106 protein-coding genes (2 of these 106 only partly in view) are annotated in these 114,025 nt (G+C 64.1%); 64 read left to right on the top strand and 42 right to left on the bottom strand.

The features are described from left to right. On the bottom strand, positions 1 to 308 hold the 5' end (the start) of the coding sequence (locus IEX24_RS14215; protein ID WP_188679293.1) for a ParA family protein. Its footprint begins 514 nt before the window's first position; only the first 308 of its 822 coding nucleotides appear in the window; its start codon is at positions 306 to 308; its stop codon lies off the left edge, out of view. Between the two features lie 88 nt (positions 309 to 396). On the opposite strand from IEX24_RS14215, the gene IEX24_RS14210 reads away from it, so the two are divergent. Both IEX24_RS14210 and def read left to right on the top strand, forming a co-directional pair. Continuing rightward, positions 397 to 3,801, top strand: a complete 3,405-nt coding sequence (locus IEX24_RS14210) for a pyruvate carboxylase (RefSeq protein ID WP_188679291.1) — start codon at positions 397 to 399, stop codon at positions 3,799 to 3,801. A 181-nt stretch (positions 3,802 to 3,982) separates the two neighbouring features. Beyond that, entirely contained in the window at positions 3,983 to 4,474 is a 492-nt protein-coding gene (gene def, locus IEX24_RS14205; protein ID WP_188679289.1) for a peptide deformylase, read from the top strand. A 260-nt stretch (positions 4,475 to 4,734) separates the two neighbouring features. Here def and IEX24_RS14200 read toward each other — a convergent pair whose 3' ends face one another. Then, a complete protein-coding gene (locus tag IEX24_RS14200) occupies positions 4,735 to 6,558 on the bottom strand; it encodes an AMP-dependent synthetase/ligase (protein ID WP_188679287.1) in 1,824 nt (607 codons plus the stop codon). 119 nt (positions 6,559 to 6,677) lie between these two features. Between IEX24_RS14200 and IEX24_RS14195 the strand changes: the two genes are divergently transcribed. The 3 genes from IEX24_RS14195 (at position 6,678) to IEX24_RS14185 (ending at position 9,890) form a co-directional block, all read left to right on the top strand. Beyond that, the gene (locus IEX24_RS14195) at positions 6,678 to 7,625 is read left to right on the top strand and encodes an ROK family glucokinase (protein WP_188679285.1); all 948 of its coding nucleotides are present in this window, start codon (positions 6,678 to 6,680) and stop codon (positions 7,623 to 7,625) included. 101 nt (positions 7,626 to 7,726) lie between these two features. Continuing rightward, on the top strand, positions 7,727 to 8,413 hold the full coding sequence (locus IEX24_RS14190; protein WP_188679278.1) for a lysophospholipid acyltransferase family protein: 687 nt from the start codon (positions 7,727 to 7,729) through the stop codon (positions 8,411 to 8,413). A 142-nt stretch (positions 8,414 to 8,555) separates the two neighbouring features. After that, positions 8,556 to 9,890: a class II 3-deoxy-7-phosphoheptulonate synthase gene (locus IEX24_RS14185; protein ID WP_188679276.1), complete on the top strand. Its 1,335-nt coding sequence runs from the start codon at positions 8,556 to 8,558 to the stop codon at positions 9,888 to 9,890. Between the two features lie 174 nt (positions 9,891 to 10,064). Here IEX24_RS14185 and pknB read toward each other — a convergent pair whose 3' ends face one another. Next, complete coding sequence (gene pknB / locus IEX24_RS14180) at positions 10,065 to 12,131, bottom strand: Stk1 family PASTA domain-containing Ser/Thr kinase (RefSeq protein WP_372435728.1); 2,067 nt, start codon at positions 12,129 to 12,131, stop codon at positions 10,065 to 10,067. Positions 12,132 to 12,254: 123 nt separating this feature from the next. Between pknB and IEX24_RS14175 the strand changes: the two genes are divergently transcribed. After that, positions 12,255 to 12,590 (top strand): Rv2175c family DNA-binding protein, encoded by a 336-nt coding sequence (locus IEX24_RS14175; RefSeq protein ID WP_188679274.1) that lies wholly within the window; start codon positions 12,255 to 12,257, stop codon positions 12,588 to 12,590. Between the two features lie 70 nt (positions 12,591 to 12,660). Here the strand turns inward: IEX24_RS14175 and IEX24_RS14170 are convergent, their stop codons facing one another. Then, a complete protein-coding gene (locus tag IEX24_RS14170; RefSeq protein WP_188679272.1) occupies positions 12,661 to 13,815 on the bottom strand; it encodes a polyprenyl synthetase family protein in 1,155 nt (384 codons plus the stop codon). A gap of 157 nt (positions 13,816 to 13,972) precedes the next feature. Here IEX24_RS14170 and IEX24_RS14165 point away from each other — a divergent pair, with 157 nt between their 5' ends. From IEX24_RS14165 to IEX24_RS14045, 25 genes are all read left to right on the top strand, one after another. Beyond that, positions 13,973 to 14,353, top strand: a complete 381-nt coding sequence (locus tag IEX24_RS14165; protein ID WP_188679270.1) for an SCO2097 family morphological protein — start codon at positions 13,973 to 13,975, stop codon at positions 14,351 to 14,353. 238 nt (positions 14,354 to 14,591) lie between these two features. Continuing rightward, positions 14,592 to 15,023 (top strand): division/cell wall cluster transcriptional repressor MraZ, encoded by a 432-nt coding sequence (gene mraZ / locus IEX24_RS14160; RefSeq protein ID WP_188679268.1) that lies wholly within the window; start codon positions 14,592 to 14,594, stop codon positions 15,021 to 15,023. Between the two features lie 103 nt (positions 15,024 to 15,126). Further along, positions 15,127 to 16,077 (top strand): 16S rRNA (cytosine(1402)-N(4))-methyltransferase RsmH, encoded by a 951-nt coding sequence (gene rsmH / locus IEX24_RS14155; protein ID WP_188679266.1) that lies wholly within the window; start codon positions 15,127 to 15,129, stop codon positions 16,075 to 16,077. Continuing rightward, positions 16,074 to 16,736, top strand: a complete 663-nt coding sequence (ftsL, locus tag IEX24_RS14150) for a cell division protein FtsL (RefSeq protein WP_188679264.1) — start codon at positions 16,074 to 16,076, stop codon at positions 16,734 to 16,736. The genes rsmH and ftsL overlap by 4 nt, the downstream gene beginning before the upstream one ends. A 33-nt stretch (positions 16,737 to 16,769) precedes the next feature. Then, entirely contained in the window at positions 16,770 to 18,551 is a 1,782-nt protein-coding gene (locus IEX24_RS14145; RefSeq protein WP_229715342.1) for a peptidoglycan D,D-transpeptidase FtsI family protein, read from the top strand. Between the two features lie 40 nt (positions 18,552 to 18,591). Next, on the top strand, positions 18,592 to 20,145 hold the full coding sequence (locus tag IEX24_RS14140) for a Mur ligase family protein (RefSeq protein WP_229715340.1): 1,554 nt from the start codon (positions 18,592 to 18,594) through the stop codon (positions 20,143 to 20,145). Between the two features lie 4 nt (positions 20,146 to 20,149). Continuing rightward, complete coding sequence (locus IEX24_RS14135) at positions 20,150 to 21,577, top strand: UDP-N-acetylmuramoyl-tripeptide--D-alanyl-D-alanine ligase (RefSeq protein ID WP_188679262.1); 1,428 nt, start codon at positions 20,150 to 20,152, stop codon at positions 21,575 to 21,577. Continuing rightward, positions 21,574 to 22,680 carry a phospho-N-acetylmuramoyl-pentapeptide-transferase gene (mraY, locus tag IEX24_RS14130; RefSeq protein WP_188679260.1) on the top strand — a complete coding sequence of 369 codons (1,107 nt, stop codon included), beginning with the start codon at positions 21,574 to 21,576 and terminating at the stop codon, positions 22,678 to 22,680. The genes IEX24_RS14135 and mraY overlap by 4 nt, the downstream gene beginning before the upstream one ends. Further along, on the top strand, positions 22,662 to 24,185 hold the full coding sequence (gene murD, locus IEX24_RS14125) for a UDP-N-acetylmuramoyl-L-alanine--D-glutamate ligase (RefSeq protein WP_188679258.1): 1,524 nt from the start codon (positions 22,662 to 22,664) through the stop codon (positions 24,183 to 24,185). The genes mraY and murD overlap by 19 nt, the downstream gene beginning before the upstream one ends. After that, positions 24,163 to 25,503: a putative lipid II flippase FtsW gene (gene ftsW, locus IEX24_RS14120; RefSeq protein WP_188679672.1), complete on the top strand. Its 1,341-nt coding sequence runs from the start codon at positions 24,163 to 24,165 to the stop codon at positions 25,501 to 25,503. Before murD ends, ftsW begins: the two co-directional genes overlap by 23 nt. Further along, positions 25,500 to 26,570, top strand: coding sequence for a UDP-N-acetylglucosamine--N-acetylmuramyl-(pentapeptide) pyrophosphoryl-undecaprenol N-acetylglucosamine transferase (locus IEX24_RS14115; protein WP_188679256.1), 1,071 nt, complete (start codon positions 25,500 to 25,502; stop codon positions 26,568 to 26,570). The genes ftsW and IEX24_RS14115 overlap by 4 nt, the downstream gene beginning before the upstream one ends. Positions 26,571 to 26,832: 262 nt before the next feature. Continuing rightward, complete coding sequence (gene murC / locus IEX24_RS14110) at positions 26,833 to 28,263, top strand: UDP-N-acetylmuramate--L-alanine ligase (RefSeq protein ID WP_188679254.1); 1,431 nt, start codon at positions 26,833 to 26,835, stop codon at positions 28,261 to 28,263. 12 nt (positions 28,264 to 28,275) lie between these two features. Beyond that, positions 28,276 to 29,313 carry an FtsQ-type POTRA domain-containing protein gene (locus tag IEX24_RS14105; protein WP_229715334.1) on the top strand — a complete coding sequence of 346 codons (1,038 nt, stop codon included), beginning with the start codon at positions 28,276 to 28,278 and terminating at the stop codon, positions 29,311 to 29,313. 322 nt (positions 29,314 to 29,635) lie between these two features. Next, positions 29,636 to 30,835 (top strand): cell division protein FtsZ, encoded by a 1,200-nt coding sequence (gene ftsZ, locus IEX24_RS14100; protein ID WP_188679252.1) that lies wholly within the window; start codon positions 29,636 to 29,638, stop codon positions 30,833 to 30,835. A gap of 10 nt (positions 30,836 to 30,845) precedes the next feature. Continuing rightward, on the top strand, positions 30,846 to 31,559 hold the full coding sequence (locus IEX24_RS14095) for a YggS family pyridoxal phosphate-dependent enzyme (RefSeq protein WP_229715332.1): 714 nt from the start codon (positions 30,846 to 30,848) through the stop codon (positions 31,557 to 31,559). A 40-nt stretch (positions 31,560 to 31,599) separates the two neighbouring features. Next, positions 31,600 to 32,109, top strand: a complete 510-nt coding sequence (locus IEX24_RS14090) for a cell division protein SepF (RefSeq protein ID WP_188679251.1) — start codon at positions 31,600 to 31,602, stop codon at positions 32,107 to 32,109. Between the two features lie 7 nt (positions 32,110 to 32,116). Continuing rightward, positions 32,117 to 32,425 carry a YggT family protein gene (locus IEX24_RS14085; protein WP_268236261.1) on the top strand — a complete coding sequence of 103 codons (309 nt, stop codon included), beginning with the start codon at positions 32,117 to 32,119 and terminating at the stop codon, positions 32,423 to 32,425. A 105-nt stretch (positions 32,426 to 32,530) separates the two neighbouring features. Then, the gene (locus tag IEX24_RS19945) at positions 32,531 to 33,199 is read left to right on the top strand and encodes a DivIVA domain-containing protein (RefSeq protein WP_188679250.1); all 669 of its coding nucleotides are present in this window, start codon (positions 32,531 to 32,533) and stop codon (positions 33,197 to 33,199) included. Beyond that, complete coding sequence (lspA, locus tag IEX24_RS14075) at positions 33,196 to 33,837, top strand: signal peptidase II (protein WP_229715330.1); 642 nt, start codon at positions 33,196 to 33,198, stop codon at positions 33,835 to 33,837. The genes IEX24_RS19945 and lspA overlap by 4 nt, the downstream gene beginning before the upstream one ends. Before the next feature lie 3 nt (positions 33,838 to 33,840). Next, a complete protein-coding gene (locus IEX24_RS14070; protein ID WP_188679249.1) occupies positions 33,841 to 34,761 on the top strand; it encodes an RluA family pseudouridine synthase in 921 nt (306 codons plus the stop codon). Between the two features lie 176 nt (positions 34,762 to 34,937). Further along, positions 34,938 to 38,408: a DNA polymerase III subunit alpha gene (gene dnaE / locus IEX24_RS14065; protein WP_188679662.1), complete on the top strand. Its 3,471-nt coding sequence runs from the start codon at positions 34,938 to 34,940 to the stop codon at positions 38,406 to 38,408. Positions 38,409 to 38,549: 141 nt separating this feature from the next. Then, positions 38,550 to 39,854, top strand: coding sequence for a histidinol dehydrogenase (gene hisD / locus IEX24_RS14060; RefSeq protein ID WP_203586033.1), 1,305 nt, complete (start codon positions 38,550 to 38,552; stop codon positions 39,852 to 39,854). A 142-nt stretch (positions 39,855 to 39,996) separates the two neighbouring features. After that, positions 39,997 to 40,500 (top strand): transcriptional regulator NrdR, encoded by a 504-nt coding sequence (nrdR, locus tag IEX24_RS14055; RefSeq protein ID WP_188679248.1) that lies wholly within the window; start codon positions 39,997 to 39,999, stop codon positions 40,498 to 40,500. Positions 40,501 to 40,588: 88 nt separating this feature from the next. Further along, positions 40,589 to 41,629 (top strand): quinone-dependent dihydroorotate dehydrogenase, encoded by a 1,041-nt coding sequence (locus tag IEX24_RS14050; protein WP_188679247.1) that lies wholly within the window; start codon positions 40,589 to 40,591, stop codon positions 41,627 to 41,629. 88 nt (positions 41,630 to 41,717) lie between these two features. Then, the gene (locus tag IEX24_RS14045; protein ID WP_188679246.1) at positions 41,718 to 43,634 is read left to right on the top strand and encodes a hypothetical protein; all 1,917 of its coding nucleotides are present in this window, start codon (positions 41,718 to 41,720) and stop codon (positions 43,632 to 43,634) included. Positions 43,635 to 43,726: 92 nt separating this feature from the next. On the opposite strand, the gene IEX24_RS14040 is transcribed toward IEX24_RS14045, so the two are convergent. Beyond that, positions 43,727 to 44,311 carry a DUF3043 domain-containing protein gene (locus IEX24_RS14040; RefSeq protein WP_229715328.1) on the bottom strand — a complete coding sequence of 195 codons (585 nt, stop codon included), beginning with the start codon at positions 44,309 to 44,311 and terminating at the stop codon, positions 43,727 to 43,729. A gap of 57 nt (positions 44,312 to 44,368) precedes the next feature. Here IEX24_RS14040 and IEX24_RS14035 point away from each other — a divergent pair, with 57 nt between their 5' ends. The 5 genes from IEX24_RS14035 (at position 44,369) to IEX24_RS14015 (ending at position 49,684) form a co-directional block, all read left to right on the top strand. Continuing rightward, positions 44,369 to 45,871, top strand: coding sequence for a dipeptidase (locus IEX24_RS14035; RefSeq protein WP_188679244.1), 1,503 nt, complete (start codon positions 44,369 to 44,371; stop codon positions 45,869 to 45,871). 106 nt (positions 45,872 to 45,977) lie between these two features. Next, a complete protein-coding gene (gene erpA, locus IEX24_RS14030; protein ID WP_188679242.1) occupies positions 45,978 to 46,361 on the top strand; it encodes an iron-sulfur cluster insertion protein ErpA in 384 nt (127 codons plus the stop codon). Between the two features lie 212 nt (positions 46,362 to 46,573). Then, a complete protein-coding gene (gene ctaC / locus IEX24_RS14025; RefSeq protein ID WP_188679240.1) occupies positions 46,574 to 47,548 on the top strand; it encodes an aa3-type cytochrome oxidase subunit II in 975 nt (324 codons plus the stop codon). 11 nt (positions 47,549 to 47,559) lie between these two features. Next, the gene (gene ctaD / locus IEX24_RS14020) at positions 47,560 to 49,266 is read left to right on the top strand and encodes an aa3-type cytochrome oxidase subunit I (protein WP_188679238.1); all 1,707 of its coding nucleotides are present in this window, start codon (positions 47,560 to 47,562) and stop codon (positions 49,264 to 49,266) included. Between the two features lies 1 nt (position 49,267). Next, positions 49,268 to 49,684, top strand: a complete 417-nt coding sequence (locus IEX24_RS14015) for a cytochrome c oxidase subunit 4 (protein ID WP_188679236.1) — start codon at positions 49,268 to 49,270, stop codon at positions 49,682 to 49,684. Positions 49,685 to 50,209: 525 nt separating this feature from the next. On the opposite strand, the gene qcrB is transcribed toward IEX24_RS14015, so the two are convergent. The 4 genes from qcrB to ctaE form a co-directional block, all read right to left on the bottom strand. Beyond that, a complete protein-coding gene (gene qcrB / locus IEX24_RS14010) occupies positions 50,210 to 51,868 on the bottom strand; it encodes a cytochrome bc1 complex cytochrome b subunit (protein ID WP_188679234.1) in 1,659 nt (552 codons plus the stop codon). Further along, positions 51,865 to 52,971 (bottom strand): cytochrome bc1 complex Rieske iron-sulfur subunit, encoded by a 1,107-nt coding sequence (gene qcrA / locus IEX24_RS14005; RefSeq protein WP_188679232.1) that lies wholly within the window; start codon positions 52,969 to 52,971, stop codon positions 51,865 to 51,867. Before qcrA ends, qcrB begins: the two co-directional genes overlap by 4 nt. A 49-nt stretch (positions 52,972 to 53,020) precedes the next feature. After that, entirely contained in the window at positions 53,021 to 53,818 is a 798-nt protein-coding gene (gene qcrC / locus IEX24_RS14000) for a cytochrome bc1 complex diheme cytochrome c subunit (RefSeq protein ID WP_188679227.1), read from the bottom strand. 80 nt (positions 53,819 to 53,898) lie between these two features. Then, positions 53,899 to 54,528, bottom strand: coding sequence for an aa3-type cytochrome oxidase subunit III (gene ctaE / locus IEX24_RS13995; protein ID WP_229715326.1), 630 nt, complete (start codon positions 54,526 to 54,528; stop codon positions 53,899 to 53,901). Between the two features lie 104 nt (positions 54,529 to 54,632). Here ctaE and trpD point away from each other — a divergent pair, with 104 nt between their 5' ends. From trpD to dhaM, 4 genes are all read left to right on the top strand, one after another. Further along, positions 54,633 to 55,685 carry an anthranilate phosphoribosyltransferase gene (gene trpD, locus IEX24_RS13990; protein ID WP_188679226.1) on the top strand — a complete coding sequence of 351 codons (1,053 nt, stop codon included), beginning with the start codon at positions 54,633 to 54,635 and terminating at the stop codon, positions 55,683 to 55,685. 128 nt (positions 55,686 to 55,813) lie between these two features. Further along, positions 55,814 to 56,815 (top strand): dihydroxyacetone kinase subunit DhaK, encoded by a 1,002-nt coding sequence (gene dhaK, locus IEX24_RS13985; protein WP_188679225.1) that lies wholly within the window; start codon positions 55,814 to 55,816, stop codon positions 56,813 to 56,815. A gap of 7 nt (positions 56,816 to 56,822) precedes the next feature. Continuing rightward, a complete protein-coding gene (gene dhaL / locus IEX24_RS13980) occupies positions 56,823 to 57,509 on the top strand; it encodes a dihydroxyacetone kinase subunit DhaL (protein WP_188679224.1) in 687 nt (228 codons plus the stop codon). Position 57,510: 1 nt separating this feature from the next. Continuing rightward, on the top strand, positions 57,511 to 58,272 hold the full coding sequence (dhaM, locus tag IEX24_RS13975; protein WP_188679223.1) for a dihydroxyacetone kinase phosphoryl donor subunit DhaM: 762 nt from the start codon (positions 57,511 to 57,513) through the stop codon (positions 58,270 to 58,272). Positions 58,273 to 58,380: 108 nt separating this feature from the next. Here the strand turns inward: dhaM and IEX24_RS13970 are convergent, their stop codons facing one another. From IEX24_RS13970 to IEX24_RS13945, 6 genes are all read right to left on the bottom strand, one after another. Next, entirely contained in the window at positions 58,381 to 58,932 is a 552-nt protein-coding gene (locus IEX24_RS13970; protein WP_188679222.1) for a Dps family protein, read from the bottom strand. A gap of 45 nt (positions 58,933 to 58,977) precedes the next feature. After that, entirely contained in the window at positions 58,978 to 59,778 is an 801-nt protein-coding gene (locus IEX24_RS13965) for an SDR family NAD(P)-dependent oxidoreductase (RefSeq protein WP_188679221.1), read from the bottom strand. An 87-nt stretch (positions 59,779 to 59,865) separates the two neighbouring features. Beyond that, a complete protein-coding gene (locus IEX24_RS13960; RefSeq protein ID WP_229715324.1) occupies positions 59,866 to 61,701 on the bottom strand; it encodes a glycoside hydrolase family 15 protein in 1,836 nt (611 codons plus the stop codon). A gap of 60 nt (positions 61,702 to 61,761) precedes the next feature. Then, positions 61,762 to 62,541 carry a glycosyltransferase gene (locus IEX24_RS13955; protein ID WP_229715322.1) on the bottom strand — a complete coding sequence of 260 codons (780 nt, stop codon included), beginning with the start codon at positions 62,539 to 62,541 and terminating at the stop codon, positions 61,762 to 61,764. Then, positions 62,538 to 63,926, bottom strand: coding sequence for a bifunctional PIG-L family deacetylase/class I SAM-dependent methyltransferase (locus IEX24_RS13950; protein ID WP_188679220.1), 1,389 nt, complete (start codon positions 63,924 to 63,926; stop codon positions 62,538 to 62,540). Before IEX24_RS13950 ends, IEX24_RS13955 begins: the two co-directional genes overlap by 4 nt. Next, a complete protein-coding gene (locus IEX24_RS13945; protein ID WP_188679219.1) occupies positions 63,920 to 65,137 on the bottom strand; it encodes an acyl-CoA dehydrogenase middle domain-containing protein in 1,218 nt (405 codons plus the stop codon). Before IEX24_RS13945 ends, IEX24_RS13950 begins: the two co-directional genes overlap by 7 nt. Positions 65,138 to 65,368: 231 nt before the next feature. On the opposite strand from IEX24_RS13945, the gene glgX reads away from it, so the two are divergent. Together glgX and IEX24_RS13935 are read left to right on the top strand one after the other, a co-directional pair. Further along, positions 65,369 to 67,420, top strand: coding sequence for a glycogen debranching protein GlgX (gene glgX / locus IEX24_RS13940; protein ID WP_188679218.1), 2,052 nt, complete (start codon positions 65,369 to 65,371; stop codon positions 67,418 to 67,420). A 65-nt stretch (positions 67,421 to 67,485) separates the two neighbouring features. After that, positions 67,486 to 68,310 carry an alpha/beta fold hydrolase gene (locus tag IEX24_RS13935; protein WP_188679217.1) on the top strand — a complete coding sequence of 275 codons (825 nt, stop codon included), beginning with the start codon at positions 67,486 to 67,488 and terminating at the stop codon, positions 68,308 to 68,310. Positions 68,311 to 68,472: 162 nt separating this feature from the next. Here the strand turns inward: IEX24_RS13935 and cls are convergent, their stop codons facing one another. Beyond that, positions 68,473 to 69,945 (bottom strand): cardiolipin synthase, encoded by a 1,473-nt coding sequence (gene cls / locus IEX24_RS13930; protein WP_188679216.1) that lies wholly within the window; start codon positions 69,943 to 69,945, stop codon positions 68,473 to 68,475. A gap of 231 nt (positions 69,946 to 70,176) precedes the next feature. On the opposite strand from cls, the gene IEX24_RS13925 reads away from it, so the two are divergent. Continuing rightward, positions 70,177 to 70,473: a putative quinol monooxygenase gene (locus IEX24_RS13925; protein ID WP_188679215.1), complete on the top strand. Its 297-nt coding sequence runs from the start codon at positions 70,177 to 70,179 to the stop codon at positions 70,471 to 70,473. 22 nt (positions 70,474 to 70,495) lie between these two features. Here IEX24_RS13925 and IEX24_RS13920 read toward each other — a convergent pair whose 3' ends face one another. Further along, positions 70,496 to 71,164, bottom strand: coding sequence for a GAP family protein (locus tag IEX24_RS13920; protein ID WP_188679214.1), 669 nt, complete (start codon positions 71,162 to 71,164; stop codon positions 70,496 to 70,498). 113 nt (positions 71,165 to 71,277) lie between these two features. Between IEX24_RS13920 and IEX24_RS13915 the strand changes: the two genes are divergently transcribed. Beyond that, positions 71,278 to 72,537, top strand: coding sequence for an AI-2E family transporter (locus tag IEX24_RS13915; RefSeq protein ID WP_188679213.1), 1,260 nt, complete (start codon positions 71,278 to 71,280; stop codon positions 72,535 to 72,537). On the opposite strand, the gene IEX24_RS13910 is transcribed toward IEX24_RS13915, so the two are convergent. Further along, complete coding sequence (locus IEX24_RS13910) at positions 72,444 to 73,907, bottom strand: O-acetylhomoserine aminocarboxypropyltransferase/cysteine synthase family protein (RefSeq protein ID WP_188679212.1); 1,464 nt, start codon at positions 73,905 to 73,907, stop codon at positions 72,444 to 72,446. The two genes, IEX24_RS13915 and IEX24_RS13910, sit on opposite strands and share 94 nt — an antisense overlap. Before the next feature lie 131 nt (positions 73,908 to 74,038). Between IEX24_RS13910 and IEX24_RS13905 the strand changes: the two genes are divergently transcribed. Next, positions 74,039 to 75,358, top strand: coding sequence for an LLM class flavin-dependent oxidoreductase (locus IEX24_RS13905; protein WP_188679211.1), 1,320 nt, complete (start codon positions 74,039 to 74,041; stop codon positions 75,356 to 75,358). A gap of 78 nt (positions 75,359 to 75,436) precedes the next feature. After that, positions 75,437 to 76,234, top strand: a complete 798-nt coding sequence (mtnN, locus tag IEX24_RS13900; protein WP_188679210.1) for a 5'-methylthioadenosine/S-adenosylhomocysteine nucleosidase — start codon at positions 75,437 to 75,439, stop codon at positions 76,232 to 76,234. A 56-nt stretch (positions 76,235 to 76,290) separates the two neighbouring features. On the opposite strand, the gene IEX24_RS19630 is transcribed toward mtnN, so the two are convergent. Continuing rightward, positions 76,291 to 77,679: a nitroreductase/quinone reductase family protein gene (locus IEX24_RS19630; RefSeq protein ID WP_203586017.1), complete on the bottom strand. Its 1,389-nt coding sequence runs from the start codon at positions 77,677 to 77,679 to the stop codon at positions 76,291 to 76,293. Between the two features lie 250 nt (positions 77,680 to 77,929). On the opposite strand from IEX24_RS19630, the gene IEX24_RS13890 reads away from it, so the two are divergent. Both IEX24_RS13890 and IEX24_RS13885 read left to right on the top strand, forming a co-directional pair. Further along, entirely contained in the window at positions 77,930 to 79,669 is a 1,740-nt protein-coding gene (locus IEX24_RS13890) for a CocE/NonD family hydrolase (protein ID WP_188679209.1), read from the top strand. A gap of 45 nt (positions 79,670 to 79,714) precedes the next feature. Continuing rightward, on the top strand, positions 79,715 to 80,281 hold the full coding sequence (locus IEX24_RS13885) for an isochorismatase family protein (RefSeq protein ID WP_188679208.1): 567 nt from the start codon (positions 79,715 to 79,717) through the stop codon (positions 80,279 to 80,281). On the opposite strand, the gene IEX24_RS13880 is transcribed toward IEX24_RS13885, so the two are convergent. Together IEX24_RS13880 and IEX24_RS13875 are read right to left on the bottom strand one after the other, a co-directional pair. Next, on the bottom strand, positions 80,259 to 81,362 hold the full coding sequence (locus IEX24_RS13880; RefSeq protein WP_188679207.1) for a low temperature requirement protein A: 1,104 nt from the start codon (positions 81,360 to 81,362) through the stop codon (positions 80,259 to 80,261). The genes IEX24_RS13885 and IEX24_RS13880 overlap by 23 nt on opposite strands. An 80-nt stretch (positions 81,363 to 81,442) precedes the next feature. Further along, positions 81,443 to 82,405: a proline dehydrogenase family protein gene (locus tag IEX24_RS13875; RefSeq protein WP_229715320.1), complete on the bottom strand. Its 963-nt coding sequence runs from the start codon at positions 82,403 to 82,405 to the stop codon at positions 81,443 to 81,445. A gap of 95 nt (positions 82,406 to 82,500) precedes the next feature. Here IEX24_RS13875 and IEX24_RS13870 point away from each other — a divergent pair, with 95 nt between their 5' ends. Then, positions 82,501 to 82,857, top strand: coding sequence for a PRC-barrel domain-containing protein (locus IEX24_RS13870; protein WP_188679206.1), 357 nt, complete (start codon positions 82,501 to 82,503; stop codon positions 82,855 to 82,857). A 56-nt stretch (positions 82,858 to 82,913) separates the two neighbouring features. Here the strand turns inward: IEX24_RS13870 and IEX24_RS13865 are convergent, their stop codons facing one another. Beyond that, positions 82,914 to 83,348, bottom strand: coding sequence for a MarR family winged helix-turn-helix transcriptional regulator (locus tag IEX24_RS13865; RefSeq protein WP_188679205.1), 435 nt, complete (start codon positions 83,346 to 83,348; stop codon positions 82,914 to 82,916). Between the two features lie 113 nt (positions 83,349 to 83,461). On the opposite strand from IEX24_RS13865, the gene IEX24_RS13860 reads away from it, so the two are divergent. Next, the gene (locus tag IEX24_RS13860; RefSeq protein ID WP_188679204.1) at positions 83,462 to 83,929 is read left to right on the top strand and encodes a peroxiredoxin family protein; all 468 of its coding nucleotides are present in this window, start codon (positions 83,462 to 83,464) and stop codon (positions 83,927 to 83,929) included. Between the two features lie 44 nt (positions 83,930 to 83,973). Here the strand turns inward: IEX24_RS13860 and IEX24_RS13855 are convergent, their stop codons facing one another. Then, positions 83,974 to 84,342, bottom strand: coding sequence for a VOC family protein (locus tag IEX24_RS13855; RefSeq protein WP_188679203.1), 369 nt, complete (start codon positions 84,340 to 84,342; stop codon positions 83,974 to 83,976). Positions 84,343 to 84,404: 62 nt separating this feature from the next. Here IEX24_RS13855 and IEX24_RS13850 point away from each other — a divergent pair, with 62 nt between their 5' ends. The 3 genes from IEX24_RS13850 (at position 84,405) to IEX24_RS13840 (ending at position 88,474) form a co-directional block, all read left to right on the top strand. Next, the gene (locus IEX24_RS13850) at positions 84,405 to 84,857 is read left to right on the top strand and encodes a MarR family winged helix-turn-helix transcriptional regulator (RefSeq protein WP_188679202.1); all 453 of its coding nucleotides are present in this window, start codon (positions 84,405 to 84,407) and stop codon (positions 84,855 to 84,857) included. Positions 84,858 to 85,058: 201 nt separating this feature from the next. Then, entirely contained in the window at positions 85,059 to 88,013 is a 2,955-nt protein-coding gene (gene gcvP, locus IEX24_RS13845; RefSeq protein ID WP_188679201.1) for an aminomethyl-transferring glycine dehydrogenase, read from the top strand. A gap of 65 nt (positions 88,014 to 88,078) precedes the next feature. Continuing rightward, positions 88,079 to 88,474, top strand: coding sequence for a helix-turn-helix domain-containing protein (locus IEX24_RS13840; RefSeq protein ID WP_188679200.1), 396 nt, complete (start codon positions 88,079 to 88,081; stop codon positions 88,472 to 88,474). A 15-nt stretch (positions 88,475 to 88,489) separates the two neighbouring features. Here IEX24_RS13840 and IEX24_RS13835 read toward each other — a convergent pair whose 3' ends face one another. Together IEX24_RS13835 and IEX24_RS13830 are read right to left on the bottom strand one after the other, a co-directional pair. Continuing rightward, positions 88,490 to 89,083 (bottom strand): ClpP family protease, encoded by a 594-nt coding sequence (locus tag IEX24_RS13835; RefSeq protein WP_188679199.1) that lies wholly within the window; start codon positions 89,081 to 89,083, stop codon positions 88,490 to 88,492. Then, a complete protein-coding gene (locus IEX24_RS13830) occupies positions 89,080 to 89,694 on the bottom strand; it encodes a ClpP family protease (RefSeq protein ID WP_188679198.1) in 615 nt (204 codons plus the stop codon). The genes IEX24_RS13835 and IEX24_RS13830 overlap by 4 nt, the downstream gene beginning before the upstream one ends. A 202-nt stretch (positions 89,695 to 89,896) precedes the next feature. Between IEX24_RS13830 and IEX24_RS13825 the strand changes: the two genes are divergently transcribed. After that, positions 89,897 to 90,373 (top strand): DUF805 domain-containing protein, encoded by a 477-nt coding sequence (locus IEX24_RS13825; RefSeq protein WP_188679197.1) that lies wholly within the window; start codon positions 89,897 to 89,899, stop codon positions 90,371 to 90,373. Positions 90,374 to 90,551: 178 nt separating this feature from the next. Here the strand turns inward: IEX24_RS13825 and IEX24_RS13820 are convergent, their stop codons facing one another. Beyond that, complete coding sequence (locus IEX24_RS13820) at positions 90,552 to 91,139, bottom strand: dihydrofolate reductase family protein (RefSeq protein ID WP_188679196.1); 588 nt, start codon at positions 91,137 to 91,139, stop codon at positions 90,552 to 90,554. A 90-nt stretch (positions 91,140 to 91,229) separates the two neighbouring features. On the opposite strand from IEX24_RS13820, the gene IEX24_RS13815 reads away from it, so the two are divergent. Further along, positions 91,230 to 92,210 (top strand): NAD(P)/FAD-dependent oxidoreductase, encoded by a 981-nt coding sequence (locus IEX24_RS13815; RefSeq protein ID WP_188679195.1) that lies wholly within the window; start codon positions 91,230 to 91,232, stop codon positions 92,208 to 92,210. Between the two features lie 43 nt (positions 92,211 to 92,253). On the opposite strand, the gene IEX24_RS13810 is transcribed toward IEX24_RS13815, so the two are convergent. Beyond that, the gene (locus IEX24_RS13810) at positions 92,254 to 92,838 is read right to left on the bottom strand and encodes a TetR/AcrR family transcriptional regulator (RefSeq protein WP_188679194.1); all 585 of its coding nucleotides are present in this window, start codon (positions 92,836 to 92,838) and stop codon (positions 92,254 to 92,256) included. A gap of 88 nt (positions 92,839 to 92,926) precedes the next feature. On the opposite strand from IEX24_RS13810, the gene IEX24_RS13805 reads away from it, so the two are divergent. After that, complete coding sequence (locus IEX24_RS13805) at positions 92,927 to 93,382, top strand: anthrone oxygenase family protein (RefSeq protein WP_188679193.1); 456 nt, start codon at positions 92,927 to 92,929, stop codon at positions 93,380 to 93,382. Between the two features lie 104 nt (positions 93,383 to 93,486). Here IEX24_RS13805 and IEX24_RS13800 read toward each other — a convergent pair whose 3' ends face one another. From IEX24_RS13800 to IEX24_RS13785, 5 genes are all read right to left on the bottom strand, one after another. Then, on the bottom strand, positions 93,487 to 94,224 hold the full coding sequence (locus IEX24_RS13800; RefSeq protein ID WP_188679192.1) for an SDR family oxidoreductase: 738 nt from the start codon (positions 94,222 to 94,224) through the stop codon (positions 93,487 to 93,489). A gap of 39 nt (positions 94,225 to 94,263) precedes the next feature. Beyond that, the gene (locus IEX24_RS19865) at positions 94,264 to 94,392 is read right to left on the bottom strand and encodes a hypothetical protein (protein WP_268236258.1); all 129 of its coding nucleotides are present in this window, start codon (positions 94,390 to 94,392) and stop codon (positions 94,264 to 94,266) included. A 156-nt stretch (positions 94,393 to 94,548) separates the two neighbouring features. Beyond that, entirely contained in the window at positions 94,549 to 94,836 is a 288-nt protein-coding gene (locus IEX24_RS13795; protein ID WP_188679191.1) for a putative antibiotic biosynthesis monooxygenase, read from the bottom strand. Further along, positions 94,836 to 95,660: an alpha/beta fold hydrolase gene (locus IEX24_RS13790; RefSeq protein ID WP_203586016.1), complete on the bottom strand. Its 825-nt coding sequence runs from the start codon at positions 95,658 to 95,660 to the stop codon at positions 94,836 to 94,838. The genes IEX24_RS13795 and IEX24_RS13790 overlap by 1 nt, the downstream gene beginning before the upstream one ends. A gap of 122 nt (positions 95,661 to 95,782) precedes the next feature. Then, the gene (locus IEX24_RS13785) at positions 95,783 to 97,237 is read right to left on the bottom strand and encodes an aldehyde dehydrogenase (RefSeq protein WP_188679189.1); all 1,455 of its coding nucleotides are present in this window, start codon (positions 97,235 to 97,237) and stop codon (positions 95,783 to 95,785) included. 164 nt (positions 97,238 to 97,401) lie between these two features. Here IEX24_RS13785 and IEX24_RS13780 point away from each other — a divergent pair, with 164 nt between their 5' ends. Next, positions 97,402 to 98,070: a helix-turn-helix domain-containing protein gene (locus IEX24_RS13780; RefSeq protein WP_188679188.1), complete on the top strand. Its 669-nt coding sequence runs from the start codon at positions 97,402 to 97,404 to the stop codon at positions 98,068 to 98,070. Positions 98,071 to 98,141: 71 nt separating this feature from the next. Here the strand turns inward: IEX24_RS13780 and IEX24_RS13775 are convergent, their stop codons facing one another. After that, positions 98,142 to 99,152: an SLAC1 family transporter gene (locus IEX24_RS13775; RefSeq protein ID WP_188679187.1), complete on the bottom strand. Its 1,011-nt coding sequence runs from the start codon at positions 99,150 to 99,152 to the stop codon at positions 98,142 to 98,144. A gap of 206 nt (positions 99,153 to 99,358) precedes the next feature. On the opposite strand from IEX24_RS13775, the gene IEX24_RS13770 reads away from it, so the two are divergent. Continuing rightward, positions 99,359 to 99,802 (top strand): CGNR zinc finger domain-containing protein, encoded by a 444-nt coding sequence (locus tag IEX24_RS13770; protein WP_188679186.1) that lies wholly within the window; start codon positions 99,359 to 99,361, stop codon positions 99,800 to 99,802. Between the two features lie 28 nt (positions 99,803 to 99,830). On the opposite strand, the gene IEX24_RS13765 is transcribed toward IEX24_RS13770, so the two are convergent. The 3 genes from IEX24_RS13765 to IEX24_RS13755 all read right to left on the bottom strand — a co-directional run bounded on the left by IEX24_RS13765 (position 99,831) and on the right by IEX24_RS13755 (position 104,198). Beyond that, positions 99,831 to 100,754 (bottom strand): LysR family transcriptional regulator, encoded by a 924-nt coding sequence (locus IEX24_RS13765; protein WP_188679185.1) that lies wholly within the window; start codon positions 100,752 to 100,754, stop codon positions 99,831 to 99,833. 2 nt (positions 100,755 to 100,756) lie between these two features. Further along, the gene (locus tag IEX24_RS13760) at positions 100,757 to 101,350 is read right to left on the bottom strand and encodes a hypothetical protein (RefSeq protein WP_188679184.1); all 594 of its coding nucleotides are present in this window, start codon (positions 101,348 to 101,350) and stop codon (positions 100,757 to 100,759) included. Positions 101,351 to 101,462: 112 nt separating this feature from the next. Continuing rightward, positions 101,463 to 104,198, bottom strand: coding sequence for a helix-turn-helix transcriptional regulator (locus tag IEX24_RS13755; protein WP_188679183.1), 2,736 nt, complete (start codon positions 104,196 to 104,198; stop codon positions 101,463 to 101,465). 221 nt (positions 104,199 to 104,419) lie between these two features. On the opposite strand from IEX24_RS13755, the gene IEX24_RS13750 reads away from it, so the two are divergent. From IEX24_RS13750 to IEX24_RS13740, 3 genes are all read left to right on the top strand, one after another. After that, positions 104,420 to 104,722 carry a tautomerase family protein gene (locus IEX24_RS13750; protein ID WP_188679182.1) on the top strand — a complete coding sequence of 101 codons (303 nt, stop codon included), beginning with the start codon at positions 104,420 to 104,422 and terminating at the stop codon, positions 104,720 to 104,722. Between the two features lie 172 nt (positions 104,723 to 104,894). After that, the gene (locus IEX24_RS13745; protein WP_188679181.1) at positions 104,895 to 106,307 is read left to right on the top strand and encodes a condensation domain-containing protein; all 1,413 of its coding nucleotides are present in this window, start codon (positions 104,895 to 104,897) and stop codon (positions 106,305 to 106,307) included. Continuing rightward, the gene (locus IEX24_RS13740; protein ID WP_188679180.1) at positions 106,304 to 106,828 is read left to right on the top strand and encodes a cupin domain-containing protein; all 525 of its coding nucleotides are present in this window, start codon (positions 106,304 to 106,306) and stop codon (positions 106,826 to 106,828) included. Before IEX24_RS13745 ends, IEX24_RS13740 begins: the two co-directional genes overlap by 4 nt. A gap of 212 nt (positions 106,829 to 107,040) precedes the next feature. On the opposite strand, the gene IEX24_RS13735 is transcribed toward IEX24_RS13740, so the two are convergent. Both IEX24_RS13735 and IEX24_RS13730 read right to left on the bottom strand, forming a co-directional pair. Next, positions 107,041 to 107,916 (bottom strand): WD40 repeat domain-containing protein, encoded by an 876-nt coding sequence (locus IEX24_RS13735; protein WP_188679179.1) that lies wholly within the window; start codon positions 107,914 to 107,916, stop codon positions 107,041 to 107,043. Positions 107,917 to 108,251: 335 nt separating this feature from the next. Then, positions 108,252 to 108,779 (bottom strand): MarR family winged helix-turn-helix transcriptional regulator, encoded by a 528-nt coding sequence (locus tag IEX24_RS13730; protein ID WP_188679178.1) that lies wholly within the window; start codon positions 108,777 to 108,779, stop codon positions 108,252 to 108,254. A gap of 82 nt (positions 108,780 to 108,861) precedes the next feature. Between IEX24_RS13730 and IEX24_RS13725 the strand changes: the two genes are divergently transcribed. Then, positions 108,862 to 109,653 (top strand): SDR family NAD(P)-dependent oxidoreductase, encoded by a 792-nt coding sequence (locus IEX24_RS13725; protein WP_188679177.1) that lies wholly within the window; start codon positions 108,862 to 108,864, stop codon positions 109,651 to 109,653. A 538-nt stretch (positions 109,654 to 110,191) separates the two neighbouring features. Here IEX24_RS13725 and IEX24_RS13720 read toward each other — a convergent pair. Then, the gene (locus IEX24_RS13720; RefSeq protein ID WP_188679176.1) at positions 110,192 to 110,578 is read right to left on the bottom strand and encodes a type II toxin-antitoxin system VapC family toxin; all 387 of its coding nucleotides are present in this window, start codon (positions 110,576 to 110,578) and stop codon (positions 110,192 to 110,194) included. Next, a complete protein-coding gene (locus tag IEX24_RS13715) occupies positions 110,575 to 110,841 on the bottom strand; it encodes a type II toxin-antitoxin system Phd/YefM family antitoxin (protein ID WP_188679175.1) in 267 nt (88 codons plus the stop codon). The genes IEX24_RS13720 and IEX24_RS13715 overlap by 4 nt, the downstream gene beginning before the upstream one ends. Positions 110,842 to 111,063: 222 nt before the next feature. Between IEX24_RS13715 and IEX24_RS13710 the strand changes: the two genes are divergently transcribed. Then, positions 111,064 to 112,467 (top strand): ABC transporter substrate-binding protein, encoded by a 1,404-nt coding sequence (locus IEX24_RS13710; protein ID WP_188679174.1) that lies wholly within the window; start codon positions 111,064 to 111,066, stop codon positions 112,465 to 112,467. Here the strand turns inward: IEX24_RS13710 and IEX24_RS13705 are convergent. After that, positions 112,370 to 113,092 carry an HAD family hydrolase gene (locus tag IEX24_RS13705; RefSeq protein ID WP_188679173.1) on the bottom strand — a complete coding sequence of 241 codons (723 nt, stop codon included), beginning with the start codon at positions 113,090 to 113,092 and terminating at the stop codon, positions 112,370 to 112,372. The genes IEX24_RS13710 and IEX24_RS13705 overlap by 98 nt on opposite strands. A gap of 112 nt (positions 113,093 to 113,204) precedes the next feature. Here IEX24_RS13705 and IEX24_RS13700 point away from each other — a divergent pair, with 112 nt between their 5' ends. Further along, positions 113,205 to 113,687: a pyridoxamine 5'-phosphate oxidase family protein gene (locus IEX24_RS13700; RefSeq protein WP_188679172.1), complete on the top strand. Its 483-nt coding sequence runs from the start codon at positions 113,205 to 113,207 to the stop codon at positions 113,685 to 113,687. 9 nt (positions 113,688 to 113,696) lie between these two features. Here IEX24_RS13700 and IEX24_RS13695 read toward each other — a convergent pair whose 3' ends face one another. Continuing rightward, positions 113,697 to 114,025: the 3' portion of a type II toxin-antitoxin system VapC family toxin gene (locus IEX24_RS13695; RefSeq protein WP_188679171.1), read on the bottom strand. 88 nt of this gene lie beyond the right edge of the window; 329 of the gene's 417 nt are visible here — the last part of the coding sequence; the start codon falls outside the window, past its right edge; the stop codon is at positions 113,697 to 113,699.

Genomic DNA, 114,025 nt, shown 5'->3' with positions numbered 1-114,025 from the left:
TGCGGCCCGTCGAAGTTCAACGCCGACGGCGACCCGATGAGCACGTCGATTGTGCCGCCGCGGTCTTTGGTCCAGCCAGAGGGAGCGATCGCGGCACGCACGATCTTCTCCTTCGGCGACGCCAGAACATCGGCCACGTTGAGGTGGCCGGCGACGTTGATATCCATTCCGGTCGACACGTCAGACTGGGGGTCGAGGTCGACGACAAGCGTGCGTTGCCCCTTCGCGAAGGCTGCCGAAGCCAAACCGAGGGTCACGGTCGTCTTACCGACACCGCCCTTAAGTGAGCTAACGCTGAGTACATGCACAATCGTCTACGTTACCTTCACTAGGCTGAGAGAACCTAACTGTCGCCTGTATGCCGCATCGATGCCGCACGACCATCAGAAGGACTCCATGTTCAAGAAGATTCTGGTAGCAAACCGCGGAGAAATTGCCATCCGCGCCTTTCGGGCAGCCTTCGAGCTCGGCGCGAAGACGGTTGCCGTGTTTCCGTACGAAGACCGCAACTCGATGCACCGCCTCAAGGCAGACGAGGCCTACCAGATCGGTGAGATCGGGCATCCGGTGCGCGCCTACCTCGACGTGAGCGAGATCATTCGCGTCGCCAGAGAGAGCGGCGCCGACGCCATCTACCCGGGCTACGGCTTCTTGAGCGAGAACCCCGAGCTGGCGAAGGCCGCGGCCGACAACGGCATCACCTTCATCGGCCCCGGGCAGCACGTGCTCGAGATGGCCGGTAACAAGGTCACCGCGAAAGAGCACGCCATCGCCGCAGGAGTGCCCGTGTTGCGGTCGACTCCGGCGACCACCGACATCGAAGCGCTCATCGCGGGCGCCGACGAGATCGGCTTCCCCATCTTCGCCAAGGCCGTTGCAGGCGGCGGCGGCCGCGGTATGCGCCGCGTCGAGACGCCAGAAGAGCTGCGCGGCGCGCTCGAAGCCGCCATGCGCGAAGCAGACAGCGCGTTCGGCGACCCGACCATGTTCTTAGAGCAGGCCGTGCTTCGCCCCCGGCACATCGAGGTTCAGATTCTCGCTGACGCCCACGGCACCACGCTGCACCTGTTCGAGCGCGACTGCTCGGTGCAGCGCCGCAACCAGAAGGTCATCGAGATCGCACCGGCGCCGAACATCAGCGACGAGCTGCGGGATGCCCTGCATGCCGATGCCATCAAGTTCGCCAAATCGATCGGCTATGTCAACGCCGGCACCGTCGAGTTCTTGGTCGACACCGTGGGTGTGCACAAGAACGAGCACGTCTTCATCGAGATGAACCCGCGCATTCAGGTCGAGCACACGGTGACAGAAGAGGTCACCGACGTCGACCTCGTTCAGTCGCAGATGCTGATCGCCTCGGGGTCGTCGCTCGCAGAGCTCGGGCTGTCGCAAGACACCATCGTGCTGCGCGGTGCCGCCCTGCAGTGCCGCATCACGACCGAAGACCCGAACGCCGGGTTCCGCCCCGACACGGGAAAGATCACCACGTACCGTTCGCCGGGTGGCTCGGGTATTCGCCTCGACGGGGGAACCGTGGCATCCGGTGCCCAGATCAGCCCGCACTTCGACTCGATGCTCGTCAAACTCACCTGCCGCGGCCGCGATTTCGCCACTGCCGTGCGTCGGTCGAAGCGGGCGCTGGCCGAGTTTCGTATTCGCGGCGTCTCCACGAACATCCCGTTCTTGCAAGCCGTGCTTGACGACCCGGCGTTCGCGGCAGGCGACCTCAGCACCTCGTTCATCGAGGAGCGCCCGCAACTGTTCGCCACGCACGTGTCGAAAGACCGCGGAACTAAGATCATGAACTGGCTCGCCGACGTGACGGTGAACCAGCCGAACGGCAAACGCCCGGGTTCACTCAGCCCGAGCGCAAAGCTGCCCTCGATCGATCTGTCGACGCCCGCTCCGGCCGGCACCCGGCAGAAGCTGCTCGAACTCGGCCCGACCGCCTTCGCTGCAGACTTGCGCGCGCAGACCGCCCTCGCCGTGACCGAGACCACGATGCGGGATGCCCACCAGTCGCTTCTCGCCACCAGAGTTCGCACGCGAGACCTCGTGGCCGTCGCGCCCTACGTTGCTCGTATGACGCCGCAACTCTTCTCGGTCGAAGCATGGGGCGGAGCGACGTACGACGTGGCGCTGCGCTTCCTCGGCGAAGACCCCTGGGAGCGCCTGGCGGCCCTGCGCGAGGCGCTGCCGAACGTGGCGATTCAGATGTTGCTGCGCGGCCGTAACACTGTCGGCTACACGCCGTACCCCACCGAGGTCACCGATGCGTTCGTGCACGAAGCTGCCGCGACCGGTATCGATATCTTCCGCATCTTCGACGCGCTGAACGATGTCAACCAGATGCGCCCGGCCATCGAATCGGTGCTCGCCACTGGCACCACCATCGCCGAGGTGGCGGTCTGCTACACCGGTGACCTGCTCGACCCCGCAGAGGACCTCTACACGCTCGACTACTACCTGCGGCTCGCCGAAGACATCGTGTCGTCGGGTGCACACATCCTGGCGATCAAAGACATGGCCGGGCTGCTGCGCCCGTTTGCGGCCGAAAAGCTCGTCACGGCATTCCGACAGAACTTCGGAGTGCCGGTTCACGTGCACACCCACGACACCGCCGGTGGCCAACTCGCCACGCTGCTCGCCGCCAGTGCAGCTGGTGCAGATGCAGTGGATGTGGCGAGTGCCCCGATGGCCGGAACCACCAGCCAGCCGTCGGCATCCGCTCTCGTCGCTGCGCTCGCACACACCGAGCGCGACACGGGTCTCTCGCTGCAGGCAGTCTCAGACCTCGAGCCGTACTGGGAAGCCGTGCGCGAGGTCTACCACCCCTTCGAGTCGGGGCTGCCTGGCCCCACCGGTCGTGTCTACAAGCACGAGATTCCGGGCGGACAGCTCTCGAACCTGCGCCAGCAGGCCATCGCGCTCGGCCTCGCCGACCACTTCGAGAAGATCGAAGACCTCTACGCCGCCGCGAACCAGATTCTCGGCCGCATTCCCAAGGTCACGCCGTCGTCGAAGGTGGTGGGCGACCTCGCCCTGCACCTCGCCGCGGTGGGCGCTGACCCGGCCGACTTCGCCGAGAACCCGCAGAACTATGACATTCCCGATTCGGTGATCGGCTTCATGGCGGGGGAGTTGGGCGACCTGCCTGGCGGCTGGCCTGAGCCGTTCCGCACGAAGGTGCTCGAGGGCAAGACGGTCAACATCGGTGTCACCGAAGTGAGTGAAGCCGATCAGGCGCTGCTGCTCGGCTCGTCGACCGAGCGCCGCAACACGCTCAACCGTCTGCTCTTCCCTGGCCCGACCGCTCAGTTCGAGCAGGTGCGCGAGACGTACGGCGACCTCACCTCGGTCGACACCGTCGACTACCTCTACGGTCTCGAGCAGGGCGACGAGCACGTGGTCGAGCTTTCGCCGGGTGTGCAGCTGTTCGTAGGGCTCGAAGCCATCGGCGACGTCGACGAGAAGGGCATGCGTAACGTCATGACCATTCTGAACGGGCAGCTGCGGCCCGTTTCGGTGCGCGACACCAGTGTCAAGGTCACGATCACTCAGGCCGAGAAGGCCGACACCTCGCGCCCCGGGCAGGTGGCCGCGCCGTTCTCTGGTGTGGTGACCCTCAAGGTCGACGAGGGCACGGTCGTTGCGGCCGGAGACGCGGTGGCCACCATCGAGGCCATGAAGATGGAGGCCGCCATCACCTCACCGGTGGCCGGCACCGTTCGGCGCCTCGCCATCCCCAAGACGCAGCAGGTCGAGGCGGGCGACCTGCTCGTGGTGGTCGACCCCACCTGAACGCAATGCGGCGCAGGTGAGCCTGCTACGTCGAATCGAGCCCGTCATAGCGGCCTCAACTCGACATAACGGGCTCACCACAACGACACACCTCGGCGGAACGGCGGTACGGCGGCGGAGGGCGCAGCCGCTGGCGGCTGGTAACGTCGACTGACGCCCCACGCTTCAGGAGAACTCCACAATGACAGTGCGCGAGATTCGCATATTCGGCGACCCCGTGTTGAAAACCGTTTCAGACGAGATCGGCGTCATCGACGACCGTGTTCGCGGGCTGGTCGACGACCTGCTCGAGACGGTGCAGGTACCGGGCCGCGCGGGCGTGGCCGCATCCCAAATCGGAGTGAACCTGCGCGCCTTCAGCTACAACGTCGACGGCGAGCTCGGCTACCTGCTGAATCCGCGCATCGTCGAGCTCTCAGGCGAGCCCGAGTTCATCGACGAGGGCTGCCTCTCGGTTCCGCTGCTCTGGTTCAAGACGAAGCGGTACCCGTTCGCGCGTGCCGTCGGCCTCGATCTTGACGGCAACGAGGTAGAAGTTTCGGGCACCGGCGTACTCGCGCAGGCCTTGCAGCACGAAGTCGACCACCTCGACGGCCTGCTCTACCTCGACCGCCTCGAGAAAGACACCCGCCGTGAGGCGATGCGCCAAGTCAGAGAGTCGGAGTGGTTCTAGCGTTCCCGATCGAGCACAGCTCGCTCGGCGCTGGCGTCGCCGGATTGCTGCGCAATCCCTCTAGCTTCAGCGCGCAAGTCAGAGAGTCGGACTGGTTTTAGCCCGTTGTCGGCTCGTCGAACGAAACCATCGGTTTGACCCAAAAGCGCGCTAAGACCCGCCATAGGGCGCTTTTGCGTCAAACGCGCGCGGGCGCGACCGGAGCGCGAGGCCCGCGGACGCGCGGCCCGAGACGCGAGGCCCGCGGGCCGGCTGCCGCGCTAGTGCTGCAGCGAGATGGCCTCGGTCGCGGGCGCCGAGGTGTACATGCGCTCGATGGTGTCGGCGTAGTGGCGCACGATGACGCCGCGCTTGATGGTGAGCTTCGGCGTCAGATGGCCCGATTCCTCGGTCAGGTCGACCGGCAGCACCACGAACTTGCGAATCGACTCAGCGCGCGAGACGAGCTTGTTCGCGGCATCCACCGCCTTCTGAATCTCGGCCAGCACCGCCGGATTCTGCGACGCCTCTTCGAGGGTGAGATCAGCCTTCTCGCCGTTGTTCGCCAGCCATACCGGCAGCATCTCGGTGTCGAGCGTGACGAGCGCCGAAATGAACGGCTTCTGGTCGCCGACGACCACGATCTGCCCCACCAGCGGGTTCGCGCGAATCGGGTCTTCGAGTACGGCGGGCGCCACGTTCTTGCCGCCGGCCGTCACGATGATCTCTTTCTTGCGCCCGGTGATGGTCAAGAACCCGTCGGCGTCGAGTGAACCGAGGTCGCCGGTCTTGAACCACTCGCCGTCCATCGCCTCAGCGGTGGCCTTCTCGTTGTTCCAGTAGCCGGCGAAAACGTTAATGCCCGAGACCTGAATCTCGCCGTCTTCGGCGATACGGATGCCCACTCCCGGCAACGGCGGACCGACGGTGTCGATCTTGAATTGCCCGACCAGGTTCACGGTCGCGGGGGCGGTGGTCTCGGTGAGGCCGTACCCTTCGAGAATGGTGATGCCGAGGCTGCGGTAGAAGTGACCGAGGCGGTGGCCGAGCGGAGCTGATCCAGAAACGGCATACTTTGTGCGCCCACCGAGAGCGGCCCTCAGCTTCGAGTACACGAGCCTGTCGTACAGCGCGAATTTCAGCTTCAGGCCCAGAGGTACGTGCCCGGCATCCAGAGCCTCGGAGTGCGCGATCGCCACATCGGCGGCGGCCCGGAAGATCTTGCCGCGCCCATCGCCCTCGGCCTTTTGCTCCGACGAGTTGTAGACCTTTTCGAACACGCGCGGCACGGCGAGCAAGAACGTCGGCCGAAACGAGCCGAGCGCCGGCAGGAGTTGCTTCGTGTCGGCCTGGTGCCCCACCTTGACACCAGCGTGCACGCAGATGATCGCAATGAACCGAGCGAAAACGTGCGCGGTCGTAATGAACAGCAGAGTGGATGCGCCCGGGTGCACGACATCGGCGAGTTTCACAGCGGCATTGCGCGAGAGCTCCACGAAGTTCGAGTGCGTGAGAATGCAGCCCTTCGGCCGGCCCATGGTGCCCGACGTGTAGATCAGCGTCGCGAGGTCTGAACCCTTGGCGAGCGAACGACGACGCTCGACCTCTTCGTCGGAGACAGCGACACCGGCCGCGACCAGCTTGTTGAGGTCGCCGTTTTCGATCTGCCAGACCTTCGTAATGAGGGGCAGGTCGGGGTGCGCCTCGTCGAACCGGGCGAAGTGGTCGGGGGTCTCGAGAAGGACCGCGGTGGCCTGTGAATCGCTGAGCGCCCACTGCACCTGTGAAGGAGAGGAGGTCTCGTAGACCGGCACGAGCACGGCGCCCGCGAACCAGGTGGCGAAGTCGATCAGGGTCCACTCGTAGCGGGTGCGGCACATCAGACCGATCTTGTCGCCGGGCTCGATGCCTGCGGCAATGAATCCCTTGGCCAGCGCCCGCACCTCGGCGAGAAACTCGGCAGCGCTCACGTCGTTCCAGCCGCCGCCAGAGGGCAGGGCGAAGAGCGGCTCGTTGGGTGTCAAAGCGACCCGTTTGATGAGCAGATCGGTCGCGTTTGCCTCGGGATCAGCCTCTACAACGGCAGGGGTGACGAACTCATCCACGGCAACTCCTTCAATTCGAAAAGCAGCCCTCAGTCTACTCGGGGGGTCTGACGGGGTACGGCTGCACGGGCATCCTGAACCGAATTCGACGCGGCGGGCGCGGTGAGAGATGATGAATTGTGCATGCCATCGGAATAGACATTGGCGGAACCAAAATCGCGGGCGCGCTCGTTGATGAGCTGGGCAATATTCTTCGCGCAGATCGTCAGCCGACCACCGCCAGCAATCCGCAGCTCATCGAAGACGCCGTTGTGGCGATGGTCGAACGACTCTCTGAAGGCACCGACGTCACCGCGGTGGGCGTCGCCGCAGCAGGGTTCATCGACGCGTCGCAGTCGATCGTGTATTACGCGCCCAACATCAACTGGCGTAACGAACCCTTTCGCGAGAAGCTCGAGCGGCGCCTCGGCAAGCACATCATCATCGAGAACGACGCGAACGCCGCAGGCTGGGCCGAGTTCAGATTCGGCGCCGGTCGTCTCGTGAGCGACATGGTCATCTTGACCATCGGCACGGGCGTCGGCGGCGCCATCGTCTCGGGCGACAAGCTCTTTCGAGGCGGCTTCGGCGCCGCGGCCGAGCTCGGCCACATGCGAGTCGTACCCGACGGCCTGCCGTGCGGCTGCGGGGCGAGAGGATGCATCGAGCAGTACGGCTCCGGTCGCGCCCTGCTCCGAACAGCGAACGAGCTTGCCGATGCAGGCGGAATCGGTATCGGCCTCGCCGAGGTTCGGGCCCGCGTGGGCACGCTGAGTGGACTCGACGTCAGCGACCTCATCCAGGCCGGCGACCCTGGCGCCCTTCTGGCGCTGCGCACCCTCGGGCACTGGCTCGGTCAGGCCTCGGCGAGTCTCGGCGCCGTGCTCGACCCGCAACTCTTCGTCATCGGCGGGGGAGTCGCGCAGGCCGGCGACCTGCTGCTCGACCCGATTCGGGCGGCCTACCTCGACGTGCTGCCGGCCCGCGGCTTTCACCCCGAGCCTGAGTTTCGCATCGCCGAGCTCGTGAACGATGCTGGTGTGGTGGGTGCCGCTGATCTGGCGCGCATTTACGCCGAATCGATCTGACCCGCCCGGCGCAACAGCACCCGCCCGGCGCGACGGCACCCGCCTGGCGCAACGGCACCCTCCCGGCGCCACTACAATCGAAAGACTGTAGAAAGACGACGATGTTTTATTGGTTCATGAAGTACCTGGTCGCGGGGCCGATTGTAAAGACCCTGTTTCGGCCGTGGGTTCGTGGCGCCGAAAACATTCCGAAAACCGGTGGGGCCATTCTGGCCAGCAATCACCTCTCGTTCGCCGACTCGGTTTTTCTGCCTCTCATGATGAACCGCCGCATCGCATTCTTGGCGAAGAGCGAATACTTCACCGGCAAAGGCATCAAAGGCGCTCTCGTACGCCTCTTCTTCAACGCCACCGGTCAGTTGCCCATCGACCGCTCGGGCGGCAAGGCGTCAGAGGCGTCGCTGAATACCGGGCTCGAGGTTCTCGGTAAGGGCGACCTGCTTGGCATCTACCCCGAGGGAACCCGCAGCCCCGACGCCAAAATGTACCGAGGGCGCACGGGAATCGCGAGAATGGCGCTCGAGGCCGGCGTGCCGATCATCCCGGTCGCCATGATCGACACCGAAAAGGTGATGAGTGTGGGCCAGCCCATCAGAATTCGCCGGGTTGGCATCGTCTTCGGCGAGCCGCTAGATTTCTCTAGGTTCGAAGGCATGGAATCTGACCGATACGTGCTGCGTTCGATCACCGATGAGATCATGTACGAACTGCACCGCATCAGCGGGCAGGAATACTCCGACGTCTATGCGACTTCGGTAAAAGAGAAGCGCGCGAAGGTCGCACGCTGATTCGGTTCGCACCGGATGCACGCGTCAAGGCCCAGGCGTTGAACGCTGCTCGAACCACAAACCACCCATCAAACAATCGATCCTAAGAAAAAGTGTTGCTGTGATAGATCTAACCGAACGTGTCATTGAGGCGGAGCCTTCTGTGATTGACGGTCTGGACTATTGGCGCACTCTTGAGGCTAAGCAGCAGCCTCAGTGGCCCGACCGCGGCGCGGTCGAGGCGGCCTCAGCACAGCTTTCTGTCTTGCCGCCGCTGGTCTTCGCCGGCGAGGTCGACACGTTGCGTGATCGCCTAGCGCAGGCTGCTTCGGGTCAGGCCTTTCTGCTGCAGGGCGGTGACTGCGCCGAAACCTACGCCGGCGCCACCGCCGACCAGATTCGCAACCGCATCAAGACGGTGCTGCAGATGGCTGTGGTGCTGACCTACGGCGCGTCGATGCCCGTCATCAAGATGGGCCGCATGGCCGGGCAGTTTGCGAAGCCACGCTCGAGCGACACCGAAACGCGTAACGGCGTCACGCTGCCCGCCTACCGCGGTGACATCGTGAACGGTTACGACTTCACGCCCGAATCGCGTGCGGCAGACCCCGCGCGCCTGGTCGCCGGGTACCACACCTCGGCCTCGACGCTGAACCTGATCCGCGCGTTCACGCAGGGCGGCTTCGCCGACCTCCGCGAAGTTCACCAGTGGAACAAGGGTTTCACCTCGAACCCGGCCAACGCGCGCTACGAAGACCTCGCCCGCGAGATCGACCGCGCCATTCGTTTCATGATCGCCTGTGGCGCAGACTTCGAGGCGCTGAAGCGCACCGAGTTCTACACCGCGCACGAAGCGCTGCTGTTCGACTACGAGCGCCCCATGACCCGCATCGACTCGCGCACGGGCACGCCGTACAACACGTCGAGCCACTTCCAGTGGATCGGCGAGCGTACTCGTGACCTCGACGGCGCTCACGTCGACTTCTTGTCGCGCGTGCGCAACCCCATCGGCGTGAAGCTCGGCCCCTCGACGACGCCCGACGACATGTTGCGCCTCATCGACAAGCTCGACCCCAACCGCGAGCCCGGCCGTCTGACGTTCATCACGCGCATGGGTGCCGGCAAGGTTCGGGATGCCCTGCCGCCGCTGCTCGAAGCCATCCAAGACTCCGACGCAACGCCCCTGTGGGTCACCGACCCCATGCATGGCAACGGACTCACCACCCCGAACGGCTACAAGACCCGTCGTTTCGACGACGTGGTCGACGAGGTCAAGGGCTTCTTCGAGGCACACCGCGCGGTGGGCACCCACCCGGGCGGCATTCACGTTGAGCTCACCGGCGACGACGTCACTGAGTGCCTCGGCGGCTCGGAGCACATCGACGAGCACACCCTCGAGACCCGCTACGAGTCGCTCTGCGACCCGCGCCTGAACCACATGCAGTCGCTCGAGCTCGCCTTTCTGGTCGCCGAAGAACTCCGCAACGCGCGCCTCTAGCCGTCCATGTAGCACGCGCCGCGGCATCCCGATCTCGGCGTAACGCATACGTTGCGCGAAAGCACCTCACCGCACGGTTCGAGGTGCTTTTGCGCAACCCCGGCGGTCGCCGAGGCTGCGAGTGGATGCCCTGAGCGAGGTTATGTCGAGAACGTGGGTCGAGAAGGGTGAGGGCTAGAAGCCCGAGAAGCTGACGGTGACTTTGGTGCCGCCGGGCTGGCGTGTGCCAGCCACGGGGTCGGTCGCGCGAACGCTGAAGGCGTCGGGCGCGAGGTCGGCGAGCTGGTTGTAGGCGAGCGTGAAGCCTGCGGCCTGCAAGGCCGCCTTCGCTTTGCTCCACGATTGACCCGTCACGTCGGGAACGGTCGGCTCGGGCCCGTTCGACACGTGCAGGGTGATGGTCGCGCCGGTGTGCACCGGGTCGGCCGGCACCTCGTGCGAGATGACCGCTCCGGCGGCGACCGTGTCGTTGTAGTCGGTCGAGCCGACAGTGGAGACCAGCCCCACCGCGACCAGCGCCGCATTCGCCGCGTCGGCCGACATTCCATCGACGGCCGGAATGCCTCCGAGCGACACCACGAATGTCACCGGCTGCTGGTCGGCGTAGGTCGGCCCCAACGGGTTGCCGTCGGTGCCGAGCGCCGCGATCACGTTGCCCTTGTCGACCGATGACGAGAACTGGGTCTGCGACGGAGTCGCGACCGTGAAGTGGGCGTCAGTCGCGGCTTGTGTCGCCGCCGCTTCAGAAAGCCCGACGAGCGGCGGTACCGGCAACTGCGCCGGCCCGATCGACGTGATGATGGCAACAGACGACCCATTGAGCACCGAAGACCCGCCAGACGGATCGGTACCGATGACAGCGCCCACGGGCACGGTCGGCGAGTTCGCGGTGGCGTCGGTCGTCGTCAACCCGAGCGCAGTGACGGCGACGACAGCATCCGCCGGCGCCGACCCGACCGCAACCGTCGGCACAGTGACCTGCCCGCCCGGCCCGGCGCTGAAGTACCACCCCGCGCCACCGCCGGCCGCGACGAGCACCAGAACGAGCGCCAGAATCCACCAGCCGCGTTTGCGCCGCCGCTTGGTGCGATCGGCGAGAGCATTTACCGGGTCACGCGGCCGGGCAGACGGCTTGACGGGCGGGGGCATCACCGAGGCGTGGGCCGTCGTCTCGTCGAGAACACCAGGCGAAACGAGAGGCGCAGCAACCGCCGCGGAAGCTTTCGCCGGGGCGGCAGCGACTCGAGCGCCCCGAAGAACCTCCGTCTCGACCTCACCGTACGCGGTGTCATACGCCGCAGCCGCCGGGTCGCCCGCAAACCCGCCGGGCCGACCTGCCGCACCGAGCGGCGGCAGCACCGAGGTGCGCAGCATCGCAGCCGTTGCGGCAATGGATGCCGTGGCCGTCGTCTCGGCCTCCAACAGAACATCGAGCATGACTCGAGCGTCATGCGGCCGATCGTCAGGGTTGCGCGACGTAGCCCAGATGACGATCGCGTCGACCTCCGGCGGAACCGACGGATGAGCGAAGCTCGGCGCCGGCACCGTATCGTTCGCGTGCTGAAAAGCGATCTGCATCGGCTGCTCGCCCTTGTACGGCTGCTCGCCGACGAGCATCTCATACATCATGATTCCCGACGCGTATATGTCGCTCCGGGCATCCGCTACGCCGCGCGTCAGCAGTTCGGGGGAGAGGTACGCAATGGTGCCGAGCAGCGCCTGCCCCGTCGCCGTGTTCGCTGACGCCGCACGCGCCAGCCCGAAGTCGCCGATCTTGATGCGCCCGTCGTCGGCCAGCAGCACGTTCTCGGGTTTCACATCGCGGTGCACGATGCCGGCCTTGTGCGCAGCGGCGAGACCGCCGAGCACCGCCTCCATGATGTCGAGCGTCTGCTCGGTGGTGAGCCGGCCGTAGTCTTTGAGCAGGTCGCGCAGCGTCATGCCGGGCAGATACTCCATGACCATGAAGGCCATCTCGTCGTCTTGGCCCTGGTCGAACACGCTCACCACGTTGGGGTGCGCCAGCCGTGCCGCCGAGCGAGCCTCTTGCACGAACCGTTCGCGAAAGGCTTCGTCGTCGGCGAGGTGCCCGTGCATGATCTTGATGGCCACCCGGCGGTCGAGCCGCAGATCGTTCGCCACGTAGACCGTCGCCATTCCGCCGCGCGCAATGCGCGACACGACCTGATAGCGACCGTCGATCAGACGGTCGAGCATCGGGTCAGTGGGCGCGCTGGTCACGCCCGTAGTCTAAATTGCCGCACGCCCTGAACCCTGTATAGACACCACGTGTGTGAATACCGCTACCGAATCGAAACATCAAGGGAGTGTGACGTGCGCCGCGAGACATGGCAGTCTTGTGCTGTGAGTGACACAGCAAGAACCTGGTTGACCGTTCCCGCTCTGGCCGAACGGCTGGGCATCACCCCGAGCAAAGTACGAAAACTGATCGAAGACGGCGCTTTGCTCGCCGTGCGCCGTGAGGGCGTTCTCTCGGTACCCGAGGTCTTTATTGTCGACAATCTGCCGCTGGGCGAGCTGCGTGGCACCATCATCGTTCTCGGCGACAGCGGTTTCACCAACGACGAAATGATGCAGTGGATGCTCGAACGCGAAGACTCGCTCGACGCCGCGCCCATCGACGCCCTGCTCGCAGGCCGCAAAGCCGAAGTGCGCCGGGTAGCCCAAGCCCTCGGCTAGGCGCCGACGATCACAAGAAGTCGCTCACCTTCGCCTGGGAAGGCGACTTTTCGTGATCGCCCTGCTTGAGTCAGGTGTCGCGTTGGGTGATGCGGGTGGCGAGGGCGGCGAGTTGCAGTTTGGCGGGCTCGGCGAGAGGCGACGCTGCCAGGGCGTGCAGCGCGTCTTCGGCGTGCTGAGTAATGAGCTCTTCGACCCGGTCGGCCGCACCGCTGTCTGAGATGGTGGCCTGCAGCATCGAGATCTGTTCGGGCCCGAGATCTGGGTCGCCGAGCAGCTCGTCGAAGATGCGCTTCGAGCTCGACGAGAGCGTCTGCCGGGTGAGGGCGATCAGAACAGTGCGCTTGCCCTCACGAAGGTCGTCGCCCGAGGGCTTGCCTGTGCGTTCGGCGTCGCCGAAAACGCCGAGCAGATCATCCCGAAGCTGAAAGGCGATGCCGAGTGGCAGGCCGAACGCGCGCAACGCGCCGATCTGAGCAGATTTCGCCCCGTGAAGTCGTGCCCCCAAAACGAGGGGTGCCTCGACGCTATACTTTGCCGACTTGTACACGATCACTCGTTCGGCCCGGCTGAGCAGTTCGCCCTCGGCGAGCACCGGCCATGCGTTCTCCTCGAGAATGTCGAGGTACTGCCCCACGGTCACTTCGGTGCGCATGCGATTGAATTCCAGCCGGGTGGCTGTGGATGCCCGGGCCGCCGCAGCCTCGACAGCCCCCACTCCATCGCCGCCGCCGAGCTCGTGTAACGCCTGCCCCACCAGCTCTTCGCTCCAGGCCAAGAGCAGGTCGCCCATCAGAATGGCGCTGGACGTGCCGAAATCGCTTGCTTGCCCCGTGAATCCGCGCTCTCGGTGCAGTTCTTCGAACCGGCGGTGGGCCGCCGGGCGACCTCTGCGAGTGTCTGACTTGTCGATGATGTCGTCGTGCACGAGCGCCGCGGCGTGAAAGAACTCGAGCCCCGTGCAGAGTTCGACCAAAGCCGCGAACTCGTTTTCGGCACGCTCTGAAGCGCCCCGGTCAGCGGCGAAATCGGCGTCTGAAACGCTGCGCCAGCCCCAGTAACAGAACTGCGCGCGAAAGCGCTTGCCCCCGCTGAGAAGATCCCGCGAGAAATCAGCGAAAGTGGCCAATTCGGACGCAATTGAGACGAGAATGGGTTCACGTTCTGTGATGAAGTTCGCGATGTTCGAGTCGACGAGCTTCGTCAGGTGTGTACTTTCTGTCACGCGCCTAGCCTAGCTACTCACGTGAGCAGTACCATTTGACCAGCAGTACGTTTTGACCAGCACAACCATGTGAACAGCGCAGTAAGATTAGCGGTACGACCAACGTTCGTTCGGGTGTTGGCCGAGCGCACATGATCCCGAGCCTGAGGTGAAGAAGATGCCGCTTTCGGAGCAAGAGCAAAAGCTCCTCGACGAGATGGAGCGCAGTCTCTACCACAACGATGCCGATTTCGTCTCGGCGGTCGGTGGTGGCAGGGGCCGATTGAATTACGGTTCGCTGGTTCTGGGTGTGCTCGTCGCCATCGTCGGTCTCGCTGTGGTGATCGCCGGTGTTGTTCTGCACGCACCCATCATCGGAATACTCGGTTTCGCAGTGATGTTCACCGGCGTCTTGCTGGCACTGAAGCCATCGAGGCTGCGCGCGTCGAAGTTCGGGGCGCCCCGTGGCGGGTCGAAAAGCTCGTCGCCGGCAAACAAGGCCGGTCTGATGGATCGGCTCAATGATCGCTGGGACAACCGCGACGAGAAGAACGAGTAACCAGCAACTGAGTTTCAAGAAAGACCGGCCTAAAGGGCCGGTCTTTTCTTTTGGCTCGCCGTTCCGGCGACGCACGACCGGCCCTTAAGGCCGGTCTTTTTTTGTGCCCGAAACGCCCCGCCGAGCATCCATGGGGAGGGAGTGGGGCAGAAGTGGAGGGAAATGATTGTTAAGTGGGGTGAAGTGGAGTAAAGTGGAGGAACACCCGCAGTCTGGCCGGAAATGAGGGGAGTGCACCATGTTTCTTGGTACCTATGCCCCCAAGCTCGACGACAAGGGGCGCATCATTCTCCCCGCGAAGTTTCGCGATGAGCTCGCGAACGGTGTGGTCATGACCCGCGGCCAAGAACACTGCATCTACGTCTTCTCGGCCCGAGAATTCGAGTCTTTGCACGAAAAGATCCGCCAAGCTCCCGTGACCAGCAAGCAGGCGCGTGACTATCTCCGCGTTTTCTTGTCTGGCGCGAGTGCGGAGAACCCCGACAGCCAGCACCGGGTCACAGTGCCGGCACCACTTCGCAGCTACGCCGGCCTCGAGCGCGAGCTCGTGGTCATCGGCGCGGGCAGCCGAGCCGAGATCTGGGATGCCCAGGCCTGGGAGACCTACCTGGCCGAACAAGAGGCCGCGTTCGCCGACACCGAGGAGGAGGTGATTCCCGGGCTCTTCTAGTTCGTTGTCTGTGACTCCCAGCCGTTCTGCCCTGACACACTTCCCCGGTGCCAGGTCTGCAATGGATGGGGATCAGAGACCACGAGACGCGAGTCTTCACCTCATGGACATCACCAAAATCCACACCCCGGTCATGCTCGAGCGCACCGTCGAGTTGCTCTCGCCGGCCATCGGCGAACCCGGTGCGGTGCTCGTCGACGCCACCCTGGGCCTCGGCGGTCACACCGAGGCGTTTCTCTCCCGCTTTCCGAACCTCACCGTCGTGGGCCTCGACCGAGACCCCGAAGCGCTGAAGCTCGCCGGTGAGCGCCTTTCTCCGTTCGGTGAGCGCGCCAAGCTCGTGCACTGCGTCTACGACGAGATTCAGGATGCCCTGCAGAGCCTCGGCTACGAAGAAGCCCAGGGCATTCTCTTCGATCTCGGCGTCTCGTCGATGCAACTCGACCAGGCCTCTCGTGGTTTTGCCTACTCGAAAGACGCCCCCCTCGACATGCGCATGGACGGCACGGCAGAGCTGACCGCCGAAACCGTTCTGGCCGACTACAGCGAAGCCGAACTGCGCCGCATCTTCTGGGAGTACGGCGAAGAGCGTCTCGCCTCGCGGTACGCCAAGCGCATCGTTCAGGAGCGCGCCGAAACCCGGCTGACCAGCTCGGCGCAGTTCGTCGATCTCATTCAGAAGGCGACTCCGGCCGCCATTTCACGCCAGGGTCACCCCGCCAAGCGGGTCTTTCAGGCATTGCGCATCGAAGTCAACCAAGAACTCGTGGCACTCGAACGTGCCATTCCGGCGGCCATCGCAGCGTTGGCGCTCGGCGGCCGCATGGTGGTGCTCTCGTACCAGTCGCTTGAAGACCGCATCGTGAAGCGCGCGCTTGCCGCCGCGTCCACCTCTTCTTCTCCCGCCGGGCTGCCGGTGGAGCTACCCGAACACCAGGCGAAGCTTCGCCTCGTGGTTCGCGGCGCCGAACTCGCCAGCGATGACGAGAAGGCTTCCAATCCACGATCGACTCCCGTGCGCTTGCGTGCGGCCGAACGAGTGAGGGCAGCATGAGCGCCGCCGCTTCGTCAACGTACGCTCCGAGTCGCGGCGCCGCGCCTCGGAGCACCGAACCCCTGGGTGCCGACCCGTTCGAGACCGACCCGTTCGACGATTTTCCGGCCACCGGGTTCGGCCCGGGCATCCGGTCGCGCCTCACGCTGGCCTCGAACCTGGTGCTGCGTCGCCGCAAGCCCAAGCTGGCCTACGCGGCCGTGGTGATCGTGGGTGTGATGGCCATTGTGGTGACCCAGTTGCTGCTGAGCGTGGGGCTCTCGAATGGTGCTTACCAAATCGAATCTCTGCAGTCGCAGCAGAAAGACGTCGACCGCAGCAATGCCTCGCTGCAAGAGAAGCTCGACAACCTCTCGTCGCCGCAGAACCTCGCCGCCAGCGCGGAGTCGCTCGGCATGGTGAGCAACTCCAACCCGGTGTACCTGCGGCTCTCTGACGGCGCGGTGCTCGGCACTCCGAAGCCAGCCGCAGCCGGCGCCGGAACGTTCACCGGCGGCCAGTCGTCGTTGGTGCCCAACGCGCTCACTGCTGCGGCTGCCGCACCCGCCGCTGCAGCAGCGGCGCCGGCAGCAGCCACCACGCCGAGCGCGCCTCCGGCCGCTCCGGCCGACCCGACAGTAGCGTGGCAGGGCGACCTCCCGTCGCCGACCACGCACTGACACCGAACACCGCAACACAAGGGAACCGCATTCGTGACTTCAGCCCGATCCACACGAAACCGAATCGCGGTAGCCATTGTGGTGATCACAGCCATTGTCGCGGTGCTGGTGGTTCGGCTGGTCGACATTCAGGTGGTGCAGGCTGATTCGCTGAATCAGCAGGCCTATCAGACGCTTTCGGTGCCGCAATCGATCTACGGGTCGCGCGGCGACATCGTCGACGCCAACGGAACGGTGCTCGCCACCACGGTGATCAGGTACAACATCACGGCGTCGCCGAAAGATGTGGCAGATTTCACTCCACTCGACCCCACCACCGGCGCGAGTGAGGCCGATGTGACCCCCGTGCAGGCCGCAGCCGAGATCGCCGCGATCACCGGGCAGACGCCCGACGCGGTTTATGGGCTGCTCACCGCTGACAAGACCAGCTCGTACGCCATGATCATCAAAGACGTCAACCTCGACCAGTACAACGCCATCAAGGCGCTGCAGATACCGTGGCTCTACTACGAGACCGACCCGCAGCGGGTGTACCCGAACGGCAGCGTCGCGGGCAACCTGGTGGGCTACATGGGCACCGATGCCAACGGCAACGTCACGGGCACCGGCGGTCTCGAAGAAAAAGAGAACCAGTGCTTGGCCGGCTCTGACGGCGAACAGACCTACGAGAAGGGCGCCGACGGCGTCGCGATTCCGAACACCCTCGTCGTCGACAAGCAACCGGTCAACGGCGGCACCGTGCAGACCACCATCGACAGCGACCTGCAGTACTACTCGCAGCAGATTCTCGCGCAGCAGGTCACCTCAACCGGCGCCCAGTGGGGCAGCGTGGTGGTCGAAGAAGTGAAGACGGGCAAGCTGCTCGCGGTGGCGCAGTACCCCACAGCAGACCCGAACAACCTCGATGCCACCGATCCGCACTACTGGGGTGCTACGGCGTTCAGCGACCCGTTCGAGCCCGGCTCGACGTTCAAGTCTGAGTCCGCCGCCGCGCTCATCGATTCGGGCAAGGCGACCCCCGCCAGTCAAGTACTGACGCCGTACAAATACACCGCCCCCGGCGGAGCGGTCATCACCGACTCCGAGGGCCACGACCCCGAGCCATGGACGCTCACCGGCGTGATTCAGCAGTCGTCGAACGTGGGTATCTCCATTCTCTCGGCCATGCTCACCCCGCAGCAGCGCTACGACTACATGAAGAAGTTCCACCTCGGCGAGAAGACCGAGGTCGACTTTCCCGGTGAGTCTGAGGGCATTCTCGGCGACCCGAACGCGTGGGACGAGCAGACGCTCTACAACAGCTCGTTCGGCCAGGGTGTCACCACCACCGCGGCTCAGATCGCCAGCATCTACCAGACCCTCGGCAACGGGGGCGTACGGATGCCCGTTCAGCTCGTCTCCGGCTGCAAAGCGGCCGACGGTACCATGACCGAGGTGCCCTCGAGCCAGGGCGAGCAGGTCGTTTCATCGACCGCCGCGCAAGAAACCGTGAACATGATGGAGAGCGTGGTTCAGGGCGGATACGCGGCCAGCCTGCTCAAGATTCCGGGCTACAACATCGCTGCAAAGACGGGCACCGCAGAGGTCAGCGACGGCCAGGGAGCCTACGGCGGAGGCTACCTCACGTCGGTCGCCGGCGTCGCTCCGGCCGAAGCTCCGCAGTACGTCGTTTCGGTCAACCTCATGAAGCCCGTTACCATTGAAGACGGCTCAGCGGCGGCACCGGTCTTTCAGAAGATCATGTCGCAGGTGTTGCAGAAGTACCGGGTACTGCCGTCGACCACCCCGCCGGTGAACTACCCCACGAGTTATTGAACCGCTACGCATTCGCGAAAACGACGAGCCAAGGAGCCAGGTGACGAGCACAGGTCAACTGAACACTCTTCGGCCTTCGCACCCTCCCGCTCGTCTTGTCACCGACCTGGTATCTCGGTTCGATCTGGCCGTCACGGGTGAACTCGCCGAACTCGACGGGCTGCTACTCACCGGCATCACACTCTCGTCGAAGTCGGTGCAGCCGGGCGATCTCTACGTGGGGCTGGCCGGTGTGCACGCCCACGGCGCCCAGTTCGCTGCCGATGCCAAGGCCAAGGGTGCTGTCGCCATCGTGACGGATGCCCGGGGTGCTGCCCTTGCGGCCCCCACGGGGTTGCCCGTGCTCGTCACGGCTGACCCCCGGGCATCCCTCGGCGCCCTCTCTGCCTGGGTCTACGGCACCGCAGTGAACCCGCCCACCCTCTTCGGCGTCACCGGAACCAACGGCAAAACCAGCGTTTCGTACATTCTCGAGGCGATTCTGCGTCAGCTCGGTGTGCTCGCCGGCCTCAGCACCACGGCCGAGCGCCGCATCGGCGACCTGGCCATGGTCAGCGCGCTGACCACGCCCGAGGCCACCGAGGTGCACGGCATGCTCGCGCGCATGAACGAGGCCGAGGCAGAGGCCGTCATCATCGAGGTTTCGGCGCAGGCGCTCACCCGGCATCGGGTCGACGGCATCGTCTTCGACGTGGTGGGCTTCACCAACTTGACGCACGATCACCTCGACGACTATCACACGATGCAGGCCTACTTCGAGGCGAAGCAGCCGCTCTTCACGCCCGAGCGCGCCAAGCGTGGGGTGGTCATCACCGACGCCGAGTGGGGCAAGAAGCTGGCACGTGCGGCAACGATTCCGGTCGTGACGCTGTCGACCTACCCCGGCCAGGCCGCGGACTGGTATGCCGCGATCCTCCGCGAGACCATCGACGAGACCCGGTTCATTCTCAACGGGCCCGACAACCAATCGGTCACCACGTCGATTCCCGTTCTCGGGCGGCACATGGCCGAGAACGCCGCCCTCGCCGTAGTGATGCTGGTCGAATCGGGCATCCCGCTCGCCGAAATCAAGACCGTGCTCGACCGCGACGGCGGAATTCAGGTCTACATTCCTGGGCGTGCCGAGCGCATCGAGAACAGCGGGCCCGCCGTGCTCATCGACTACGGCCACAGCCCCGACGCCTTCACGAGCACCCTCGATTCGCTCAGACGCGTCGTGGATGGCCGCATCATCATGCTCTTCGGCGCTGATGGCGACCGCGACCCGAGCAAACGCGAAGAAATGGGTCAGATCGCCGCTCGCCTCGCCGACGTCGTGGTGATCACCGACTTTCACCCGCGCACCGAAGACCCGGCTGCCATTCGGGCCGTGCTGGTGGGCGCGGCACGGGCCGCGGTGCCCGGGCGAGAAATCTACGAGGTCGCCGACCCGCGCGAGGCGTTCCGCAAGGCGCTCAGCCTCGCGACGGCCGACGACGTGATTCTGTACGCGGGGCCGGGGCACGAGGACTACCACGAGGTCGGCGGGGAACACCTTCCCTATTCGGCCAGAGACGACGCGCGACTCGCGCTGCACGAATTCGGATGGCTCTAGAAATATGCTTGATCTCACTCTCGACGACATCGCCCGCATCATCGGCGGAACGCTGGTGCTCGGCGACCACGCCGTAGAACTCGGCGTTTCGGAGTCGACCATCGTCGGCGGAGCCGTCGACACCGATTCGCGCGAAATCGTGCCGGGCGGCATCTTCGTGGCGAAGCCGGGCGAGTTCAGCGATGGGCACCTCTACGTTCCGGCGGCTATCGAGAGCGGTGCCGAACTCGTGATCGTCGAGCGTGTTCTCGACGATCTCACTGTGCCGCAGATCGTGGTCGCCGACTCGGTGCAGGCGCTCGGCGACCTGGCCACCGAGGTCGTGCGCCGCATCCGTGAACTCGGCCTGCTGAAGGTCGTGGGCATCACCGGTTCGAACGGCAAAACCACCACGAAGAACCTCGTTCGCACGATTCTCGAGCGTCGCGGCCCCACCATCGCGCCGCGCGACTCGTTCAACAACGAAGTGGGCGCCCCGCTCACCATGCTGAAGCTCGAGGCCGACACGAAGTACCTCGTCGCCGAGATGGGCGCCTCGAAGCCCGGCGAAATTACGCGCCTCGTGCGCATGGCGCGGCCCGACGTGGGTGTGGTGCTGATGGTCGGGCTCGCGCACGCCGGTGAATTCGGCGGCATCGAGAAGACTCTGCAGACGAAGACCGAGATGGTCACCGATCTGCTGCCCACCGATGTGGCCGTGCTGAACATCGACGACTACCGGGTGGCCGGCATGGCCGAGAAGACCCGGGCGAGTGTGCTGTGGTTCGGGTTGGATGCCCGGGCAGATGTTCGAGCATCCGCTCTGCAGAGCACGCCAACCGGCACGACCTTCACTCTGAGCCTGCCGACGGGGCAATCACGTCAGGTGAACTTCGGCGTGCTCGGCGAGCACCACGTGATGAACGCCCTCGCGGCAGCCGCGGTTGCGCACACCCTCGAAGTACCTCTCGACGACATCGTCGAGGCGCTGGAGTCGGTGACTCGCGCCGAGCACTGGCGCATGGAGGTGCTGCCCGGCACGCAGGGCATCACCATCATCAATGACGCTTACAACGCGAGCCCCGATTCGATGCTCGCCGGGTTGAAGACTCTGGCGCAGATCTCGGGCGAGGGCATCCGGCGCGTCGCCGTGCTCGGCGAGATGAGCGAGCTGGGTGAATTCTCGCTCGAAGAGCATGACCGCATCGGGCGCACCATTGTGCGGCTCGGCATCGAGCGCATCTTCGTGGTCGGCGAGGGTGCGCGTGCGCTGCACCTGGCCGCGACCCACGAAGGCTCGTGGGATGGCGAGTCGGCTTTCTTCGACACCGCCGACGAGGCCTATGCTGTGCTCGAAGGCGAGTTGCGCTCGGGCGATGTCGTGTTGGTGAAGTCGTCGAACTCGGCGGGCTTGCGCTTTCTGGGCGACAGGCTGGGGGAGCGGTTCGCATGATCACACTGATAACCGCAGGCGGGCTGTCGATGATCTTCAGCCTGTTCATGACGCCGGTTTTCATTCGTTTGTTCAAACGACTGGCCTGGGGTCAGTACATCAACATCGATGGGCTGTCGACCCACCAAGTGAAACGCGGTACGCCCACTATGGGCGGAATCGTCATCATTCTGGCGGTGCTGTTCGGCTACTTCGTTGCGCTACTGATCACTCAGAATCCGCCCTCGGTCTCGGTGCTGCTGGTGCTGTTTCTGATGGTGGGGCTCGGGTTGGTGGGGTTCGTCGACGACTTCATCAAGACGCAGAAGAAACGCAACCTCGGGCTCGGGCCGAAAGCGAAACTCGCCGGGCAGATTCTGTTCGGCGGCGTGTTCGCGCTGCTCGCCTTGCAGTTTCCGAACAAGGCCGGGCTGACTCCCGTTTCGACTCACATTTCGGTCGTTCGCGACCTGAACTTCGACTTTCTCGGTGGTGTCGGCTGGGTGCTGATCGCCGGGTTCATCGCCTTTCTGATCTGGATCATTCTGATTGTGATGGCCACCTCGAACGCGGTGAACCTCACCGACGGCCTTGACGGCCTCGCTCCCGGCTCGGCGATTCTCGCCATCGGCTCGTACGTCATCATCGGGTTCTGGCAGTCGAACCAGTCGTGCCAGAACCCCACTCTCGACCCCGACGTGGCGTTCAAGTGTTATAACGTTTCTCAGCCGCTCGATCTGGCCATCATCGCTGCAGCAATCGCCGGCGCGCTGATCGGCTTCTTGTGGTGGAACACGAACCCCGCCAAGATCTTTCTCGGCGACACCGGCTCGCTAGCCATCGGCGGGGCTCTCGCCGCACTGGCCATCGAGAGCCGCACCGAGCTGCTGCTCATTCTGATCGGCGGCATCTTCGTGATCGTGGCGGGCCAGGTTGTAGTGCAGCTCACCTACTTCAGAATCACCGGCGGTAAACGTATTTGGCGGGCCAGCCCACTGCACCACCATTTCGAGGTGAAGGGCTGGGCCGAAGTCACCATCGTGGTGCGGTTCTGGATCATCGCGGGTCTCTGCGTGGCCGCGGGAGTCGGGGCGTTCTACCTCGAATGGATTCTGCAGACGTGACTGACGACAGGCTTTCGTCACTCACCAGCTGGCACTCCGACTGGTCGGGGCTGCGGGTGGGCGTGCTCGGGCTCGGCAAGACCGGCTTCTCGGTAGCCGACACGCTCGTCGAACTGGGTGCTTCGGTGCTCGTCGTGGCACAGAACGCCGACGACTCGCAAGTGCGCCTGGTCGAGGTGATCGGCGCCGGGCTGGTGCTCGATGCGGTTCTGGATGCTCCGCCGCCCGAGCTCGTGTCGCTCGACCCTGAGGTGCTCGTGGTCTCGCCGGGGTTTCACCCCGACCATCCGGTGCTCGTCTGGGCAGCCGAGCAGTCGATACCCATTTGGGGCGACGTCGAACTGGCGTGGCGCCTGCGCGACAAGGTGGGCGCACCCGCCGAATGGATCGCCGTCACCGGTACCAACGGCAAGACCACAACGGTGCAGCTCACCGCCACCATGCTCGTCGACGGAGGCTTTCGGGCGGCACCGTGTGGCAACATCGGTATTCCCATTCTCGACGCGATTCGAGACCCGCAGGGCTTCGATGTGCTGGTGGTCGAGCTCTCGAGCTACCAACTGCATTCCACGTCGAGCATGTCTCCGTATGCTTCGGTGTGCCTGAACATCGCCGAAGACCACCTCGACTGGCACGGCTCGCTCGACGCGTACGTCGAGGCGAAGGCTCGCGTGTACACCAACACAAAGATCGCCTGCGTTTACAACCGGTCAGACGAGCGCACGATGACCATGGTCGAGAACGCCGAGGTGATCGAGGGTGCTCGTGCCATCGGGTTCGGGTTGGGCGTGCCCGGGCCGAGCGACTTCGGTGTGGTCGACGGCATTCTGTGCGACCGAGCGTTCACCGAGGAGCGGCGCATTTCGGCGCTCGAGATCACGACGGTCGCCGATCTGGCGGCGCGTGGGCTCGCGGCACCGCACATCGTGGCGAACATACTCGCCGCCTCTGCACTCGCTCGGAGTTTCGGCGTGCCCATCGAGGCCGTCAGGCGCACGCTGGCGCGGTTCGAGCTCGATCATCACCGCATCGAGCTCGTCGCCGAGGCCGGCGGAGTGAGCTGGGTGAACGACTCGAAGGCGACGAATGCGCACGCGGCCGACGCGTCGCTGGGTGCCTACGAGTCTGTCGTCTGGGTCGCCGGGGGGCTGCTGAAAGGCGTCGACGTTGAGCCGTTGGTGAAGGCGCGGGCATCCCGAATGCGTGCCGTCGTGCTCATCGGCACCTCGCGCAGCGACTTGCGAAACGCATTCGAGCGACACGCGCCCGGGGTGCCCGTGTTCGAGGCCGTCGACACCGAGACTGAAGAGGTCATGTCAGCTGTCGTTCGGTTGGCGGCAGCCGTAGCCGAACCTGGCGACGTGGTGCTGCTGGCTCCGGCCGCAGCGTCGATGGATCAGTTCATCGACTATGCCGACCGTGGCACGAAATTCGCCGAAGCCGTTCGCGATTACCTTGGAGGTGGGGCAGCTGACCAACACGATGCGCCCCAGCCGCCCGAATAATACCTCTGCCGCACCGATCGCCTCAGGCGTGCGCACCGCCCGAATTTCGGTGGGCCGCGCCTTCGAGTCGGAGTCGAGCAACTACTACCTGCTGCTCGGCACCACCCTGTTCTTGGTGGTCTTCGGTCTCGTCATGGTGCTCTCGTCGTCGTCGGTCGACTCGTACACCGCGCGTCAGGGGTTCTTCGGCATCTTCTGGCGCCAGGGGCTCTTCGCGCTCATCGGTATTCCGTTGATGCTCGTCATCTCACGCCTGCCGATCAGCTTCTGGAAGCGGTGGGGCTGGCTCGCCCTCGCGGCCGGTGTCATTCTGCAGCTGCTGGTGCTCTACACACCGCTCGGCATCGAGGTCGGCGGCAACCTGAACTGGATCGGCGTGGGCGGCTTCAACATGCAGCCCTCTGAGCTCATCAAGGTCGGGCTCGTCATCTGGCTCGGCGTCATTCTGGCGAAGAAGCAGCGTTATCTGCACCTCTGGGGGCACCTCGCCATTCCCATCGTGCCGGTGGCCGGCGGTGCCGTGCTGCTCGTCATGCTCGGCGGCGACCTCGGAACGGTCATGATCATGGCCGGGCTCATCTTCGGTGCACTGTTCTTCGCCGGGGTACGGTTGCGCATGATTCTGCTGCCGCTGATCGTCGGCGCATCCGCCATCGTGGTCATCGCGTTCTCGAGCGCCAGCCGAACCGAGCGCATCGGCACCTTCTTGGGCTCACAGTGCACCGACACGTCGGGGGAGTGCTGGCAGACCCAGCACGGCATGTTCGCTCTCGCGGCCGGTGGCATCTTCGGCGTAGGGCTCGGCAACTCGAAAGCCAAATGGTCGTGGTTGCCGGCTGCTGACAACGACTTCATCTTCGCCATCATCGGCGAAGAGCTCGGTCTGATCGGCGCGCTCGTGGTGATCGGCTTGTTCGTCGCACTCGCCATCGCGTTCTTGCGCATCGTTCGCGCCAGCCACGACGTCTTCTCGAAGGTCGTCGCCGGTTCGGTGATGGTCTGGATTCTCAGCCAGGCTTTCGTCAACATCGCCGTGGTGCTGGGGGTGATTCCGGTGCTCGGCGTACCGTTGCCACTCATCTCGTCGGGAGGCTCGGCGCTCATCACCACGCTCATCGGCATCGGCGTGGTGCTATCGATCGCGCGCGCGCAGGCGAACACGCCTGCCCCCGAGGTTCAGGATGCCCGGCAACAGCCCGTGCGTCGGGCGCCGCGTCAGCCCGCCACGGCCGCCGCGCCGCGCCAGGTGGCCACCCCGCGCCAGGTGGCCACCCCGCGCCAGCCGGCACCCACTCGCGCGAGAAACACCGGCCGGTGACGACGTACCTGCTGGCCGGCGGCGGAACCGCGGGCCATGTCAATCCGCTGCTCGCGACCGCCGATGAACTGCGGCGCCGTGACCCGGAGGCCGAGATCATCGTCGTGGGCACCGCCGCCGGGCTCGAAGCGCGGCTCGTGCCTGCGCGCGGGTACGAGCTCGTCACCATTCCGAAGCTGCCGTTTCCGCGGCGGCCGAATCGTGCGGCGGTGAGTTTCGGGCCTCGGCTGTCGAAGGTGATCTCCGACCTCAAGAAACTCATCGTCGAGCGACACGTCGACGTGGTTGTCGGGTTCGGCGGGTACGCGGCAGCACCGGCGTATCTGGCGGCTCGGCGGGCGAAGGTGCCGCTGGTCATCCATGAGGCGAACGCCAAGCCGGGCCTGGCGAATCGCCTGGGAGCGCGCTTCACCCCGTTCGTTGCGGTGGCTTTTCGCGGCACATCTCTGCCGCATGCGTATTTCGCGGGCATGCCGTTGCGCCGCGAGATCGAGCAGCTCGACGTTGCGGCCGCTCGTGCTGAGGCCTACGAGTTCTTCGACCTCGAACCGGGTCGGCCGACGCTGCTGGTGACGGGCGGGTCGCTCGGCGCCGAGAAGGTCAACACGACCGTGTTCTCGTCGGTGGCGGGCATCCTCGCGGCCGGGTACCAGGTGCTGCACATCGTGGGCGATCGATCGACGTTGGTCGACCCCGAAATTGCGGGGTACCGCATGGTGCGCTACTGCGACCGTATGGAGCTCGCGCTGGCCGTGGCCGACTTCGCGGTTTCACGGGCGGGCGCGGCGACTGTTTCTGAGCTCGCGGCGCTCGGTGTACCCGCGGTTCTCGTGCCCTACGCCGTGGGCAACGGTGAGCAGCGGTTCAACGCGCGTGACATCGTCGCGGCGGGTGGCGCCGTGCTGGTCGCCGACGCCGAGTTCACTCCCGAGTGGGTTGCTTCGTCGCTCGTGCCGCTGCTTTCAGACCGGTCTCTGGTCGAGCGGATGGCCGCTGCCGCCGCCTCGGCGGGCGTACGCAACGGTTCGGCGCGAACCGTCGACCTCATCACAGAGGCGCTCAGTTGATGGCTACTGCGAGATGTGCCGGAGGCACCGCCTCGGTGGGGCATTCCGGCAAATTTTTGCTGGCGCGCCCTGAGAAGCGAGTCGCGTTGGCGTACGCCGCATCGATCGGCGACCTGAATGCCACCAGGCCGCGGCGCGATGCTGCCGCCGCATGGTCGCTGCTCGCCGCGCCGGGGGAGCGAGGTGCGCGCGGGCGCGTAACGTTAGAGGTGCTGGTGCGGCGTTTGGTTCGCCGAGCATCCGGAGCGAAAGAAAGCGCGTCATGATCAAACCCGACCTCACTCTCGAGATTCCGGCCGAACTGGGCGCGGTGCACTTCGTGGGCATCGGCGGGGCCGGCATGAGCGGCATTGCGCGCCTGTTTCTGAAGGCCGGGGTCACGGTCACGGGCTCCGACCGAACCGACTCGAAGACCGCGCAGAAGCTGCGTGACCTGGGCGCGACCGTCTACGTGGGTCACAACGCCGCGAACCTCGGCGACGCCGACACCCTCGTGGTGACGAGCGCGCTCTGGCCCGACAACCCCGAACTCGTGCTCGCCCAGCAGCGGGGCCTGCCCGTTCTGCACCGGTCGCAGGCGCTCGCCTGGCTCGTGAACCGCCGGCGCCTCGTCTCGGTGGCCGGAGCGCACGGCAAAACCACGTCGACCGGCATGATCGTGAACGCGCTGATCGAGCTCGGTGCAGACCCGAGCTTCGTGAACGGCGGCGTCATTTCGGCGCTCGGCACCAGCTCGGCGTGGGGCGACGGCGAGCTGTTCGTGCTCGAGGCCGACGAGTCTGACGGATCGTTCTTGCTCTACGACACCGCCGTGGCGCTGATCACGAACGTCGACCCCGACCATCTCGACCACTACGGCTCGAAAGAGGCCGTCGAAGACGCCTTCGTGACGTTCGCCGACGAGGCGTCGGAGCTCGTGGTCATCTCCTCAGACGATGCGGGTGCGGTGCGGGTGGGCTCACGGCTGGCTGCCTCGCGCGTGCTGACGTTCGGCGAGGCCGCCGATGCGGATGTGCGGGTGCACTCGATCGTGGCCGAAGGCCCGGTGTCGTTCGTGCTCGAGTACCTCGGGCAGAGTTATGCGGGGCAGTTGCGTATTCCGGGCATCCACAACGCCCTCAATGCGGCTGGCGCCTTCGCGGTGCTCGTGGGTACTGGGTTCGACCCCGCTGCAAGTGTTGCCGCACTCGGCGCCTTCGACGGCACAGGCCGCCGATTCGAGTTGCACGACACTGTTCGAGGCGTGAGTGTGTACGACGACTACGCCCACCACCCGACAGAGGTGGATGCCGCACTCACCGCCGCGCGCACCGTCGTCGGTACCGGGCGCATCATCGCGGTTCATCAGCCGCACCTGTACAGCCGCACGCAGTTGCTCGCCGGCGACTTCGCCGAAACTCTGGAGCGTACGGCTGACTTCACCGTGGTGCTCGACGTGTGCGGCGCCCGCGAAGACCCGGTGCCCGGAGTCACGGGAGCACTCGTGTCAGAGCGCTTCGCCGACCCGTCGAAGGTCGCGTACATCGACAACTGGCAGGCGGCTGCCGACTTCACTGCCTCCATTGCAGAGCCCGGCGACTTCGTCATCACCCTCGGCTGCGGCGACGTGAACCTCATCGTTCCGCAGCTGCTTGCGTCGCTGGCCGCCACGCCGGCTGTCGCCGCCGCCGCAGATTCGGTCAGCGGTGAATAAAGCGAGGCGCCGTTGAAGCGCCCCAACGGCTTTCCGCCGCCACCACCCGAACAGCAGGCGCCTCCTGCCCCACCCGCGCCCCCGAAGTCGGTTCGCCCGATTCGGCCTGCGGCCCCGTCTGCTCCGGCACCTGACTCGAGCTCGAAGTCGCGCGACACCAAGTCGGCCGCCGCCACCTCGAAGTCTCGCGACGCTGCCTCCCCGTCGGCGGAGAATCGGGCATCCACGCAGGCGGCGAGCCGGGCATCCACACCGTCACCGAGCCGGGGGCGCAGCGACGAAGCACTTGCCCGCAAGAACGTGCGGGTGGCCGAGCGCAAGCGGCGTCGTTATGAGCGGTCGGAGGCCCGGCGATTCACCGAGCGGAGCCGCCGGCGTCGGCTGACCTGGATCATCTCGGCGGCCGTACTCGTGGGGCTCGTTCTCGTGGTGGTGTTCACCGCATATTCGCCGCTGTTCGCGGTGCGAACCGTCGACGTCGAAGGCACCTCGCGCATCGACGCGACCCAGGTTCAATCGGCGCTGGCCGGGCAGCTCGGCAAACCGCTCGCACTGGTCGACTACGGTGCCATCAAGGGCGACCTCAGCACGTTCACCCTCATTCAGAGCTACTCGACCGAATCGCAATTGCCCAACACCCTGGTCATTCGTATTGTCGAGCGCCAACCCGTCGGAGCGGTCGCCAGCGGCACCGGGTTCGACCTGGTCGACCCGGCGGGCGTTGTGGTCTCGCACTCAGACCAGCGCCCCGCCGGATACCCCACCATCGACACCTCCGCGGCGCCCGTCGGGAGCCCGGGTTTTCTCGGCGCGACGGCGGTATTGCGCGCCCTACCAGCCGAGCTCTTGGCGAAGGTCGACTCCGTCAGCGCAGCCACCCCCGACTCCGTCACCCTCGTTCTCACCGGCGCCGGCCAGAAGGTCGTCTGGGGCAGCGTCGATAACTCCGCCCTCAAGGCCATCGTGCTCGACAAGCTCATCGGCACCCAAAGCCCCGACGACCACCTCACCTACGACGTCTCGAGCCCCGACAACCCCGTCGTCTCCTAACCGCCTCGCACGTCGAACGCGGCCCGGGCACCCGTCGCCACCCGCCACGCGGCACAAGCGCTCGTCGTTGCGCAAAGGCACCTGGGCTGCGCCCCGAAGGTGCTTTTGTGCAACCCGGGCGACAGAAGGGAAGCAGATGCGACGGCGAGCGAGGGGAATGGGCGCGAATGTCAGGCGCATAACGCGACACGCGGTGGGCGCAGCACAGGAGCGCGCACTATCGACCGTAGGTTCGTCGTAAGAAATACATACTCAGCATAACATTAACTCTCAACTTGAGGTTTAGACCTCGTGGGAGATTGAGGGCTACCGGAGGCCGGACGTGACATCAAACCAGAACTACCTCGCAGTGATCAAGGTGGTCGGCATCGGTGGCGGTGGCGTGAACGCCGTCAACCGGATGATCGAACTCGGCCTTCGCGGCGTCGAGTTCATTGCCATCAACACAGACGCCCAGGCGCTGCTGATGAGCGACGCCGACGTCAAGCTCGACGTCGGCCGTGAGCTCACCCGCGGCCTCGGCGCCGGAGCCGACCCTGAGGTGGGTCGCCGCGCCGCCGAAGACCACGCCGAAGAGATCGAAGAGGCCCTCGCGGGGGCCGACATGGTCTTCGTCACCGCAGGCGAGGGTGGCGGCACCGGAACCGGCGGCGCCCCCGTGGTCGCCCGCATCGCCAAGTCGATCGGTGCCCTGACCATCGGTGTCGTCACGAAGCCGTTCGGCTTCGAGGGTAAGCGCCGCATGTCACAGGCCGAAGACGGCGTCGCAATTCTCAAGAACGAGGTCGACACCCTCATCGTGGTGCCGAACGACCGCCTGCTCGAGATCAGCGACCGCGGCATCAGCATGCTCGAGGCGTTCTCCACCGCCGACCAGGTGCTGCTCGCCGGTGTTCAGGGCATCACCGACCTCATCACCACCCCCGGCCTGATCAACCTCGACTTCGCCGACGTGAAGAGCGTCATGCAGGGTGCCGGTTCTGCCCTCATGGGCATCGGATCGGCGAGGGGAGCCGACCGCGCCATCAAGGCCGCCGAGCTCGCTGTCGCGTCGCCACTGCTCGAGGCGAGCATCGAAGGCGCGCACGGGGTTCTGCTCAGCATTCAGGGCGGATCGAATCTCGGCATCTTCGAGATCAACGACGCGGCCAAGCTCGTGCAAGACGCCGTGCATCCTGAAGCCAACATCATCTTCGGTGCCGTCATCGACGACACCTTGGGCGACGAAGTTCGGGTCACCGTCATCGCGGCCGGCTTCGACAGCGGCGATGCGAGCTCGGCCGCTGAGGCCAAGCGCGCGTTCGGCAGCATTCCGAACGACGCGAGCGACCTCTTCGCCGGCACGGCAGGCTCGGCAAGCACGTCGGCAGCAGCCCCGCTGCGCCGCGACCGTGCCGAAGAGCCCGCACAGTCGCTCTGGTCGCAGCCCGCAGAGCACAACTCGCTCACCGGCACCGCTCAGCTCGACCCGGCGTCAGACGACGACGACTCCGACCTCGACGTGCCCGACTTTCTGAAGTAAAGCGGCACATGTGAGCCTCAGTCTGCCGCACGAGGGCGAGCGTGACCTAGCCGGTCGACTCGCCCTCGTTCGTGAACGCATCTCAGACGCCGCACACGCGGCCGGGCGCAGCGTAGACGAACTCACGCTCATCGTCGTCACCAAGTTTCACGACGCCGCCCTGCTGCGCGAGCTGGCCGCCCTCGGCATCCGCGATTTCGGCGAGAGCAGGCACCAAGAAGCCCGCGAGAAAGCGGATGCCCTGGCCGACCTCGACCCGACGTGGCACTTCATCGGCCAGCTGCAGAGCAAAAAGGCGCGCCAGGTCGCGGCGTATGCCTCGGTCATCCACTCGATCGACCGTGCTCAGCTCGCCGACCTCATCAACACGTCAGAGCGCGTCGAGGCCGGCACCGTGATCGACTGCTTCGTTCAGGTGAACCTCACCGAAGACCCTGCGCGCGGCGGAGTGGCACCAACAGACGCCCAAGCCCTCGCCGCCCACATCGAGTCGCTTCCGGGCCTGCGGCTGCTCGGCGTGATGGGAGTAGCCCCGAACGACGGCGAGCCGCAGAGAGCTTTCGAGCAGTTGCGCCAGGTGTCGATGGATGTTCGGCAGAGCGCCCCCCGGGCATCCGCCATCTCGGCCGGCATGTCGAACGACTTCGCCGAAGCGATAGCCGAAGGGGCGACACACCTACGAATCGGCTCAGCAATCACGGGAAACAGACCGTTGCAACGTTAATCTCTAACCAGGCAACCGCATGACAAACCGGAGGATTCCCATGGCCAATCCATTACGCAAGACGATGGTCTACCTCGGGCTCGCAGACGAAGAGCTCGAGTACGAAGACGCCCCCGCGCAGCAGCCGGTGGCTCACGTCGCGAACCAGCAGGCACAGAGCCCCGTTGCGCCCGTCGCCTCGGCGCCCAGTGCGCAGTCGCACGGCAACCGTGCCCCCGTGACCCCCCTTCGCCGAACCACCCCTCAAAAGAATGCGGCGCCGCTCGAAATGAATGAAATTCTCACCGTTCACCCCAAGCAGTACAAAGATGCTCAGATCATCGCTGAGAGCTTTCGCGAAGGCATTCCGGTGATCATCAACCTCTCGCAGATGACGGATGCCGATGCGCGCCGCCTCATTGACTTCGCCGGCGGCCTCTCGCAGGGCCTCTACGGCAAGATCGAACGCGTCACGAGCAAGGTCTTCTTGCTCTCACCTGCTCACGTTTCGGTCTCGGGTGAGGCTGCAACCGACACTCGTGCAGAGGCATCGTTCTTCGTCCAGTCATAATTGACGAGTGGGTTCCCTCGTCGCCGTCTTAGCAACAGTCGTCTATTTCGCGCTTCTGCTGTACTTTTTTGTCATGTGGGGCCGGTTTCTGCTTGACCTGGTGCGCAGTTTTCAGCGCGGCTGGCGCCCCCAGGGCGCGGTTCTCGTGCTCGCCGAGGTGACGTATACGGTCACCGACCCGCCCATCAAGTTCTTCAGGCGGGTGATTCCGCCGCTGCGCATCGGGCCGGTTGCCTTCGATTTCGGCTGGAGCATCGTGATGCTCGTAGTGATTATTCTGCTCTCGGTGACGAGCTACGTTCGTATCATTGCGTGATTATCGCTCCCACGAGCGTGCGACATTGCGTGACGCATGTATCGTAGTTCCAAGAAACGCCCAACACGTTCCCTCAACAGTCACTAGTTATAAAGGTGGAAGAACATGCCGTTAACTCCAGAAGAAGTGGTTAACAAGCGCTTCTCGCAGACTCAATTCCGCGCTGGTTACGACCAAGACGAGGTCGACGATTTTCTCGACGAGGTCGTTGTCGAGCTTCGCCGTCTGATTTCTGAGAACGAAGAGCTTCGCGCGGGTATTGTGCCTGCCGCAGCGGCTCCGGCTAGCGATGAAGCAGCCGAGGCGTCCGCTCCCGTTGCTGACGAAACCGCAGTCGTCGAGGTCGTCGAAGAGGCACCGGCCGCCGAGGCCGAGCCTGAGCCCGTCGCCGCTGCACCAGTCGCTGCTGCCGCTGTCGCGGGTGACGCGGCTTACGGCGAAGACGCCGCGAGCACCACGAGCCTGTTGCAGTTGGCACGCAAGTTGCACGACGAGCACGTCAAAGAGGGTGCCGACAAGCGCGCCGAACTTATCGAAGAGGGCCAGGCCACGGCCGCGCGTCTTGTTGCCGAGGCTGAGACCAAGCAGCGCACCGAGCTCGCCAAACTCAACCAGGAGAAGGCCGGCATCGAGCACCGCATCGACGAGCTGCGCTCGTTCGAGAAGGAGTACCGCCAGAAGCTGCGTGGCTACATCGAGGGCCAGCTGGCAGACCTCGACTCGAGCGGCGAAGCTGCTGAAGGGGCCGCTCAGTCGTCGAGCCTCTCAATTTGACAGACAACGAAGCTGTGGCTGCCGAGCCGCCTGAACAAGGTGACTCGGGAGCCCCGACTTCGGCAGCACCATCACGAACGGTCAGTGCTCGCGCACTGATCGTTCTTGCTGTTGTCGCGGTCGCTGTGTATGCCATCGACCAGATCGCGAAGTATCTCGTCGTCGCTCATCTGCCGCTGAATGAGTTCGTGCCGGTGCTCGGCACCGTGCTGCAGTTCTTCTACGTCACCAATTCGGGCGCGGCCTTCTCCATCGGTAGCGCGTACACCTGGATCTTCTCGGTGCTCGCGGTCGCTGTGCTCGTGTTCATCATCTGGTTCGCCCGGCGCATCCGGTCGCTCGCCTGGGCCGTGGTGTTCGGGCTGCTGCTCGGCGGGGTGCTCGGCAACCTGACCGACAGACTCTTTCGCGACCCGGGTTTCGGCGTGGGGCACGTGGTCGACTTCATCAAGATTCCGTTGTTGCCGGCCATCTTCAACCTCGCCGACACGGCCATCACGGCTGCCATGGTGTTGTTCTTGATCTTGACCATTCAGGGCATCGGTCTCGACGGGCGTCGCGCGACGCCCCCGGCCGACGAGACTTCAGTCACCCCGGGTGCGGCCGACGCGCCACCTTCACGTACTGACGAGGTCTGAGGCGTGGAGTACCGCCAACTTCCGGTACCCGACGGCCTCGACGGAGACCGGGTCGACGCCGGGCTCGCCAAACTGCTCGGCTTCTCGCGCACATTCGCGGCCGAGGTCGTCGACGCCGGGGGAGTGGTGGTCGATGGCCGTGTCGTCTCGAAGTCTGATCGCCTGCGCCGCGACACCTGGCTCGAGGTGAGCTGGGCTCCGCGCGAAGAATTACGCATCGTCGAGACCCCGGTCGAAGACCTCACCATCATCTACGACGACGACGACATCGTGGTGGTCGACAAGCCCGTGGGTGTGGCCGCGCATCCCTCGGTCGGCTGGACGGGCCCCACGGTACTCGGCGCCCTCGCCGCGGCCGGATTTCGCATCTCCACCTCCGGTGCCGCCGAACGCGCCGGCATCGTGCACCGCCTCGACGCGGGTACCAGTGGGCTCATGGTCGTGGCGAAGAGCGAAGAGGCCTACACCTGGCTCAAGCGGCTCTTTCATGACCGCGAGGTAGACAAGATCTACCACGCAGTCGTGCAGGGGCATCCCGACCCCCTCGCCGGCACCATCGACGCCCCCATCGGCCGCCACCCGCGCTCCGACTGGAAGTTTGCAGTGGTCGCCTCAGGCAAACCGTCGGTCACGCACTACGAGACCATCGAGGCGTTTCCGAGCGCCTCGCTACTCGAGATTCATCTCGAGACGGGCCGCACGCACCAGATCCGCGTGCATATGGCGGCTCAGCGTCATCCCTGTGTCGGTGATGCGATGTACGGCGCCGACCCGCAGATCTCGGCCAGGCTCGGGCTGTCGAGGCAGTGGTTGCACGCCCTGAGGCTCGGTTTCGTGCATCCGACCTCGCGCGAATATGTGTCGTTCGAATCGACCTACCCGGCCGATCTGCAGCACGCCCTCGACGTGCTGCGCGAAGACTGAATCGTGCCGCGCGACGTCTGAAGTCGGCCTCGCAGCCCTCGAAATCGGCGGCGTGCATCGGCGAGTCAGCCGAGCCGAACAGCTAAACTGAATCTCTCGACATCTAGCTAGCCGGAGAATCTGTGCCCACCCGAACCGACTCATTCGTTCACCTTCACGTGCACAGTGAGTACTCCATGCTCGACGGTGCCGCACGGGTAAAACCCCTGATCGAAGCTGCAGTCGAGCAAGGGATGCCCGCGGTCGCCGTCACCGACCACGGCAACGTCTTCGGCGCTTTCGACTTCTGGAAGACGGCCACCGACGCCGGCATCAAGCCCATCATCGGCACCGAGGCCTACATCACGCCCGGCACCCATCGGGGCGACAAAACCCGAATTCGCTGGGGCGGCCCGAACTCCGGTCGTGACGACGTCTCGGGCTCGGGCGCGTACACCCACATGACGCTGCTCAGCGAGAACACTGCCGGCATGCACAATCTCTTCCGCTTGTCGTCACGCGCCTCGCTCGAGGGTTACTACTTCAAGCCGCGCATGGATCGCGAACTGCTCGCCCAGTACTCCAACGGCTTGATTGCGACCACCGGATGCCCGTCGGGCGAGGTTCAGACGCGCCTGCGTCTCGGCCAATACGACGAGGCCGTGAAGGCCGCTTCTGACTACCGCGACATCTTCGGGGCCGAGAACTATTTCGCTGAGGTCATGGATCACGGTCTGGGCATCGAACGCCAGATCATGGCTGACCTGTTGCGTCTCGCCAAGCAGCTCGACCTGCCGCTCGTAGCCACCAACGACTTGCACTACACCCACGCCCACGACGCCACCAGTCACGCCGCACTGCTCTGCGTGCAGTCGGGGTCGACACTCAGCGACCCGAACCGCTTCAAGTTCGACGCCGACGAGTTCTACCTGAAGTCGGCCGCCGAGATGCGGCAGATCTTTCGCGATCACCCCGAGGCCTGCGACAACACGTTGCTCATCGCCGAGCGCTGCGAGGTCAAGTTCGACACCGCCGCGAACTACATGCCGCGCTACCCCGTGCCTGAAGGTGAAACCGAAGACACCTGGTTCATCAAAGAGGTCGAGAAGGGCCTCGTCGAGCGCTACCCGAACGGTATCTCGCCTGAGGTTCGCGCCCGAGCCGACTACGAGGTCGGCGTCATCGTGCAGATGGGGTTCCCCGGCTACTTTCTTGTGGTCGCCGACTTCATCAACTGGTCGAAGAACAACGGCATTCGCGTCGGGCCCGGCCGAGGTTCGGGCGCCGGCTCGATGGCCGCGTACGCCATGCGCATCACCGACCTCGACCCGCTTCGCCACGGCCTCATCTTCGAGCGGTTCTTGAACCCCGACCGCGTCTCGATGCCCGACTTCGACGTCGACTTCGACGACCGGCGCCGAGGCGAGGTGATCCGGTACGTCACAGAGAAGTACGGCGACGAGCGGGTCGCGCAGATCGTGACCTACGGCACCATCAAGGCGAAGCAAGCGCTCAAAGACTCCTCGCGCGTGCTCGGCTTTCCGTTCGGCATGGGCGAGAAACTCACCAAGGCGATGCCGCCACCCATCATGGGCAAAGACATTCCGCTGTCGGGAATCTTCGACCGCGATCATCCACGGTTCAAAGAGGCAGCGGATGTGCGGGCCGTCATCGAGGCCGACCCCGAAGCACGAACCGTCTTCGACACGGCCGTCGGCATCGAGAACCTGAAGCGCCAATGGGGAGTGCACGCGGCGGGTGTGATCATGTCGAGCGACCCGCTGATCGACATCATTCCGATCATGAAGCGCGAACAAGACGGTCAGATCGTCACCCAGTTCGACTACCCGGCCTGCGAATCGCTCGGGTTGATCAAGATGGACTTCTTGGGGCTTCGAAACCTCACGATCATCGACGACGCGCTTGACAACATCCAGTCGAACCGCGGTTTTCGGCCGGTGCTCGAAGAGCTCGAGCTCGACGACGTTCCGGCCTACGAGCTGCTCGCCCGCGGTGACACGCTCGGGGTGTTTCAGCTCGACGGGGGGCCCATGCGTTCGCTGTTGCGCCTGATGAAACCCGACAACTTCGAAGACATCTCGGCCATCCTGGCGCTTTATCGGCCGGGCCCGATGGGTGCCGACTCGCACACGAACTACGCGCTGCGCAAAAACGGGCTGCAGCTGGTCACGCCCATTCACCCTGAGCTCGAAGAGCCGCTGAAAGAGGTGCTCGGTGGTACCTACGGCCTCATCGTGTACCAAGAGCAGGTCATGTCGATCGCGCAGAAGCTCGGCGGGTTCACTCTCGCCCAAGCCGACCTGCTGCGGCGGGCCATGGGTAAGAAGAAGAAGAGCGAGCTCGACAAGCAGTATGAAGGCTTCTCTGGCGGCATGCATGCGAATGGGTACTCCGAAGCCGCGGTCAAGACGCTCTGGGACATTCTGCTGCCCTTCTCCGACTACGCCTTCAACAAGGCGCACTCCGCCGCGTACGGCGTAATCTCCTACTGGACGGCCTACCTGAAGGCGCACTTCCCGGCCGAATACATGGCCGCGCTTCTCACCAGCGTCGGCGACTCGAAAGACAAGTCGGCCATTTACCTCAACGAGTGCCGGCGCATGAACATCACGGTGCTCCCGCCCGATGTGAACGAGTCGATCGGGTTCTTCGCTGCTGTGGGCGAAGATATTCGGTTCGGGCTCGGCGCGGTGCGAAACGTCGGGTCGAACGTGGTCGAAGGCATCCGCTCGGCGCGCGAAGAAAAAGGCCGCTACACCTCGTTCCATGACTTTCTGCAGAAGATTCCGCTACAGGCCGCGAACAAGCGCACGGTCGAGTCGCTCATCAAGGCGGGTGCGTTCGACTCACTCGGCGACACCCGTCGTGCCCTCGTCGAGATTCACGAAGGCGCCGTCGAGGCCGCCGTCAGCGAGAAGCGGGCCGAGGCGAATGGTCAAGTCGGCTTCGACTTCGACTCGCTGTGGGATCTTCCGCAAGACCACCGCCAGGTGCCCGAGCGACCGGAGTGGTCAAAGCGTGACAAACTCGCCTTCGAGCGCGACATGCTCGGGCTCTACGTCTCCGATCATCCACTTGCCGGCCTGGAGATACCGCTCGCGAAACACGCTTCGGTGACCATCAGCGACCTGCTGACGAGCGAGCACATCGCCGACGGCGAAACGGTGACCGTTGCCGGGCTCATTACGAACGTGCAGCACCGCGTCGCCCGAAACTCAGGCAACCAGTACGGCTCGATCGTGATCGAAGACTTCGGCGGCGAGGTCACGGCTATGTTCATGGGCAAGGCGTACCAAGAGTTCTCGCCGGCGCTCACCAACGACTCCATCGTGGTGGTTCGCGGGCGCGTGTCGATGCGGGATGACGGGCTCAACCTGCACGCCTTCAGCCTGTTCAGCCCAGATCTCGGGCAGGCAGGCGGCGACAACGGGCCCATCGAGATTTCGATGGCGGATGCCCGTGCGACGACTGAAACCGTGCAGGCTCTGAACGACGTGCTGATCAGGCACTCGGGTGACAGCGAGGTGCGCCTGAAACTCATCAAGGGGCAAACTGCGCGCGTGTTCGAGATTCCCTTCCGTGTGCGTGTCACGGCAGACCTCTACGGCGAGCTGAAATCCCTCCTCGGCCCGGCCTGCCTCACCTGACCCGAACCACCCCCCACCCACCACCACAATCGAGAGGTCGAAATCTCTCCTAAAACGCGCCGGTTAGGAGAGATTTCGACCTCTCGATTGCGAAAAGGGGGCAGGGCCGGGGGCGGGAGGGGTCGGTAGGCTGAGGTGGTGATTCAGACCATTGATTTGCGGGGCATGACCCCGAGCCGCGCGCAGTACCTCGAACTCGTTCCGCGGGCGGTGACCGATGTTGCGGTGGCTCAGGATGCCGCACAGCAGCTCATCGACGACGTTCGTGAGCGCGGGGTCGACGCCCTGCGCGCTCAGGCTGAACGGTTCGACGGGGGCGAGGCAGCGAGCATCCGCGTGCCTGAAGCTGAGATCGCGGCTGCCGTCGACGCCCTCCCGCAGGGCGTTCGCGCGGCCCTCGATGAAGCCATCGACAGAGTTCGCAAGGCGACTGCCGCGCAGATTCCGCCCGCCGCACGCACCGAACTCGGCCCGGGCGCCGTGGTGGAGCAGCGCTGGCAGCCCGTCGAACGGGTGGGCCTCTACGTGCCCGGCGGTAAGGCGGTCTACCCGTCGAGCGTGGTGATGAACGTCGTGCCGGCGCAGGCCGCAGGCGTGCGCTCGATCGCGCTGGCCTCACCCCCGCAGGCGGAGTTCGGCGGGGGAGTGCACCCGACCATCCTCGGCGCCGCGGGCCTGCTCGGCATCACCGAGGTGTACGCCATGGGCGGCGCTGGAGCCATCGGCGCCCTCGCCTATGGGGTGCACGACATCGGGCTCGAGCCCGTGCAGATCATCACCGGCCCGGGCAATGTCTATGTGGCCGCGGCCAAACGCATCGTGCGCGGCCGCACCGGAATCGACTCCGAAGCCGGCCCCACCGAGATTCTCATCATCGCCGACGAGAGCGCCAACGCGGCTTACGTCGCCGCAGACCTGGTGAGCCAGGCCGAGCACGACGAACTGGCAGCCGCGGTGCTTGTCACGACCTCGCCCGCTTTCGCAGATGAAGTTCGAGTTGAACTTGAAGGTTGCGCGAACGGCACGCCGCACGCCGAGCGCGTTCTGGTAGCGCTGGGCGGCCAGCAGTCGGCCATTGTGCTGGTCGACGACCTTGCGGCAGCGGCCCGGTTCAGCGATGCGTACGGCCCCGAGCACCTCGAGCTTCAGGTTCAGGATGCCGATGCGGTGCTGGCGAGCATCCATTCTGCGGGAGCCATCTTCATCGGGTCGTACTCGCCGGTCAGCCTCGGCGATTACCTCGCGGGATCCAATCACGTGCTGCCTACGGGCGGTCAATCACGGTTCTCGTCAGGGCTCGGCGCCTACACGTTCTTGCGGCCGCAGCAGGTGATTCGGTACGACCACGATGCGCTCGAGGCGGTCAGTGCGAACATCCACGACCTCGCGAACTCAGAGAACCTGCCCGCACACGCTGAGGCGGTTGCCGCGCGCTTTCCCCGGTAGCGTGACGCTCGGCACTCGGCGCTCGGCGCTCTGCGCTCTGCGCTCTGCGCTCTGTGGTGGTCGATCGCGGTCTGAGAATCTACCGGGTCGCTCGCTGTCGGCGCGATCGTCGCCGCGCATTGCCCGGTAAACTGAACGCACCATGTATTGCCCGTACTGCCGGTACCCAGACTCTCGCGTCGTCGATTCGCGCACCAGTGATGACGGGGTCGCCATCAGGCGTCGCCGCCAATGCCCCGACTGCGGGCGCCGCTTCAGCACCACCGAAACGGCCAGCCTCAACGTCATCAAGCGCAGTGGTGTTGTGGTGCCGTTCAGCCGCGAGAAGATCATGAATGGTGTGCGTAAGGCGTGCCAAGGTCGACCGGTCACCGACTCCGACCTCGCGGTGCTCGCGCAGCGGGTCGAAGAGACCGTTCGCTCTACCGGTGCAGCGCAGGTCGAGGCGAACGACATCGGTCTGGCGATTCTGCAGCCGCTCCGTGAGCTCGATGAGGTCGCCTACCTTCGGTTCGCCAGTGTCTATCAAGCCTTCGACTCACTCGACGACTTCGAGGCGGCCATCACGCTGCTGCGCGTCGAGCACGATTCCTCGGCGACTGACTCGGCTTCGGCGAGGCCCGCTTCTTCGGGCGACGCCTCGTGACGTGTGTCGATGGCGCACTCGCGTCGATCGCGACGGTCACCGTCGAGGCCGCACCCGAGCATCCCCACCCTGCCGCGGGCGACGCCTCGTGACGGCGTATTCGCTGCTCTTTCGCCACTTTCTGACCCGTTTAGACCCCGAAGACGCCCACCACCTGGCATTCGACTTCATTCGAGCCCTGCCGCGCACCGCGCTCGGTGAACGAATGCGCCGCGTCACCGCACCCGACCCGTCGCTCGCCGTCGAAACGCTCGGCCTGCGATTCGAGTCGCCGTTCGGGGTCGCCGCCGGCTTCGACAAAGACGGCCGTGCCGTTCTCGGCCTCGGCCAGCTGGGTTTCGGCCACGTCGAAGTGGGCACTCTCACTGCCAAAGCGCAGCCCGGCAACCCCCGGCCACGCCTCTTCAGGCTCGTGGATGATCGTGCCGTCGTCAACCGCATGGGCTTCAACAACGGCGGAGCGGGCCCCGCGGCCCTCCGCATCGCGGAAACCACAGCAGCCCCGTGGCGCCCCATCGTGGGAGTCAACATCGGCAAAAGCCGCGTCGTCGACGTCGACGACGCTATCGATGACTACCGCACCAGCGCCCGCGCCCTCGCCCCCGTCGCCGATTACCTCGTCGTGAACGTCAGCTCGCCGAACACCCCAGGCCTCCGTGGCCTGCAAGAACTCGACAAACTCGCGCCGCTTCTCGTCGCCGTGCGCGAAGAGGCCGGCACCACTCCGCTGCTTGTCAAGATCGCCCCCGACCTGACCGACGACGAAGTGCGCCGCATCTCCGAACTCGCCGTGTCGCTCGGCCTCGACGGAATCATCGCCACGAACACCACCATCGCCCGCACGGGCCTGACGAGCGACCCCGCAAAAGTCGAGGCGGCCGGCGCCGGCGGCCTCTCCGGTGCGCCCCTGGCGACTCGCTCGCTCGAGGTGCTGAAGCTCGTGCGTTCGGTCGTTCCGGCAGAGCTCTGCGTCATCTCGGTCGGCGGCATCGAAACCGCCGAAGACGTCGCCGAGCGCCTCGCGGCCGGCGCCACCCTCGTGCAGGGTTACACCGCATTCCTCTACCGCGGCCCGCTCTGGGCGCGCGACATCAACCGCGGCCTGCTGCGCATCCGCTCCGCCCGCTGAATATAAGCCGGCTCGCGTAATAGAACCGTCGGTCGAGAGTCTCTTAGGGAGTGGGGCGAACCACGCCCTCAGACTCTCGGAGTGACGTATGAAACACAAACGCGCCTTAGCTATGCTCGTGTGCGGCCTGGCGGTGGTCGGTGCCTTCTCTGCGCTGCCTATTGCAGCAGCCAATGCATACACGTGTCTTGGTAACCCATCAGGCGACAACACCGGCAATAGTGACCCCGAGGCAGGGGAGTATGACGACAACGTCTGCCCGTATTCCGAGGCCTATCTCGAGGAACAGTGGCGAAACACGCATTCGGGGTTCGATCAGGACTCGGCCGATGCGACTCCGATAGACGCGCCGGACTATTCCGTCGCTCCCTACACTTCGACGGCAGTGCCACCGCTGGGCGACAACGCAACGCAGAATCCGCTAGACACTGAGGCGAGTTACCTTTCGAGTAGCCTTTTCGCGAACGCGATGGCTCCCAACGCTTCGGCGATCGCCGGAGCTGCGGCCGACTACGCCGCGGCCGCTGTCGCGGGCGGTGTCAAGCTGGACTGGGACACGATGAAGATCAACGAGGCGTCGCGGGTTTCAGATGAGATCTATGCCGGCGTGCCCGTTTTTCCGTTTCCGCAAGGCTCAACGGGCTCGACTGCAGATGAGGATGGTCGACGTCCTGACAAGTCGGGCGTCGACAAGAACGCGGTTCCCAAAGGCCTGAAGGTCATTACCAACAAGAACGCTGGAAAAGACCTGGGCCCAGGCAACAGTAAGTTCATTTTCTCGTGGACGCTTCCCAACGGTGTGAACATGACTCGCGGAGTCAACGGGCTCGATGGGCTCAAAGACGTGGCAGAAGTCACGCCGGTGATGAGTGCAGTGATTTCGGATCTCGTCGTCGCCTACGCGGTCAGATTCAACCAGTCGACCATCGGCATCGACATTCCCAACGACGACGCTCAGCTGGCGCGCGCGGTCTTTGCGACGACCAACAACAACATCAGCTCGTGCATCGGCAAGAACGGCATCTTCGTCTGCGATCTCGACACGGGCTATTCGATCGGAACGAACCGCGCGAAGCTCGGCGTGAACATCGATTCCGACCGAACTGTGCCGATCTGCTCAGGCGGGGTCATCGATGCCGGGCCGGGCCTGGCCTCATCGTTCAGCATCGATCAGGCCGGCTGCGAGTCATCACCCGCCGAGAAGCCGGTGCGACTCGTGATCGATCATACCTACGCGGACACGACGCTGGGCATTCCCCTGGTGAGCACAGACGGTGCCAGAATCGACTACACCGCGACGTCGGATGCAAGCAGCCAATTCGTTTCATCGCTTGTGTGGGCGGTCTCTGCCGACGGAACATATTCGTTTCCGTTCAACGTGATCTTCAGAGTTCGAAACGCGCCTGCCATCAGCGGCGCACCCGCCGTAAACGTGCTGCGAGGAATGGAGTCGGTCGTCGACGCGAACTCGTGGTTCACCGACGTCGACCGTGACAGCTTCGAAGCCCAGAGTGGCGACTATCTCACTCCCCAGATCGTGACCAATGCGACGAAGGGCACCGCGTGGTTCGAAGGTTCGCAGCTGCACTACTACCAAGCGGGTGCCATCTCGGGCGAATTCACCGATCAGATCACGGTCAAGGCGGTCGATCGGTTTGGCATTTCGTCGCCCGACGTCACGATTCCGATACACGTCAGTGACGTCGTTCCGGGCTGCATGACGGGTGGGGCCACTACAGATGCGGCCACCCCGGTCAGAATCAACCCGATCTGCTTCCTCTCCGGCCCCGCCGGCTGGAGTCAGCTTTCAGGCGAATCTCTGACCTACTCCATCGTGAAGCAGCCTCAGTTCGGCACGGTCACTGACTTCGACCCGCACAGCGGCGCAGCCACGTTCACGCCTGACCCCGAGCATCCGGGTGCAGATTCGATAACTGTCGAAGCGAGCTACAACTCGCACGTGCGTGACACCGTCTATGCGCTGAACGTAGTCGCTGCACCCTGATCTTGGTGATCGCAAACCGAAGGCCCATCGGCGCCGTAGTCAACGCTGATGGGCCTTCGGTTTGCCGCGAATGCGCGGCCACGTTCAGAGAATTACGCGGGAAACTGGCCGCGCTTCACCTGCGGCTTCGGCAGGCGCATGGGGCGCAGCTGCAGGGCGCGCATGGCGCCGTACCAGCGCAGGCCGCGGTCGAGCGAGCCGTACTTGGCACGCAGGAGCTTGTTGATGCGGTTACCCATCAGGTAGATGTCGATGGCCACGACGAGAACGAAGGCGTAGAGCACGAGCATCAGGTAGGTCTGGATGCTCGTGTTCGGCACGAGCGTCAGCAGAATTACCCCGAACATCACCGGAATGATGAACTCGCCCACACTGAAACGTGCGTCGATGTAGTCGCGAATGTACCTGCGCTGAACACCCTTGTCACGGGCCAGCAAATACTTCTCTTCGCCCGCGGCCATGCCGACTCGGGCACGTTCACGCGAAACCTGGTTCTGCGTCTTGGCCGAACGGGCGGCCTCTTTGCGATCACTTGGTACGAGCGGCTTCTTGTTGGCGGCCTCACGCTCTTTACGCGTGGGAGTGGCCCGGCCTTTGCCCGCGGGAGCCACGTCGGGCGCGGGCGCCGTCACGGTGTCTGAGTCGATCACGTCGACGCTTGAATCTCGCTTTGCCACAGTCTTGTCCTTGCCAGTCTCGCGGGCGGAAACAGCCAGCCCCTTAAGATTACCCGTATGACCGATGAACAGGGCAGTTCTGCCGAGAAAGTACACGCTGGCGGCGAACGGGAGCCGGGCATCCGGAGCTTCATTGAAGCCTCGCTGCCGACCTCGATCGCCGATCTGACCGATCTGGTGCGCATTCCGTCGGTGTCGTGGGATGCTTTCGACCCCGCTAACGTGGCCGCAAGTGCTGAGGCCGTGGCCGCGCTGTTCGAGGGCATCGGCGTGTTCGACACGGTGACGATCGCCCGCGCGGCCGTCGATTCGGGCGAACAGAGCGACCGAGCCGAGCGGGCCGATTCGCCAGACCAGAACAACAAAACGCCCGAGCAAGGCCAACCCGCCGTGCTCGCAACCCGAGCCGCCCGCAACGGCAAGCCCACCGTGCTGCTCTACGCCCACCACGACGTTCAGCCGCCCGGCGCCGACGCCGACTGGCAGTCGCCACCCTTTGAGCCCACTGTTCGCGGCGACCGGCTTTACGGCCGCGGCGCGGCAGACGACAAGGCCGGCGTCGTCTCGCACGTCGCCGCCGTGCGAGCCCTCGCCGACGCTTATGGAGACGACCTCGACCTGGGCCTGGTGGTCTTCATCGAAGGTGAAGAAGAGTTCGGCTCGCGCTCGTTCGCCGACTTTCTGCAGACTCATCGCGCAGAAATGGCGGCCGACGTCATCATCGTCGCCGACTCCGACAACTGGAACGTCGACACCCCCGCCCTGACCATCAGCCTGCGCGGCAACGTCACGTTCAAGCTCACGGTCTCGACGCTCGAGCACGCCTCCCACTCGGGCATGTTCGGGGGAGCCGCCCCCGATGCGATGCTCGCGACCATCCGCCTGCTCGACACGCTCTGGAATGTCGATGGCAGCGTCGCGGTAGCCGGCCTCACCTCGTCGGGCGAAGCGGTTCCCGAGAGCTCGGTAGAGAGCTTCGCGGCCGACGCCGGTCTGCTGCCCGGCGTCACACCCATCGGCACCGGACCGATTCTCTCCCGCCTCTGGGCCCAGCCCTCGGTCACGGTCACCGGTATCGACGCGCCCACCGTCGCCAACGCCTCGAACACGCTGTCACCGAGCATCGCCGTGAAGATCAGTTCGCGGGTCGCTCCGGGGCAGGATGCCCGGCAGGCCCTCGAGGCCCTGCAAGCCCACCTGCGCGCCCACGCGCCCTTCGGGGCACACCTCGAGTTCAGCGACATCGACACCGGGCAGCCCTTCCTCGTCGACACGAGTGGATGGGCCGTGGCCGCCGCCAAGCAGGCCATGGCCGACGCCTGGGGCGTCGCTCCGGTCGAGACCGGAGTGGGCGGCTCGATTCCCTTCATCGCCGATCTCGTGCGGGTGTTTCCTGCCGCGCAGATTCTGGTCACCGGCGTAGAAGACCCCGACACTCGTGCCCACAGCCCCAACGAGTCGCTGCACCTCGGCGTGTTCAAGCGAGCCATTCTGACCGAGGCGCTCTTGCTCTCGCGGCTCGCCGAATCGTCGCTCGACGAGCTCGGCAGCATGCAGTGACGCCCCCTTGCCCGAACATTTCTCGCGACTTTCGGAATGATTCGCCTCGCACGCAGGTTGCAGGCTTAGAATTTCGACACGACTGGTCACCCGATAGGAGACAGATATGAGCGACACGGTTCTCGACAGCGTTATCTCAAGCAACACCATCGTCGATGCGCCTGAGCACAAGGTCGGCCTCACCGATCAGGCCGCCGCGAAGGTGCGCAGCCTGCTCGAACAAGAGGGCCGCGACGACCTGCGTCTGCGCGTCGCTGTGCAGCCGGGCGGATGCTCGGGGCTCATCTATCAGCTCTACTTCGACGAGCGCCAGCTCGACGGCGACGGCGTGGTCGACTACAACGGCGTCGAGGTCATCGTCGACAAGATGAGCGTTCCCTACCTCGACGGCGCAACCATCGATTTTGAAGACACGATTCAGAAGCAGGGCTTCACCATCGACAATCCCAACGCTGCGGGCAGTTGCGCCTGTGGAGACTCGTTCCACTAAAAAAATTTCTACGCTGGGTAGAATTACTCAGCTTTGCCCCCGAGGCCTGCTATCTAGCGGAAGTCGGGGGCTTTTTCGTGCTCTCGGCACATGCAGACACACCTGCCAGCCGCACCCAGATAAACATTCAGCCTGAATTCGACACATTAGGCTAGGCAGCGTCAAATACACTTGACACAAGATCTGCCAGCAGTACATCCGAAGGGTTACAGGTGCGCTCGAACCGACGTCTTAGATGGGTCGCCATTCCCGTTGTGGTGACCGTGGGCCTGCTGCTCGCGGGCTGCTCCCAACAGCAGCTGCAGGGCTTCCTGCCGGCTGAACCAGGCACAACGAACAACACCGACAAGGTGACCGGTCTGTGGGTCACGTCATGGATCGTGCTGCTCGCCGTGGGCATCATCACCTGGGGCCTCACCATCTGGGCCGTGGTCGTCTTCCGCCGCCGTCGTGGCCAGACGGGCCTGCCGGTTCAGCTGCGGTACAACATGCCCATCGAGATCTTCTACACGATCGTTCCGCTCATTCTGGTGCTCGGCTTCTTCGCCTTCACGGCGCAAGACCAGGCCGAAATCGAGCAGCCCTACGCGCAGCCCGACCAGACCATCTCGGTCTACGGCAAGCAGTGGGCGTGGGACTTCAACTACGTCGACCAGAACACCTACACCGCGGGTGTTCAGGCGGCCTCGCCCGATTCGTCGTCTGCGGGCAGTGACGCGAACAGCGCTCTCGTCGAGAGCCAGATTCCCACGCTGTACCTGCCGGTTGGCAAGAAGATCACCATCGAGTTGCACTCGCGTGACGTCATCCACTCGTTCTGGGTCATCGACTTCTTGTACAAGAAAGACATGATTCCGGGCAAGACCAACTATATGTACGTGACGCCTGAGCGCATCGGAACGTTCGCCGGTAAGTGCGCCGAGCTCTGTGGCGAATACCACTCAGACATGCTGTTCAACGTGAAAGTCGTTTCGCAAGCAGACTTCGACGCTTATACGGCCTCTCTCAAGGCTGCGGGCAACGTAGGCCAGCTCGGTGACGACTACAACCGCAACACGAACCTTCCCGGCGGCGTCTCGCCGCTCGACGAGGGTGCCGACGCCTTCGGCGCACAGCCCCCGGCCGAGCCGAACCCAGCGGCGATCGCAGATACCGTCGGTTCAGCGATCACTACGAGCACGAACTAGAAGGCGCGAAGATGAGCACACTAACCGCCCCCAAATTGACGCCGGTCGAGCGTAAGGGCAACGTATTCGTCAAGTGGATCACCTCCACCGACCACAAGACCATCGGGTACATGTACCTGATCGAGTCGTTCATCTACTTCTGCCTCGGCGGGGTGATGGCGCTGGTCATCCGTGCTCAGCTCTTCGAGCCCGGTCAGCAGCTTCTGGCCACTGACGACCAGTACAACCAGCTGTTCACCATGCACGGCACGATCATGCTGCTGATGTTCGCGACACCGTTGTTCGCAGGCTTCGCCAACGTGCTCATGCCCCTGCAGATCGGTGCTCCGGATGTTGCGTTCCCCCGCCTGAACGGGCTCGCGTTCTGGCTCTACACCTTCGGTTCGGCCATCGCGGTCGGCGGTTTCCTCACCCCCCAGGGCGCGGCATCCTTCGGCTGGTTCGCCTACGCCCCGCTCTCGAGTACGACATTCACACCAGGAGACGGCGGTAATCTCTGGGTGTTCGGGCTCGTTCTGAGTGGTTTCGGAACGATTCTCGGTGCCGTCAACTTCATCACCACCATCATCACGATGCGGGCTCCCGGTATGACGATGTTCCGCATGCCCATCTTCACCTGGAACATTCTCGTCACGTCCATCCTCGTTCTGATGGCCTTCCCGGTTCTGGCTGCTGCGCTTTCGGCGCTCGGCGTCGACAGGGTGTTCGGCGGGCATATCTACGACGCCGCCAACGGCGGAGTGCTGCTCTGGCAGCATCTGTTCTGGTTCTTCGGTCACCCCGAGGTGTACATCATCGCGCTGCCGTTCTTCGGCATCATCTCTGAAGTGCTGCCGGTGTTCAGCCGCAAGCCCATCTTCGGGTACCGCACTCTTGTGTACGCAACCATCTCCATCGCGGCCCTGTCGGTTACGGTCTGGGCTCACCACATGTACGTCACCGGTTCGGTTCTGCTCCCGTTCTTCGCCCTGATGACCATGCTCATCGCGGTGCCGACGGGTGTGAAGATCTTCAACTGGGTCGGCACGATGTGGCGCGGTTCTGTCACCTTCGAGACACCCATGATGTGGGCGATCGGCTTCTTGATCACCTTCACGTTCGGTGGCCTGACCGGTGTCATCCTGGCGTCGCCGCCGCTCGACTTCCACGTCTCCGACTCGTACTTCGTCGTCGCGCACTTCCACTACGTGGTGTTCGGTACCGTGGTGTTCGCCATGTTCTCGGGCTTCTACTTCTGGTGGCCGAAGTGGACGGGCAAGATGCTCAACGAGAAGCTCGGCCAGTGGCACTTCTGGTTGCTGTTCATCGGGTTCCACACCACATTCCTCATCCAGCACTGGCTGGGAGTGGTGGGCATGCCTCGTCGGTACGCGAGTTACTCGGCCTCTGACGGGTTCACCTGGATGAACCAGATATCTACGGTCGGTGCCTTCTTGCTGGCGTCGTCGATGATCCCGTTCTTCTTGAACGTGTACATCACTGCGCGTAAGTCTCCTCGAGTCACGGTCAACGACCCCTGGGGTTATGGCCGATCGCTCGAATGGGCCACGTCGTGCCCGCCGCCGCGCCACAACTTCACGTCGATTCCCCGCATTCGCAGCGAGTCTCCGGCCTTCGACCTGAACCACCCCGAAGCCGGCGTGCCGGTCGGTGTGGGGCCGGCGAAAGACGCGCCAGACGCGCCGACGTACGATATTCAAAGCGAAAAGGTGAAATAGCGTGCGCGCCAATATCACTGTCTTCTGGTTGCTGTCGGGCTTCTTTCTGCTCGCCGACGCCATCTACGTCACGTGGTCGTTGATCTCTTACGGCTACGTGGAGTGGGTGGGCACCATCGGCATCGCGCTGGGCGCCATTCTCGGTGGTTTCATCGCGTTCTACCTGGGCCGCGTGCACGCTGCTCAGGGCGGTGAGCTGCCCGAAGACATCTTGACGTCGAACATCGACGACGGAGACCCCGAAATGGGCTTCTACAGCCCGTGGAGCTGGTGGCCGATCATCCTCGGCGGCTCACTCGCGATCTTCTTCATCGGACTTGCTGTGGGCACCTGGATCTGCTTCATCGGCGTGGGCCTCATTCTCGTGGCCATCGTCGGCTGGGTCTACGAGTACTACCGCGGCTTCTTCGCCCGCTAAACCCCGCCTCACGGCTCCCTGAAGGCCCTCCCACTGCGCTCCGGCGCACGTGTGAGGGCCTTCGTCGTTCGCCGGCGATTCCGTGCCCCGATGATTCCGTGCCACCGTGCCGCCGTGCGGCCGTGCCACCGTGCCGGTGTGCCGTCGTGCCGGTGTCCGCTGGCCACACGCGGATCCGCATCCATCGCGCCCCGTACGACCGGACTGAGGCTCCCACAGCGACCTCCACGTGTGCGCAACGGTCTCACTTCCGATGGGGGAGCCGCCAGTGAGCCCGGTAAAGCGAATTGAGCCCGCTAGAGCGGGCTCAATTGGGCGTATCAGGCTCACCTGGTCGGGGCGGGGGCGGGGCGGCGAGGCACTTGCGCTGCGTTGGAGGAGCGGTCGTGGCGCGGGGTGGGCGGCACGAAATACGGTGCGGCGCGTTGGAGTGGCGGTCGTGGCGAGGGGTGGGGCGGTACGAAAAAAGGATGCCCTCCCCGCGCGGTGGGGGAGGGCATCCTGTGTCTGGGGCGGAAGAGCGCCCTAGTGGTGGTCGTGCGACTGGCGCTCGAGCTCGGTCTTGGTGACCGGCGCGATGCGGTCTTCGAAGAACCAGCGCGACATGCGAGCGCGGAGGCGCTGCGTCTGCGTGATCTTGCCCTTGGCGTTCGGGCGGATCATCAGCGGCTTGTACTCGTTGAAGGTCACCAGGCGCCAGCGCTCGTAATCGTCGACCTGCTGGTGAACCTCGATGTACTCGCCGCCGGGCAGGCGAACGATACGACCTGACTCGAAGCCGTGCAGAGCGATCTCGCGATCTTTCTTCTGCAGCGCCAGGCAGACACGCTTGGCGATGAAGTAGGCGATGATCGGGCCGAGAATCGCGGTGGCCTGAATGGTGTGGATGACCGCCTCGATCGACAGCTGGAAATGAGTGGCGATGAGGTCAGAACTCGCCGCCGCCCAGAGCGCCGCGTAGAAGGTCACGCCTGCAGCGCCGATTGCGGTACGCGTGGGAGCATTGCGCGGCCGGTCGAGAATGTGATGCTCGCGCTTGTCGCCCGTCACCCAGCCCTCGACGAGGGGGTAGAGCGCCACGATAGAGATGAACAACCCTAATACCACGATGGGTATCAAGATGTTCCACGAGTACGTGTGGCCCCAGATGACAGACTCCAAGCCCGGGGGAATCAATCGCAGAGCACCGTCGGCGAAGCCGATGTACCAGTCGGGCTGGGTACCGGCCGAAACCGGCGATGGGTCGTATGGACCGTAGTTCCAGATCGGGTTGATCTGGAAGAACGACGCGATGAGCGCGATCACACCGAACACGATGAAGAAGAACCCGCCGGCCTTGGCCGCGTAGACCGGAAGCACCGGGTAGCCGATGACGTTCTCGTTCGACTTGCCGGGCCCGGCATATTGGGTGTGCTTATGCACCACAACGAACACAAGATGCAAGGCGATCATCGCCACGATTATGGCGGGCAGTAAGAGTATGTGCAGTGTGTACAGGCGGCCGACGATCTGCTGACCGGGAAACTCGCCGCCGAAGATCAGGTACGAGATCCAGGTGCCGACGAACGGAATGCCCTTGACCATGCCGTCGATGATGCGGAGGCCGTTACCCGAGAGCAGGTCGTCAGGCAGCGAGTAGCCGGTGAAGCCTTCGGCGAGAGCAAGGATGAACAGCAAGAACCCGATGGTCCAGTTCAGTTCGCGCGGCTTGCGGAACGCGCCCGTGAAGAAGATGCGCAGCATGTGCATGCCGATGGAGGCGATGAAGAGCAGCGCCGCCCAGTGGTGAATCTGGCGGATCAACAGACCGCCGCGGATCTCGAACGAGATCTTCAGCGCCGAATCCATGGCCGACGACATCTCGACGCCCTTGAGCGGCACGAACGGGCCGCTGTAGATGACGGGCGCCATCGACGCTTGGAAGAAGAACGTCAGAAAGGTGCCGGTGAGAATGATGACGACGAAGCTGTAGAGCGCGACTTCACCCAGCATGAACGACCAGTGGTCGGGGAAGATCTTGCGGCCGAACTCTTTGACCACTGCTGAGATGCTGGTGCGCTCGTCGATGTAGTTCGCGGCCGCAGCGGTGAAGCGTGACGACGGCGTGGCAGCGAGCTTGGGAGCCTCGGCGAAGGCAGGATCGACAACCTCGTGGGGTGTGTCTGATCTTTCGATGGTAGTCATGAACGCTCCCAGAAACTTGGGCCGACCGGCTCAGTGAAGTCGCTTTGCGCGATGAGGTAGCCCTCGCTGTCGACCGTGATGGGCAGCTGAGGCAGGGCCCGCTTGGCCGGGCCGAAGATGACCTCGCACTCGTTGTTGACGTCGAACGTCGACTGGTGGCACGGGCAGAGGAGGTGGTGGGTCTGCTGCTCGAAGAGTGCCACCGGGCATCCGACGTGCGTGCAGATCTTGGAGTACGCGACGATGCCGTCGTAGTTCCACGTTTCGCGCCCGGGGCTGATCTTCAGATCGGCGACGTTCACGCGCATGAGCAGAACGGCGGCCTTGGCCTTCTGCTCAAGCCTGTCGGGAGTGTCATTCAGACCCTCGGGAATGATGTGGAATGCCGACCCGATGGTGACGTCTGCAGCCTTGACCGGAAGGCCCGACGGGTCGAGCGTCAGACGGGTGCCTGTCTTCCACATGGTTGTTTCGAGCAACGCGGCCGGGTTGTTGTACTCGGGAGCGAGCCCACGGAACAAGATGACAGCCGGCAGCGGGAAGGCGACCAGAGCGCCGATGAGGCTGTTGCGAATGAGGGTGCGGCGGCCGAAGCCCGACTCTTTGTTCGCTTCGTCGAAGATCTGAACCGCAGCGGTGCGGGTTGCCTCGGTTCCGCGAACGGGGTGACGAATGTCTTCGCCCTCTTCGTCTGACATGAGCGACTTCGCCCAGTGCACGGCGCCGAGGCCGATGCCCATCAGGGCGAGCGTGATGCCGAGGCCCAGGAAGACCGAGTTGAGACGAACGGATGCTAGGTCGTCGGTAATCGGGAACGCCATGTACGCGGCCAAGGCGAAGATGCTGCCGGCGATCGAGATGTAGAAGAGGGTGTACACCGCACGCTGCGCAGTGCGGGCCTTCTTCGGGTCGAGATCTGTTGCGCGGTGCCTCGTCGCCGGAAGACCCGGGTTGGCGAACGTATCGGTGGCGATGACGGCCAGGCCGCCGTCGGCCTCTGCGTGACCGGCGTCAGTCGTAGCAACCGCAGTACCGGTTGATGCGCCGTCTAACCCAGACGAGGTAGCGGCAAGGTCCTTACCGCTGCTGTCGTCGTGTGCCATGGTGTTCCCTTTCGAGCCTCAAATGTAGGTGCAGGTCTGGCCGAAGTTGTTAGTTCGACTTCGCTGTGAGCCAGACCGTCAGTGCGACGACAGCGCCGATTCCGAAGATCCAGATGAACAGACCCTCGGCGACGGGGCCGAGGTTGCCGAGGTCGTAGCCGCCGGTCGAGTCGTTGTTCTGGATGTACTTCAGGTAGGTGATGATGTCGCGCTTGTCTTCAGGCGTGATGTTGTGGTCGTTGAACACGGGCATGTTCTGCGGGCCGGTCAACATGGCCTCGTAGATGTACTTGGAGTCGACCCCGGTGAGAGAGGGCGCGAACTTGCCCTCTGTCAAAGCTCCACCGGCGCCCGCGACGTTGTGGCACATGGCGCAGTTGATGCGAAAGAGCTCGCCACCGTTGGTCGCGTTACCGTTCGCGGTGAGCTGGTCATCGGTGGGAATCGCTGGGCCCGGTGAGAGCGATGCGACGTAGTCGGCCAGCGCCTGCGTCTGCTCTTCGGTGAACTGCGGCGGCTTCTCCATCGCCTGAGGGCCTTGCATTGCGAGCGGCATGCGGCCGGTGCCCACCTGGAAGTCGACGGATGCCGCACCGACGCCGAGCAGGGCCGGCCCCGCCGTGCTGCCTTCGAGCGACATGCCGTGGCAGGTGGCGCAGTTGGCGGCGAACAGCTTCTTGCCCTCATCGACGCTCGACTGCGAGGTCGATGAAGCCGTATCGGTCTGCGCGGTTGCAGTGCTGGTGAAGAGCGCGTACCCGCCGCCGGTGAAGGCGAGCCCGATCGCGATCAGAACGACAGTAGCCAGGGGGTGTCGTCTGTTCGCTTTCGCTGGTTTGCGGGCCATTCTCTCAACTTTCTTTTGTGACACTGTGTGGTGCGATGTGCTCGAAAAGTGATCGGCGGGCGATCTCTGTTCGCGACGTGCTATTTGAGGATGTAGATCACCAGAAACAGGCCGATCCACACCACGTCGACGAAGTGCCAGTAGTACGAGACGACGATGGCGCTCGTTGCTTCGCGGTGACCGAAGTTCTTCACGGCGAACGCTCGACCGATCATCAGCAGGAAGGTGAACAGACCCGCGGTGACGTGAAGTGCGTGGAAACCGGTCGTGAGGTAGAAGGCCGAACCGTAGGCCGATGAGCTGATGGTGATGCCCTCTTGAACCAGGTTGGAGTACTCCCAGACCTGGCCCGAGACGAAGCAGGCGCCCAGCAGGTAGGTGAGGAAGAACCACTCGACCATGCCCCATTGCGTGGGCTTCCACCCCGTGGCACGCTTCTGCAGGCGCTCAGCGGCGAACACACCGAATTGGCAGGTGAACGACGATGACACGAGGATCAGCGTATTCACGGTTGCGAACGGTACGTTCAGATGACCGGCCTCGGTATTCCACAGCTGCGGCGAAGTCGAGCGCAGTGTGAAGTAGATCGCGAACAGGCCGGCGAAGAACATGACTTCGCTGCCCAGCCAGACGATCGTGCCGACGGCCACAACATTGGGCCGCTGCACCAGGGGTGCGGTGGTGGTTTGGTTCAGCGATTGGCTCGTCACGGTTCCATTATGTCCGATTTCTTATCCGCTGTTTCGCATTTGCCACAGGTTGTAGAAGTCGATTCCAATCGGGCTGCCTCTCTGCACCATTTAGGATCGCTGTTATGGCGTCTGAACAGAGTTGGTCTCATCTAATTTCTTCTCTTCTCGAGCAGAAAGACCTGTCGATCTACGACGCCACCTGGGCCATGAACGAGGTCATGGAGGGGCGGGCGACACCCGCTCAACTGGCCGGTTTTCTGGTCGCCCTGCGCTCGAAAGGCGAAACCGTCGACGAGATCGTGGGCTTTCGCGACGCGATTCTCGACCACGCCATTCCGCTCGATGTCGACCCGTTCGCCCTGGACATCGTGGGCACCGGGGGCGACCGGTTCGGCACAGTCAACGTCTCGACCATGGCCTCGATCGTGGCCGCAGGGTCGGGCGTGCCGGTCGTCAAGCACGGCAACCGTGCAGCGAGTTCACTCGCCGGCTCGTCAGACGTGCTAGCCGCTCTCGGGCTGAATCTCGACCTCGAAGGCGAGCAGGTCGCTGAGGTGTTCGCCGAAGCGGGAATCACGTTCGCCTTCGCCGCGAAATTCCACCCCGGTTTTCGACACGCCGGGCTGGTGCGTTCTGAACTCGGCATTCCGACCGTTTTCAACTACCTCGGCCCACTCTGCAACCCCGCGCGACCCGAGGCATCTGCGGTCGGCGTGGCGCAGCTCGACCGCGTGCCGCTGTTCGTGGGCGTGTTTCAGACTCGCGGCGCAACAGCGCTGGTCTTGCGTGGCGATGACGGGCTCGACGAGCTGACGACTACCGGGCACAGCCACATCTGGGAGGTGTCGCGCGGTGCGGTGACCGAACACGACCTCGAACCCCGCGACCTCGGCCTCAAGCGTGCGCACATCGACGAGCTGCGCGGTGGGGATGCCCGTGCCAACGCCGAGACCGTGCGCCGCGTTTTGGCGGGCGAGCCCGGCCCCGTTCGCGACATCGTGCTCTTGAACGCAGCAGCCGGTCTTGTCGCCTTCGAGCTCGCCCGTGACCCGAGCCAGGTACAGCGCAGCATCGTCGAACGTTTCACCGAGCAGATGCAGACGGCTGCCGCGGCTATCGATTCCGGGGCCGCCGAGCGCAAACTCACGCAGTGGGTCGCGGCCACTCAGCGCTGAGCCCCCCGCGTGCCGCCGAGCGACTACGACGAGCCAGTTCGCCCTACTCGCGAGCATCCAAAAGGCGTAGGTTGGTGCTCGAGCGGCCGACTGACCCGCCGGCGCTCTAACCAGATGAAGGATTTTCAATGAAGAAGCTCATCAATGATCCGAAAGACGTCGTAGCCGAGGCGGTGGCCGGCATCGAGCTGGCTCACGGCGACCTCGTCACCGTCTCGCACGACCCCCTCTACATCGTGCGCAAGGGTGCGCCGTTCTCGGGCAAGGTGGGGCTGGTCAGCGGTGGCGGTGGCGGTCACGAACCCTTGCACGGCGGTTTTGTGGGCTTCGGGATGCTCGATGCCGCCGTTCCCGGGCCCATCTTCACCTCGCCCACCCCTGACCCCATTCTCGCCGCGACTCAGGCCGTCGACGGTGGTGCCGGCGTGCTGCACATCGTGAAGAACTACACCGGTGACGTGCTCAACTTCGAAACCGCGGCAGATCTGGCGGGCGCCGAAGGCATCGAAGTGCGAACGGTGATCGTCGACGACGACGTAGCCGTGAAAGACAGTCTCTACACCGCAGGTCGTCGCGGCGTTGCCGGCACGGTTCTGGTCGAGAAGATCGCCGGTGCTGCCGCCGAACGAGGCGACGATCTCGACGCCGTCGCCCACGTGGCCACGAAGGTGAACGCGCAGACCCGCACCCTCGGCATCGCGCTTACCGCACCAACCGTTCCGCACGCCGGCGAACCGAGCTTCACGCTGGCAGACGACGAGATCGAGATCGGCATCGGCATCCACGGCGAGCCCGGTCGCGAGCGCATCAAGCTCGAGCCGGCCGATGCCATCGTCGACCGGATGCTCGAGCCGATTCTCGAAGACCTGCCCTTCGCCTCAGGCGATGAGATACTGCTCTTCGTCAACGGCATGGGCGGCACCCCACTCGTCGAGTTGTATATCGTCTTCCGCCGCGCCGCAGAGGTGCTCGCCGAAAAGGGCATCACGGTGAAACGAACCCTGGTGGGCAATTACGTCACCTCGCTCGAGATGCAGGGCGCCTCGATCACTGTGTTGAAGCTCGATGATGAACTGACCGAACTGTGGGATGCTCCTGTGCAGACCGCAGCACTTCGGTGGGGAAGGTAGAACAGCTATGAGTTTGGGCATCACCTGGGTAACCGACTGGATCAGGCAAAGCGCGCGCGTCATCTCTGAGCACCGTGTCGAACTGATCACCCTCGACCGCGAAATCGGCGACGGTGACCACGGCGAGAATCTTGACAGAGGGTTCACGGCCGTTCTCGGCAAGCTCGATGACCTGCCGCCAGATTCGGTTCCAGGTGATGCTCTAAAACTTGTGGCGACGACACTCATCTCTACGGTCGGCGGCGCCTCAGGCCCGCTGCTCGGTACGGCGTACCTGAAGGCCGCCGGCGCTGTGGGTAAAGAACCCGAGTTGAACGGCGCGGCCATCGTCGCCCTGCTCACGGCAGCCCGTGACGGCGTGGTGCTGCGCGGCAAGGCCGAGGTGGGCGACAAGACCATGATCGACGCCTGGACTCCGGCAGTGGATGCCGCGGCGGCAGCCCTCGCCGACGGAAAGAACGAGGTCGAGATCTTACAAGCCGCGGCTGACGCCGCCGAGAAGGGCGCTGAATCCACCGAGCCCATTGTGGCGCGCAAGGGCCGGGCGAGTTACTTGGGGGAGCGGGCGATCGGTCATCGCGACCCGGGATCGCAGTCGTCGGCGCTGCTGATTCGGGCTGCGGCAGACACTGCAGCGGCCGACGACAGCTCGGCTGGCGAAGGCAGTTCGGCTGACGACGGCTCGGCCTCATAGCATGCCCGGTACCGAGGGCAAGGTGGGGCTGGTTTTTGTCTCGCACAGCACGAAGATCGCCGAGGGTCTTGTGGAGTTGGCTGCGCAGATGGCTCCGGCCACGTCTCTGGCTGCGGCCGGAGGTACCGACGAAGGCGGAATCGGCACCAGTTTCGACAAGGTCACGGCCGCGATCGGCGAGGTGGATTCAGGCGTGGGCGTGGTTGTTCTCGCTGACCTGGGCTCGGCCATCCTGACCGCCGAGACGGCCCTCGACTTTCTCGACGACGATGTGCGTGAGCGGGTCGTGATCGTCGATGCTCCGTTGGTGGAGGGTGCCGTCGCGGCCTCGGTGACCGCCGAGATCGGTGGCATGCTCGACGCGGTGGTCGCGGCCGCCGAGTCGGCGCGCGGCGACTCGGGTGAGGTGCCCGGCCCAGACCCCGTGGGTTCGGCATCACCAACACCAGCGACAGCACCAGGGGCATCAAGCGCGCCGGGGCAACCCCCCGCAGCGCCCGAAGGTGCCGGGCTCTCGCGTACGGTCACCATCGTGAACAAAGACGGCCTGCACGCGCGCCCGGCCGCCGAATTCGTGAAGCTGGCGAACACGTTCACGTCGAAGATCTCGATCAACGGCAAAGACTCGAAGAGCCTGCTCGGCATCATGTCGCTGGGGCTCGTTCGCGGCACCACCGCAACGCTCTCGACGGCAGACGCCGAGGGCAAGCCTGCCCTCGACGCCCTCGCCACCCTCATCGAGTCGGGCTTCGGCGAGGCCTAACGGCGGTTTGAGCGACTTTTTCGGACGAACGCGACCGCCCAGGCCGTCGCGTTCGTCCGAAAAGCTCGCGCTCCGGCGCAGAGGTCGCGCTCAGACGGCCGAACAGGGTTATTTGGCGGTAGCTTTACGGTTTTCGGCCGAGACCATCCAGGCGTACTGCTCGAGTTGCTCGATGATGGCGTGGAGGATGTCGGCGCTGGTCGGGTCGGCGTCGTCGACCGTGTCGTGAACGTCACGCATGGTCGCGGTGACCGACTCGAGGCGAACGGTGACGAGGTCGACGGTTTCGGCCGTGTCTACCTCGCCGTTCGGGTACTCGGGAAGAGTGGTGGTCGCGGCGACGGTGTCACTGCGGCCGTCGGGCACCGCGTGCAGGGCGCGCATGCGCTCGGCCACGGTATCGCTGAATTCGCGAGCAGAGTCGATGATCTCATCGAGCTGCAGGTGCAGGTCGCGAAAGTTCTTACCGACGACGTTCCAGTGCGCCTGCTTGCCCTGAATGTGCAATTCGATGAGGTCGACGAGAACCTGCTGCAGAGCATCCGTCAGCTCTTTCGGCGCCGTGAAACCGCGCTCTGCGCCCTGACGGCGGGTGCCTTTCGCGCCGCCGTCGGCGGCCACCTTCACGTTGCGTTCGATGGTCGAGGTTGAGGGTGACATGGGTGGTGCCTTTCTGTTGGTTGTGAAGCGAAAGAGGCGGCGGGGTCAGATGGTCGCGACCGAACCGGAGTCGACCCGGTAGTTCGAGCCGTTGACGAAGCTGGCGGCCTCTGAGCACAAGAACGCGATGACATTCGCCACTTCGTCGGGCTCGCCGCGGCGCTTGAGCTCCATGTGCGGCCGTTCCTCATCGAGAAAACTGACGATGGCCTTGTCGACGGTGGTGCCGAGTTCGCCGGCCCGCTTTTTCATCATGGCGTCGGTCATGGGGGTGTGGATGAACGCGGGAGACACACAGTTCACGAGAAGCCCTTCGAGCGCATAACTTCGAGACAGCCCCTTGGCGAGAGCGAGAATTCCGGCCTTCGCCGAGCAGTACGGAATCTCGTCGTCGTACGGCTGAACCGCGTCTTCAGACGCGACGAACACAAGACGGCCCCAGCCGCCCTTTCGAAGGGCCGGCAAGAACGCCTTGACCAGGCGAACCGGGCCCATCAGGTCGACGAGCAGGGTGTTGGTCCAGCCCTCATCGGTGATTTCGTGAAACAGACCCTGCGCGCCGGTGATGCCGGCCGATTGCACCAGAATGTCGATGTCGCCCACGGCGCCAGTCACGCTCTCGGCGAGAGCTGCGATGGAATCGACACTGGTCAGATCGGCGGCGAAGGCGAAGAGCGTGCCGTCGTCGGCCTTCAGCTTTTTGGCAGCGGCCTCGAGGCTCTTCTGGTCTTGGTCGGTGATGACCACGGTGACACCCTCGGCGAGCAACAGACGTGCGGTGTGCCAGCCGATGCCCGAGTCTGCGCCTGAGATGAGTGCCTTTTTGCCGCCGATGCCGAGATCCATGCCTCGAGGCTACGCTCGGCGTCAGGCCCGCGCGCGGGTGGCCTTGGGTGGTTGACAAGCGCCGTGAAGTGGTGGTTCGATGCCCGGTCAGCTGCGCGTGCGCTTGCCCGACGCCTTCGGCTGGTTGCGGGTGAGTTCTTCGATGGTGATGGCCGCGTTGATCAGGGCGAGGTGACTGAGCCCCTGAGGCAGGTTGCCGAGAAACGAAGAGTCAGCCGGGTCGATCATTTCGGAGTACAGCCCGACATCGTTCGAGAGCGCCACCAGTTCGTTCATCAGCTCGACCGATTCGTCGTGCCGCCCTACGCAGACCAGAGCGGATGCCAGCCAGAACGAGCACGCGACGAACGCCGCCTCTTCGGCCTCGACACCCGAATACCGGTAGACGAGCGGGCCATCGGTGAGCCCGTCGATGATGGCGTCGATCGTCGATGACATGCGCGCCCCGCGGTCGAAGCCGCTGGGGCCGTGCAAGAGCACCGAGGCATCGAGTTCGTCGGTGCCGGGATAGGCCACATAGCTCTGCTTCTTCTCTGACCAGCAGTGCACTCGCACCCACTCTTCGATGAGGCCGCGTTCGGCGCGCCAGCGCGACGGGTCACCGGGAATCTGACCCAGTTCGCAGAGTTCGATGGCGCAGGTGAGCGCCTGCCAGCAGCCCATCTTCGACGAGGTGTAGTGGCGCTGTTCGCCGAGCTCCCAGATGCCGGCGTCTGGCTGGCGCCAGGCGTCGCAGGTGCGGTCGGCGACTCCCGCGAGCATCCGCCCCGTGTCTGCATCGAGTACGTTGCCGGCCGAGACGTAGAGCCTGATCACGTCGAAGAGGTCGCCGAAAACGCCGAGTTGCAGCTGGGTGCTGGCCGGGTTGCCTGTGACGACGGGGCCTCGGCCCTTCCAGCCGGGAACCGCGTGCTCGTCGACCAAGCCCGGCAGTTCGCCGTCGAGCGTGTAGAAGACGTGAAGTTCGGGGCCGTGTCGTCGAATCGTCTTGAGGAGCCACGAGACGGCGGCGTGGGTTTCTTCGCGCAGGCCGAAACGGATGAGCGCGTGCAGCATGTATGCCGTGTCGCGAATCCAGGCGTAGCGGTAATCCCAGTTCTTGCCGCCGGAGAAGTTCTCGGGCAGTGACGTGGTCGCGGCTGCCGCGATGGCGCCCGTGGGGCTGTAGATGAGCAGTTTCAGGGCGAGCGCGCTACGCGAGACCGCGTCGGCCCACGGCCCGTCGTACGAGAACTCGCGCGACCAGTTCTGCCAGTTGGCGATGGTTCGGTCGACGCCGTCGATGACAACAGTGGGGTCGGGCAGGTGCAGTGGTTCGTTGGCGGTGCCGACGATGGTCAGCAGGTGCCGCGAGGTGCCGGTGGTGCTGAAGCGGCCGACCATGGCGCGGTCGCCGCCGCCTCGGGGGCCGTGGTCGACGCCGCGCACCGCGATCATGACCGAATCGACGCGAATGACCGCACCGTGAGTGGTTTTCTGCACCCAGGGCGAGGCGGTTGCCAGACAGGTACCGGGCGCGACCTTCCAGCGAAAGCGAACCGTGCCAGAGACGCCGTCGACCCGGCGAGCGAGTTCGGCCCAGGGCATGCGGCCCGCGATGCCCGTGACCAGGGCATCCGTCACCGTTGCAACGCCGGTCTCGGTGGTGAAGGTGGTCTCGAGAACGTTGGTGCCCTCGATGTAGCGGCGCTTGGCGGTGAACGGCTGCGTGGGGGTCAGCTCGATCGAGCCGCCCTCGGCCTCGTCGAGCAATCGCGCGAAGACCGGCGTCGCGTCGAGATTCGGAATCGGAAACCAGTCGACGCTGCCGTCGAGCGCAACGAGTGCGACCGTGCGGCCGTCGCCGAGTGCCCCATATGACCGGAGATCGACGTACCCGCGCCGTCTGATCGGCGTCGTCGCCGTGTCATTGTCGGTGGTCACAGGTGGATGTTCGGGGGCAGCCGCTTCGTTGGCATGCTTTCTCGTCGCAGAAGTCACCCTCTACCGTACGACACCTTCGGTCGGCATCAGCTGGGTGCGCAGGTAACCCGCAAAACCGCCGGGGGTGCGGCCGAACCGGCGCCCAGAGGTCACGACTTCGAGTGCGTTCGACGCGACGAGGTGCGCGCCGGTCTCGCGAAGCCGTGCGACGAGGTCGACGTCTTCGTGTTCGGCCAGTGGAGCGAATCCCCCCACTCGGAGGTAACTGTCGGCCCGCACGCCTAGGTTTGCGCCGTAGATCAGTGCACCTGTATGGGCGGCCGGATGGGCGAGATACCACGCGTCGATCTGCTCAGCCGAGAGGTCGTCGAACGCCGGGCGTACCGTGCCGATCACGGCGTCGGCTCCCGCGTCGGCCAGCCTCAGCTGCTCGGTGAGCCAGTGCTGAGGTACCGCGGAGTCGGCGTCGGTATTGGCGATCCACACCCGGGCCGGGTCACTGTGCAGCTCGGCCAGGGCGCGGTCGATGCCGATGGCGCGAGCCCGCCCGACGTTGCCTCCGGGAGCCGTGGCCACGACGACCTCGGCGAACCGGGCGGCGCAGGCAGCCGTGCCGTCTGCGCTGCCGTCATCGACCACGATCGTGATCACCCGGGGTGCCTGGGGTGCCCGGGGTGCCCCGAGCGCCCCGTGTTCACGGTGCTTCGCCGACGAAAGGCGCAGCTCGTCGGCGAGCTGATCACGTGCTCGTGCGAGGGCGGCGAGACATTCGCTGATCAAGGGTTCTTCGTCGCGGGCCGGAACCACTATGGCGATCGCCTCGACGGGCGGGGGTCTCACGCTAATCCCGCCTCAGTCGCGACCGATCGCGGGTCGGGCGAATACACCTCGAGCACGAAATCGGCCTCGACATGCGCGACGAGGCGAGTCCAGCCCACTCGATCGGCGTGCCGCCCGAGATGCGCGTGCACGGCGTCGCCGGTTTGCGGATAGTCGGCGACTTCATGCCGCCAGTGGCACGCAATGAGGTGGCCGGTCGGTGTCATTGCGCCGCTGACATGCTCGAGAAGCCGGTCGAGAGCAGCCGGGTCGAGGTAATACGCGACCTCTGAAAGCACGATGAGATCGAAGCTGCCCGGCGGAAACCGTTGTGTCACATCGGCCACTTCGATGGTGACTTGAGGTTGATCGCTGAGCCGTTCGCGGGCGAGTTCGACGGCCGCTGGTGCGATGTCTACCGAGAGCAAGGCGTCGCAGCGGGGTGCGAGGTCGGCCGTGAGCACCCCGATCGAGCATCCGATCTCGAAAGCCGATGAGTAGCGCTTATGGGGGAGCGAGGCGACGGTGACGGCGCGCTTACGCTCTTCGTACCAACGGCTTTCGAACCCCCACGGGTCAGCCGTGCGGGCGTAGGCCTGGTCGAAGTAGTCGCCACGCAGGGTTGAGCGAGAAGTCGAGGAGAGTCGAGCCACGAAGATTTCGTCGTCGCGGTCGAAATTCGCGAGAAAAGTGGGGTGCAGCACGGCCTCGTCGCCTGGGGCCGTGCTCAGCGCGCCGATTTGCGAGGAGTAGGCGGAGATGGCCTGATCTTTCGACAGCGCCGCCCATTCGCTCAGCGGGAGGCTGACGAAGTCGTTCCACGGTGTGTCTCGGTGGGTGGGGGAGCCCCAGTGCCACAACCAGATGGGATATTCGAGAAAATCGAGTTCGAATTCGGCCGCGAGATCGGCGGCGACGGCGCCGAGGGTGCTGTGGTCAGGGTGGCCATCGCCGCGCCAGGGAGCGACGAGAAGGGTACGCAAAGGGGGAGCTGCGCCCTTGCCGACGAGCAGCTCGGCCAGAGATGCTCGCAGGTCGTCGGCGTGCTGGGCGAGCATCCCGTCGCCGAAGCCCAGCTCGATGAGTCGCGAACCAGGTGCGAGCAGGTCGAGGGCGGCGCGCACTTCGGCCGAACGGCGGTTCGCCATCGTCGCTGCTTCGACGGTCTGCGAATGGGGGTGCGAGGCGTCACCGGCGGTGACGATCACAACGGTCAGGCGGATGCTGCGGGCGAAACACTCGGCGATCAACCCGCCTGCTCCCAGCGTCTCGTCGTCAGGGTGGGCGGCGAGCACGACAAGCTGTTTCACGCCTTCGAGGCTCAACTGAGGCAGCTGCGCCCAGCGGTTGTCGGCAGCCCATTCGGCACGCGTAGTGCCCGGCTGTCGCGCGTCGAAGGTCACCACGGCTGCTCCCTTCGCGCCGCGAGCTGTGCGCCGAGCTCAGCGTCGTCTTTCTCGGCGTGATGTTGGCGAAGGTAGAGTTCGAAGTCAGCGACGCGTTTCGCGTGAGCCTCGTTCTGGGCAAGAGGCGCCGGCCCGAGGGCGTGTGCGGCGTGTGCGAGTACGGCTTCGGATGCCCGTGCGACGGTAGCCCGCACCCGCAGGGCGAGCAGGCGACCGTCGTCACTGGTGGCGGCTCCCGCGTCGACGAGCGCCGCAGCCTCTCGCAACGCTCGTCGGCTGTCGCTGAGCAGTGCGTCGATGGCGCCGAGGTGCATGAGCAGAAACGGGTTCGGCGGGGCGCCGGGTACGGGCGCGGCCGCGGTGGGAGTGGTTGCCGGCGCCCCGTTGGGGTCGGCGGCGGGCGCGGGCGTGGCCGTGGGGGTTGGCGTTGTGGGGTGCGCTGCAGCCGCGAAAACGGCGCGGGCGACTCCCACGGCGCCGCCGTACCAGCACGCTGCTACTCCGATGCCGCCCCACGAGAATCCCGGCCGCTCGAAGTACCAGCGCGGCTCGCCCACAGGAGTGGCGGGTACGGCGTCGAAGTGCACGGGGCCGCTCGGTATCTCAGCCAGGCCGCGCGCGAACCATGCACCGGGTTCGACGCGAACGCCGCTGTATGTGAGATCTACCGCGAAGAGCTGCCGTTCGCCGCTCGGCAGGGTGGCCGTCACGAGCGCGGCGCTCAGTCGGTCGGCGAGCGAGCACCACGGTTTGGTTCCCGAAAGTACCGCACCGCTGCCGTGGCGGTCTGTTGTGACCAGTCGAGCGCCGAGCGGTGGCTCACCCCCTGGAGCCTCGGCGGCGAACACGCCCCAGGTGCGGTCGTCGGTTGGCGCAGCGACGGCCGTGCTATTGCCACCTGCGTCGTGCTCGGCGGCCTCGGCGAGAATCGACAGCGCATCGAGGTACGGCTCGACGGCACGCGCCGCTCCGAGGTCGTGTGCGGCGATGGTGGCGAGGGTCTGCCAGAGCTGCTGGGTCTGGCCGATTCCGGGGCGGATGCCCAGAGCACCCAGCCGCAGGGCCGCCGCGAGGGAGTCGGCTACCGTTGGGCGAGGGTTTTCGAGGAGCGGCCGCAGGGCATCCATCACCCCGTCGGCGAACGGCCTCGAAGCCGCTTGCGACAAAAGTGGTGCGGGTTCGAAAGAGACGTAGTGCGTCGTGTGCTGCACGTGGCCTCCTCTGCAATCTGCTCGGTTCACCCTAAAACGCGAACGCAGATAGAGGCCGCGCGACGGCGACCCCTTGCGCCCGTGAGCGAATTGCGGCATGGCGGCCGCATCGCGGGGCGAAACTTCGTCGCAGCACCCCTCTTCTCCTTCACAAGCGGGCTCTCGGCGGCAGTTCGTCAACCCCCACCCTGGCGGCGACACTGGTGCCGGCCATTCGGTCATGATGGAGCAATGCCTACTGACGCCCTCCGCTCGCTGCCCTACCCGCTCGGTGTAACCCTGCTCGACGGGTCGATTTCGTTCGCCCTCTACTCCGAGACCGCCGATTCGGTGTACTTCTCGAGCTTCGACGAGAACGGAACAGAAACCCAGACCCGCCTGACCGAGCGCACCGGGCACGTCTTTCACGGCATCGTCGAAGGCGCGGGCATCGGCACCCGATATGGTGTGCGAGTCGACGGCGAGTGGAACCCCGAGAACGGCCTGCGGCATAACAAGCACAAACTGCTGCTCGACCCGCACGCCACCGCGATCGAGGGCGACTACACCTGGGGTCAGGCCGTGTTCGGTCACGACATGAACGACCCCGAGACCCGCGACGACACCGATTCAGCAGACTCGACGCCGCGCTGCGTCATCACCGACCCCGCCTTCGACTGGAATGAAGGCACCCCAGACCAGGCGCCCCGTACCCCGCTCTCAGAGACCATCATCTACGAGACGCACGTCAAGGGCTTCACCCAGCAGCACCCCGATGTGCCAGAAGAGCTTCGGGGCACCTACGCAGGTCTCGGGCATCCGGCAGCTATCAAATACTTCACCGACCTCGGCGTGACCGCAGTCGAATTGATGCCCGTGCACCAGTTCGTGCAAGACAGCCACCTGCTCGAAAAGGGTCTGCGCAACTACTGGGGCTACAACAGCATCGGGTTCTTCGCCCCGCACGGCGACTACGCGGCCGGCGGCGACGGCGGCGCCCAGGTGAACGAGTTCAAGGCCATGGTCAAGGCTTTTCACGCGGCCGGACTCGAGGTGATTCTCGACGTGGTCTACAACCACACCGCCGAGGGCAACCACATGGGCCCCACGCTCTCGTTCAAGGGCATCGACAACGAGGCCTACTACCGCTTGGTTCAGGATGACCGGGCGAACTACTTCGATACAACAGGTACCGGCAACAGCCTCAACGTCAGCCACCCGACCGCCCTCGGCCTGATCATGGATTCGCTGCGCTACTGGGTCACCGAGATGCACGTCGACGGCTTTCGGTTCGACCTCGCCACCACGCTCACCAGGCAAGGCGGCGACGCCGAACTGCACAGCGCCTTTCTCACGCTCATTGCGCAAGACCCCGTGCTCGCGCCCGTGAAGATGATCGCCGAGCCGTGGGATACGGCCGGCTACCAGGTGGGCGGCTTTCCCGCCGACTGGTCGGAGTGGAACGGCAAGTTTCGCGACGACGTGCGCGACTTCTGGCAAGGCACCGACGGCATTCTCGGCACGCTCTCGCAGCGTGTACTCGGCAGCCCCGACGTGTATGAGGCCGACCGGCGCTCGCCGCTGTCGAGCATCAACTTTGTCACAGCACACGACGGTTTCACTCTCGCCGACCTCACCTCGTACAACCAGAAGCACAATGCGGCGAACGGCGAAGACAACAACGACGGCGAGAGCGACAACAAGTCGTCGAACGGTGGAGCAGAAGGCCCCACTGACGACCAGGCCGTCTGCGAACGCCGCGACCTGCTGCGCCGCAACTTTCTGGCGACCCTGCTGCTGAGCGCCGGCGTACCCATGATTCTGGGCGGCGACGAGATCGCCCGCACCCAGGGCGGCAACAACAACGCCTACTGCCAAGACAACGAGATCTCGTGGTTCGACTGGGCGAATGCCGACAACGACCTGCTCGAGTTCACCAAGACCCTCATCGCGCTGCGCCGCGAGAACCTCGCCCTGCACCCGGCCTGGTTTCGCCAGTCGCCCGAGGTCGGCGGCGACAACACGGTGCAGATCGAGCGTTCTGATGCCGAAGGGTTCAGCGACGACGACTGGCAGAATCCGGATGCCCGCTCCATCGCCTTCGTTCTCGAACACGAAAGCGCAGACGCCTTCGCCCTCCTCCTCAACGCTGCCGCGAACGGCGTGGAGTTTCAGGTGCCGCCCGCGCCGCACGCCGAATGGCAACTCGCGGCCTCGAGCGATCCCGCCCAGCAGGTAGAGGGCGATGTCACCACGCTCATCGTGGCCGGCACCTCGTTCACCCTGCTGCGCAGCCGCGCCTGACCCGCTGCGCAGCCGTGGCCTAGCCGGGTCTTGACCGCGCGGGAACGAGCGGCAAGGGTGGGGTTATGTCGATTCTCTCGGATGCGCTCGCAGCCTTGCACAGGCCCAAGGCGCCGCTGCTGCACGTCGCCATCGACGAGGGATCGGGCCCGCCGGTCATCCTGGTGCACGGCATCGCGTCGTCGTCGGCCGCGTTCCACTACGTGGTTCCGCAGATCGAGGCAAACCACCGGATCATTGCCATTGACGTTCTCGGGTTCGGCCAGTCGCCTCAACCGCCCGGTGCCGAATACACGATGCACGAGCACGTCGACGCCTTGGCGGCGACCATCCACTCGCTGCATCTGCACGAGCCCTTCGTGCTGGTCGGCCACTCATTGGGCTGCCTGATCACCTCCCGGTTTGCGTCGACACACCCCAAGCTGGTGACCCATCTCGTGCTGATCAGCCCGCCCATCTATCTCAATCCCATGGAGATCGGCGACCCGAAACTGCGCAAGCGAGTGTCGGGCTACCTGAAGATTTATAACTACCTGCTCGAGAACAAAGACTTCACCGTCGCACGTGCCGCTGTTGTCTCACGAATGCTGCCCGTGCAGCACGTACTTGAAATCACCGAAGAGAACTGGGTGCCGTTCGTCAAGTCGATGCAGCACTGCATTGTGGTGCAGACCATCATCAGCGATCTGGCTCACGTGGAGGCGCCGATCGATGTCGTTTACGGTCGGTTCGACGAGTTCATCGCGCCCGGCAGCATCGCCATTATCGAGAAGATGCGCGGTGTCACTGTGCACGTGGTGCAAGCGAGTGACCACATGATCCGCCCGCCGATGGCGCGGGTCGCCGCGGCCGCCATCAACGCCGACCCTTCGACGCTCGCCTCGGCCTGACGCACGAGCCGCGCCGCGCTTGGAGCGAGCGGCCCGTTCAGGGCCGCCCGCCGCGCGAGATGCGCCGCGCTTAGGGTGGGCGGTCCGTTCAGGGCCGCCCGCCGCGCGAGATGCGCCGCGCTTAGGGTGGGCGGTCCGTTCAGGGCCGCCCACCGCGCTCGCCTACTGCAGTGCCGAAGTGAGCCGCGCCAGGTTGTCGAGAATGGTCGAGCGCAGAGGTTGCAGCATCCACTCTTCGAGCGTCAGCTCTTGGCTGAGGGCGCGATAGCCGTCTTCGACAGCACGCATGTCTCGCACGAACGACGCGCCGCGAACCATCAGCGAAATCTCGAGGTCGAGGTTGAACGACCGAATGTCCATATTGCTCGAGCCGATGACTGCGAGATCGTCGTCGATGGTGAAGTGCTTGGCGTGCAGAATGTACGGCGAGCGGTACAGCCAGATGCGCACCCCGGCGCGCAGCAGCGCCTCGTAGTACGAGCGCTGGGCATGGTAAACCCCGGCTTGATCGCCGATCTCTGACACGAACAACTCCACCTCGATGCCGCGCTGGGCGGCCGTGGTGATGGCGTAGAGCATCGAATCGTCGGGCACGAAATACGGCGAGGTGATCGAAACCCGCTTCTGTGCGTAATACATCAGCGCCAAGAACAGGCGCAAGTTGTTCTCGCCCTCGAATCCCGGACCACTCGGCACAAGCTGGCAGTCGAGCGCGTTCGGCGACGTGTCGACCAGCTCGTCGCCGATCTCTACCGTCTCGCGGGCGAGTAATTCGTTCGTCTCGCTGTACCAATCGGTGATGAAGATGGCGTTGATACCGCTCACCACCGGCCCTTCGACCCGCGTCATCAGGTCTTGCCATTGCAGCCCGCGTTTGATGTTGCTCTTCTTGTTGTAACTGCGGTCGATGAGGTTCTGCGACCCCATGAACCCCACCGTGCCGTCGATCACGAGCAACTTGCGGTGGTTGCGCAGGTCGGGCCGCTGCCATTTGCCCTTCAGCGGTTGCACGGGCAGCATGAATTGCCAGCTGACACCGATTTCGGTGAGCTTCTTGAACGTCTGCCGGTGAGTGGATGTTCGTACCGAAGCAATATGGTCAAGCAGTACCCGCACGATGACCCCCCGCTTCACCGCAGCCTCGAGCGCAGCGAAGAAGTCAGTCGTCACCGGGTCGAGAGCGATGATGTAGAACTCGCAGTGCACGAACGTCTTCGCCCGCCCGATCTCTTCGGTCATGGCGGCGATCGCGGCCTCGTAGTCGCCGATCAGCGTGGCCCTGTTTCCACCGACGAGCGGCATCGCCCCCAGCTGCCGATTCAGTCGCACCACCGAACGGAGCCAGGTCGGCCACGGCTCTTCGTCGCTGACCAGCTCGATGCCCTTGGTGGTCTCGATGATGAAGCTGTTGATAGCGGCCTGTTTGTCGCGCCGCTTCTTCGGCAGCTTGTAGCTGCCGATCAGCAGAAAGACGGCGACGCCGATGTACGGAATCAAAAAGATCGCGAGCAGCCAGGCCATGGCAGCCGCGGGCCGACGATTGCGGGGCACGATGATGATGGCGGCGATACGCACCCCGAGGTCGACCAAAAAGCCCGCAATGATGATGATGAGCGTGATCTGGTCGCCGGTCATGAAATTCCCCCTGTAGAAGCCGCGGGTGCAAAAGCCGCGGGCGCCAAGGCCCGATCCGCCGCGAGCATGAATGGTGCCGTCGAGATAGAGCCAGCGCAGGGGCATCGGGAGACATTGGTCACGACCGGCCAAGACGGAGTGCTCGCGATGGTCATGCACTCATTATCTCGGCTACCGCTCGCCCAGAGTGCTTTCGCCACGAGCGCCGAGGTGTGTGTCAGACTCGAAAACATGACACTCACCGCTTTTCTCGACATCACTCTCAAGCCCGAAGTTCTCGACACGGCTCCGGCGATCATCCACGACACGCTCTCGCATACGCGTGCATTCGAGGGCAACCTCGGCGTCGAGGTCATCACCGATGTGACCGACCCGCACCACCTCGTTGTGGTGGAGCACTGGCAGAGCATCGAAGCCGATCAGGCCTACCGCGCCTGGCGTGCAACGCCCGAGGGAGCATCGCCGCTCGGCTCGTTGGTGACGGGGCCGCCGAAGCTCACGAAGTTCACCGATCTACCGGGCATCTGACCAACGCAAGCCCGGAGACGAATCAGAGGTCGCTGACCCCGGTGCCGATGATGAAGACGCCGATCATCACCATGATGAGCACGGTGACGATTTTGCTGTTCCTCGAAATCCAGGCGCGCGCGCTGACCAGGCGCGGCTGCATCTTCACCGGTGAGGCCAACGTTACGATGATGGGCAGGGCGACCGTCGACGCGCCGATCACCGTGTAGATGACGACCAGAATGACGATGTCTGCCGGAGTCACATCTGCGCTGTGCAGCGCGAGCCCCGCCGCGATCGCGAGCAGAATGCCCTTCGGCCTAAAATTGAGCGCTAGGGCGATGCCGAACGCCGGCAAGGCGCCGAACGAGGCAATAGCCCTGAGGTACGCCGGTTCGGTTTTCGACGGTGGTTTGCCCCTGTTGCGTCGCCAGGTGATGTAGGCGAAGACGAGCATGGCCACGCCCACGATAATCTCGCCGACACCCGCAATCACATCGGGCTCCCGCAGTTTCGGAGACGGCAACGCCTGCGCGAACACAGTGAACAACGTGACGACAAGCGCGATTCCGAAGACCCAGCCCACCAGAAACGGCACGGCAGCGCGGTTTCGTTTGGGCGAAAGCAGAATCAGAATCGTCGCGGTGATGGGCACCGAACTCAGCGCAACCGCAACAGCGATGGGCAAGATGTGCCCCAGTGCCTGCAGCATTCGGTGAGACTCCCTCGGTCACGGTGTAAACGTTTGTACAGTGAAGCGTAATGTCTATCTCGAGGTTCCTCGCGTTCCTACAAAGGAGAACCGACCAATCGGAGGGGTACCCGATGACTGACTCAAGCGTTTCTGACGCCACGCAGCCAGACAGTTCGGCGAGAAAAGGCGCGGCCGAAAGAGGTCTCGCCGTCTTCAACGGTCGGTATCCGCGAGGAACCATCATTCTGCTAGGACTGGCTGCTGCTGTTGTCACCGCCATCGGGCTGAGCAGCATTCGCAGCATTCTGGCACCCACACTGCTCACTCTGATCTTGACCATTTGCGCTCACCCGGTTCGCCGGGTGCTCGAGAAGCGCGGTGTTCCGCACGGTATCGCAACAGGTTCGGTGATTCTGGTGGTGTTCTTGCTGCTGGCAGGGTTCACCTACACGTTGATCATCGCGTTCGCCCAATTCGCTTCGATGTTGCCGCAGTACTCGTCGCAGCTCGATGCGCTCGGGTCGAATATCACGGGATGGCTCTCGAGCATCGGGGTGGATCCGGCGCAAATCAGTCAGGTCGCGTCGAGCTTTAGCCCCAGCACGATCATCAGCGTTGCGCAGAGCGTGTTGGGCAGCGTGTTCAGTATCACCACGTCGCTGGTCATCGTGCTGACGTTCATGATTCTGATGTCAGCCGACGCCGTCTACGTGCCCACGATTCTCAAACAGCTCTCTGAACGGCAGCCGAACTTCGTCATCGCCATTCAGCAGTACGCCTCGAACGTGCGCCGCTACATGGTCGTGACCACAGGCCTCGGAATCACCCAGGGTGTTCTGAGTGCTCTGGCCCTGTGGATCATGGGTGTTCCCTCGGCGCTGCTGTGGGGCCTTCTGGTGTTCTTGTGCAGCTTCATTCCGAACGTGGGGTATTTCTTCGCCCTGATTCCGCCCATCGTGTTCGGCTACCTCGTGGGTGGGTGGCCGATGGTGATAGCGGTCATCGTGGTGTACGGCATCATCAACGCGGTGGTGCAGTCGATCATCCAGCCGCGCGTCGTCGGCAACGCAGTGTCACTCAGTCAGACGCTGACGTTCTTCTCGGTGCTGTTCTGGGCGGTCATCATCGGGCCCATCGGCGCGATTCTGGCGATACCGCTCACACTGCTCGGCAAGACGATACTTGTCGATTCAGACCCGGCCGCACGCTGGTCGAGGCCGGCGCTCGGCCCTACCGCTGAGACACGGGCGATCATGAAAGCAGACGACGTGGCGAGTAAGGCCGCGCGCAAAAAGCGTTACGCCGAGAAGCGCGCGGTCAAAGCGGGTGAGCCTGCAACGGTCGACGAAACGGCGAGCACGTCGTCGGCGCCGGGTTCAGGCACCGAGTAGAACTCGTCTGCAGCGTGGTCTGTTGCGGCAACGTGGCCTGCTCCGCCTGCTCGGGATGCCCGCAGCTTCGTAAAGGCCAGCTCGAGGTCGGCGATCAGATCTGCTTCGTCTTCGATGCCCACCGAGAGGCGAACGAGGCCGTCGTAGATTCCGAGGCGGTATCGTTCGTCAGCGCTCAGGTGCGCGTGCGAGGTGGTGCCCGGGTGCAGCACAAGCGAGCGCACATCGCCCATGTGCGACATGCGGCTGAAGAGTTCGAGCGAGTCGATGATGGTTCGAGCATCGGCTTGCCCGCCGGCCAGAGTAAACCCGAACACCGAGCCGGTGCCCCTGGGGTAGTATTTCGTGGCGATGGCGTGCGAGGGGTTCGAGGCGAGGCCGGGGTAGTCGACCGAGGTGACCTCGGGCTGGCTCTCGAGCCAGGTGGCGATGGCCAGTGAGTTGCGTGAGTGACGATCGACACGCAGCGAGAGGGTTTCGAGACCCTGCTGCAGCAGAAACGCGTTCAGTGGTGAGAGGGTAGGGCCGAGCCGGCCGGCGATGATGGTGCGGGTGTACTCGAGGTACGCCTTGTTGCCGAACTTCTCGGTCAGGGTCGGGCTGCTCGGGCCGCCGATGGGCGTGCTGAACTGCGGAAACTTTTCGGGGTAGCGCGCCCAGTCGAAGTTGCCGCCGTCGACCACCACACCGGCGAGTGAAGCGCCATGGCCGCTCAAGAACTTGCTGGCCGAGTGCACCACGATGTTGGCGCCGTGCTCGATGGGCCTGATCAGGTAGGGGGTCGACGCGGTGCTGTCGATCACGAACGGCAGGCCTTCTTCACGCGCGAACTCGGCGATCAGGCCGATGTCGATGAGGTCGTTCTTCGGGTTCGGAATCGTTTCGCCGTAGACGGCGCGCGTGTTGGGGCGTACCCGGCGCTTCCAGTCGGCGATGTCGTGCGGGTCGTCGACGAACTCCACCTCGATGCCGAGGCGCTCGAAGTTCTCGCGAAAAAGCGTCTTCGAACCCTCGTACAGGCTCGGTGTCGACAGAAAATGGTCGCCTGAGCGCAGTATGCCCAGCAGCGCCACAGTGATGGCGGCTTGTCCGCTCGCAACGAGTAGAGAATCGACGCCGCGCTCGAGGGCGGTGATCTTCGCCTCGACGGCCGTGTTCGTGGGGTTGGCGTATCTCGTATAGACGAGGCCGCCGTCATGGCCCGCGAAACGCTGCTGAGCGTGGTCGAACGAGTCGAAAACGAACCCCGCGGTCAGGTAGATGGGGGTGATGCGTGCACCGACATCGCCGTCGACGACCTCACCGGCATGAACCTGTTCGGTGGTGAAACCGAAATTGTCTTCGCCGTAAGCCTGTGTGGTGGTAGTCATGGTGCGTCTGTCTCCTTCGTAGTGCTTACGGTACGGATACGGCGGCCGGGCATCCAATCGGCTATTCATACAACGAAACAATCCGAAAGCAGAGTTCGGTCGGGCCGCGAAGAGTAGAAGAGACTAGAGGCATGTCACAACCGCAACACTTCGGATGGTTCTTCGGCCGCGGCTTCGGCCCGCAAGGCTGGGGCCGAGCCGATTACCGGTGGAACTACGCCTGGCAGAAGCCGCAGATCTACCAGCAGTCGATTCGCGAACTCGAGCAGGCCGGATTCGACCTGCTCATCATCGAAGACGCGCTCTCGCTCGGCTCGCCTGAGACGCTCGACCTGCGAGTGAATGCGGCCTACGGCGGCCCGAAGCACGACCCGCTCATGCTCGCACCGTATCTGTTTGACGTTACCTCGCACATCGGAATCGCTCCGACGGTGAACGCGGGGGCGTACCCGCCCTACCTCGCCGCCCGCCAGTTCGCCACGCTGCAGCACCTCAGCGACAGCCGCTTCGGAGTCAACGTGGTGACCGATGTGAAAAGCGCCCGCCACTTCGGTCTGCCCGAGCTCTCGCACGATGGCGCCTACGATCGTGCCGAAGAGTGGCTCGGCGTCATTCGCGAGCTGTGGCACAGCTGGGATGACGGCGCGTACGTGAACGAGGTGTCGACGGGCCGCTTTGCCGATGGCGGCCTGCTTCGGCCGGTGCGGCACCGGGGTGAGTACTTTCAGCTCGAGGGGCCGCTGAATGCGATTCCGTTCGATGCGGGCGACCCCGTGATCGTATCGCCGGGTGGATCGGGGCGCGGGCTGGCGTTCGCCGGGCGGCATTCGGAGGTACAGCTGGCACTTGCTCCGTTGACGGTGCCGAGCGTGACGGCGTACCGCGCCAAGATCCATGCGGCGGCCATTGAGCAGGGCCGAGACCCCAGCGACATCGCTGTACTTTTTGTGATCAAACCCGAGATCGTGGGGAGCGAAGAAGAGGTTTCGCGGGTGGTGGCTGCTTCCGAGCATCCGACCGACGACGTGCTCTACGAGGTGCTGGCCGCGCAGTCGAGCGACCTCGAGACGAACCTCACGGTGCTCGACCTCGACAAGCCCATCGGGCCAGACGTGTTCGGGCAGCACGTGTCGCAGGGCACCATCAACAACCTCGTAGGGTTGGGCGGTGACCGCGACCGCGACACGCTGAGGCAGATCGCCACCCGAAAGGCGCGGAAGGGGCGGCTCTCAGACGGCAGTGGTTTCGTGGGCACGGCGCACCAGTTCGCCGATTTCGTCGAAGAACTGGGCGAGGGCGCAGGCAACGACGGATTCATCATCAACGGCGACCTGCACCCCGTCACCGTGCACCGGATGCTCGACGAAACGGTTCCCGTGCTGCGCTCTCGTGGCATCCTCCGTGACTCCTTCGGCGGCGGCGGTCTGCGCGCGAACCTCGCCGACTTCTAAGGCACTCGTCGCTGCCCGTATGCCGTGTCCGGTGCCTCGGGGCGGTCTGCGCGGGGTGGGTCTCGTAGAGTGAGAGGTATGAACGTCGACGCGGTCATCATCGTGGCGATGGATGACGAGGCAGCCCCGTTTCTGGCGCGCGCCTCGGCAGTCAGTGAGCCGTGGCAGGTGGGGCATGCGGTGTATCGGCGGGTGACGCTCGCCGGGCATCCGGTGCTGCTCGTGCGCAGTGGAATCGGCTTGGTGAACGCTGCCGGCGCTGCGACGTCGGCCATTCTGGCGACCGAGCCCGACGCCGGTGCCACGGGCGCCGTCGGGCCTATCGTGATCAGCGCGGGCACCGCCGGGGGAGTAGCGCCCGCCGTGCACGTGGGCGATGTGGTGGTCGGCAGCGAATACATCAACGTGGATGCTGATGCTCGAGTCTTCGGCTACGAACTCGGTCAGGTGCCGAAGATGCCCGCCCTCTACCGAGCCGCGGCCGCGCACATCGAGGCGGCTTCAGCGTCGACCGCACTCGCCTCGACAGGGGCGGCCTCAGCTTCGACCGCGCTCACTTATACCGAGGTCGCCACCGCAGCCCCCACAGCCTCGGCGGTGCGCGTCGGACTCGTCGTGTCGAGCTACTCATTCGTCACCGAAGCGCGCGCGGCGCAGATCATCCGCGAATTTCCGGCGGCGCTAGCCACAGACATGGAATCGGTTTCGCTCGCCCAAACCTGTCACGTGCACGGCCGCCCGTTTCTCTCGGTGCGCGGCATCTCAGACCTCTGCGGGCCGCCCACCGACGACTTTCTGACCCATGTAGACGACGCGGCAGACCGCTCGGCCGACGTCGTGCTAGCCCTCTTCGACGCCCTCCTCCCCACCTCCTGATTGCCGACGGTCGCCACCGGCTCCTGGGGCGCAAGCGCGCCGAGAGTGCTGGCGGATCAGCGGGGTGAGAGCTTGATGACGGGAATGCGGCGGCTGCCCGCCTTGACCTGGTAGTCGGCGAAACCGGGCGCACGAGACGTGAACTCGGCCCAGCCCGCGTCGTACTCGGGGTCAGTGAGTTCTTCGGCCACCACAGGCACCGTGTCGGAGCCGGTTTCGATACTCGTCTCGGGCTTTGCCTTCAGGTTCGCATACCAGGCGGGGTTCTCGGGTGCCCCTGCTTTCGAGGCTGCGATCAGCCAGGTTCCGTCGGGCCGGGCGATCGACATCACGGGCGTGACCCGTTCGATGCCCGACTTCACGCCGAGCGAATGCAGAAGCACCAAGCTCGAGCCGAATCCGGCGGTCGTGACGGTTCCGTTGTTCGCTCGAAACTCGGCGATGATCTGGTCGTTGAAGTTGCTCATGATGCTCTCAAGCGTAGGTCGGTGCCGCCGCCAGGGCCAGAGCCTGCGCGCCAATCGACCGAGGCGCGCACGAGGCAAACGAGCCGCGAGCTGCTCGTTCTCAGCCGCCCGCGAAGCGAGTTCTGCGGTCGTTTCGGCGAGCTGCTGCTCGAGTTCGGCGTTCTGTGAAGCCGAAGCATCGAGCTGGCTGGCGGCGACTTCGTTCTGCTCGGTCAGCGATTGCACTCGCGCCGTCTCGACCCGCACCTGACCTTCGAGAAACGCGTTGGTCTGCGTGCGGGCCTCCACCGTGTTGACGAGCCCGTTCATCACCTTCTGATTCACGAGATAGGCGGCGAGTTGGTCGTCACTGATCGCCCGGGCCGAGTGGATGCCCTGGCCAGACCTGCCCAGCCGATCAAGCGCCTCCGACAGCAGAAACTCCCGCGCGTAGCGGGCATGAAGCGCAAGGGCACACTCTGCAGCGCCGGCGAATCCACGCGTCAGAGCCTCGACGATTTCTGCACTCGTCAACGACCCGAACCCTCGGCCCGAGAAATTCGCGGCCCGAGCCTCAGCAAAATTCTCTGCACTCAGCCAGCCGGGGCCGCCGAACCGGTCGTAACAGAACACGGGCACACCACGCACCAACGCGTATTGAACGGTCTTTCCGATGGTGACAACGGCATCGAACCCATCGAAGTCACTCGGCTCAGCGATCTTCTGAACCGTCTCGCGGCCGCTCACCGCACCGAGATACTCCACCTCGATCTGCTCATCACCGCGCTGCAGAAGATCGAGCGCTTCGAGCAACTCGGGCGGCACATGGTTCGAGACGACCAGAATGCGCCTCAGACTGCCGCGACGTTCGGGCTGGTCGACGTAGAACTCGTCGGGTGCGGGGTTGCCGAACACGAGCATCCGCTCGCCATCGACACCCTCGCTGCCCTCGACGGCGTCGCCTTCGGTCTGCATGCCACCGAGCATCGAGGTCGCCACCACGGCATCTCGCGCTCGAAACTCGACATGTGGTGAAACACGAAACGAGTCTCGCCGGGGTTGCGCAGAAGCGCTCGGGGGTTCGCTGATTTATCCTTTCATTTGCCAGATCACGGCTCGCTGAACGCAGCCAGATTACAGAACATTTATATCAACGACTGTTGATTTAATGAGTCGACAGACGTACCCTTGAGACAACGAAAAATTCGGCCGGGAGGTCGAACGAAACACTCTCACAGAGGAGCTCACCATGAGCGATGATCAGAAGATTTTCACACCCTCAAGCCCACTGCCTGCAGGGCGAACGGGCATTTTGACCCCCTTCGAGCCGGGCACCCGAACGCTCGAAGCGGGCTTTCAGATCGCCCCGCCATTTCTGCCGCTGCCGGTCGATATCGTCTTCGAAAAAGACGTGGCCATCGAGCTCCGAGACGGTGTGACCGTCTACGCCGACGTGTTTCGCCCGGTCGGTTCTGAGAAAGTACCTGTAATTGTGGCCTATAGCCCGTACGGCAAGGGTCAAGGCACGTCAGGCAGCGTGATGGGCGTCTTCGGGCTCGTCGGCCTGTCGAACTCCGTCGTTTCGGGTCTGGAGAAATTCGAAGCACCCGACCCCGCCTACTGGGTGGGTCACGGGTACGCCATCTGCAACCCCGACATCAGAGGCGTCGTCGATTCCGACGGCGACAGCGTGCTCTGGGATCGCCAAGACGGCCGCGACTGCTACGACATCATCGAGTGGCTCGCCGAGCAGCCGTGGTGCGACGGCAAGGTCGGCATGAGCGGAACCTCGTACCTCGCCGTTTCGCAGTGGTTCACCGCCGCCGAGCAGCCGCCCCACCTCGTGGCGATCAACCCGTGGGAGGGCGTGAGCGACGTCTACCGCGACCTCGTGTTGCGCGGCGGAATGCCCGACACCGGGTTCGCCCAGCAGCTGCAAGACGGCAGCTTCTTCGGCAAGAACCAGAAAGAAGACATTCTCGCCGAGGTCGAGAAGTACCCACTGATGACCGAGCTGTGGGAGAACAAGATCCCTGCGTTCGAGAAGATCACCGTGCCGGCCTACATCGTTGCGAGCTACTCGAACACGCTGCACACCGCGGGCACCTTCCGCGCCTGGCGCCGCATCGCCTCAGACGAGAAGTGGCTGCGCGTGCACAACGGCCAAGAGTGGCCCGACTACTACGACGAGGCCAACCGGGCAGACCTGCAGCGGTTCTTCGACCACTACCTGAAGGGCGAAGACAACGGCTGGCAGCAGACGCCGCGCGTCCGCTACGCGGTGCTCGACCTGAACGGCGGCGACCAGGTCAACATTGCAGCCGAAGAGTTTCCGCCGGCAGACGTCACGTCGACCACGTTCTATCTGAACGGCCGCACCCGCACGCTGAGCACCGAAGCGCCCGCCGATGAGGTTCCTGCGGCCTACGCGGTCGCCTTCAACCCGAACGCCGTTTCGTTTCTCGCGAGCTTCGACGAAGAGACCACGCTGGTCGGCTACCCGAAGGCTCACCTCTGGGTTGAGGCGCAGGGCTCCGACGACATGGATCTGTTCGTGCTCGTACAGAAGCTCGACGTCAACGGAACCCCGCTGCAAGCCTTCACCGTGCCCAACCGCAGCGCCATGGCCCACGACCTCACCGATCACGGCGCCACCATTTTGAAGTACAAGGGATTCGACGGCAGGCTGCGTGTTTCAGCGCGTCACCTCGACGAGACGCTCAGCACCGACGACATTCCGGCCCACTCGTTCGATCGAGTCGAGAAGCTCAGCCCCGGCGAGATCGTCGAGATCGACGTCGAACTCATGCCCGTGGGTCTTGTCGTTCGCCCCGGCGAACAGCTGCGTTTCATCATCAGCTCGAGTAATCTGCTGGGAACGCTCATGCCCGCTATTCGCGAGTACGTCGGCGCGAACGTCGGGCAGCACATCATTCACACCGGTGGCGAGCACGCCTCCTACCTGCAGCTGCCGGTACAGGCGAAGTAGAAGCAGAAGAAGCAGCACCACGCAGCACGAGAGAAAGAGTCGCTCATGAGTACCCTCCCCGACCGCCCCAACACCGCACTCGTCGTCATCGATGTGCAGAATGGGGTGATCGAGGGGGCGTACGAACGCGATTCGGTCGTGGCGAACATCCACTCGCTCGTCGAACGAGCCCGCGCAGAAGGCACCCCTGTCATCTGGGTGCAACACTCTGACGACGGGCTCGTCGAGGGCAGCGGCGAGTGGATGTACGTTGACGAACTCTCTCGCCTCGAATCAGAACCGCTCGTCGCCAAGCACTACGGTGACTCGTTCGAGGCGACCACGCTCGAGCAGGTCTTGGGCGCGGCGGGCGTGGGCCACCTCGTGGTTGCCGGGGCGGAGACCGACGCGTGCATCCGCTCGACCATTCACGGAGCATTCACGCGCGGTTACGACGTCACCCTCGTCGGCGACGCGCACACGGCCGGCGACAAGAGCGAGTGGGGCGCGCCTCCCACGCCCGACGTCATCGCTCACACCAACCTGTACTGGAGCTTCCAAAGCGCGCCCGACCGCGTGGCCGCCGTCGTCGCGGCCGCAGATGTCGACTTCACCGGCGCCGTGAGTCGATGACGATGACCGCGGTGAGCGCGGCGAGAATGCCGAGCAGCTCCCACCAGACGGGCAGCACGACCCCCACGAGTGCGAATGCGAGCACGACGACGGCGCCCAGATAGCGCGCAGCGGCGGGGCCGAGCGTGAGTTCTTGACGGTATCGCGCCGCTGCCAGCAGGTAGAGGGCCACGCCCGCTGCGAGTAGCCAGGCGGCCTCCGTCGGCGCCACGGCGAACACGTTGGCGAACGACAGCCCGACCCCGGCCGAGAACAGCACCACGCCGAAGATCATGGCGTAGTGATCGAGCCCGAATGCCGAGAGCGCGAGCAGCCCTCGGCGACGCTTGGCGGTGGAGGTGAAGTTCTTGTCGGCGCGTTCATCGTCGCCGGCGAAGTAACACCACCACATGGCGGCAACCACTGCAACGCAGAGCACCACGCCGACAATCAGTGAGGCGTCGATGGGGTGGTGAGCGGCCCCCACCCCGACCGTCACAATCGTTTCGCCGAACGCGATGATCATCAGAAGCCCATGGCGCTCGATGAAGTGCGACGCGCTCAGGTCGAACCCCGTCGGCGCGCCCGTGAACGAGGTCGAGATCATGACGGCGAGTGCTGCCGCGAACAGCACCCAGTCGAGGGGCCCGGTGACGAATCCGGCCACAATCAGTAGAGCCGCCCCACCGAGGTTCGCCGGAATCACCCGCAGAATCGACCGAGCCGACCCTGCCTCGCCAAGCAGGGCGAAGAGCGCGAAGTGAATGATCACCACGGCCAGGTAGGCGAACCCGAACAACAGCCCAGAGTCACCGAACGCATCGGGAATCGCCACCGCAAGCAGCAGAAACGCGGTCATTGCGCCGATGAAGCCGAGCCGTGGGGCGACGTTGCTCGTCTCGGTCTGATTGCCGAGCCAGACGTAAGCGTCGTACATCCACCAAATCACGGCCATCGTCAGCGCAGCCTGGGCGATGCCGGCCCAATCGGCGCGCTCGACTACGACCTCGGTCACCTGAGTGATGGTGAATACGAAGACCAGGTCGAACAGCAGTTCTACCGTCGAGGCGCGCTCGACCACAGACGTCAAACGATGCGGCATCTTCGGCACCCTAACAAGGCGACGCGTCGTTCCGCTACGCCTACAGAGCTTGTGCGCTCCGTCCGAACGCGCGCGCCCGCCTACTGCTCGCCGAGGTCGGCCAACGCGAGAATCAGGCGCTCCGGATGCTCGGCGATTCGATTGAGCACGTACAGCCACCATTCCGTGCCGAAGAGCACGTACTCGCGGGTGTTGTAGCCCTCGGCGTTCAGGCCATCGAGCAGCGTGGTGCCGAGGCCGCTGCGCATCTCGAACTGCACCGAGTCTCGCCGCAGGTCGTCGCCGTGCTCGGCGATCAGGGCTTGCACCAGATCGGGGTCGTGGGAGGCGAGATTCAGCGCGTGACCGGCGGCTAATGCTGTTCGCGCCAACTGGAGATAGGCGGCGGTCAGCTCGGCGCTTCCGCGCGCATGCGCCGTCGATGCCGATTCGAGAAACGCGCCCTTGACGAGCCGAATCGTTCCCGGCAGCCTCAGCACGCGATCGAGATCGCCAGGAGTTCGGTGTAACGACGCCTGCAGCGTGATGCCGATGCCGGGCACGTCGGCAGCCAGACGCTCGTAAAGGTCGAGCACCATGTCAGTGCGGTCAGATCCCTCGGCCGAAACCATGAGTGTCGTTCCGCCGGCCGGCAGAGCGTCGACCGGCAGCGCGTCGGCGATTCGCCGGGCGTTCGCTTCGGCGAGTTCGACGTCAATGAGTGCGCCGATGTGTGTCAGATCGAACGACACCGTGCTCGGCAGCCCGGTGTCGGCGATGGCCGTCGCGACCTCGACGAACGCTTTCGTCGCGGCCTCAGCCGCGGAGGCATCGCGCACGCTCTCGCCCACGAACTCGATGCTGACGTTGTGGCCGCGGGTAACGACAGCTCGGGCGGCCTCGATGGCGTCGTCAGCCGAGTCGCCAGAAATGTATCGCCGCGCGACCCTGGCCGCCAGCGCGCGGAACATCGGGGAGGCCAGCGCACCCTCTTTCAGCTCTTCGTCGAGGGCCCAGCGCTTAAGCGTGGTCGACGCCCGTCGCGCGTCGTCATCAGAAATCACGCAGCCGAGTGTACCCCGCGCTGCGGGCGGCCGACGGTTGAACGACTAGCGTTGATGTCAGACGCCGGCTCAGCCGGCAGAGATGAGGGTGCTGGATGTTCGAGGCAGAGAACTTGCGTGACTGGATCGGTTTGGCCGTGGTCGACAAGAATGACGACAAGATCGGCACCCTCGAGAGCGTGTACTTCGACACGTCGAGCGATGTTCCCACGTTCGGAACCGTGCGGGTGGGCATCCTGAGCGGCCAGAAGCTCGTGTTCGCGCCCCTGGCCGGAGCACTGGTCTCGCCGAAGCATCTCAAGGTTCAGTACGACAAGAAGCTCGTCAAAGAAGCGCCCTCGATCGCCACCGACGGCGAACTCGATGCTGCGCACGAGCCGGCCGTCTTCGCCTATTACGAACTCGCCTACGAAACGGGTTCCGGGGGAGAACGTCGCCTCGGGCGCCGCTGACGCCTCGGCCGCCCGTGAAGCCCGAGAGCGTCTGCGCTCGCCGCTGAGCGCGCGCCTTACGCCTCCGACGCGTCGACCAGCGTCGCCATCACCAGCTTCGCCTCGGCGTAGCGGCTCGCACCCACCATTTCGGCGTACTCGCGTTCGATCGCTGGCATGATCTCCATCGCGGTAGCGAGCGCCCGACGGCCTTGCTCGGTGTAGTAGATGATGCGCGCACGGCGATCGTTGGGGTCGCTGGTGCGTTCGAGGTACCCGTTCGACTCGAGTTCGTCGATGAGTTCGCCCATCGCCTGCTTCGTCATGTTCAGCTCGTTCGCCAGCTGGGTGATGCGGGCCCCTTGCGGCCCCAGTGCGTTCAGAAGCACCGAATGACGCATGCGCAGGCCGGTGAAGCCCGCCGCCGCCAGCCGCGAGAAGCATTCGGCCTCGAACCCTCGTTGCAGCTGCTGAGCGATCATGCCGATGGGCAGGTTCGCAGATTCTGTCATGCTCGAAGGCTAGTCGACGCACAGAAAGTAAGGTAGCTTGTCTAACAAGCTACTTGACTAATCTGCAGTGAGCGCACCGAGCGTCGACCATGGTCGCGCGAAACGGAGGAAACATGATCGACGTCGGCTCTACCCTCGACCTCAAGCTTGAAGACACCGAAGGCCACCCCGTCTCGCTCGCCGACCACGCGGGTGTCGACAACGTGCTCATCTACTTCATGCGCGCCTTGTCGTGCGCCCAGTGCAACGCCCACGCACAGAGCTTCGTTCGCAATCAGGCTCAATTCGACGACGCCAACGTCTCGATCATCGTCGCCGTTCCCGAGGGCGTGACCGAGGCCGCCGCGTGGAAGGCCAAAAAGAACATTCCCTATACGGTCGTCGTCGGCGAAGAGGGCACCCCGCACCAGTCGGTCGGTCTGCTGAAGAAGGTCTTCGGCGCGATGCAGCAATCGGGCACAGTGCTCGTCGACACCGACGGCATCGTTCGCTATACGCACGCTTCGACGATCCCCACTACGAGCTTCAACAGCGGCGAAATGACGGCCGCCCTGGCCGAGCTGAAGCCCGTTTCGAAGTAGTCGGAGGGCCACCTCACGGCGAAGCCGCGAGGTGGATGCCCGGCTCAGGCCCGATCGTGCAGAGTGATCTGGTAGCCATCGGGGTCAGCGAACGTAAAGGTTCGACCGAAGGGCCCATCGATCGGCGCCGAAACGATGCGGTGGCCGTCAGCCACGAGTGCGTCGTGAATGGCCTGAGTGTCGTCGGCGTGCATCCAGATCGCCGCACCGATGCCCGGCTGCGAAACCGCATCGAGGTCGACGCCGGGTACGAGATCGCGCAGCGCGAACGCGACGGGCTTAGTTTCGAAGACCACCGCGTGCGGCGGCCCGGACTGCGAGCGAACAAGGCCGAGGTACTGCTGATAGAACGCGGCAGAACCTTCGAGGTCGCGCGCTTGCAGAGAAATGAAGTCGGGGCCGGTGACAGCCATGGTGAAGCTCCTTTGTGTCAGTTACTTGACATGACCTCTCTAACCTATGTCAGAATGTTGACATGAGTCAAGAGCCTCGCGGAGTCGAACTCGGAACATCGCTCGGGTATCTGCTGAAAGAAGCCTCGAGCGCCCTTCGTGCCTCGATGGAGGCCGTACTCCGCCCGCTCGGCATGACCGTGACGCACTATTCGTGCCTCGAGTTGCTGGCTCAGCGCCCGGGGCTTTCGAACTCAGACCTGGCCAGAGGCACGTTCGTGTCGCGGCAGTCGATGAACGTGCTGCTTCTGGCGCTCGAGCGCGACGGGTTCGTGACTCGGCCCGACAAGGCGCCGGTGGGCAAGGCGCTACCGACACAGCTCACCGCACTCGGGCGGTCACGGTTGGCGAGTGCATCCGCTGCCGTCAGAGCAGTTGAAGAGCGGATGCTCGGGGCTCTCGACGACGCCTCACGGCTAGAGGCGCGGCGCATCTTGAGCGGCTTCGTCACCTCGCTCACCTCGGGTGACACGTAATCGGTAATCGCTGCCAGGCCCCGGCTCTCGGTGCCGCGGGTCTCGAATCGGCGCGCCGGAATGTGCCCCGTTCTGGGAGGGGTGACTTTTCAATCTGCGGGCGTATCATCTGAGTAAATCTCGAATGTGAGACATTCTCTACAAATGTTCGAGGGATGAACGGACGAACGCCAGCTCGCCCGAACGAAGGGGGAAGCGCCCGTGAACCACCAACGATTCGTCGAGCGGCACGTGGGAACACCCGAGGCAGCGCAGCACGACATGCTCGATCGCCTCGGCTACGGCAGTGTGAACGAGCTGGTCACGACGGCGATTCCGTTCTCGGTGATGGCTCGGCGGAGCATCCGGTCGTCGACGATACCCGAGCCGGTTGGGGAGGCGCAGGTCGCGGCCGAACTTCGCCTCGTCGCAGGCCAGAACGTCGTCAATCGTTCGATGATCGGTCTGGGCTACTACGACACCATTACGCCGGCCGTGATTCGCCGCACCATTTTCGAGAACCCGCACTGGTACACGGCGTACACCCCGTACCAGCCCGAGATTTCACAGGGCAGGCTCGAGGCCCTGCTGAACTTTCAAACGATGGTGGCCGACCTCACCGGCCTTGACATTGCGAACGCCTCGATGCTCGACGAGAGCACTGCGGCGGCAGAGGCCATGCTGCTGTTGCGCCGGGCGAGTTCGAGCGAATCTGACACGTTCATCATCGATGCCGACCTCTTTGCGCAGACGACGGCCGTCGTCACGGCCCGTGCCGAAGCCGTGGGAATCACGCTCGTGACACTCGACCTCGGCCGTCTCGCGCCAGCCGCCTTACCCGAGGCGTTCGGGATGCTCGTGCAGTACCCGGGCGCATCGGGCCGCATCTTCGACCCAGCGCCCCTCATCGCAGAGGCACATCGACGGGGCACCCGAGTCGCGATCGCAGCCGACCTGCTGGCGATGACTCTGCTCACGCCTCCCGGCGAACTCGGCGCCGATGTCGCGGTGGGCTCGGCCCAGCGGTTCGGGCTGCCGATGGGCTACGGCGGCCCGCACGCCGGGTATCTTGCCGTTCGCGAAGGGCTCGAACGCCAGTTGCCTGGCCGGCTCGTGGGGGTAAGCCGCGACGCAGACGGAGCGATCGCCTACCGGCTCGCGTTGCAGACCCGTGAGCAACACATTCGCCGGGAGAAGGCCACGTCGAACATCTGCACTTCGGCTGTGCTGCCGGCCGTAATGGCCTCGATGTACGCCGTCTATCACGGCCCAGACGCACTCACCGAGATTGCGGCGAGGGTGAATCGCATGGCCCGGGTGCTCGCGGCAACGTTGAGGAGCGGCGGGCTGCAACTCGTGCACGATGAGTTCTTCGACACGATTCAGGTCAGCGTTTTGGGGCGCGCCGAGCAGCTCGCCCGACAACTGCACGACCGGGGGTATTTGGCACGGGTCGTCGACGAGAATATGCTCGGGTTCTCGGTTGACGAGACGACCACGGGCGCCGATATCGCGCTGGTGATGAGTGCACTCGCGGCCGTGTCACGGGTGGGGGAGGGTGCGCCCCGGCTGGGGCCGAGCATCCCGAGCGAACTGCAGCGCACCAGTACGTTTCTTCAGCACCCGGTGTTCCATGACCACCACACCGAAACCAGTCTGCTGCGCTACATTCGCAGGCTCGGGGCGAAAGACTACGCGCTCGACAACGGAATGATCGCGCTCGGCTCGTGCACCATGAAACTCAGCAGCGCGGTGTCGATGGAGGCGGCGAGTCTGGCGGGCTTTGCGGGCATACACCCGTTCGCGCCGGCCGAAGACGTGCAAGGGTACCTGCGACTCACCGAGCAACTCGAGGTGTGGCTCGCCGAACTGACCGGGTACGATTCCGTTTCGCTGCAGCCGAACGCCGGCAGCCAGGGCGAGCTCGCCGGGCTTCTCGCTATTCGCGGGTATCACCTGTCGCGTGGGGACTCGGGTCGAGACGTGTGCCTGATTCCGTCGAGTGCGCACGGCACGAATGCGGCGTCTGCGGTGCTTGCCGGAATGCGGGTGATCGTCATCGATTGCGACGAACTGGGCAACGTCGACCTGGCAGATGCTGCGGCCAAAATCGCCGAACACGCGAGCACCATGGCTGCGTTGATGATCACGTACCCGTCGACTCATGGCGTCTTCGAAGACCACGTCACCGACCTGTGTGACCTCGCTCATGAGGCCGGTGCGCAGGTCTACATCGACGGCGCGAACCTCAATGCGGCTCTCGGCTTCACCAGGTTCGGCGACATCGGCGGCGACGTTTCGCACCTGAATCTGCACAAGACCTTCGCTATACCGCACGGGGGCGGCGGGCAAGGGGTGGGGCCGGTCGCCGCGAAGGCGCATCTCGCGCCGTTCTTACCCGGGCATCCGTTTGCTCCCGAGGTGCAACACGCCGGGCCCGAGGGCAGCCACTACGTTCACTCAGGGGGTGCGGTTTCGGCTGCTCCATTCGGCGCGGCGAGCATCCTGCCGGTCAGCTGGGCCTACATTCGGCTGATGGGAGTCGACGGGCTCAGGCGGGCGACGGGCGCCGCGGTTCTGGCTGCGAACTACGTGGCTCGCGAGCTGGCGGGTGTCTACCCCGTGCTGTACACCGGCAACCAGGGGCTCATTGCGCACGAATGTATTCTCGACCTGCGGCCGTTGTATAAGGAGACGGGCATCACCTCGATCGACGTCGCCAAGCGGCTCATCGACTACGGATTTCACGCGCCGACGGTGAATTTTCCGGTGGTCGGCACGCTGATGATCGAGCCCACCGAGAGCGAAGATATGGATGAACTGCAGCGCTTCATCACCGCGATGACCCTGATCAAGGCCGAGGCCGACGAAGTAGCTCTCGGCATCTGGCCCGCAGCCGACAACCCCATCGTGAACGCGCCACACACGGCTGCCTGCGTCACCGCGACCATGTGGGATCACCCCTACAGCCGCGAAACCGCCGCCTACCCTGTCTCTTCGCTCGAGTCCGACAAGTTCTGGTCGCCCGTGCGCCGCATTCACGAGGCCTACGGCGACCGCAACCTGGCGTGCGCCTGCCCGCCACCCGAGGCCTTCGACGTTCGTCGCGACCCGCGGCCGCTGCTGCTGCCTACGGTGCACACCGTGCCCGCCCTCTTGCAGAAGCTTGCGGTGTGAAACGTGCGATCTGCTGTGAGCAGAATTGTGGTGCGGCGAAAGCGACGGTCTGTTTGACTGGCGGCATGACCGGGAGCGAAGCGCCAATGCCCATTCGATTTCGCACGCCTGCAGCGCTGGAACCGTTGTGGCGACAGCTGCTCGGGCATCAGTTGCGGGTGCTTCGCCTGGCCAACGGCGAGAAGCTTGCAGAGACAGCGGCACGGGCGGGTATCTCGGCGCAGTACCTCTCCGAAATCGAGCGCGGGCTCAAAGAGCCCTCGAGCGAGATGATCGCCGCCATTGCGGGTGCGCTCGGAGTGACGCTTCTCGACCTCACGGTGCTGCTCACAAATGAGCTGCGTGGCGCGCGTTCACTCGAGTCGAGCCATGAGCTTTCGCGCCGCGACGGCACGGGCGGCCGAGCCTCGACCCAACTGAGCGACAGCGGCAGCACCTTGGTTCTGGCCTTCGCCGCGTAAAGGCTCGCCACGCCGTCAGAGCCGCGGGCGCATCCTGATCTCGTCGATGAGGCCGTACCCGAGCGCCGCCTCGGCCGTGAAGATGCGGGCCCGGTCGGTGTCTCGGCGTAGGGTTTCGACGCTCTGGCCCGAGTGCTCGGCGAGCACCTCCTCGAGGTCAGCCCTGATGCGCACCAGCTCGTCAGCCTGCAGAATCAGGTCGGGAATGGTTCCGCGGCCCTGCCCTGCGGGTTGATGCAACACCACGCGTGCGTGCCGCAGAGCTGCGCGCCGACCAGGTTCACCGGCCGCCAACAGCGCGGCGCCGGCCCCGACGGCTTCGCCCACGCACGTCGTCGCAATGGGCGAGCTGATGAACTGCATGGTGTCGTAGATGGCGAGCATCGCCGAAAGATCGCCCCCTTCGCAGTTGATGTACATGTTGATTTCCTGACCGGTTCCATCTGCCTCGAGATGCAGCAGTTGCGCGATGAGAGCGTTGGCGACGCCGGAGTCGATGCCCGTGCCGAGATAGACGATTCGCTCGCTCAAAAGGTGGGAGTAGACATCCATGATCCGTTCGCCGCGCGCATGCTGGGCGATGACATTCGGAATCGTGTAGCTGCTCATGCCTGGGCCCCGATTCCGATCGGCTGACGCCGGGCGGGCAGAACCTGCTCGAACGACTCAGCGATGTGGTCGATGAAGCCGTAGTCTTTCGCCTCGGCGGCGGTGAACCAACGGTCATGCAGCGAATCTTCGAAGATCGTGTCGATCGGCTGCCCGGTGTCGTTCGCGATGATGCCGAGCACCGTCTCGCGCATGTGCCGCAAGTCGGCCGCCTGAACCTCCACTTCGACGGCCGAACCACCGATGCCCGCCGAGCCCTGGTGCATCAGGATGCGCGCGTGAGGCAGCGCAGCGCGTTTGCCCGGTGCGCCTGACGACAGCAGAAACTGGCCGGCGCTGCACGCGAGCCCCACAGCAAGCGTCGATACATCGCACGGCACAAGCCGCATCACATCGCGAATCGCAAGCATCGAGGCCACGGAGCCGCCGGGGGAGTGAATCCAGAGCGCAATATCGGTGGCCGAGTCTTCGGCGGCCAGACCGAGCAGCTGAGCCGCGAGCATCATGCCGTTGTCGTCGTCGAGCGCTCCGTCGAGAACAAGTACTCGTTTCAGCAGAAGCTGCTGCCGCATTGTGTCGGTGAACATGGGGGGCCGGTTGTCGTTTGCCATGTCTCGACTCTGCTCGTACAAGCGACTAATCAGACCGCCACGCTGCTGTCAGCCGCTCTGCCGTGAGCAGCACACCCGCAACGCCTGACCGGCATGGCATCGGAAAGTGAGGCGCAGAAGTGCACCGAGATGCCAGTATGGGGTCGCAACTGATATTCGATCTGCTTGCAGATTCACAGAAACTGGGGAAACCATCGTGACCATGCCGCCGCCACCGCCTCTTCCGCCGCAGCAGGCCTCTTCCGTTCCAAGCGGGCCGCCGCCGCTCTGGGCTCCGTACTACGACGCACCATTCGGCGTTGCCGTGACCCGCTTCTTCACCAAATACGCCACCTTCTCGGGCCGCGCCGGCCGTGCCGAGTACTGGTGGTGGGCGCTGGTCTCCATCGTCATCAGTGCTGTCTTCAACATTCTGTCGTCATCGACCGGCGGCTACGGAATGAACGGCCACACCATGACCGGTGGTGCGATTGTGGTGAGCATCATTGCGGGCCTGTGGAGCCTGGCCACGATCATCCCGAGCCTGGCGCTGCTCTCGCGCCGCCTGCACGACGCGAACCACTCGTTCTGGTGGGTGTTCATCATTCTCATTCCGATCGTCGGCTGGATCGTGCTGCTCGTCTTCGTGCTCACCTCGCCGAACCCGGCGGGTGCGCGGTTCGACCGCCCCGTCAACTGAGCCGCGAGTGGATGCTCGGACGGGCGGCGCTCGCCCGGGCATCCACTTCGCCCGTAGCCGAAAGCCTTCGTAGCTCAGCTCCTCGAATCGCTCACCGCTCAGCGTCAAGCGAGTGAGACTCACGAGAGGTTCGAGGCACGGGGCGGTGCGCCCGGAATCGTCGGCCGCGTGAGACGCCCTAGCCTTTTGGGCGGTAGACGTTGGCTAAGACGCCGCCGGCGAAGGCGGTCGAGCTCGCAAAGGTGAGGTCGAGTTCGTCGGTGAGGTCGGCGAAGATGCCTTCGCCTGAGCCCAGCGCCACGGGCAGCACGACGAATCGGTACTCGTCGACGAGGCCCGCCCGCACGAGACTGCGGGCGAAGCGCACTCCGCCGTGAGCCAAGATGTAGTCGCCCGGCTCGTTCTTCAGCGACTCGATTTCGGCGGTCAGGTCGCCGCGCGCAACCCGTGCGTCGGCCCAGGTCGGGGCCGCGGGGGTGTCTGACGGGGCGGCCGTCGCCGGGTCGAACCCCTGCTGCCGAGTGAACACGACCTTCGGAATGCTGTTCAGCGGCTCAGCCATCGGGCCCGGCGCGGTGGGCCAGATGCCGATCCAACTCTCGAAGAGTGCTCTGCCCATGATGTGCGTGCCGGCACCTGCGATGGTGTCGAGCACCCAGGCGGCGGAATCCGGGGTGCCTGCGCGGAGCATCCAATTCGACTCGGCCCGAGCGCCGGCAACGAAGCCGTCGAGCGAGAACGACATTTTGAGAACGAGCTTTCTCACCGAAGACCACCTGCCTTGACGACGTGTTCGCGCCCTCACGAGAGCGGTACCAGAATCTTAGGTGACGAAAACATCCAGCAGAATGAAGTGATGGAGCAATTCGATGTTGTCGTTTCTGGGGCGGGGGCGGCCGGGCTCGCGGCGGGTCTGACGTTGGCTCGGGCGTTGCGGTCTGTGGTGGTCTTCGACGGCGGGCCCACTCGCAATGCCCAGGCCGATCACTCGCATGGCATTCTCGGCCTCGACGGAGCGAGCCCCGCGGTGCTCACCGGCACGGCTCGGGCGGAGGTCGAGCGCTTCGGTGGCACTATTCGGCCGGGACGAGCGGCGAACGCCGTTGCCGACTCCGCCGGTCTCTTCGTCGTGACCACCGACGATGGCCAGGAGGTGCGGTCTCGGCAGATTCTCGTCGCGTCTGGCGTTCGTGACGAGATGTCCGAGGTGCCTGGCGTTCGCGAGCTGTGGGGAGATCGGGTCGTCATTTGCCCGTATTGCGACGGCTGGGAGGCTCGCGGCTCGTCTATCGCGATTCTCGGCACCGGGCCGAAGAGCATTTCTCAGGCCCATCTGCTGCGGCAATGGTCTGATCATGTCACCCTCTTCACGAACGACTCAGTGACACCGACTGCGGAAGATGCCGCGCGTCTCGAACGGCGCGGCATCCGTGTCGTCGACGGCGCGGTCACCGAGATTCGGCGTGCCGATGTCGGCGATCGCGTGGGCGCCGGGGTCGAACTCAGCGTCGGCGTCGAACAGAGCGCCGGGGTCGAATTCCTCGTCGGAGGGCGAGTCTGGGCTCACCACATCGTGTTCACGTCGCCTCGCCCGATTCCCGACAACCGCATTCTCGATTCTCTTCACGCAGACATGATGCATACCGCGGCAGGCATATTTCCCCGCGTTGACTCCATCGGCGCAACATCCATCTCCGGCGTCTGGGTCGCGGGCAACGCAGCGAACCCGTCACTGAAGTACTCGACGGCGCTCGGTGCGGGAATGGATACGGCGACGCACATCAACGAGGCTCTCGTCGAAGCCGACGTCGCGACTGCTATGTCGCGAACGAGCTAAGCGCGTGCTTCGCGGCGCAACCGACGTAGCCGCGCGCCCGGAGTTACTTTTCTGCGCGATCGGCCCCCTCGACCACGAAGCGCGACGCGAGTTCGGCGACGCGCAGGGGCCGCTGTTCCACGAGAACCCGTGCCGAGCGCTCGAGCAGGCAGAGGCCGTGCAGGGCGCCCCAGAACACCTCCGTGGAGGTGCCTGCGTCGCGGTCACCGATCGACTCGGCGAGCACATCGAACCCCGCGCGAAGTTCGGGTTCGGTGTGCTCTGACGCGAAGCGCGCGGCGATCGGTTGCTGAAACATCGCTTCGTAGACTGCAGGATGCTGCGTGCCGAAGGTCAGGTACGCCGTAGCAACTGCCTCGGCAGCCGCCCGCCCCTGCTTGCGACCGAGCGCATCGCGGCACAGTTGCGCGAGCTCGTCGAAGCCGGCGAGCGCGACCGCAAGCATGATCTCTGCCTTTCCGCCCGCAAAGTGCCCGTAAAGCACCGGCTGCGAGTAGCCGATGGCGTCGGCGAGGTGCCTCGTCGTGACGGCGGCCCAGCCCTCGGCGTCTGCCTGCACCCGCGCAGCTTCGAGAATCTGCAGGCGTCGCGCTTCGGTGCGCTGTTGACGCAGCGATGAATCGGTCATGCACGCTCCTCTTGCGGGTGATGTCGTACATCACTTACATTAGCAGCACTAGAATTATTAGCAGTGCTAGATATTGAGGAGTGTCATCATGGAATCCGTACTCGCTATCGTCACCACAACCGTCGTCGGCCTGATGGTCGGGGTCGAGTTCGCCGTGGCGCTCATCATGAATCCGATCATCCTGGCCATGCCGGGGGAGGCGGCGCTGTCTGAGCCGCGAGCGAAAGGTTCTCGCACGATGGGTCGCGTGATGCCGTTCTGGTACCTCGGCTCGCTGATTCTCACGGTCGCGCTTGCCGTCACGACGTGGGGAACGCCCGCGTCATCGGCGGCCCTGGCGGCGGCAGTTCTCCTCGTCGTCAGCGTCATTCTGTCTGTCACGCTGCTCGTGCCCATCAATAACCGTTCAACGATGTGGACTCCGGATGATCATCCCGCCGACTGGCGTGAGCAGCTTCGTCGCTGGGATCGACTCCACTACGCTCGCGTGGCGCTCATTGTGGCGGCGTTCATCCTCGTGGCAACAGCAGTAGCGCTGCTCTGACGTCGCAGGCAGCGGCCACTGACTGACGCCGGGCGAGTGCGGGAGTTTCGTCGGAGGAGAGTCGCTATGGCCGCATATAGCGTGCTTGTGCGCTGAGCTCCGACCTAACTACCGGGGAGGGCGGCGAGTGACCAATCCTCGGGCCCAGGCATGAGGTCGATGCGCTCTTCGCCGGTCTGGAGGAGACGAACAATCACAGCGCCCACGTACTCAGCGCTGTGTGGTTTCCGCCCACCGAAGTCTGCATCGGGGTTCGAGAAAACGCCATCACCGAACTCGGTTGCGGTGATGAACGGCACAACGAGAGAGACATCAATCGCGTCGTCGGCCAATTCGGCGCGGGCGGCGAGACTGAGCGTGTTGAGTGCCGCCTTGGTTGAAGCGTATGGCGACAGCCCCACTGCGACCCTTCGGGTCGTGCCAGAACTGACGTTGACGATCGTTCCGCCTCCCGCAGCGCGCATGCTCGGCAGCACCGATTGGAGAACGGCAACCGGAGCAAGAACGTTGAGTTCAAGCACGCGCCGAAATTCGTCGATGTCTGCGTCGGCGACGTCGCCTGGCAAGCTGACGCCCGCGTTGTTGACGAGCCCGTCGATTCTCCCGAACCGCTCGAGCGTAGCTTCGATCAGTTTCGATCTGTCGTCTGCCTGGGTCACATCAGTGACAACAGCCAGCGCGGAGCCGAGTTCTTTCGACAGCTGTTCGATTCGTTCCCCGCGTCGTGCCGCGAGAACCGGGTGTGCGCCGGCCGCATGAAGAGCCCGTGCCGTCGCCTCGCCCATTCCTGAGGATGCGCCGGTGACGATGATCACGGCGTCGTGGAGATCAGAAATTGCCATCCACCCATTGTGCACCTCGACGCTGGAGACGCGTTCGAGTTAGGGCGTCGTGGGTCGGCCCAAACCCGCGATGTCGGTTTGGAGCGAGCGGATGATCGACCCGAGCATCCCGTTGGTGAGAAGCCCTGGCCCCGGCTGACCGGCGGTGCCGAGGGCGTGCGCTCCCATGTGGCGACGCCTGAGGCTTGAGCGGCGGCGCGTGCGGCCGCCACGGCAGCGGGGCTGGTCAATCGTTCGTATCTGACGGCTGCGGAAACTACCTCTCCGAAGAACGACCCGATGAGGTCGCGGAAGCGTTTCTCGAGTTTTTTCGTAGGCGCGGCTCTAGTGTCGCTGTGCTGTTGGTGCACGCCGCATCTTGCTGTGGATCCGCAGGAGCCGCGGCACGGCGAGGTAGACCGCGGTCGGCACGACGAAGGCCGTGAGCACCAGAGCTTTCAGCACGGGCGGCCACGTCGGCGCGAAGATCGTCAGTATCGTCATGCCGATAGCCGCCATCGGGAAGATTGCGACCCAGGTGATGATCGCACGAACGTGCACCGATGGAGCAGATGGACTTCGTTGAAGCATGTCGTCGACTTTCTCCGCCGCTGGCGGGTTGCCCTCGCCCATCAGTTTCGTTGTGACCGAGCAAGAAGTGCGATTTTCGCGGCCAAGGCGTGTGCATTGTCTTCTTGCAGAAAGTGCTTTCCCGGCAGAAGTTCGGCCTGAGTGGCACCGACGGCGTCGACAGCTTGCTGCATGCGGTCGCGGCCGAGCATCGTGTCGTTCTGGCCCCAGATGATCTGGATAGGTGCCGCGAGTCTCCGAAGGGCTCTGAGGAGCAGGTCTTGCTTCTGCTCGGTCAGCTCGAATCCGCGCATGATCTTCAGAAAGGCTTTGCCCCCGTCATTACGCTTCAACACGTCGATGTAGGCGTTGATCTCCGCATTCGTCATTGCATTCTGGTGTTGCAGCCCCACGAGCCGAAAGAGGGGAACCCAGAAAGGTCGACGCATGAGCGCGAGCCACAATTCTCCTATTCGGGCAATGGAGAACGGATGCATGGGCCATGGCCGCCGAAAGTCGGCCACTCGCACTGGTGCGTTGAGAATTGTCAGCGAGAGAACCCGGTCGGGGTTGCGGGATGCCCATTCGATTCCAATCGGACCACCGATGTCATGCACGACGAGGTGGCATCGGTCTATGCCGAGGGCATCGATCGCCTCACCCGTCCAGTCTGCGAGCCCTGTCCAGGAATAGTCGAAGTTGTCGGGGCGCTCAGCCAATCCCAGACCAGGAAAGTCGAAAGCGATGCCCTTCAGACCCTCGCGCGCGAGTTCGGGAAGCAGTTTGCGGTAGAGAAACGAACTCGACGGAACGCCGTGGAGGCACACCACGGCCTCACCACTTCCGCTCTCCAAAACGAAGCTGCGAACGCCGCCCGCGTCAAACATTCGTCCTGACTGCTCGTGAGCGTTGATGATCTGTCGCGCTGACCGGGGGGTGTCACGGGTGGTTTTCATGGAAGCCTTTCAGAAGTTCGCTGGGGGGTCGCTTGACGGAACGCGCGTCTGAATCACAGATAGACGGACTGATAGCGCTGGTACGAGGCCAGGGCTTCGGGCCCGAATTTCACGCCGATGCCGCTCGCTTTGATCATGGTTGTGGGCGAGAACACGTCTGCTTCGTACCCGTTGATGCCCACGGTGCCGGTCACGAGTCGCTTGGCGATGGCGATGCCGCGGCTGTGGTGGGTGGTCCAAATCGACCCGGCGAGCCCGTAGTGGGAGTCGTTTGCGAGGCGAACGGCGTGGTCGTCATCGTCGTACGGGGTGATGGTGACGACCGGGCCGAAGATCTCTTCTTGGGCGATCTCCGACGCATTGTCGACGTCTGCGAGAACAGTGGGTTCGACGAACCAGCCAGCTTCCTGCCCGGCGGGGCGACCTCCGCCTGCGGTGAGACGCGCCCCATCTGCGATCGCCCCCGTGATCAATGCTTCGACACGGTTGCGCTGGCGTTCGCTGACGAGCGGGCCGATCTGGGTTTGAGGGTCGAGTGAGTCGCCTACCCGAAGCGACCGGGCGACGCGGGTGACGACATCGACGACCTCGTCATAGCGACTGCGGGGGGCAAGCACCCTGCTGGTCAGAAAACAGGTCTGACCGTTGTTCGCGAACAAGGCCGGCACGAATTGGGCACCGATCGCGGCCATATCGAGATTGGCATCGTCGAGGATGATCGCGGCAGACTTACCACCGAGCTCCAGGGTGACGGGTCGCAGCAGTCGGCCGCTGATCTCGCCGATGGCGCGGCCCGTGGCGGTCGAGCCGGTGAACGAAACCTTGTCGACATCGGGATGCTCGACCAGATCGATGCCCGTCTGGGCGCCCCCGGAGACGATATTGATGACGCCGGGCGGGAAGCCGGCCTCTGCTGCGGCCTCAGCGACCAGAATGGCATCGAGCACGGTCTCGGGGGAGGGCTTGATGACTACCGTGCATCCGGCAGCGAAAGCCGGAGCATACTTCAGCGCGGCCATGATGTTGGGAAAGTTCCACGGCACGATCGCGGCAACGACCCCCACTGCCACCTTTCTGACGAGAGTGCGACCCCCAGACGAACTGGCCCGCATCTCTTCGTCGTCGCCCGACTCAGCCAGAGCGGCGTAGTACGAAAGAAGCTGGGAAGCGAAGCGGGAATCGGTGAGCTTCGACAGGAAGATGGGCATGCCGTTCTGCACGCTGATGGTTTCGGCCATCAGGTCGGCTCGACGGTCGAGGGCTTCGGCGAACCGCGCCAGTACAGCGGTTCGCTCGGAGGGGGCCCAGGTCGACCATCCGGTCGGGTCGTCGAATGCACGGCGGGCTGCGGCGACTGCGCGGTATATATCTGACTGGTCGGCGCTCGGCACTCCGCCGATGATCTCACCGGTGTTGGCGGAGCGCACGGAGATTCGCGTGGTTGAGTGGGGAGCGACCCACTCGCCTCCGATGAAGAGCGAACGGTGGTCGACGGCGGTGTGCGGCATGCGGGCAACTTTCAGGTAGGAATAGAGGGAGGCACTCGATTGCTCAGCATGTAGCAGAGCGAATGCGAGACGGCCCACGAGGGCCAGCTCTGTTAGATTGCAACGCGCAGGCGGGGGAGCGGGCGATTCTGTCCGGTGGGCAGACAGACGCAGAAAGAGACATGATGACCGACGGCACTTCAAGCAGGGGGGTTCTCGAGGGAGCGTTCGCTTTGCTCGAGCACCTGCCTGACACACAACCTCCTCATCAGCTGCGAGATCTGGCCCTGCTCAGTGGTGTTCCCCGGTCGAGCGTTTATCGTCTGCTTGATCAGCTGAGAGCCATCGGTGCGGTCGAACTCGTTGGAGACCGTTTTGTGCTGGGGCGCGCCATGCTCACCATGGGGGCTCGAGTCGAGCCCGCCACCGGTCTGCGGCGCGACACCGGCCGGATGCTTCAGGCGCTGAGGGAGCAGACCGGCGCGACGGTTTCTCTCATCGCCTCGGCAGAGTCATCAGCGACCGTTATCGAGAGCATCCCCGGCAGAGACACGCTACCCGTCGACATCTTCGCCGGGCGGTTGCTTCCGGTGCATGCCGCCGGCAGCCTGGTGATCGAGCCCTCCGCAGCGCCCGAACGGGTCAACGCCGCGCGCCGGGCCGCAGTAGACGACGGCGATGTGGTCTCTGGCCTTTCGTGCTTCGCGGTGGCGATTCCGCTGCCCGACGGCAGCGCGGCGGCGCTGCAACTTTCGACCCTGCCCGAAGACCCGGCGATTCGCTACTCGAGCGTTACACAGCAGGTCGCCGCGCGCATCCGCGAACACTTGCGCGCTGACGCTCTCTCGCAGTAGCACCGGCCCCGCGCGAGAGGCTCTCGTGATAAACGAGACACTCATTCTCGAGCTCCTTCAGTAATCGTCGATCACCCCGCGGTGACGGCGTTGTCGGCCTGGTTGAGTTGAGTCTCGGCCGGGTTCTGCGCCTTCGTGCGGCCTGCTGACCACAACAAGATCGAGCGCCGGGCTATGGCAACAATGAGCACCGTGACGCCCACGAGCAAGACGACGATGATGACTTGCCAGCCGGCGGGCCGGTCGATGCTCAGCCACGCCACCGCGAAGGTGACCACGTTCGCCGTGGGGAAGGTGAACGACCAGAAGCCGAGAGAGAATTTCAGGCGAAGGTAGCGTGGCAGCAGTGCGAGCTGGATCAAAACCATGACGACGGCAAGAGCGGCCAGAGCCTGCTCCATGAGATCGGCCACGCCGCCGTTGATTTCGAACCACGCGGCAGCGGCGACCGCCGGCGGTGCCATCATGATGGCAAGCGTCGGCACCAGCGCGTCGGGCAGCCCGGGTCGGAATGCCAGCCGTGCGAACAGCACGGCGAAGAACACCACCCAGAAGAAGGATGCGACGACGAAGGCGCCGACAGCGACTTCGGGCGCGCCGATGGTCGCCGCTGCGTACGAGGCGACGTAGCCGCCAGCGACCGTCGGCAGAAAGTAGCCGCCGTGCACCGATTCCAACTTCAGTTGCCCCGACATCCATGACGCGAGCAGCCAGCCCGCGTAGAGGGTGGTGGTGAGAATCGAAATCGCTGCGAGGATGCTCCCGCCCACCGCCCAGTACCCGTACAGGTTCGCGCCGAGCAACATTCCCACGATCGAAACGAGGGCGGCGATGGGGCCTTGAACCGGATGCACGAGCTGCGAGTGCAGCGAGGCTGAGCTGCGTGACCCACGGAGAATGTGCGCGGCGATCATCCAGAGCCAGACAATGGCGGCGGCGACCCAGAAGATCTCACCGATGAAGGTCGGCAAGCTGAGGGCCTCGGTGGCACCACTCCAGAGCTCGGCGAGACCGGCCGCGCCGAGCGGAATGGCCAGGGTGTTCAGCGGTATGCGGCTGACGCTTTTCGACGTGATGTTCATGATTCTGTCGGTCCGGCGCTCAGGCCGCCGCTACTGCGGTGTGCTGTTCGAGAAAGCTCAGAATGTGTGTGGCGACCTGCTCCTGCCACGGTGGAGAATCGGTGATGAACCTGATGAGACATGCTAACTCCTAATAAGTGCTTTTGTCGGTTAGATCACAGCGTGCGAGCTAATGGGTAACCTGTCAAATGATGTACATTGGTTAGATGATGAGCGAAAACGACTTTCTGGCGCTACTGAACAGCGCGCCTGTTGTAAACGGCGTCGTTGTCGAAACTCTGAATGACCCGGAGCTTGGTCGCCTGCGAGACGAACTACATCGAGTTATCCGCGGGCAAGCGGATGCGTCGACACTGACGCCGCACCTGCGCGGGGTCAGTGAAATCCCGTCCATCGGCCACAACGGAGTCGAATGGACTCTCGCGGGCCCGGCGGAACGGCTGCGACAGGCTGAGATCGTGCTCGAATGGTCGCGAGTTCAAAGCGAGCTCCCTGGGCGCTTGCGCGCTTGCGAGAACCCGGAGTGCAACAAGTTCTTGATAGATCACAGCAAGCCGAACACTGCGCGGTGGTGCTCGATGGCGTCGTGTGGCAACCGAATGAAGGCTCGTCGCTACCAGGCGCGGCGCAGCTCTGATGGAGAAGCATGAACATCGCGTGCGCCTCAGAATCGACTTGTCAGGCAACGTATTCATCTGCGCGCTTCCCGTTGATCAAGCCCGAAGCGGCCCTGTTGCCCAGTCGAAGCTGAGCGAGATCGATGAATTTTCGGAGCAGTGCCGACTCTCGCGAGGTTTGGTGTGCGAGTGCGATCGTCGCTGGCGGCACTCCATTCAGTCTTTTGTAGACGACTCCTGGGTGGGGATAGATGCGCGCTGCAGCCGACGGCAAGATCACGAGGCCGTTGCCGGCGGCCACGTTCTCGAGCCGGTCTTCGACCGTTCTCGCTTCACCCCATCGGGCCGTCGTTTGAGAGGTTTCTTCGTCAGCGAAGGCGGCGGGCCACCACGCGGGGAATTGTTCAGGCGGTTGAATGATACGTTCCCCCGTCAGTTGCGCGACTCCAACCGAAGTGACGGTGGCGAGCCGATGCAAGCGGCCGACGGCCAGGATGCGCGGCTCCGTGTACACGGGGGCGACCGTGATGCCGCTCCCACTGATCGGAAGTCGGCCCAGACAAACGTCGATCGATCCGTTCACCAAAAACCGGGATTGATTGACGGGCAAGGTCGCACGAAGATCTACCTCGCAGTCGGGGTTGAGCTGCATGAATTCGTTGATGAGCGGATGAATCATCACGCCTGCAGCAAACCCCACGATGAGTCGCGATCCGGGAAGAGTGGCGCGCCCGACTCGTTGAAGCACAGCCTCAGACGCGGTCAAGAGAGCGTCGGCCTGTTCGCGCAGCTCGCGGCCAGCGGCAGTCAAGCGCGTTCCGCCTGACGAACGCACGAAAAGTTGGGCCGAGATTTCGGCCTCGAACGATCTGATCTGACGGGTCAGGGCCGGTTGGCTGATGTGAAGCAGTTCAGCGGCATGTCGAAAATTGCTTGTCTCAGCGACGGCCAGAAAATAACGGAGCTTTCTGAGATCGACGTCCATGGCTAACTGCCTTCTTCTCCTGATCGACGCGCATCGGCAATCGTTCGCGGGTCAGAAAGCCACGACGGGAGCAACTCCGCCATATGCGCGGCAACTTCGCTCTGATCGGGGGAGATTTCTCCAGCTACCCACGAGACGACAACTCCTGCGAGGCCCTGCGCGACATAGACGTTAGCCGTGCCCAGAAACGCCTGATCCATTTTGCGAAAGTCTGGAGCCGCGGCGAAGTACGCTGCGCAGCGATGGTGGATGGCTGACCCGATCGCATCCATCGTGATGAGCCGGTGAAATCGCACTGCGACGAGGGCGATTGTGCGGTTGGAATCCACTTGCCCGAGAATGTCGTCGCAGATCGCCCGTGCGGCGCTCGTCGGTCGAATGCCTTCGTCTAGCCGTCTCGGCATGTTCGAGCCGCGAATCATCCAGAGCATCTCTTCGAGTCCGAGCAGAACAACCTCGTCGGGGCTCTGAAACTCCGCCCGAATCGACTCGAGGGTGACTCCGGCGGCCTCGGCTACGTCGTGCAGCGTCGGCTGTGCGGTCGCGTTCGCGGCAAGCCGCGTGTAGGTCTCCACGATCTGCCTTCGCGCATCCATCACAGCCTCCGTCTCAGTCGCACCACCGCCGGTGCAGTAATGCGACTCTATGCACCGAGTGACTGGGCGGGCGACAGTCAAACTACTGAGATCGCCGTGAGTCGCTGGTCACTCACGGCTCAGTGAGCGCGACGTGCAGCGCAGAGCGAGAGGTGACACCAAGCTTCGGAAAGATCTTGTAGAGGTGCGAAGACACGGTTCTCGGCGAGAGGTAAAGGAGGTCGGCGATTTCTTTGTTCGTTCTGCCTTCGGCGGCGAGCATCGCAATCCGTCGCTCCTGTGCTGTCAAGGAGCTGAGGGCGTCGGATGTGGATGCGGGTGAGCCCGCGGTGACTGCCGACAGCGCATTCTCAGCGCGCTGACGCCAGGGTTCTGCGCCGAGGCGGGAGAAAATGGTTCGGGCAGACATAAGTTGCGCACGACCCGCTTCGTGTTGCCCGTGCGACTGCAGCCATTCACCGAACGACATCCGAACGCGGCCTTCGTCAAAGGGCCATTGGCCAACGCCCGGTCGAGTCAGCGCGGCTTCGTAGAGCGGCCTGCCGAGATCGCCCGCCAAAAGGGCCTCACACGCCGCCAAGTGAAACGCGAGTCGAGGTGAGATGAGATCTATTCGTGCCGCTTTACCAGCCGCGAGGTGCTGCCGCGCGATCGTCTCATTGCCAGATTTCCACGCCGCCGCGACAGTATCCATAAACACCATGAGTGCCATCGGCTGATACGGCTCGAACGATCCGGGGGCGCTGATGCGGGCCAGCGATTCATATGCGCCTGCATAGTTCTGTTGCGCCAGTTCGACGTGCGCCTCGCCGAAGTAGGTCCAGGCCTCGGTGTGGCCGATACGACGAGGCAAGGCCCAGTCTTGGGCAGCGCGGATGTACTCCTGCGCCTTCTGATAATCACCCTGCATCGCGTGCAGTACCCCGAGTATCGCCCGGTATGACACGAGGTTGGCAAAGAACCCTAATTGAGAAGAAGCCGTCAGCCCGCGCTCGGCCCACTGCCTCGCCTCTACCCATTGGCCGGAGCCGAGCCCGTCGATGGCAGAGAGCACCAGCGCTGTCATGTAGCTCGCGAGTGAACCACCCACCTCTTGCTCCTCCACCACGCGGCGGAGTTCAGACCTCCACGACGGCAAATCGTCGATGTACACGGCGCAGGCGGCCATCCACATGAGGCGCCACGGCTCATCGTTCGACAATTCGCGTCTGAGCGAGGCAATTCGTTCGGCTACGCCGTGAGCATCTCGTGCTGGATCTCCCAGCGCGTCGCGGGTGATCAGAACTCGTTGAGGTGCTGGCGGGCTCATCGCCGCCAAGACGGTATTCAGATCGCTCCAGTAATCCTTGCGCCGGCTTCGAAGGCAGACGAGAAGGGTGAGGTCGAAAATCTCACTCATCCACTCGGCGGTGCTGTTTGTGGCGCCGTCTAACGTCGCAATGAGCAGCCGGTAGGAAGAGGAGAGATCTCCCTCTCGGGCGATCTCGTAATATGCGGTGGCGGCCACCGCGTAGGCGCGAGCCTCGCTGACTTCACTTGGCCCAGACCAAAGATCGGCAAAACCGTCGGCTTTCAGCTGCTGCAGCAGCTTGCGAGCGAGCTCCATCTGGCCGCCGACGCAGGCGATGTAGGCACCGTAAGCGGTTCGTCGCCATCGGTCGTGAGTGTCGCGGCTCGAACGCGCTGACTGCTGAAGTGCTTGAAGCGCTACGAGAAGCCCCCCGTTCGCCAGTGATCTGCGGGCGGAGCTTTCGAGTGCGTCAGCCACGTCGTCGTCTGGGGCGTCGCTGGCGCCGACCATCTGCCACGCCCAGAGTTCTGAACCGAAAGGCAAGGTGGCGGCGATGGCCTGGTGTGCAGCGCGACTCTCCGTTTCGCCAGAGGCGTGGATCACTGCAGATCGCACGAGAGGGTGTCTGAATTCGATCTGCGGGCCGCTGATGGTGATCAGATCCAGATTGTGGGCGCTCACCAGGTCGGGAAACCACCAGGTGCCCCCAGCGGCGGTTTTGACCGCTTCGACCGTGCCCGTGCGGTCGAATGCGCAGAGCAGCAGAAGCTGTCTCGAATTCGACCCGAGTGAGTCGAGTCGGCTGATGTACGCCTCCTCCAATCTCTGGGGAATCGGCAACTCATCATGATCGAGAAGACCTTTGACACGTTGATCTCTCGTCAGGCCCTTCGGCAGTTCGATCAGTGCAAGTGGATTTCCGCCGGCCTCGATGAGGAGTCGATTTCGCAAAGCGACATCGAGAGGCTCCGAACTCAGTGTGAGTAATTCGGCTGCTTCAGCGGTGCTCAGTGGCTCGACAGCGAGCTGGGGGAGCCCCGCTTGATCCCAGGGGGAGGCGTAACCAGACCGGATTGCAGCAATGAGACTGACGTTTCGGTCTGTCAAACGGCGAGCAACGAAAGCGAGCACGTGGGCGCTCGCCTCGTCGATCCACTGCAAATCGTCGATGATCACGAGCACCGGTGCGCGAAGTGCCGCGCGTTCGATCGCATCGATCACCGTATTTGCGACGTCGAACCGTCCTGCCGTGGGTGCTGCTTCGACCACTTGCATGAAGGATGGTTCAACGGTGGTCGAATCTTGCGTGATCGCACGGAACAGGGGCCTGACGAGTTGGTGCAGGCTCGAAAACGGCATCTCGGCTTCTGCTTGAACTCCCGTCGCCCGAAAGATCAAGGCAGACTCCGGGCGAGCCATTTCGATGGCCGCGAGAATCAGGGCAGTTTTTCCGACTCCCGCTTCGCCGCGAATGAGAAGTGCCCGATCCATCACCGAGAGGCCGCTGATGAGATCGGCGACGGTTGCCAGCTCACGCTCTCGGCCTACTAATCGCATCAGCGCCTGCCTCACTTGCCAACTTCGTTGAATTCTACGCGAACGTCTAGCCAACGTCGCTTGACAACGCGGAGCAGAAGCTTGCTCTAACGCCCTATTCCGATCGTGAAGAAACTGATGCCGCAAAGGTATCGCTCGAGTCATCGACCGCAGTGGGTGTTTACGGTTTCATCAACCGGTGAACACGCCGGCACAAGCTCACGAGCACCTAGGAGAAAAAAATGCCTTTCGTTAACGTCAAACTCGTCGACGGCGTCTTCACCGAGTCGGAGAAGCACGCAATGGCAGCCGCGCTGACCGATGTGATGGTCAAGTTCGAAGGCTCAGAAGCCTTTCGGGAGGTGGTGTGGGTTCTGATCGAGGAATTGCACACCGATGGCTGGCACATCGGGGGAGAACCGTTCCGCGGCCCGCTCAGCCTGATGGATACTCTCGGTCGTTCCAAGAGCGTCTACGAATCGATCGACGGGCACCCGGTGACCCGCCCAGAGCTCGCCGCCGCGGCCCCTTTCATCGAGAAGTAAGAAGCGAGGGGTGCGGAGTCGACCACTCCGCCCCTTCTTTTTTAGGAGTTAGAGCATGGCTAAGACAACACGAGAAAACGAACTCGGGCAGCTTCGTCCACATCACCGTTGGGGCTGTCCGGTGAACGGACGATCAGCAGATGTTTCTGTTCGGCCGACGCAGGGTGGATTCATGACCATACTTCAATCCGTTTCAACCACCGTCGACAAGAATGACGTGATTCGCCCATTGGGCAGTTTCGAGAACCTCTTCGACCTCTATACCCAGCGCTTGCCTGTTCAGTTCAGCGTCATTGCCGAGCTCGACAGCGTCGTCAACCCCGACGACGTGCGGGCCGCACTGCTGAAGCTCCAGGCTGCTCAGCCTTTGCTCGCTGTCGGCGTCTCTCGCTCGGGTACTACCGCAAGCTTCTACCGCAGTGCGAACCCGATCGACCTCGTCGTCGCTCCCTCCGGCACCCCGTGGGAGAAGGTCGCAATTGCAGACCAGGCACGGGCTCTGGATGTCACGACCGCACCTCTGGCTCGGTGCACTGTCGTCGCGCACGCACACTCCAGCACGATCGTCATGACGTTCGCCCACCAAATCGCCGACGGTATGTCTGCGGCAGCAACGCTGCGCGATCTCGTGCGAGCCCTGAACGGGGTCGAGCTGGTTGCCCGCCCTATGCCCGCGGCCCAGGAGACACTACTGGCTGAGGCCTTCGAGGCCCGCCCGATCACACCGAGTGAGGCACCCGCCCAGACAAATGAATCGCCTGTACAGGCCCGCTTGCTCGAAAACGACGAGAGCCCCGTGCTGAGCCGGCTCGGTTCTGTTCGCGATTTCGATTCGACCCCACCTGACATCAGCAGCCTGGTCTGGCCGGCAGAGCTCACGAGTCGCGTTCTTGCCTGCACCCGCGCGCAGTCGACAACGCTGCACGCACTTCTGACTGCGGCCGCTGTGCGCGTGATGTTCGCCGAGACGAACCGGGGATCCCTTGCCCTCATGAACCCGATGGACATTCGCCGACCATCCGGAGCCGATGACTCGCTCGCTCTGTACTTTCTCTCCACTCGCATGGGGTTCACGGCCGAAAAGAGTCATGACGTCTGGGCTCTCGCCCGCGAGATTCGGCAGCACATCGCGTCGGCGCACACACTCGAGCAGCTCGCCGGAATGTCTAGCGGCATGAGCGCGGCGTCAAGCTCGGTCAGTCGAGTCGACGACGCGATCGGCGCCATGGTGTCATTTGCGAACTACGACGTGATGGTTTCGAACCTCGGCGACCTCGGCACCTACGAGGGTCACGCGTCGCTCGGGTCAGAGGTCGGCGCACCACTCGACACGCTCGGCCGACGGCCCGAGGTCGGCATTACCGACCTGTTCGGCCCGACCATGGCGACGCAGATAGCGGGGGAGCAGATACTCGCGCTGTCGTCGTTCAACGGGCGCCTGCGCACCACCATGACGACGCGCGACCCCATGCCTCACTTTTTGCAGAAGCTGCGCGCAGAGGTCGAGGCCGCAATCAATGCCGTGACACAGACACCGACCAAAGCACTGCGCCCACACGAGAAAACCGATGAGGAAATATCATGAATTTCACCGAAACAGCATCGCCCCGCACGAAACTCTCCACCACTAGAGGAGTGGAAGGCATCTGGTTCATGGGTTCTCTCGCCACGGTGCCCTTGAACAGTTCGGCTACAGGCAACACCCTTGCCGTAATCGAGCACAGAGGCGATCGAGGGTACAACGCCCCGATGCATCGTCACACGTTCGACGACGAGACCTTCATCGTGCTCGACGGCTCCATTCATGCCGTCGTCGACGGAGAGATCTATAAGGCTGCGGCCGGGTCGACTCTGTATCTCCCGAAAGGCACCTCGCACGGTTTCGTCGTCGAGAGTGCGAAAGCGCACTTCTTGACCGTTCACACACCAGGCGGCTTCGACACCTTCACGGCCGAGGTCGGCACCACCGTCACCATCGATGACCCCACTCAGCCGCAAACGCCGCCGCCGGGCATCCCCCCGACGACTCGAGAAGAACTCACCACCATCGCCGCCAAGTATGGCATCGAGATCGTGGGTCCGCCTCCAGCCCTGCCTGCCGAGTGACCATGCCAAACTCTGCTTGAGTCCTCCCACCACTGATCGCCCGGGTTCGCGGGCGCAGTGGTGGGGGAGCGGGCGTGTTCATCTCGTTGCCGATGCCGCCAACCTCTGCTCGGGGCATCGAATGTGCTCAGGCGAACTCGTGACCGGCCAATGGTCGTGTGATCAAAAGACCTCCACCTCGGGGGATCACTCGCGGGGTCTCCGCTGGGGGTTTATTTAGCTTGTTGATCTGCCAGTAGTACAACGCCGTCTGCGTAAGCGACGAGGGTGGCTGATTCGGTGGGATGTGCCGCGAACGCGGTGATCATCGCCGGACGTGCTTGTGTGGAATCCAATATTTCGCCGGTGTCAGGCCGCCGATATTGGACGCTTCCGTCTACTCCGGCGTTCAGGAGGGTCTTGCCGTCGGCGCTGAACGAAGCGCTTGGCGGGAGAGTTGAGTATTCGGCCTGATATTCGCCGACTTCGATTATCTGCGTCACAGGTTCGAGTGTCTGGGAATCGCGGATATCGAGCCAATACCAGTCGTTGCCTCCAGCCAGCACAATGAAGTCGCCACGGAGGCTCCATTCGATGTGAGCAAGGTCGGGCAGCACGTCTTTCGGACCGACTTGTATTTGGAAGCTCCGATCTCGCCAGGTGCCGATCGCGACGTCGGACTGGAGATCGCCCCACATGGATACGGCGATTGAGTCTGACGATTTCGAAGCAGCCAGTGGGCCCGAGAACGAGTTCCGTTCACCGACCAGTGAACCGTCGCTCCACCTATATCTGCGCCCGTGTTCTTCGCCGCCCGATTCCGATTCAGCGATGGGGTTGAAGCTGATATCCAAGTAGACGCCGTCGGCCGAGCACGTCATCGACGTTGCTTGGAAGCCAGGGCTGCTCTCGAAAAACGTCTCGGTTGTCGACGGGTCGACGATGGTGATGTGGCCGTGTTCGGCGGCGTAGGCAAAGCGGTTGCCGGGCGTTTGTGCGGTTGCGCACGTGATGGCTTGGGGGTCGGAGTGTGGCCCGTTCCTTCGGTTGTCTAGTACGTCTATCGAGGCGGTGAAGTAGGAGCCCAGTTGGAAGTCGATCGCCATCACGGTCGACCGGTCAGCGCCTCCGAAGAGAAGAATGTCAATGCTTGGCGGTCTGATGGATTCCTCCGATTGCGACGACGGCGATTTCCGATCATTAGTGATAATAGGTCAGTTAACCAGAAGATGAGCGAGTTCGCCGATTTACCACGTGGTCGGTGAAGGTTGCGCCGGCGTTGCGACGGACGATTGCCACCGTTGAGCGCGCAAGCTGAATCATGATTTTCCGTTGCCTGCTTTGGGCGCTCGATAAGGGGAGAGTCAGGTGTTCGCCTCAGACCCTTTTTCGAAGGTGCTGGGGCGGACACCACCCCCAGCGCGCCTGATTGTTTCGAGCGAGGTCAGTCTGCTGCAGGCTGACCGGCCGCATCGGCCGCCCCGCCGGGCAGGGACTGCCATCCTTCTTCGTCTCGGATAGCTCGCAGGATTCGCCGGCTGATCTCGCGGAGTTGCTTGCTCTGCGCCGGCGTCAACGTGTCGAGCACGAGCCGATTCACCGTCTGGATGTGGCCGGGGGAGGCCTGTTCGAATTTCTCCAGGCCAGCTGCGGTGAGAGTCGCCAGCGTAGAGCGTCCGTCGTCGGGATCGGGCCGCCGAAGCATCCACCCGCGTGTGTGCAGTCTCAGTGCGGCTCGAGACAGCCTGGAGAGAGAGCTGTTCGCGTAGCTGGCGAGCACGCTCATTCGCAATGTGTGCTTGGGAGCATAGGCCAATGCATACAGAACTCCGTACTCAAAGTGCGTGATATCGGAATCGTGGAGAAGTTGGGCGTCGAGAGCCGAAGGCAGCCATTCCAGCACGGTTGCGAGCGTGGCCCAGGTCTCGAGGGCGTCGCCGCTGAGCGCGATGGAATTGGCGTTCTCTGACATTCTTCCAGAATACCGAAATTTACTTGACTGGGCAAGTCATCATGATAGCTTTTAACTTTACCAAGCAAATAAAAGGAGAGGCATGAATCTGGGATTGATGGGTAAACGAGCCTTTGTAAGCGGTTCGACACAAGGAATCGGGTACGCCATCGCGACGGGCTTGCTCGGCGAAGGTGTGGAGGTCATCATCAACGGTAGGCACGAGGCCACCGTCGCGGCGGCTCTGCAAAAGCTGAGGATGGAGCATCCCACCGCGACAGTTTCGGGGGTCGCGGCAGACTTCGAACGCCCCGACGAGGTGGCACGCCTCGTCGAGTTTTTAGGCGAACTCGACATACTAGTGAACAACGTAGGGCTGTTCGGCGTCTCGCCTTTCGACGACATTTCGGACGATGACTGGCATCGTTATTTCGATGTCAACGTCATGAGTGGCGTGCGCCTCTCGAGGCACGCGTTGAGCGGAATGCTGGCCAGAAACTGGGGCCGGATCATCTTCATCGGCAGCGAGTCTGGCGTGAATGTTCCGGCCGATATGGTGCACTACGGCATGACGAAGTCGGCGATGCTGGCTGTGAGCAACGGCTTGGCGAAGCTCACCCGCGGCACCGAGGTGACTGTTAATACTGTTCTCGGTGGGCCGACCTATTCGGATGGGGTTGCTCGGGTCGTCGATCAGATCGCGCAAGCTCAGGGTGTGCCGTCGGCCGAGCTGAGGGCCGCGCTCGTCTCGGCGAATCGAACCTCTCTCGTGCAACGGTTCATCGAACCCGGCGAGATCGCGAATCTCGTGCTCTACCTGGCCAGCCCGCTCTCCTCCGCGACGAACGGCGCAGCGGTGCGTGCCGACGGCGGCGTTTTGACGGCCATCACCTGAGGTTCGCCGACAGCCTTCTGCCGGTTCGACTGACGGGAGGCGCGTTCTCCGCGCGGCTCATAGCCGGTGGATGTAGCAGACGCGCCGGGTGCCGTGGATGCGGGCGGCTGTTTGGTCGCACTTTCGATAGATCCGGCCTTCGGGCCGCGTCGTTGCGAAACGCACGGAGCTGCGATTGCAGCTTGCGAACCTCCTACCCAGTCTGTGCGTCACGAAGGAGGCAAGATGTGAACTCGCTGCCGCGGGAACCTGTCGGAGTCTGTCACGGGCGGGCCCCCGGTTCCGGTGCGGATCTCTCAAGATGTCGCAACGAATACCAACGCTGTGGGCGCCTACGCAACATCAGAAGCCCTGATGCGAGGACGGTTACTTGAAACTGTCGAGCAGAAACTTCGTTTATTTGAGAACGGGCTTCGTCGCAGCGTGGGTTCTGCTATCGAACAACAACTACTTGACATAATGTGCATTATCAGCGCAATTGAATACTCAGATTCTGCTCGAGTAGACGAGGTTGCGTATTCCAGCGCGTTCGACGTGCTCAGTGCGGCGCGACAACCCGCATGCCAGCCGACTCAGCTGCCCGAGCCAGTTCAGCGTCGTAGGTGACGATCTCGTCGGCTCCAATGCGAAGCGCCGTGGTGAGGTGTATGGCATCGTTCGATCGCAGCGGCGCATGGGTTCCGGCCGCGAGTAGGTCACCACGCATCACGTCGATGAGAGTGACCGCGTCGAGCACGATGGCGATCGCGGTCGACTGGATGATCGAAGGATTGCGCCCGGCGGCGCAATGTAACTCGGTGTGCAGTAACCATGACGCAGCCAGTCTTCGTGACGAGTCAGTCAGCGCCACAACCAGCGCTGCGGATTCCTTCTCTTCCACGAGTAATTTCATGGCGGCTGAGGTGTCTAGATACGCAACAGTCACCAGCGCCCCCGAAGGTCACTCAGAATCGCTTCCGTGGAAACTGGCGATGTGACGCGACGGATCTTGGCAAGAGTATTCGTGCTCGAACGAGCGGCTCGAGCTTCTCCGCGTGCGACGAGGCCATCAAGCGAATCGCCACCGATCGGAATGATGAGGGCCGCCAGCCGCCCATTATTGCTCACCTGCACTGACTCCCCTGCTTCGACCCTCCGCAGGATGTCGCCACTTTGATTTCGCATTTCACGATGCGTTACCGTCTCCATGCCCTAACTGTAGCACTCTGTAGCACAGCGAATTCGGAGGAACAAAACGTAGTAAGTTTCACTTTTCGTAGCAAAGCCCAGATGCCGCAACGTGGTGTCAGCCTGTGACCGCTCAGCAAGAGCCGAGCATCCACACCACAGCAACACGGCGGCACCTCGGGCACGTATCTGACGACACCCGTTTACGCGTCTCTGTTCACGCTCGACTCCGATCACAACATCGTGCCCGACCTGGCCACCGGCTTCGACTACAACGACGCCGGTGACGCCGTGACCATTCACCTGAAGGCCGGCCTCACTTTTCAAGACGGCACCCCGGTGAACGCCGAGGCAGTGAAGTTCAATATCGATCGCATCTTCTCGCAGAAGAACTCGGCGCTGAAAGCTGTCTATGCCGATGTGAACGACGCGGTTGTAGTGGATGATGCGACCGTACGTCTCGATCTGAAACAGACCGACTACCAAATCCCCTACCTACTCGCCGAGAAGACCGGCCAGCTTGCCAGCCCGACTGCCGTGCAGAAAGACCCGACGGCATTGAACGCCGGCGCACCGGTGGGGGCCGGCCCGTTCATCGTCGAAGAGCTGATTCCGGGTGACCATGTCACGCTGAAGAAGTGGGATGGCTACTGGAATGCCGCGAACATCCACCTCGATACCATTCGAATCAACTTCGGAGTCAGCCCCACCACGCTGGTGTCGGCGCTGCAGTCTGGGGTCGATAATTTCGCAACGCTCACGCCTGACCTCATCGACTCGGCGACTCAGGCGGGCCTGAACGTGCTCGACACGAAGTCGTGGGGCTCGACCTTCTTGAGTGTGAACACGAACCAGGCGCCGTTCGACAACCCGGCGGTGGTGAAGGCGATTCGTTTGGCGACCAACCCCGACCAGTATGTCTCACAGCTGGCGCTCGGTAAGGGCCAGTCGAACTACCAGCCGTTTCCTCAAGGCCACCCCGACTTCGTGCAGGCGCTGACCACCGAGAACACCTACAACGTCGACGAAGCCAAGAAGACGTTGGCCGACGCGGGCATCACGCCCGGCCAGATCTCGTTCGATGTGCAGTACCTCACCGGCAATTTCGATAAGGCCGGCGAAGTTCTGAAAGCACAGCTCGCGGCGGTCGGCATCACGGTCAACCTGAACGGTCTCGACACCGCTACCTGGGCGAAGGGCTACTACGGCAAGACGTTCGGCGCTTCGCTGTTCGGCTGGGTCGGCCGTGACTCCCCCGTTTCGGCGATCTCTGACCAGTACGACAGCCTCGGCGTTCTCAACCTGAGCTCGCCGAATGTGTCGCCCGAGCTGACCGCCGCGCTTTCGAAAGCCCGGTCGACGCCACTGGATGCGCCCGACTACGAGACGAACCTGCAAGCTGCAGCGAAGATCGGCTACGAGACGGCCAGCAACATCTCGCTGTACACCTACTCCACTCCCTGGCGCTGGGGGCCGGCGTGTCGAACCTGCCGGCTGTCGACGGGTTCATCGACTGGACGGGAGTGTACGTCAGCAACTAGCTCGCGCGTCAGTTCTGTTCGGTTGACGGGCGCTGTTCGGTTGACGGGCGCCGCTCGGCTGCCCTCGCCAGCAGCGGTGGCAACTCGTCAACAGAGGTCGCGGTGAGCTCGGGTGTCGGCCCGGTCGGGTCAAGTACGTGCCCCGGCCGGGCCAGCCGCACGCACGCGATCCCGGCGCCGAGCGCACCCTTCACGTCTCGCGCAGACGAGGCGACGTGGATGAACGGCCCCAGTAGCTCGCCAGCCCGTCGATAGAGCGCCGCCGTCGGCTTGTACGCCCGCGCCCGCTGTGAGGTGACAACGTGCTCGGGATCGAAAACGCCGAGGCGCATCGCCGCCGTTTCGGCGAGTAGCGCATTGTCGATGTTCGACAGCAGCCCGAGACCGTACGACGGCCCGAGCTCGGTGAGTGATTCGGCCGTGACATCGGCCCACAGCGGCCATTCGGCCATGCTCTCGAGCAGCGATCGCGAGATCTCCGGTGCGTTCTTGAGAGGAAGCCCGAGCTCTGACAGAGCGCTCTGAAGCGCGAGAACGCTGATGTCGGCGAAGGGAATCCACGGGTCGACCGTACGATGACGCTCCTTGTTGAGAGCATCCCATCGGTCGTAGACCTGTTCTCCAGAGACGGGCCAGCCGTTGGCCTCGACGACGGTGTGCAAGAATTTCGACCCGCCGACGCGCGAATTCGTCAGAGCGCTGAATACGTCGAACGTGACGATCTGGCTCATACCGAGAGTGTAACCGGCGCGGCGATGTCGACCGGGATGCGTGTGCCGAGCATCCTGCTGCATTAGTCTGATCTGCGTCAATGATGCCATTTTTCGAAAATTAGGTGCAGATATGAACCAGTCTGAGCGACGTCAATACGTCTTCGATCACCGAACATGCATTCTCGGCTACAGCCGCAAGAACGACGGGCCCTCGATGTCTGTCGTCTACTACGTTCGAGACGGCGACGACCTACTGATTTCGACGATGGCGGGCCGCAGCAAAGCCCTCGCCATTGCGCGCAACCCGAAAATCAGTCTCTGCGTTCTCGACGAGAAATGGCCGCTCGGCTACCTGCAGGTCTACGCCAACGCCGTCATCGAGACCGATTTCGACCAGACCGTCGACGTGATGCGGCGCATCACCGACCTGATGGCGGGCGAGCGGATGCCCGATTCCAAACTCCCGGCCATCGAGGCCATGTGCCGCGAAGAGAATCGCGTGGTCATTCGTGCCACGCCCTACTCGACCTTCCAAACTCCCCCCCGTCACGTCTACACAGCAGACGACATCGACACTCTCTCCCACACCACCAGCTCCAGCGTTCCCTGGTAGCTCATATGGCTATAGCCAGGGGTTGAGAAGCGAAACACCGGTGTTTTCGAAGTCACGAGTGTTGCGAGTGGCGAACTGTTCGGCGCCTACTGAGATGGCCGTGGCCGCAATTTGAGCGTCGAGCACCGGCATCGCTCTGCCGAAAAGCATTCTGCGTGCCGATAGCTCCGCGAAAGCGACTGCGGCGCCGGCGTCGAAGGGCAGAATGTTCTCTCCGAAAGAGTCGAGAATGTCGGCGATGGCAGCTGTCAGCGCGTCTTTCCGGCGCCCGGAAGGAAGCCGAGCGATGCCGAACAACAACTCGGCTGACGTGATCGCGGTGATGTAGACGTCAGAGG

It is taken from the genome of Subtercola lobariae, assembly GCF_014640255.1.
Classification (GTDB): Bacteria; Actinomycetota; Actinomycetes; order Actinomycetales; family Microbacteriaceae; genus Subtercola; species Subtercola lobariae.
This window is presented reverse-complemented; position numbering and strand designations above follow the sequence as displayed.

What these genes read in the sequence shown, in the direction of transcription:
- IEX24_RS14210 (WP_188679291.1), top strand. Translation starts at nt 397, where the DNA reads ATGTTCAAGAAGATTCTGGTAGCAAACCGCGGAGAAATTGCCATCCGC.
- def (WP_188679289.1), top strand. Translation starts at nt 3,983, where the DNA reads ATGACAGTGCGCGAGATTCGCATATTCGGCGACCCCGTGTTGAAAACC.
- IEX24_RS14190 (WP_188679278.1), top strand. Translation starts at nt 7,727, where the DNA reads ATGTTTTATTGGTTCATGAAGTACCTGGTCGCGGGGCCGATTGTAAAG.
- IEX24_RS14165 (WP_188679270.1), top strand. Translation starts at nt 13,973, where the DNA reads ATGCCGCTTTCGGAGCAAGAGCAAAAGCTCCTCGACGAGATGGAGCGC.
- mraZ (WP_188679268.1), top strand. Translation starts at nt 14,592, where the DNA reads ATGTTTCTTGGTACCTATGCCCCCAAGCTCGACGACAAGGGGCGCATC.
- rsmH (WP_188679266.1), top strand. Translation starts at nt 15,127, where the DNA reads ATGGACATCACCAAAATCCACACCCCGGTCATGCTCGAGCGCACCGTC.
- ftsL (WP_188679264.1), top strand. Translation starts at nt 16,074, where the DNA reads ATGAGCGCCGCCGCTTCGTCAACGTACGCTCCGAGTCGCGGCGCCGCG.
- IEX24_RS14135 (WP_188679262.1), top strand. Translation starts at nt 20,150, where the DNA reads ATGCTTGATCTCACTCTCGACGACATCGCCCGCATCATCGGCGGAACG.
- mraY (WP_188679260.1), top strand. Translation starts at nt 21,574, where the DNA reads ATGATCACACTGATAACCGCAGGCGGGCTGTCGATGATCTTCAGCCTG.
- murD (WP_188679258.1), top strand. Translation starts at nt 22,662, where the DNA reads ATGGATTCTGCAGACGTGACTGACGACAGGCTTTCGTCACTCACCAGC.
- ftsW (WP_188679672.1), top strand. Translation starts at nt 24,163, where the DNA reads ATGCGCCCCAGCCGCCCGAATAATACCTCTGCCGCACCGATCGCCTCA.
- murC (WP_188679254.1), top strand. Translation starts at nt 26,833, where the DNA reads ATGATCAAACCCGACCTCACTCTCGAGATTCCGGCCGAACTGGGCGCG.
- IEX24_RS14090 (WP_188679251.1), top strand. Translation starts at nt 31,600, where the DNA reads ATGGCCAATCCATTACGCAAGACGATGGTCTACCTCGGGCTCGCAGAC.
- IEX24_RS19945 (WP_188679250.1), top strand. Translation starts at nt 32,531, where the DNA reads ATGCCGTTAACTCCAGAAGAAGTGGTTAACAAGCGCTTCTCGCAGACT.
- dnaE (WP_188679662.1), top strand. Translation starts at nt 34,938, where the DNA reads ATGCTCGACGGTGCCGCACGGGTAAAACCCCTGATCGAAGCTGCAGTC.
- nrdR (WP_188679248.1), top strand. Translation starts at nt 39,997, where the DNA reads ATGTATTGCCCGTACTGCCGGTACCCAGACTCTCGCGTCGTCGATTCG.
- IEX24_RS14045 (WP_188679246.1), top strand. Translation starts at nt 41,718, where the DNA reads ATGAAACACAAACGCGCCTTAGCTATGCTCGTGTGCGGCCTGGCGGTG.
- IEX24_RS14035 (WP_188679244.1), top strand. Translation starts at nt 44,369, where the DNA reads ATGACCGATGAACAGGGCAGTTCTGCCGAGAAAGTACACGCTGGCGGC.
- erpA (WP_188679242.1), top strand. Translation starts at nt 45,978, where the DNA reads ATGAGCGACACGGTTCTCGACAGCGTTATCTCAAGCAACACCATCGTC.
- ctaD (WP_188679238.1), top strand. Translation starts at nt 47,560, where the DNA reads ATGAGCACACTAACCGCCCCCAAATTGACGCCGGTCGAGCGTAAGGGC.
- qcrB (WP_188679234.1), bottom strand. Translation starts at nt 51,868, where the DNA reads ATGACTACCATCGAAAGATCAGACACACCCCACGAGGTTGTCGATCCT.
- qcrA (WP_188679232.1), bottom strand. Translation starts at nt 52,971, where the DNA reads ATGGCACACGACGACAGCAGCGGTAAGGACCTTGCCGCTACCTCGTCT.
- qcrC (WP_188679227.1), bottom strand. Translation starts at nt 53,818, where the DNA reads ATGGCCCGCAAACCAGCGAAAGCGAACAGACGACACCCCCTGGCTACT.
- trpD (WP_188679226.1), top strand. Translation starts at nt 54,633, where the DNA reads ATGGCGTCTGAACAGAGTTGGTCTCATCTAATTTCTTCTCTTCTCGAG.
- dhaK (WP_188679225.1), top strand. Translation starts at nt 55,814, where the DNA reads ATGAAGAAGCTCATCAATGATCCGAAAGACGTCGTAGCCGAGGCGGTG.
- dhaL (WP_188679224.1), top strand. Translation starts at nt 56,823, where the DNA reads ATGAGTTTGGGCATCACCTGGGTAACCGACTGGATCAGGCAAAGCGCG.
- dhaM (WP_188679223.1), top strand. Translation starts at nt 57,511, where the DNA reads ATGCCCGGTACCGAGGGCAAGGTGGGGCTGGTTTTTGTCTCGCACAGC.
- IEX24_RS13970 (WP_188679222.1), bottom strand. Translation starts at nt 58,932, where the DNA reads ATGTCACCCTCAACCTCGACCATCGAACGCAACGTGAAGGTGGCCGCC.
- IEX24_RS13965 (WP_188679221.1), bottom strand. Translation starts at nt 59,778, where the DNA reads ATGGATCTCGGCATCGGCGGCAAAAAGGCACTCATCTCAGGCGCAGAC.
- glgX (WP_188679218.1), top strand. Translation starts at nt 65,369, where the DNA reads ATGCCTACTGACGCCCTCCGCTCGCTGCCCTACCCGCTCGGTGTAACC.
- IEX24_RS13935 (WP_188679217.1), top strand. Translation starts at nt 67,486, where the DNA reads ATGTCGATTCTCTCGGATGCGCTCGCAGCCTTGCACAGGCCCAAGGCG.
- cls (WP_188679216.1), bottom strand. Translation starts at nt 69,945, where the DNA reads ATGACCGGCGACCAGATCACGCTCATCATCATCATTGCGGGCTTTTTG.
- IEX24_RS13925 (WP_188679215.1), top strand. Translation starts at nt 70,177, where the DNA reads ATGACACTCACCGCTTTTCTCGACATCACTCTCAAGCCCGAAGTTCTC.
- IEX24_RS13920 (WP_188679214.1), bottom strand. Translation starts at nt 71,164, where the DNA reads ATGCTGCAGGCACTGGGGCACATCTTGCCCATCGCTGTTGCGGTTGCG.
- IEX24_RS13915 (WP_188679213.1), top strand. Translation starts at nt 71,278, where the DNA reads ATGACTGACTCAAGCGTTTCTGACGCCACGCAGCCAGACAGTTCGGCG.
- IEX24_RS13910 (WP_188679212.1), bottom strand. Translation starts at nt 73,907, where the DNA reads ATGACTACCACCACACAGGCTTACGGCGAAGACAATTTCGGTTTCACC.
- IEX24_RS13905 (WP_188679211.1), top strand. Translation starts at nt 74,039, where the DNA reads ATGTCACAACCGCAACACTTCGGATGGTTCTTCGGCCGCGGCTTCGGC.
- mtnN (WP_188679210.1), top strand. Translation starts at nt 75,437, where the DNA reads ATGAACGTCGACGCGGTCATCATCGTGGCGATGGATGACGAGGCAGCC.
- IEX24_RS13890 (WP_188679209.1), top strand. Translation starts at nt 77,930, where the DNA reads ATGAGCGATGATCAGAAGATTTTCACACCCTCAAGCCCACTGCCTGCA.
- IEX24_RS13885 (WP_188679208.1), top strand. Translation starts at nt 79,715, where the DNA reads ATGAGTACCCTCCCCGACCGCCCCAACACCGCACTCGTCGTCATCGAT.
- IEX24_RS13880 (WP_188679207.1), bottom strand. Translation starts at nt 81,362, where the DNA reads ATGCCGCATCGTTTGACGTCTGTGGTCGAGCGCGCCTCGACGGTAGAA.
- IEX24_RS13870 (WP_188679206.1), top strand. Translation starts at nt 82,501, where the DNA reads ATGTTCGAGGCAGAGAACTTGCGTGACTGGATCGGTTTGGCCGTGGTC.
- IEX24_RS13865 (WP_188679205.1), bottom strand. Translation starts at nt 83,348, where the DNA reads ATGACAGAATCTGCGAACCTGCCCATCGGCATGATCGCTCAGCAGCTG.
- IEX24_RS13860 (WP_188679204.1), top strand. Translation starts at nt 83,462, where the DNA reads ATGATCGACGTCGGCTCTACCCTCGACCTCAAGCTTGAAGACACCGAA.
- IEX24_RS13855 (WP_188679203.1), bottom strand. Translation starts at nt 84,342, where the DNA reads ATGGCTGTCACCGGCCCCGACTTCATTTCTCTGCAAGCGCGCGACCTC.
- IEX24_RS13850 (WP_188679202.1), top strand. Translation starts at nt 84,405, where the DNA reads ATGAGTCAAGAGCCTCGCGGAGTCGAACTCGGAACATCGCTCGGGTAT.
- IEX24_RS13840 (WP_188679200.1), top strand. Translation starts at nt 88,079, where the DNA reads ATGACCGGGAGCGAAGCGCCAATGCCCATTCGATTTCGCACGCCTGCA.
- IEX24_RS13835 (WP_188679199.1), bottom strand. Translation starts at nt 89,083, where the DNA reads ATGAGCAGCTACACGATTCCGAATGTCATCGCCCAGCATGCGCGCGGC.
- IEX24_RS13830 (WP_188679198.1), bottom strand. Translation starts at nt 89,694, where the DNA reads ATGGCAAACGACAACCGGCCCCCCATGTTCACCGACACAATGCGGCAG.
- IEX24_RS13825 (WP_188679197.1), top strand. Translation starts at nt 89,897, where the DNA reads ATGCCGCCGCCACCGCCTCTTCCGCCGCAGCAGGCCTCTTCCGTTCCA.
- IEX24_RS13815 (WP_188679195.1), top strand. Translation starts at nt 91,230, where the DNA reads ATGGAGCAATTCGATGTTGTCGTTTCTGGGGCGGGGGCGGCCGGGCTC.
- IEX24_RS13810 (WP_188679194.1), bottom strand. Translation starts at nt 92,838, where the DNA reads ATGACCGATTCATCGCTGCGTCAACAGCGCACCGAAGCGCGACGCCTG.
- IEX24_RS13805 (WP_188679193.1), top strand. Translation starts at nt 92,927, where the DNA reads ATGGAATCCGTACTCGCTATCGTCACCACAACCGTCGTCGGCCTGATG.
- IEX24_RS13800 (WP_188679192.1), bottom strand. Translation starts at nt 94,224, where the DNA reads ATGGCAATTTCTGATCTCCACGACGCCGTGATCATCGTCACCGGCGCA.
- IEX24_RS19865 (WP_268236258.1), bottom strand. Translation starts at nt 94,392, where the DNA reads ATGGGAGCGCACGCCCTCGGCACCGCCGGTCAGCCGGGGCCAGGGCTT.
- IEX24_RS13795 (WP_188679191.1), bottom strand. Translation starts at nt 94,836, where the DNA reads ATGGGCGAGGGCAACCCGCCAGCGGCGGAGAAAGTCGACGACATGCTT.
- IEX24_RS13790 (WP_203586016.1), bottom strand. Translation starts at nt 95,660, where the DNA reads ATGTTTGACGCGGGCGGCGTTCGCAGCTTCGTTTTGGAGAGCGGAAGT.
- IEX24_RS13785 (WP_188679189.1), bottom strand. Translation starts at nt 97,237, where the DNA reads ATGCCGCACACCGCCGTCGACCACCGTTCGCTCTTCATCGGAGGCGAG.
- IEX24_RS13780 (WP_188679188.1), top strand. Translation starts at nt 97,402, where the DNA reads ATGACCGACGGCACTTCAAGCAGGGGGGTTCTCGAGGGAGCGTTCGCT.
- IEX24_RS13775 (WP_188679187.1), bottom strand. Translation starts at nt 99,152, where the DNA reads ATGAACATCACGTCGAAAAGCGTCAGCCGCATACCGCTGAACACCCTG.
- IEX24_RS13770 (WP_188679186.1), top strand. Translation starts at nt 99,359, where the DNA reads ATGATGAGCGAAAACGACTTTCTGGCGCTACTGAACAGCGCGCCTGTT.
- IEX24_RS13765 (WP_188679185.1), bottom strand. Translation starts at nt 100,754, where the DNA reads ATGGACGTCGATCTCAGAAAGCTCCGTTATTTTCTGGCCGTCGCTGAG.
- IEX24_RS13760 (WP_188679184.1), bottom strand. Translation starts at nt 101,350, where the DNA reads ATGGATGCGCGAAGGCAGATCGTGGAGACCTACACGCGGCTTGCCGCG.
- IEX24_RS13755 (WP_188679183.1), bottom strand. Translation starts at nt 104,198, where the DNA reads ATGCGATTAGTAGGCCGAGAGCGTGAGCTGGCAACCGTCGCCGATCTC.
- IEX24_RS13750 (WP_188679182.1), top strand. Translation starts at nt 104,420, where the DNA reads ATGCCTTTCGTTAACGTCAAACTCGTCGACGGCGTCTTCACCGAGTCG.
- IEX24_RS13745 (WP_188679181.1), top strand. Translation starts at nt 104,895, where the DNA reads ATGACCATACTTCAATCCGTTTCAACCACCGTCGACAAGAATGACGTG.
- IEX24_RS13740 (WP_188679180.1), top strand. Translation starts at nt 106,304, where the DNA reads ATGAATTTCACCGAAACAGCATCGCCCCGCACGAAACTCTCCACCACT.
- IEX24_RS13730 (WP_188679178.1), bottom strand. Translation starts at nt 108,779, where the DNA reads ATGTCAGAGAACGCCAATTCCATCGCGCTCAGCGGCGACGCCCTCGAG.
- IEX24_RS13725 (WP_188679177.1), top strand. Translation starts at nt 108,862, where the DNA reads ATGAATCTGGGATTGATGGGTAAACGAGCCTTTGTAAGCGGTTCGACA.
- IEX24_RS13715 (WP_188679175.1), bottom strand. Translation starts at nt 110,841, where the DNA reads ATGGAGACGGTAACGCATCGTGAAATGCGAAATCAAAGTGGCGACATC.
- IEX24_RS13705 (WP_188679173.1), bottom strand. Translation starts at nt 113,092, where the DNA reads ATGAGCCAGATCGTCACGTTCGACGTATTCAGCGCTCTGACGAATTCG.
- IEX24_RS13700 (WP_188679172.1), top strand. Translation starts at nt 113,205, where the DNA reads ATGAACCAGTCTGAGCGACGTCAATACGTCTTCGATCACCGAACATGC.